This is a genomic window from Lentzea sp. (assembly GCF_035525475.1).
In the GTDB taxonomy this organism is placed as follows: domain Bacteria; phylum Actinomycetota; class Actinomycetes; order Mycobacteriales; family Pseudonocardiaceae; genus Lentzea.
On the sequence record NZ_DATLEC010000169.1, the window covers coordinates 1 to 115,343 of the forward strand.

98 protein-coding genes and 1 pseudogene (1 of these 99 running past the window's edge) are annotated in these 115,343 nt (G+C 70.8%); 55 read left to right on the top strand and 44 right to left on the bottom strand.

Annotation, left to right across the window (positions count from 1 at the left end; genetic code table 11):
- Positions 1-1,158: pseudogene (locus VM306_RS27405) on the bottom strand (hypothetical protein); the annotation flags it as partial.
- Here VM306_RS27405 and VM306_RS27410 point away from each other — a divergent pair.
- Complete coding sequence (locus VM306_RS27410) at positions 1,052-22,171, top strand: hypothetical protein (protein WP_325520168.1); 21,120 nt, start codon at positions 1,052-1,054, stop codon at positions 22,169-22,171. The pseudogene VM306_RS27405 and the gene VM306_RS27410 sit on opposite strands and share 107 nt — an antisense overlap.
- A gap of 10 nt (positions 22,172-22,181) precedes the next feature.
- Complete coding sequence (locus VM306_RS27415; RefSeq protein ID WP_325520170.1) at positions 22,182-23,027, top strand: XRE family transcriptional regulator; 846 nt, start codon at positions 22,182-22,184, stop codon at positions 23,025-23,027.
- A 1-nt stretch (position 23,028) separates the two neighbouring features.
- Here VM306_RS27415 and VM306_RS27420 read toward each other — a convergent pair whose 3' ends face one another.
- The 5 genes from VM306_RS27420 to VM306_RS27440 form a co-directional block, all read right to left on the bottom strand.
- Positions 23,029-24,243, bottom strand: a complete 1,215-nt coding sequence (locus VM306_RS27420; protein ID WP_414672460.1) for an MFS transporter — start codon at positions 24,241-24,243, stop codon at positions 23,029-23,031.
- Positions 24,244-24,354: 111 nt separating this feature from the next.
- Positions 24,355-25,140, bottom strand: a complete 786-nt coding sequence (locus VM306_RS27425; RefSeq protein ID WP_414672461.1) for a hypothetical protein — start codon at positions 25,138-25,140, stop codon at positions 24,355-24,357.
- Between the two features lie 404 nt (positions 25,141-25,544).
- Complete coding sequence (locus tag VM306_RS27430) at positions 25,545-25,910, bottom strand: FCD domain-containing protein (protein ID WP_325520175.1); 366 nt, start codon at positions 25,908-25,910, stop codon at positions 25,545-25,547.
- 43 nt (positions 25,911-25,953) lie between these two features.
- Positions 25,954-26,409 (bottom strand): SRPBCC family protein, encoded by a 456-nt coding sequence (locus tag VM306_RS27435; protein ID WP_325520176.1) that lies wholly within the window; start codon positions 26,407-26,409, stop codon positions 25,954-25,956.
- A 33-nt stretch (positions 26,410-26,442) separates the two neighbouring features.
- A complete protein-coding gene (locus VM306_RS27440; RefSeq protein WP_325520177.1) occupies positions 26,443-27,372 on the bottom strand; it encodes a D-2-hydroxyacid dehydrogenase family protein in 930 nt (309 codons plus the stop codon).
- A 25-nt stretch (positions 27,373-27,397) separates the two neighbouring features.
- Here VM306_RS27440 and VM306_RS27445 point away from each other — a divergent pair, with 25 nt between their 5' ends.
- The gene (locus VM306_RS27445) at positions 27,398-27,847 is read left to right on the top strand and encodes a DUF3291 domain-containing protein (RefSeq protein WP_325520179.1); all 450 of its coding nucleotides are present in this window, start codon (positions 27,398-27,400) and stop codon (positions 27,845-27,847) included.
- Here the strand turns inward: VM306_RS27445 and VM306_RS27450 are convergent.
- The 3 genes from VM306_RS27450 to VM306_RS27460 all read right to left on the bottom strand — a co-directional run bounded on the left by VM306_RS27450 (position 27,844) and on the right by VM306_RS27460 (position 30,675).
- Positions 27,844-28,974 carry a lipase family protein gene (locus VM306_RS27450; RefSeq protein WP_325520181.1) on the bottom strand — a complete coding sequence of 377 codons (1,131 nt, stop codon included), beginning with the start codon at positions 28,972-28,974 and terminating at the stop codon, positions 27,844-27,846. The genes VM306_RS27445 and VM306_RS27450 overlap by 4 nt on opposite strands.
- A 90-nt stretch (positions 28,975-29,064) precedes the next feature.
- Positions 29,065-30,162: an ionic transporter y4hA gene (locus VM306_RS27455; RefSeq protein ID WP_325520183.1), complete on the bottom strand. Its 1,098-nt coding sequence runs from the start codon at positions 30,160-30,162 to the stop codon at positions 29,065-29,067.
- A gap of 120 nt (positions 30,163-30,282) precedes the next feature.
- Positions 30,283-30,675: an SSI family serine proteinase inhibitor gene (locus tag VM306_RS27460; protein ID WP_325520185.1), complete on the bottom strand. Its 393-nt coding sequence runs from the start codon at positions 30,673-30,675 to the stop codon at positions 30,283-30,285.
- A gap of 231 nt (positions 30,676-30,906) precedes the next feature.
- Between VM306_RS27460 and VM306_RS27465 the strand changes: the two genes are divergently transcribed.
- The 3 genes from VM306_RS27465 to VM306_RS27475 all read left to right on the top strand — a co-directional run bounded on the left by VM306_RS27465 (position 30,907) and on the right by VM306_RS27475 (position 34,089).
- On the top strand, positions 30,907-31,494 hold the full coding sequence (locus tag VM306_RS27465) for a D-alanyl-D-alanine carboxypeptidase family protein (RefSeq protein WP_325520187.1): 588 nt from the start codon (positions 30,907-30,909) through the stop codon (positions 31,492-31,494).
- A gap of 89 nt (positions 31,495-31,583) precedes the next feature.
- Positions 31,584-32,201, top strand: coding sequence for a TetR/AcrR family transcriptional regulator (locus VM306_RS27470; protein ID WP_325520189.1), 618 nt, complete (start codon positions 31,584-31,586; stop codon positions 32,199-32,201).
- A 466-nt stretch (positions 32,202-32,667) separates the two neighbouring features.
- Positions 32,668-34,089 (top strand): hypothetical protein, encoded by a 1,422-nt coding sequence (locus VM306_RS27475; RefSeq protein ID WP_325520191.1) that lies wholly within the window; start codon positions 32,668-32,670, stop codon positions 34,087-34,089.
- A 6-nt stretch (positions 34,090-34,095) separates the two neighbouring features.
- Here the strand turns inward: VM306_RS27475 and VM306_RS27480 are convergent, their stop codons facing one another.
- From VM306_RS27480 to VM306_RS27495, 4 genes are all read right to left on the bottom strand, one after another.
- Positions 34,096-34,755: a response regulator transcription factor gene (locus tag VM306_RS27480; protein WP_325520193.1), complete on the bottom strand. Its 660-nt coding sequence runs from the start codon at positions 34,753-34,755 to the stop codon at positions 34,096-34,098.
- Positions 34,752-35,891: a sensor histidine kinase gene (locus tag VM306_RS27485; protein WP_325520195.1), complete on the bottom strand. Its 1,140-nt coding sequence runs from the start codon at positions 35,889-35,891 to the stop codon at positions 34,752-34,754. The genes VM306_RS27480 and VM306_RS27485 overlap by 4 nt, the downstream gene beginning before the upstream one ends.
- Complete coding sequence (locus VM306_RS27490; RefSeq protein ID WP_325520197.1) at positions 35,888-36,700, bottom strand: type II CAAX endopeptidase family protein; 813 nt, start codon at positions 36,698-36,700, stop codon at positions 35,888-35,890. The genes VM306_RS27485 and VM306_RS27490 overlap by 4 nt, the downstream gene beginning before the upstream one ends.
- A 123-nt stretch (positions 36,701-36,823) precedes the next feature.
- On the bottom strand, positions 36,824-37,807 hold the full coding sequence (locus VM306_RS27495) for a MerR family transcriptional regulator (RefSeq protein WP_325520199.1): 984 nt from the start codon (positions 37,805-37,807) through the stop codon (positions 36,824-36,826).
- A 204-nt stretch (positions 37,808-38,011) separates the two neighbouring features.
- Between VM306_RS27495 and VM306_RS27500 the strand changes: the two genes are divergently transcribed.
- From VM306_RS27500 to VM306_RS27545, 10 genes are all read left to right on the top strand, one after another.
- On the top strand, positions 38,012-38,980 hold the full coding sequence (locus VM306_RS27500; RefSeq protein ID WP_325520200.1) for a TerC/Alx family metal homeostasis membrane protein: 969 nt from the start codon (positions 38,012-38,014) through the stop codon (positions 38,978-38,980).
- 28 nt (positions 38,981-39,008) lie between these two features.
- Entirely contained in the window at positions 39,009-39,824 is an 816-nt protein-coding gene (locus VM306_RS27505; protein WP_325520202.1) for an IclR family transcriptional regulator domain-containing protein, read from the top strand.
- A gap of 66 nt (positions 39,825-39,890) precedes the next feature.
- Positions 39,891-41,324: an amidohydrolase family protein gene (locus VM306_RS27510; RefSeq protein ID WP_325520205.1), complete on the top strand. Its 1,434-nt coding sequence runs from the start codon at positions 39,891-39,893 to the stop codon at positions 41,322-41,324.
- Positions 41,324-42,460 carry a CoA transferase gene (locus VM306_RS27515; protein ID WP_325520207.1) on the top strand — a complete coding sequence of 379 codons (1,137 nt, stop codon included), beginning with the start codon at positions 41,324-41,326 and terminating at the stop codon, positions 42,458-42,460. The genes VM306_RS27510 and VM306_RS27515 overlap by 1 nt, the downstream gene beginning before the upstream one ends.
- Entirely contained in the window at positions 42,447-43,223 is a 777-nt protein-coding gene (locus VM306_RS27520) for a citryl-CoA lyase (RefSeq protein WP_325520209.1), read from the top strand. The genes VM306_RS27515 and VM306_RS27520 overlap by 14 nt, the downstream gene beginning before the upstream one ends.
- Before the next feature lie 3 nt (positions 43,224-43,226).
- A complete protein-coding gene (locus VM306_RS27525) occupies positions 43,227-44,093 on the top strand; it encodes a dioxygenase (protein ID WP_325520211.1) in 867 nt (288 codons plus the stop codon).
- Positions 44,078-45,001 (top strand): zinc-binding alcohol dehydrogenase family protein, encoded by a 924-nt coding sequence (locus VM306_RS27530; RefSeq protein WP_325520213.1) that lies wholly within the window; start codon positions 44,078-44,080, stop codon positions 44,999-45,001. Before VM306_RS27525 ends, VM306_RS27530 begins: the two co-directional genes overlap by 16 nt.
- 43 nt (positions 45,002-45,044) lie before the next feature.
- Positions 45,045-46,493: an FAD-binding oxidoreductase gene (locus VM306_RS27535; RefSeq protein ID WP_325520215.1), complete on the top strand. Its 1,449-nt coding sequence runs from the start codon at positions 45,045-45,047 to the stop codon at positions 46,491-46,493.
- Between the two features lie 456 nt (positions 46,494-46,949).
- Positions 46,950-47,549, top strand: a complete 600-nt coding sequence (locus VM306_RS27540) for a sigma-70 family RNA polymerase sigma factor (protein WP_325520217.1) — start codon at positions 46,950-46,952, stop codon at positions 47,547-47,549.
- A complete protein-coding gene (locus tag VM306_RS27545) occupies positions 47,546-48,265 on the top strand; it encodes an anti-sigma factor (RefSeq protein ID WP_325520219.1) in 720 nt (239 codons plus the stop codon). Before VM306_RS27540 ends, VM306_RS27545 begins: the two co-directional genes overlap by 4 nt.
- 1 nt (position 48,266) lies before the next feature.
- On the opposite strand, the gene VM306_RS27550 is transcribed toward VM306_RS27545, so the two are convergent.
- The 3 genes from VM306_RS27550 to VM306_RS27565 all read right to left on the bottom strand — a co-directional run bounded on the left by VM306_RS27550 (position 48,267) and on the right by VM306_RS27565 (position 52,182).
- Positions 48,267-48,701: a GNAT family N-acetyltransferase gene (locus VM306_RS27550; RefSeq protein ID WP_325520221.1), complete on the bottom strand. Its 435-nt coding sequence runs from the start codon at positions 48,699-48,701 to the stop codon at positions 48,267-48,269.
- Between the two features lie 79 nt (positions 48,702-48,780).
- Entirely contained in the window at positions 48,781-51,057 is a 2,277-nt protein-coding gene (locus VM306_RS27555) for a M28 family peptidase (protein WP_325520223.1), read from the bottom strand.
- A 462-nt stretch (positions 51,058-51,519) separates the two neighbouring features.
- Positions 51,520-52,182 (bottom strand): hypothetical protein, encoded by a 663-nt coding sequence (locus VM306_RS27565; protein ID WP_325520225.1) that lies wholly within the window; start codon positions 52,180-52,182, stop codon positions 51,520-51,522.
- Between the two features lie 618 nt (positions 52,183-52,800).
- On the opposite strand from VM306_RS27565, the gene VM306_RS27570 reads away from it, so the two are divergent.
- The 6 genes from VM306_RS27570 to VM306_RS27595 all read left to right on the top strand — a co-directional run bounded on the left by VM306_RS27570 (position 52,801) and on the right by VM306_RS27595 (position 57,337).
- Positions 52,801-52,965, top strand: a complete 165-nt coding sequence (locus tag VM306_RS27570; protein ID WP_325520227.1) for a hypothetical protein — start codon at positions 52,801-52,803, stop codon at positions 52,963-52,965.
- Positions 52,966-53,027: 62 nt separating this feature from the next.
- Positions 53,028-53,777, top strand: a complete 750-nt coding sequence (locus VM306_RS27575) for a hypothetical protein (protein ID WP_325520229.1) — start codon at positions 53,028-53,030, stop codon at positions 53,775-53,777.
- Positions 53,774-54,511: an amidohydrolase family protein gene (locus VM306_RS27580; protein ID WP_325520231.1), complete on the top strand. Its 738-nt coding sequence runs from the start codon at positions 53,774-53,776 to the stop codon at positions 54,509-54,511. The genes VM306_RS27575 and VM306_RS27580 overlap by 4 nt, the downstream gene beginning before the upstream one ends.
- Positions 54,508-55,734, top strand: coding sequence for an extracellular solute-binding protein (locus VM306_RS27585; protein ID WP_325520233.1), 1,227 nt, complete (start codon positions 54,508-54,510; stop codon positions 55,732-55,734). Before VM306_RS27580 ends, VM306_RS27585 begins: the two co-directional genes overlap by 4 nt.
- Positions 55,734-56,534, top strand: coding sequence for a sugar ABC transporter permease (locus tag VM306_RS27590; RefSeq protein WP_325520235.1), 801 nt, complete (start codon positions 55,734-55,736; stop codon positions 56,532-56,534). The genes VM306_RS27585 and VM306_RS27590 overlap by 1 nt, the downstream gene beginning before the upstream one ends.
- On the top strand, positions 56,531-57,337 hold the full coding sequence (locus VM306_RS27595; RefSeq protein ID WP_325520237.1) for a carbohydrate ABC transporter permease: 807 nt from the start codon (positions 56,531-56,533) through the stop codon (positions 57,335-57,337). The genes VM306_RS27590 and VM306_RS27595 overlap by 4 nt, the downstream gene beginning before the upstream one ends.
- A 10-nt stretch (positions 57,338-57,347) precedes the next feature.
- On the opposite strand, the gene VM306_RS27600 is transcribed toward VM306_RS27595, so the two are convergent.
- The gene (locus VM306_RS27600; RefSeq protein ID WP_325520239.1) at positions 57,348-60,239 is read right to left on the bottom strand and encodes an AfsR/SARP family transcriptional regulator; all 2,892 of its coding nucleotides are present in this window, start codon (positions 60,237-60,239) and stop codon (positions 57,348-57,350) included.
- Between the two features lie 183 nt (positions 60,240-60,422).
- Here VM306_RS27600 and VM306_RS27605 point away from each other — a divergent pair, with 183 nt between their 5' ends.
- From VM306_RS27605 to trpB, 8 genes are all read left to right on the top strand, one after another.
- Positions 60,423-60,848, top strand: a complete 426-nt coding sequence (locus VM306_RS27605; protein WP_325520241.1) for a hypothetical protein — start codon at positions 60,423-60,425, stop codon at positions 60,846-60,848.
- Positions 60,849-60,951: 103 nt separating this feature from the next.
- Positions 60,952-62,109 (top strand): SGNH/GDSL hydrolase family protein, encoded by a 1,158-nt coding sequence (locus VM306_RS27610; RefSeq protein WP_325520243.1) that lies wholly within the window; start codon positions 60,952-60,954, stop codon positions 62,107-62,109.
- Positions 62,109-63,632 carry an FAD-dependent monooxygenase gene (locus VM306_RS27615; protein WP_325520245.1) on the top strand — a complete coding sequence of 508 codons (1,524 nt, stop codon included), beginning with the start codon at positions 62,109-62,111 and terminating at the stop codon, positions 63,630-63,632. Before VM306_RS27610 ends, VM306_RS27615 begins: the two co-directional genes overlap by 1 nt.
- 9 nt (positions 63,633-63,641) lie before the next feature.
- Positions 63,642-64,064, top strand: coding sequence for a MarR family winged helix-turn-helix transcriptional regulator (locus tag VM306_RS27620; RefSeq protein WP_325520247.1), 423 nt, complete (start codon positions 63,642-63,644; stop codon positions 64,062-64,064).
- A gap of 48 nt (positions 64,065-64,112) precedes the next feature.
- On the top strand, positions 64,113-65,096 hold the full coding sequence (locus tag VM306_RS27625; RefSeq protein WP_325520249.1) for a zinc-binding dehydrogenase: 984 nt from the start codon (positions 64,113-64,115) through the stop codon (positions 65,094-65,096).
- Between the two features lie 193 nt (positions 65,097-65,289).
- Entirely contained in the window at positions 65,290-66,747 is a 1,458-nt protein-coding gene (locus VM306_RS27630; protein ID WP_325520251.1) for an amidohydrolase family protein, read from the top strand.
- A 108-nt stretch (positions 66,748-66,855) separates the two neighbouring features.
- On the top strand, positions 66,856-67,632 hold the full coding sequence (locus VM306_RS27635; protein ID WP_325520253.1) for an AraC family transcriptional regulator: 777 nt from the start codon (positions 66,856-66,858) through the stop codon (positions 67,630-67,632).
- A gap of 68 nt (positions 67,633-67,700) precedes the next feature.
- Positions 67,701-68,948 (top strand): tryptophan synthase subunit beta, encoded by a 1,248-nt coding sequence (gene trpB / locus VM306_RS27640; protein ID WP_325520255.1) that lies wholly within the window; start codon positions 67,701-67,703, stop codon positions 68,946-68,948.
- A gap of 2 nt (positions 68,949-68,950) precedes the next feature.
- On the opposite strand, the gene VM306_RS27645 is transcribed toward trpB, so the two are convergent.
- From VM306_RS27645 to VM306_RS27655, 3 genes are read right to left on the bottom strand one after another with little or no spacing between them, the layout of a single operon-like run.
- Positions 68,951-69,553, bottom strand: coding sequence for an O-methyltransferase (locus tag VM306_RS27645; protein WP_325520257.1), 603 nt, complete (start codon positions 69,551-69,553; stop codon positions 68,951-68,953).
- Positions 69,554-69,597: 44 nt separating this feature from the next.
- Complete coding sequence (locus tag VM306_RS27650; RefSeq protein ID WP_325520259.1) at positions 69,598-70,491, bottom strand: hypothetical protein; 894 nt, start codon at positions 70,489-70,491, stop codon at positions 69,598-69,600.
- Between the two features lie 57 nt (positions 70,492-70,548).
- Complete coding sequence (locus tag VM306_RS27655) at positions 70,549-71,391, bottom strand: helix-turn-helix transcriptional regulator (RefSeq protein WP_325520261.1); 843 nt, start codon at positions 71,389-71,391, stop codon at positions 70,549-70,551.
- A gap of 103 nt (positions 71,392-71,494) precedes the next feature.
- On the opposite strand from VM306_RS27655, the gene VM306_RS27660 reads away from it, so the two are divergent.
- Entirely contained in the window at positions 71,495-72,433 is a 939-nt protein-coding gene (locus VM306_RS27660) for an SDR family NAD(P)-dependent oxidoreductase (protein ID WP_325520263.1), read from the top strand.
- Positions 72,434-72,493: 60 nt separating this feature from the next.
- On the opposite strand, the gene VM306_RS27665 is transcribed toward VM306_RS27660, so the two are convergent.
- The 3 genes from VM306_RS27665 to VM306_RS27675 form a co-directional block, all read right to left on the bottom strand.
- On the bottom strand, positions 72,494-73,117 hold the full coding sequence (locus tag VM306_RS27665; RefSeq protein WP_325520265.1) for an NADPH-dependent F420 reductase: 624 nt from the start codon (positions 73,115-73,117) through the stop codon (positions 72,494-72,496).
- A 70-nt stretch (positions 73,118-73,187) separates the two neighbouring features.
- Positions 73,188-73,631 carry an SDR family oxidoreductase gene (locus VM306_RS27670; protein ID WP_325520359.1) on the bottom strand — a complete coding sequence of 148 codons (444 nt, stop codon included), beginning with the start codon at positions 73,629-73,631 and terminating at the stop codon, positions 73,188-73,190.
- Positions 73,540-74,475 carry an SDR family oxidoreductase gene (locus VM306_RS27675; protein ID WP_325520267.1) on the bottom strand — a complete coding sequence of 312 codons (936 nt, stop codon included), beginning with the start codon at positions 74,473-74,475 and terminating at the stop codon, positions 73,540-73,542. Before VM306_RS27675 ends, VM306_RS27670 begins: the two co-directional genes overlap by 92 nt.
- Before the next feature lie 206 nt (positions 74,476-74,681).
- Here VM306_RS27675 and VM306_RS27680 point away from each other — a divergent pair, with 206 nt between their 5' ends.
- Positions 74,682-75,581, top strand: coding sequence for a LysR family transcriptional regulator (locus tag VM306_RS27680; RefSeq protein WP_325520269.1), 900 nt, complete (start codon positions 74,682-74,684; stop codon positions 75,579-75,581).
- 78 nt (positions 75,582-75,659) lie between these two features.
- Positions 75,660-76,349 carry a TetR/AcrR family transcriptional regulator gene (locus tag VM306_RS27685; RefSeq protein WP_325520271.1) on the top strand — a complete coding sequence of 230 codons (690 nt, stop codon included), beginning with the start codon at positions 75,660-75,662 and terminating at the stop codon, positions 76,347-76,349.
- Positions 76,350-76,608: 259 nt separating this feature from the next.
- On the opposite strand, the gene VM306_RS27690 is transcribed toward VM306_RS27685, so the two are convergent.
- From VM306_RS27690 to VM306_RS27710, 5 genes are all read right to left on the bottom strand, one after another.
- Positions 76,609-77,682 (bottom strand): medium chain dehydrogenase/reductase family protein, encoded by a 1,074-nt coding sequence (locus VM306_RS27690; RefSeq protein ID WP_325520273.1) that lies wholly within the window; start codon positions 77,680-77,682, stop codon positions 76,609-76,611.
- Positions 77,683-77,924: 242 nt separating this feature from the next.
- Entirely contained in the window at positions 77,925-78,650 is a 726-nt protein-coding gene (locus VM306_RS27695) for a GAF domain-containing protein (protein WP_325520275.1), read from the bottom strand.
- A 36-nt stretch (positions 78,651-78,686) separates the two neighbouring features.
- Positions 78,687-79,346 carry a GAF and ANTAR domain-containing protein gene (locus VM306_RS27700; protein ID WP_325520277.1) on the bottom strand — a complete coding sequence of 220 codons (660 nt, stop codon included), beginning with the start codon at positions 79,344-79,346 and terminating at the stop codon, positions 78,687-78,689.
- Between the two features lie 220 nt (positions 79,347-79,566).
- A complete protein-coding gene (locus VM306_RS27705) occupies positions 79,567-81,036 on the bottom strand; it encodes a PP2C family protein-serine/threonine phosphatase (protein ID WP_325520279.1) in 1,470 nt (489 codons plus the stop codon).
- Positions 81,037-81,041: 5 nt separating this feature from the next.
- Positions 81,042-81,764 carry a GAF and ANTAR domain-containing protein gene (locus VM306_RS27710; RefSeq protein ID WP_325520281.1) on the bottom strand — a complete coding sequence of 241 codons (723 nt, stop codon included), beginning with the start codon at positions 81,762-81,764 and terminating at the stop codon, positions 81,042-81,044.
- 691 nt (positions 81,765-82,455) lie between these two features.
- Here VM306_RS27710 and VM306_RS27715 point away from each other — a divergent pair.
- From VM306_RS27715 to VM306_RS27725, 3 genes are all read left to right on the top strand, one after another.
- Complete coding sequence (locus tag VM306_RS27715) at positions 82,456-82,911, top strand: ANTAR domain-containing protein (protein WP_325520283.1); 456 nt, start codon at positions 82,456-82,458, stop codon at positions 82,909-82,911.
- Positions 82,902-83,138, top strand: coding sequence for a hypothetical protein (locus tag VM306_RS27720; RefSeq protein WP_325520285.1), 237 nt, complete (start codon positions 82,902-82,904; stop codon positions 83,136-83,138). The genes VM306_RS27715 and VM306_RS27720 overlap by 10 nt, the downstream gene beginning before the upstream one ends.
- Before the next feature lie 73 nt (positions 83,139-83,211).
- Positions 83,212-83,604, top strand: coding sequence for a hypothetical protein (locus VM306_RS27725; RefSeq protein ID WP_325520287.1), 393 nt, complete (start codon positions 83,212-83,214; stop codon positions 83,602-83,604).
- A gap of 172 nt (positions 83,605-83,776) precedes the next feature.
- On the opposite strand, the gene VM306_RS27730 is transcribed toward VM306_RS27725, so the two are convergent.
- Both VM306_RS27730 and VM306_RS27735 read right to left on the bottom strand, forming a co-directional pair.
- Entirely contained in the window at positions 83,777-84,592 is an 816-nt protein-coding gene (locus VM306_RS27730; protein WP_325520289.1) for an alpha/beta hydrolase, read from the bottom strand.
- A 127-nt stretch (positions 84,593-84,719) separates the two neighbouring features.
- On the bottom strand, positions 84,720-84,878 hold the full coding sequence (locus VM306_RS27735; RefSeq protein ID WP_325520291.1) for a hypothetical protein: 159 nt from the start codon (positions 84,876-84,878) through the stop codon (positions 84,720-84,722).
- 154 nt (positions 84,879-85,032) lie between these two features.
- On the opposite strand from VM306_RS27735, the gene VM306_RS27740 reads away from it, so the two are divergent.
- The 6 genes from VM306_RS27740 (at position 85,033) to VM306_RS27765 (ending at position 89,389) form a co-directional block, all read left to right on the top strand.
- Positions 85,033-85,338, top strand: a complete 306-nt coding sequence (locus tag VM306_RS27740) for an STAS domain-containing protein (RefSeq protein WP_325520293.1) — start codon at positions 85,033-85,035, stop codon at positions 85,336-85,338.
- 137 nt (positions 85,339-85,475) lie between these two features.
- Positions 85,476-87,230, top strand: coding sequence for a cytochrome c oxidase subunit I (gene ctaD / locus VM306_RS27745; RefSeq protein ID WP_325520295.1), 1,755 nt, complete (start codon positions 85,476-85,478; stop codon positions 87,228-87,230).
- Between the two features lie 3 nt (positions 87,231-87,233).
- Entirely contained in the window at positions 87,234-87,506 is a 273-nt protein-coding gene (locus VM306_RS27750; RefSeq protein ID WP_325520297.1) for a DUF3040 domain-containing protein, read from the top strand.
- Positions 87,507-87,534: 28 nt separating this feature from the next.
- A complete protein-coding gene (locus VM306_RS27755) occupies positions 87,535-88,071 on the top strand; it encodes a hypothetical protein (RefSeq protein WP_325520299.1) in 537 nt (178 codons plus the stop codon).
- A gap of 20 nt (positions 88,072-88,091) precedes the next feature.
- The gene (locus VM306_RS27760) at positions 88,092-88,568 is read left to right on the top strand and encodes a DUF2243 domain-containing protein (protein WP_325520301.1); all 477 of its coding nucleotides are present in this window, start codon (positions 88,092-88,094) and stop codon (positions 88,566-88,568) included.
- A gap of 47 nt (positions 88,569-88,615) precedes the next feature.
- Positions 88,616-89,389 carry a cytochrome c oxidase assembly protein gene (locus VM306_RS27765; RefSeq protein WP_325520303.1) on the top strand — a complete coding sequence of 258 codons (774 nt, stop codon included), beginning with the start codon at positions 88,616-88,618 and terminating at the stop codon, positions 89,387-89,389.
- A gap of 22 nt (positions 89,390-89,411) precedes the next feature.
- On the opposite strand, the gene VM306_RS27770 is transcribed toward VM306_RS27765, so the two are convergent.
- The 9 genes from VM306_RS27770 to VM306_RS27810 form a co-directional block, all read right to left on the bottom strand.
- Positions 89,412-89,732, bottom strand: coding sequence for an antibiotic biosynthesis monooxygenase family protein (locus VM306_RS27770; RefSeq protein ID WP_325520305.1), 321 nt, complete (start codon positions 89,730-89,732; stop codon positions 89,412-89,414).
- A 192-nt stretch (positions 89,733-89,924) separates the two neighbouring features.
- The gene (ligD, locus tag VM306_RS27775; RefSeq protein ID WP_325520307.1) at positions 89,925-90,872 is read right to left on the bottom strand and encodes a non-homologous end-joining DNA ligase; all 948 of its coding nucleotides are present in this window, start codon (positions 90,870-90,872) and stop codon (positions 89,925-89,927) included.
- 179 nt (positions 90,873-91,051) lie between these two features.
- Positions 91,052-91,417 carry an STAS domain-containing protein gene (locus tag VM306_RS27780; protein ID WP_325520309.1) on the bottom strand — a complete coding sequence of 122 codons (366 nt, stop codon included), beginning with the start codon at positions 91,415-91,417 and terminating at the stop codon, positions 91,052-91,054.
- Positions 91,414-92,664: a PP2C family protein-serine/threonine phosphatase gene (locus VM306_RS27785; RefSeq protein ID WP_325520311.1), complete on the bottom strand. Its 1,251-nt coding sequence runs from the start codon at positions 92,662-92,664 to the stop codon at positions 91,414-91,416. Before VM306_RS27785 ends, VM306_RS27780 begins: the two co-directional genes overlap by 4 nt.
- Positions 92,664-93,464: an alpha/beta hydrolase gene (locus tag VM306_RS27790; RefSeq protein ID WP_325520313.1), complete on the bottom strand. Its 801-nt coding sequence runs from the start codon at positions 93,462-93,464 to the stop codon at positions 92,664-92,666. Before VM306_RS27790 ends, VM306_RS27785 begins: the two co-directional genes overlap by 1 nt.
- A 91-nt stretch (positions 93,465-93,555) precedes the next feature.
- On the bottom strand, positions 93,556-94,530 hold the full coding sequence (locus VM306_RS27795) for a sensor histidine kinase (RefSeq protein ID WP_325520315.1): 975 nt from the start codon (positions 94,528-94,530) through the stop codon (positions 93,556-93,558).
- Complete coding sequence (locus VM306_RS27800) at positions 94,527-95,384, bottom strand: MEDS domain-containing protein (protein ID WP_325520318.1); 858 nt, start codon at positions 95,382-95,384, stop codon at positions 94,527-94,529. Before VM306_RS27800 ends, VM306_RS27795 begins: the two co-directional genes overlap by 4 nt.
- Before the next feature lie 132 nt (positions 95,385-95,516).
- Complete coding sequence (locus tag VM306_RS27805) at positions 95,517-97,937, bottom strand: ATP-binding SpoIIE family protein phosphatase (RefSeq protein WP_325520320.1); 2,421 nt, start codon at positions 97,935-97,937, stop codon at positions 95,517-95,519.
- Complete coding sequence (locus tag VM306_RS27810; protein ID WP_325520322.1) at positions 97,934-98,287, bottom strand: STAS domain-containing protein; 354 nt, start codon at positions 98,285-98,287, stop codon at positions 97,934-97,936. The genes VM306_RS27805 and VM306_RS27810 overlap by 4 nt, the downstream gene beginning before the upstream one ends.
- 249 nt (positions 98,288-98,536) lie before the next feature.
- Here VM306_RS27810 and VM306_RS27815 point away from each other — a divergent pair, with 249 nt between their 5' ends.
- Both VM306_RS27815 and VM306_RS27820 read left to right on the top strand, forming a co-directional pair.
- Positions 98,537-99,079: an SRPBCC family protein gene (locus tag VM306_RS27815; protein WP_325520324.1), complete on the top strand. Its 543-nt coding sequence runs from the start codon at positions 98,537-98,539 to the stop codon at positions 99,077-99,079.
- Positions 99,076-100,251 (top strand): zinc-dependent alcohol dehydrogenase, encoded by a 1,176-nt coding sequence (locus VM306_RS27820; RefSeq protein ID WP_325520326.1) that lies wholly within the window; start codon positions 99,076-99,078, stop codon positions 100,249-100,251. Before VM306_RS27815 ends, VM306_RS27820 begins: the two co-directional genes overlap by 4 nt.
- 278 nt (positions 100,252-100,529) lie before the next feature.
- Here the strand turns inward: VM306_RS27820 and VM306_RS27825 are convergent, their stop codons facing one another.
- The 4 genes from VM306_RS27825 to VM306_RS27840 all read right to left on the bottom strand — a co-directional run bounded on the left by VM306_RS27825 (position 100,530) and on the right by VM306_RS27840 (position 103,793).
- Complete coding sequence (locus VM306_RS27825; RefSeq protein ID WP_325520328.1) at positions 100,530-101,387, bottom strand: SAM-dependent methyltransferase; 858 nt, start codon at positions 101,385-101,387, stop codon at positions 100,530-100,532.
- A gap of 39 nt (positions 101,388-101,426) precedes the next feature.
- On the bottom strand, positions 101,427-101,861 hold the full coding sequence (locus VM306_RS27830) for an RICIN domain-containing protein (protein ID WP_325520330.1): 435 nt from the start codon (positions 101,859-101,861) through the stop codon (positions 101,427-101,429).
- A gap of 68 nt (positions 101,862-101,929) precedes the next feature.
- A complete protein-coding gene (locus tag VM306_RS27835) occupies positions 101,930-102,418 on the bottom strand; it encodes a ricin-type beta-trefoil lectin domain protein (RefSeq protein ID WP_325520332.1) in 489 nt (162 codons plus the stop codon).
- Between the two features lie 106 nt (positions 102,419-102,524).
- Positions 102,525-103,793 carry a glucuronoxylanase gene (locus VM306_RS27840; RefSeq protein ID WP_325520334.1) on the bottom strand — a complete coding sequence of 423 codons (1,269 nt, stop codon included), beginning with the start codon at positions 103,791-103,793 and terminating at the stop codon, positions 102,525-102,527.
- 297 nt (positions 103,794-104,090) lie between these two features.
- On the opposite strand from VM306_RS27840, the gene VM306_RS27845 reads away from it, so the two are divergent.
- Positions 104,091-104,945 (top strand): tetratricopeptide repeat protein, encoded by an 855-nt coding sequence (locus VM306_RS27845; RefSeq protein WP_325520336.1) that lies wholly within the window; start codon positions 104,091-104,093, stop codon positions 104,943-104,945.
- Between the two features lie 12 nt (positions 104,946-104,957).
- Here VM306_RS27845 and VM306_RS27850 read toward each other — a convergent pair whose 3' ends face one another.
- Positions 104,958-106,190: a PP2C family protein-serine/threonine phosphatase gene (locus tag VM306_RS27850; protein ID WP_325520337.1), complete on the bottom strand. Its 1,233-nt coding sequence runs from the start codon at positions 106,188-106,190 to the stop codon at positions 104,958-104,960.
- A gap of 284 nt (positions 106,191-106,474) precedes the next feature.
- Here VM306_RS27850 and VM306_RS27855 point away from each other — a divergent pair, with 284 nt between their 5' ends.
- The 10 genes from VM306_RS27855 to VM306_RS27900 all read left to right on the top strand — a co-directional run.
- On the top strand, positions 106,475-107,623 hold the full coding sequence (locus tag VM306_RS27855) for an AI-2E family transporter (RefSeq protein ID WP_325520339.1): 1,149 nt from the start codon (positions 106,475-106,477) through the stop codon (positions 107,621-107,623).
- A 170-nt stretch (positions 107,624-107,793) separates the two neighbouring features.
- Positions 107,794-107,982 carry a hypothetical protein gene (locus VM306_RS27860; protein ID WP_325520341.1) on the top strand — a complete coding sequence of 63 codons (189 nt, stop codon included), beginning with the start codon at positions 107,794-107,796 and terminating at the stop codon, positions 107,980-107,982.
- Entirely contained in the window at positions 107,982-108,293 is a 312-nt protein-coding gene (locus VM306_RS27865; protein ID WP_325520343.1) for a hypothetical protein, read from the top strand. The genes VM306_RS27860 and VM306_RS27865 overlap by 1 nt, the downstream gene beginning before the upstream one ends.
- Before the next feature lie 196 nt (positions 108,294-108,489).
- On the top strand, positions 108,490-109,740 hold the full coding sequence (locus VM306_RS27870; protein ID WP_325520345.1) for an ATP-grasp domain-containing protein: 1,251 nt from the start codon (positions 108,490-108,492) through the stop codon (positions 109,738-109,740).
- Positions 109,737-110,531, top strand: coding sequence for a Rossmann-like domain-containing protein (locus VM306_RS27875; RefSeq protein WP_325520347.1), 795 nt, complete (start codon positions 109,737-109,739; stop codon positions 110,529-110,531). The genes VM306_RS27870 and VM306_RS27875 overlap by 4 nt, the downstream gene beginning before the upstream one ends.
- Entirely contained in the window at positions 110,528-111,586 is a 1,059-nt protein-coding gene (locus VM306_RS27880) for a PLP-dependent cysteine synthase family protein (RefSeq protein ID WP_325520349.1), read from the top strand. Before VM306_RS27875 ends, VM306_RS27880 begins: the two co-directional genes overlap by 4 nt.
- On the top strand, positions 111,583-112,611 hold the full coding sequence (locus VM306_RS27885) for a dipeptide epimerase (protein ID WP_325520351.1): 1,029 nt from the start codon (positions 111,583-111,585) through the stop codon (positions 112,609-112,611). The genes VM306_RS27880 and VM306_RS27885 overlap by 4 nt, the downstream gene beginning before the upstream one ends.
- Positions 112,608-113,780, top strand: a complete 1,173-nt coding sequence (locus VM306_RS27890) for an MFS transporter (protein WP_325520353.1) — start codon at positions 112,608-112,610, stop codon at positions 113,778-113,780. The genes VM306_RS27885 and VM306_RS27890 overlap by 4 nt, the downstream gene beginning before the upstream one ends.
- A complete protein-coding gene (locus tag VM306_RS27895) occupies positions 113,777-114,583 on the top strand; it encodes a class I SAM-dependent methyltransferase (protein WP_325520355.1) in 807 nt (268 codons plus the stop codon). Before VM306_RS27890 ends, VM306_RS27895 begins: the two co-directional genes overlap by 4 nt.
- The coding region annotated (locus VM306_RS27900) for an ABC transporter substrate-binding protein (RefSeq protein WP_325520357.1) crosses the window boundary (this coding region is incomplete at its 3' end): on the top strand, positions 114,574-115,343 show 770 of its 1,140 nt. 370 nt of the annotated region lie beyond the right edge of the window. The genes VM306_RS27895 and VM306_RS27900, both read left to right, overlap by 10 nt.

The following is a 115,343-nucleotide window of genomic DNA, read 5'->3' on the forward strand; positions in this document are numbered from 1 at the left end:
GACCAACGCGCCCTCGACCAACACGCCTTCGACGAACGTCCCGTCGAGCAACACGCCTTCGACGAACACCCCGTCGACGAACGTTCCGTCGACGAACACCCCGTCGGCGAACACCCCGTCGACGAATGCCCCCTCCACGACCGCGCCGTCGAGCAACGCGCCATCGACGAACACCCCGTCGACCAACGCACCCTCGACCAACACGCCGCCGGCGAACACTCCGCCCAGGCAGGACACGGCACCGCAGTCCCAGACGCCCAAGGCCGACACGCCTCCGGCGCAGCCGCGCCCGGCTCCGGCCGCTCCGCCGGTCACCGCACCGAACCCCGCACCTGCGGCGACCGTGCCGCCGGCCAACGCGCCGTCGCCGTCGCCGAACGTCAACACGCCTCCGGCGAACACCCCGCCGCCCGCGAACACGCCTTCGCCCAGGCCCGAGACGACGCCGTCCCCGCAGCAGCCCAAGGCCGACACGCCGCCTCCGGCACAGTCGCGCCCGGCTCCGGCCGCTCCCCCGGTGAACACCCCGAGCACCAACACCCCCTCGGTGAACACGCCACCGGCCAACACGCCGAGCCCGAACACGCCGCCGGTCAGCACCCCCAGCACCAACACGCCGCCGGCCAACGCGCCATCCGTCAACACGCCTCCGGCGAACACCCCACCGGCCAACACCCCACCGGCCAACACCCCGCCGGTGAACACGCCGAGCACCAACGCACCGTCGGTGAACACGCCTCCGGCGAACACGCCGTCGGCCAACACGCCGCCGCCGAACACCGCGACGCCGCCCGCCACCGTGCCGTCACCGCGGCCCGAGACCAACACCCCACCGGCGAACACTCCACAGGCGAACACCCCTCCGGCCAACACGCCGAACGCGGCCCCGGCTCCCGCCCCGAACACCACCGTTCCGCCGGCGAACACGCCGCCGCCCGCCCCCGCGACGACCGCGCCGCCCGCCGGCACGCCGTCGCCGAAGCCGGACGTCACCACCCCGCCTGCCCAGACGCGCCCGGCTCCGCCGGTCAACGCGCCGGTCAACGCGCCGGTGAACGGGCCCAACGCCGACGTCCCGCCCGTCAGCACCCGGCCGGCGCCCCAGCCGCCCACCGGCGCGGCGCCGAACCCGAACACCGCGGCCAACCCCAGCGCCACGCCCGACCTCGTCGTGGCACCGGTCGTCGCGCCGGCGCCGAACCAGGCGTCGCCGAACAACCAGGGTCAGCGCGGCAACCCGAACAACAACCAGAACAGCGACTCCGACAGCGACACCGACTCGGTGTACGAGGACGCGCTCGAACCGACCGCCCAGCAGCGGGTCGACGGCTACAAGGCCGAGAACCCCGCGAAGGACGACTCGAGCTACCAGCCGGATGGCAAGGGCAACCTCGTCCACGCGCCGAACAAGCCGTCGGAGTTCGTCGGCATCCGGGTCGACGAGAACACCACGGTCGGCCTGACGCCGTACATGACCAAGCAGTGGCTCGCGGACAACGGGATCACCGTCCCGCCGAGGAGCACCGTCGAAGCGGCGGTCCACCCGCTGCTCTACGACGCCAACCTGGGCGGCGGCAACCGCAAGCCCGAGGTGTACGGCATCGACAACGCCGCGGATTTCCACAGCGAGATGATGGGGATCGCGGCCGAGCAGAACATCCAAGAGCAGCAGACCGTGCTGGACGCGGTGAACGACCTCGCCACCGACATCACGAACAAGTACCCGCCGGAGCAGTACAACTACGTCGGTCTGGGGCGCAGCCCCGCGGCTGTGGTCGCGGCGTTGCAGAACCAGGGTCACGGGGCGGTGTCCATCCCGCTGTCGAACTTCCGGCCGCTGCCCTCCGACCCCGGCTCGATCCTCGCCCCGGCGTACAACGGGCCCGACGGCAAGCCCAAGACCGAGCCGCTGACCGACCAGCAGCAGACCATGCTCGACCAGCACTTCGACGAGTTCCTGGGCGACCTGCCGCCCGGCAAGGACGTGCTGCTGATCGACTACACGCAGGGCGGTCTGTCACTGGTGTCCGCGCAGCACCAGCTGCAGCAGCACCTGAACAACAACGCCGCCCCTGACGGTCCGGCTCCTCACGTGCAGGCGTTCGCGATCCACGAGGCGACCAACCGCAACGACATCCACAACACGATCAACGCCGCCGCCCAGCCGGGGTCGCGCTTCCAGGGCCTGTACGAGAGCTACCTGGACTCCAGCGGCCGCGCGGACGCACGCCAGGACTTCAAGAACAGCATCGAGACGCACGAGGTCCCCTTCCGGCACCCACTGGGCGACGCGTTCCGCAAGGAAGCCTTCGACGACCTCGCCGAGCACGGGTCGTACAAGATCCTCGACCAGAACCCGGACACGTTCCAGCAGGACCGTCCTCACAAGACCCCCAACACCGAACCCGGCACCACGCCGGCCTACGAGGTGCTGAAGGACGCCGTCGGTGACGGCAGGCCCAAGCCGACGCCCGACACCGCCGACAACGGCGCCGGGAACGACAAGGGCAACGACGGCCCCGACTCGGGCAACGGCAAGGACAACACCCGTTCCGCACCCCCGGCGCCCGGCAGCCCCGACACCAAGCCGAACGCCGACACCAAGCCGAACACCGACACGAAGCCGGACACGGAAGGCAAGCCGAACACCGACACCAACAAGGCCGCGGACACCAGCGCGCCCGCGCAGAACCCTGCGCAGAACAACGTCGGCGACACCAGCCCGGCGCCGACCAGGGACGCCCCGGCGACTCCGCCCGCGTCGGCCCCGCCTGCACCGCCCGCGCCCCCGGCACCGCCTGCTCCGGCCTCGAACCTGAACCCCGACGGCACCCGGAAGGACGTGCCGAGGGTCGGTGCGCCGCCGGCCATGACGCCGCCGACCGCGGAGTCGCACCAGGGCAAGGACGTCCTCACCGACCAGTCGTGGCGCCACGACCCGGCCAAGACCGCGGACTGGTCGAACCCGAGCAACCCGGCCGACCGCAGCACCTGGGCCGACCGACGCAACGACACGGACGTCCGCACCGTCGACGTGACGGTCCACGACGTGCGCACGGACAGCTCGCCGTCGGACATCAAGTCCTACCAGGGCCTGATCAACTACGACCTGCGCCGGATCGAGACCAGCCCAGGCAACTTCGTGCAGGAGTACACCGTCAAGGTGCACGTCGACCCTGCCGCGGACGTCAAGCCGGAAACCGTCGCGCAGATCAAGCAGAACGCCACCGACGGCGTCAACAACCTGCTGAACCAGGGCTTCCGCCTGCCCAGCGGTGACCAGTTCCACCTCAACCTCGAGTTCACCGACACCAAGGCCGACGCCCACACCAGCATCAAGGTCGACCCGAACAACCCCAACGTCGACCAGACCCACTGGAACGGCGACGCCAGCCCCGAGGTCCTCGCGCACGAGACGCTGCACTACCTGGGCGTCCCGGACGAGTACAAGGACTCGAGCCGCGTCTTCCAGCAGCACGACACGAACTCGGGCGTGCACCAGAACGACGGCGGCATGATGGGCGCCGACGTCCACCTCCCCGACCCCGGCGTGCGGCCGCGCCACCTGTGGCTGATCGAGAACACCGCCAACAGCCAGGTCATGGTGCCCGACACCACGATCGAGCCCGCCGGTCCCGCCACCGTGCCGCCGCCCGCGGACTGGACTCCCAAGCCCGCCGCGGACAGCACCCCCGCACCGTCCACACAGGACACGGACAGCGGTCCCAAGGGCAGCGGTCCCAGGGACCTCGGTCCCGACGTGCAGACGAGGCCGACGGACACGCCGAACCTGCCCGGCAGCTTCCCGGGCGCCGACACCGACGTGGACGTCCGTCCCAACCAGACGCACCTGCCGAACCTGGACAAGGTCGGTCTGGTCGAGTCGGTGCTGCGCAGCGCGGCGTTCCAGAACGTCGCGGTCCCCAACTCGTCACCGCTGGTCGGCATCAACGACGTGCAGTCCACTGTGGACGCCGTCGCCAACGACGTCCGGCAGAACCCGCAGAACCACGACCACCCCGGGCTGACCCCCGACGGCCTGTCGAACTGGGCCGCGAGCAAGGTCGACCCCGACACGCTGGCGAAGTTCCATCCCGACCTGGAGCCGAACCAGCCCGGCCTCACCGCCGACGCCAAGGTCGACCAGTGGCGGGCGAACCTCGCGAACGACCTCGCGAACGGGTCGTCGAAGCGCTGGGACGTCGTCAACGCCGGCCTGAACACCGACGGCATGAAGCCCGGCGACGTCGACGTGGTCAACCACGTCACGCAGGAGGTGAAGACGAACGGCGCGCTGCCGACGTCGGCCGACCTCGTCACCCACGCCCTGCAGACGCCGTCCTGGGCCGACTCCCACGTCGGCTCGCACCTGCCGGACACGATCGCGCAGTCGTTGGGCGTGCAGCTCGTCGTCGACACCGACGGCGTGCAGACCGCCCACGGCCCGGCAGGCGCTCCGCAGCTGCAGATCAACTCGCAGAACGGCGTGTTCGGTGCGATCGGTGCCCCGACGCCGCAGGAGGTCCGCGCCGGCATGGAGGCCTGGCTCGGGGGCAAGTCCTCCGCGGAGGTCAACCAGACCATCGGTGACCTGTACAAGGGCCGCCAGGACCTGGACCTCTACCTCGCGGCGCAGAAGACGCAGCTGATCAAGCGCGCGGCCGCGCACCCCGGCGGTCCGCAGGTGTTCATGAAGGACCTGCTGGACCAGCAGGCGAAGATCCAGAACCGGATCGACGACGCGAAGTCCAGGTCGTCCTGGAAGCCCGAGGCGCTCCAGACGAAGCAGGAGCGCCAGAACCAGGCCCAGATCCAGCAGGACATCGCGCGGGACACCGATCTCCTGAACAACGTCAACAGCCAGATCGAGACCATGCGGGACGCGGGTCCCAGGGTGGGCCTCACCCACGCCGTCGACACCTACGTCGCCGGCCCGAACGCGGACAAGCTCGCGAACGTCGGCCCGCGCGCGCTCGACCAGCTCGACGCCCACCTGACCCAGGAGATCGCGGCGGCGGAGAACGCCGGGTTCGACACCACGGAGCTGAAGGCTCTTCAGGACCGGGTGCGCAACGAGCCGGACGCGCGCGCGGCGATGGCGCAGATCACGCGGCACGGTGTGGAAGGCCTGACCGGGCAGGTGGACAGGGCCAACGGGCTGTTGCAGGACTTCCGCGAGACCAAGGAGGACTACACCGGCTTCAACGGCTTCATGAACCGCTGGTTCGGCGACGGCACGAGCTACGACGCCGCCGAGGTCGACGGGAAGATCGCCGAAGCCGAGGCGGTGCTGAAGCAGTCGGAACACCAGCTGTCGTTCACGACCAACCCCGAGTACAGCAACCGCGCCCAGAAGGCGCAGGAGATGCACGGGGTCATGGAGCGGCTGGACCGGCTCCAGCAGACCAACAGGGAGAACGCCGAGAGGACCGCCCAGCGCGAGGCGGAGAGGCAGGCCCAGGCGCAGGAGGTCCGGGAGGCCCAGGAACGCGCCGAGGCGCAGGCGAGGCAGGCCCAGGAACGCGCCCAGGCGCAGGCGAGGCAGGAGCACGCGGCGTTCAAGGCCTCGCTGTTCGGCAAGTCCTCCGCCGAGCTGGGCGACCTGGCCGCGCAGTACCGCGACAACCCGGACCGCTCGATCGAGATCGACCAGATGTCCCGCAACCTGGAGGCCGCCCAGAAGCCGGGCGGTGTCGAGCAGCACCTGCGGGACGTCCAGAACGACATCAAGAACACGCGCAACCAGATCAACGACCTGAAGAACATCACCGACTCGCTGCCGGACGCGTGGAAGACCGAGTTGATGCGCACCGACCAGGCCCAGCGCCAGGCGGAGCAGCAGAACCTCCAGCTGCGCGAGACCGAGCTCAACAGCGAGCTCGACAGGCTGCAGTACGACCGCAACGACGCACTCACCACGTACGCGTTGAACCTGCCGGCCGACCCGAACGCGCCCGGATGGCAGTCGGTGACGCCCCAGGACGTCGTGGACCTCGAAAGCCACGTCGAGGGCCTCATCAACGACGCGCGGGCCACCGGCCAGCCGACCCCGGAACTGGACCGGCTGGCCGACACGCTCAGGGACATCCGGATCGGCGACCAGGGCCCCGTCCAGGCGAACGACCCGGCGGTCGGCCAGAACGACGCGCCGTCGGTCCACACGGACGACGCGGCGTCGGTGCAGTCGGACGACGACGTCCAGGACCGCGCCCCGGCGAACGAGAACCAGCAGGGTCAGCTCGAACCTGCGCCCGCACCCGCTCCCCGGGACCGGCCGTTCATGCAGGATCCTGCGGCGCGGCCGCCGGTCGCGGACGTGGACCTCGTCGTCCCCGGCGGCTTCGACCCCGTGCAGACGGGCTCGCCGGCACGCTCGTTCGAGGCGTCGCTGTACGGCCTCGACACCCCGGCGTTGCAGGAGATGCAGCGGAACCAGCAGTACGCGAACAACCCCGAACGCGCGGCCGCGATCCAGAACGCGATCGACATCTCGCGCAGTGCGGGCTCGCCGGGGAACTACGACCTGCGGACGCAGTTCGCGCAGGCGAGGCTCGACGAGGCCAGGGCGAACCACAACCGGTGGAACGCCGCGGACCTGATCCCGGACGCGCTCAAGCCCCAGACGGTGCTGGACGAACAGGCGGATCGCCGGGCGCAGGCCGAGCGCGACATCCAGTGGCACCAGAACCGGGTCGACCAGCTCACGAACAACCGCGACGCGGCGATCACCACCTACGCGCTGCAGCAGCCGGCCGACCCGGACTCCTACGGCTGGCGCCAGTTCAGCGACGCCGACATCGCGGCCGTGCAGAACCACGTCGACCAGCAGATCCAGGACGCACGGGACGGTGGGCACAACACCGCCCACCTGGAGGCCTTCCGGGACTTCACCCAGGAGGTCCTCGACGCGCGGCAGAACGGGGACGCGCGCGTGGACACGCGTCCCGCCCCGGCTGCGGCCGACGCGGACGTGCAGACGCGCTCGGCACCCGACGCGGACACGCGCCCGGCTCCCCAGCCGGCCAACCAGTCCGACAGCGACTCGGACAGCGACACCGACTCCGTGTACGAGGACGCCTCCGACAAGACGGCCACGGAGCGCGTCGACGACCTGCGGCCGGCCAACGCGTCGCAGGACTCCAGCTGGCAGATGATCGACGGGAAGTACGAGCACCGGCCGAACAAGCCGTCGGACTTCGTCCGCATCCGGATCGACGACGGCAGCACGGTCGGCCTGACGCCGTACATGGCCCGGCAGTGGCTGGCGAACAACGGTCTCGCCCTGCCGCCGAAGAGCGGTGTCGAAGAGTCGATCACGAAGATCCTCTACGACGGCGAGCTGGGCGGCGGCAACCGCAAGCCCGAGGTGTACGACATCAACGGCGCCGCGGAGTTCCGCAGCGAACTGGAGGGCGTGGCACGCGACGCGCACATCCAGGGCCAGGCGGACGTGGTCACCGCGGTGAACGAGCTGGCCACCCACATCACGGCCAAGTACCCGCCGGAGGAGTTCTCCTACGTCGGCCTGGGCCGCAGCCCCGCGGCCGTGGTCGCCGCGCTGCAGAACCAGGGTCACGGCGCGGTGTCCATCCCGCTGTCGAACTTCCGGCCACTGCCCTCCGACCCCGGCTCGATCCTCGCCCCGGCCTACAACGGACCCGACGGCAAGCCCAAGACCGAACCGCTGACCGACCAGCAGCAGGACACGCTCGACCAGCACTTCGACGAGTTCCTGGGCGACCTGCCCCCGGACAAGAAGGTGTTGCTGATCGACTACACGCAGGGCGGTCTGTCGCTGGTGTCGGCGCAGACCCAGCTGCAGCAGTACCTGGCCGACAAGCGGGGGCCGCAGGCCGAGGTGCACGCGTTCGCGATGCACCAGGAGATCGACGGTCCCACCCTCGGCAAGACGATCAACGCCGCCACGGAGCCGGGAGCCCTCCAGCGCTACTACGAGCAGCTCCTGGACACCGATCGCGCGGACGCCCGCCAGCAGTGGAAGGACCGCTTCCAGACGTTCCAGATGGGCGGCAAGGGTCCGCTGGGCGACAAGGGCGCGGTGCTCGGCGACGCGTTCCGCCTGGAGGCCTTCGACGGCCTCGCCGAGTACGGCTCGTACAAGATCCTCGACGAGAACGTGCCGCGCCCCAGCAAGAACCTCGACACCCCGCCCGGCACCACGACGGGCTACCAGGTGCTGGGCGAGGCCATCGGGGAGCTCGACCCCACCACGCGCCCGGCGCCGCCCAGGCCTGACGTGGACACGCGTCCCGCACCGCCCCAGCCCGAGGCGGACACGCGGCCGGCGCCGCCGAAGGCCGACACGGACACGCAGGTCCGGTCGGAGTCCGGAGTGGACACGCAGGTCCGGTCGGAGCCCAGCACCGACACGCAGACCCGGTCCGAGCCGAACGCGGACGCCCAGACCCGGTCCGAGCCCGGTGCGGAGTCGCAGACGCGGTCCGAGCCCGACGCCGACACGCGTCCGGCACCGGAACCGCAGACCCGTCCCGCACCGCCGAGGCCGACGCCGAACCCGGTCGTCCCGATGACCACGATGGCGCCGCAGCCGGTCGGCCAGGTGCCGGACACGAACCTGCCGAGCTTCTTCCAGGAGAACAAGGCGCTGGGTTCGATCGTGCCGACGGACGTGCGTGGCGCGGACGCGGTCGTGGCCGAGATCCAGGGCCTCAAGCCCGATGACGCCACCCGTATCAAGAGCGCGATCGAGAGCGACTTCGAGACGTTCCTCGACGGTGGCCGCAACTTCCAGGTGAAGATCGGCAACGCCTGGTTCGAGGCGAACATCCGCGCGGAGATGCACGCGGACGCCACCACGAACGTCACCGACGCGGCCGACATGAAGGTCGACAAGAACTACCAGGCCGCCGTCGCGTCCACGACGACGAACAGCATCGCGACGTCCAACGACGTCGGTGCCTCGGCGACGGCCGGTGTCGCGATGGGTCCGTACGGCTCGCTGGGCGGCAAGGCCGCGCTGGCGACGCCCGCGGTGTCGCAGTCGACCACGAACAGCACCACCGAGCAGCGTGCGATCAAGTCGTCGGACGACGGCTCGAAGAAGGTCACGGTGCCGGTCTCGTACGAGATCACGCTGACCGACGCGTCCGGCAACCCGAAGCAGTTCTCGACCCTGAGCACCGGTCCTGACGTCACGCTGCAGATCCCGAAGGATCTCAGCGCGATCGTCGGCTCGGGCAAGTCGTCGGCGGCGGTCACACCCACCGACGCGGTGTGGGGCACGAAGGTCGAGAACGCGGTTCCGGAAGCCGTGGTGGTCAAGGACTCGGGGAAGCTGTTCTCGGACGTCGCGGAGAACCTGCACCCGTCGATCACGAAGGTCGGTTCGCCGGGCCGTGAGGCGTTGCAGAACTTCTTGAGCCCGACGTCGATCCGCAACAACCTGCCCTCGATGCTCGGCGGGTTCGTCACGTCGCCGGACCTGATCAGCCCGCACGCGAGCAAGGGCGCGGCGGTGCAGATGACCGCGACGCTCAAGGGCGCGAAGCTGGTCGGCACGCTCGACGCGAAGGGCGCGGCGCTGGACCTGAAGGACACCTCTGCCTGGGGCAGCAGTGTGTCCGCGTCCACCAAGACCGGGTTCGACGTCACCGCCGGAGTCGGCGGCAACATCGGCGTGCCCGGCACGGTCGGCGGCACGGTCGGCGCCACCGCGAACTACTCCGCGCGCACCGCGGAAGGCGTGAGCGCGGGGTCGAGCAGCAACCACAAGGCCGGTATCGGCGTCAAGGGCGAGACCGGTCTCTACGAGGTCACCGCCGAGGTCGAGGTCCGGGGTCCCGCGGGCAAGCCCGTGAAGATGGAGATCACGACCCACATGCGCATGGGCCTGGGCGAGGCCGGTGCCGTGGGGCTGCCGACTCCGGACGGCACCCGCAACACCACGACCGACCCGGCGACGGCGGGCACCAGGTACCTTCCGCCCTACGTCGCCGACACCCTGGCCTCCACCAACGCCAAGGTGGGCGAGTTCGTGCCCGCGACCAAGGTGCAGGGTCAGGTCGAGTCGAAGCTGAAGGAACTGCCGGGCTTCGACAAGTTCCTGCCCAAGTGGAACAACCCGGACGCGAACCCGCGCTCCAGCAAGGGCCAGGGCTTCGGTGACGTGGCCGAGCAGCTCGCGAACCAGCGCAAGCTGACCGCGAGCCTGTCCCCCGCCTCGTTGAAGGCGAACATGGACAGCCTGCTCGGTCCGGGTGTCTCGGTGCAGCTGAAGAACTCCGGCAAGACGACGAACACCTACGTCAACGTCACGGTCAAGGCGAAGGTCACCAACCCGAAGCACCTCGGCCAGGCCGACGGGCGCCCGGTGAGCGACTCGACGACGACCGGCCCGAAGCTCGACAGCAACACCAGCACCACCAAGGGCTGGACCGGTGGCCTGTCGGGCCGCGCGAACATCCCGGTCAAGACCGGTGTCGCCTCGCTGACCCCGATGCCGCAGGCCGGCGTGTCCTACAGCCACTCGTGGACGGACAAGACCGCGGCCGGACCGGCCGTGAGCAGCACGTCGTCGAACCCCGGTAGCCCGGACGCCCAGGTGTTCCAGGGCGACGTGGAGTTCGAGGTCGAGATCACCACGTTCACGCGGCCCCGCACGTGGGTCCGCACCATCGTGCCCGGCGCACCCGGCCGGCAGGCGCCGGAGGTGAGGACCGTCGCCAAGACCGGCGCCGGCCTCGACAAGATCGACGGCAAGGTCAACCTGTGGGTGCCGGACTCCTCGACGCTCAAGAACGACCCCGGCGACGGCCTGAAGCCGGGTGACCCGAAGTCCACGCCGATCGCCGACTCGCCGACCGTCAAGGACCTGCTGAACCCGAGCCAGGCCCGGCCCAAGTCGCCGGAGTTCCTCAGCGTGGAGGCCGTCGCGAACACGGCGGAGCTGCGGGACCAGGCGATCGACGCGCTCAACCGCGCGGCCGGCGGCGACTCGGCGCTCACCACGCCGGGCACCGCGTCGCGCGCCCAGATCGACAAGATGTTCGCCCCGGAGAACATCAAGGCGAACCTGCAGCGGCTCATCGAGACCGGTGTGCAGGAGCAGGGCCTCAAGTACGACCGCCGCGTCACCGACCGCTCCGGTGCGATCGGCATGTCGGTGAAGCTGGGCGAGGCGAAGCTGGTGTCCATCTCGGACACCACCGGCGCCGACAACTCGGTCAGTGGTGGCTACAAGGCCGGTGAGTCGTCCACGACCGCCCGGTCGGTCGACCTCACCGCCGGCATCAACGTCCCGGTGCGCCCGAACGTCACCCCGCCGCCCGCCGGCACGCCGTCGAACCCGAGCGGGTCCGGCGGTGCCGCGGTCACCGGCAAGGTGACGCCGTGGTCGGACAACAAGACCAAGTCGACCGAGATCGGCGGCAACGTCGACCGCGGCCGCACCACCCCCGGTGACGCGCGGACCGTGCTGGTCCAGGTCGACGCCGAGTTCACGATCGTCGGCGAGAGCCGCGCGGGGAACTTCGTGCACGGCGGCACGCCGAACGCCGAGGGCGTCACGGTCAGCATGCCGAAGTCGGTGTTCGTGCGCGTGTCCGAGGACGTCGCGCGCGAGATGGGCGTGCTGCCCAAGGTCGAGTCGAGCGTGCAGAAGCCGGACTTCCCGAAGATGGCTCCGCCGTCGACGTTGGCACCCGACGAGCCCGGCGCGCTCGGTCTGTCCAACGTGGAGAAGGTCCCGGACCTCTCGGCGGCGGTCAACGACCTCACGAGCCAGTTGTCCGCGAACACCAAGAAGTTCGGCAGCGACTCGCTGATCCCGGACTCGGTGCTCAAGGACTCGATGAGCAACCTGCAGCGCATCGTCGACCTCAACTCGCCGTCGAGCGTGAAGGCGATGATCGACAGCGCGCTGGACGGCGGCGTGCCGCTGCTGGTGCACCAGCCCGGCACGTTCGGCAAGGACTCGTACCAGGTCACGTTGCGGGCCAAGGCGGGCGAGCCGAAGTTCGACCAGGTCGTCAACGACGGCGTCGACATGAGCCACAACAACGGCGGCTCCCGCAAGGACAGCGACGGCCAGGGCCGCGGCACCGGCTGGGGCGCAGGCCTGCGGGCACCGGGCCTGGCCTCGCCGGGCAGCGCGAACCCGAAGGTCTCGGGCACCGCGGGTGTGAGTGCGGGCGTCAACATCGGTTCCAGCACGAGCAGTTCGGTGACGACCTCGACCACCGAGGCGTTCAGCAACAGCCGCACGGCTAGTGGCCCGGCGGCGCAGTACACGGTGCCGATCGAGTTCGAGCTCGTCGTCGAGAAGGGCGACAAGGAAGTCGCCAAGGCCCAGAGCGGCGAGCAGGAGATGGTCGTCCGCACGCACGCGGACAACCAGAAGGTCTCCCAGCCGACTTCCGGCCGTGGCAACCCGCAGCCGTACATGTCGGCGGCGAGCAAGCGCGGCAGCGAGCACGGCACGCCGGAGGCGACGGCCGAGTTCCAGCAGGACACCCGTGCCACGCAGCTGCCGCCGACCGCGTCGGTCGAGAACCTGCGCGGTGCCAGGGACCTGCGCGACGCCGCCGTGAAGGCGATGTCGGAGGCGGGTGCGGGCAAGGGCCTGACCGGCAAGGGCACGGGCTCGCTCAACAGCCTGTTCTCCACGTTGAGCCCGGAGAACCTCCAGCCGCACCTGCCGTCGATGCTGTCCGGTCCGCTCGACGTGCCCGGCCTCAAGGAAGCGGCGCTGACGTTCGGCCAGGACGCCGACGTCAAGGTCTACGCGAAGCTGGTGAACCCGCAGCTCGGGTCGCTCAGCGACAGCGTCAAGATCGAGACCCCGCTGACCACGAAGACCACCGACACCTCCAGCGAGGCCAAGGTCTCCGACACCGCCGACGTGTCGGTGGGGCTCGCCCAGGGCAGCGCGGCGGTCAAGCAGGGGGCCCCGACCGACACCGTCAACTTCGGCACCGGTGGTGTCGAGCTGCGGCACGCGGGCGAGGACTCCTCCGCGGTCTCCGGCGGCCCCGCACAGGCCCAGGGCGGCGCCGTCAAGCCCAAGGACGCACCCCGCACCGGTCTCGTGCAGTTCGACGTCGAGTACCGGGTGGTCGCCACCATCGGAGGCAAGACCGGCGTCGTCGACCTGACGGTGCCCGGCTCGGCCGGCGTGCGCATGCCCGCCTCCGAGGTCGAGACGATGCTGAACCAGCAGTTCGACGACTCGTTGAAGGACGCCCAGACCGAGGTCAAGAAGACGGCGGACGACTGGCGCGAGGCCGAGAAGAAGGTCGAGGAGGCCCGGCACGAGGCCCAGGACGCCATCAACGAGGCCGCCGCCGTGCTGGCCAGGACCGACGGTCCGATCGGCGACGCCGCGACGAAGCTGAACACGGCCATCGACGCCCACTTGGACGCCGAGGCCAAGCTCCCGCCGCTGCAGACGGCGTTCGACACCGCCGTGGCGGACGTGGCGCGGACCCGTGCCACGATCCAGGACCTGACGCCGCAGATCGCGTCGCTCAGCCAGGACGCGCTCGCGACCAAGGACGCTCTCGACGACGCCCAGATGAACGGCGCCCCGAAGGCGGAGCTGGACCGGCTCGGCCAGGAGGCCGACGCGGCGCACACCGCGCTGACCGACGCCCAGCAGCAGCTCACCGACGCCCACACGGACCTCGACGCGCAGCGCAAGGCCGCCGTCGACGCCCGTGCGGAGCTCCAGGCCCAGCAGCAGGTCGTCGCCCAGGCCGACGCCGCCCGCACCGCCGCCGAGGACGCGCACCAGAAGCTCGCGGAAGAGCGGGCCACGGCCGAGAAGTCGATCAAGGACGCGGAAACCAAGCTCGACGACGCCCGGCGCGACGCGGACAAGAAGCAGCAGGAGTGGTGGGACGCCAAGGCGAAGGTGGACCGCGAGGTCGACGCCTACAACTCGTCCCCGCCGCCCGTGCCGCCCACGCCGGCGCCGCCGACCTCGCCGCCGCCTCCGCCCCCTGGCGACACGACGACGAACAGCGCCGCGAACGTCGGCCAGGCGCCGCTGCCGCCTGCCTCCGGCACCACTCCGGACACCGACGGGAAGCCGCTGCCTCCTCTGCCGTCCACGGCGGAGAGCAGCCGCGGCGGTGCCGAGACGAGCTCGTCCCGTCCCGCGCCCTCGACCACCGACGCGCCGAAGCAGGTCCGCGGCGGTGGCGCGCCGCCGAGGATGACGCCTCCGACGCCGGAGTCGCACCAGGGCAAGGACGTCATCACCGACGAGTCGTGGCGTCACGATCCCGCGAAGACCGCGGACTGGTTCGCTCCGGACAAGCCGGCCGACCGCAACACGTGGGTCGACCGCCGCAACGACACCGACGTGCGCACCGTCGACGTGACGGTCCACGACGTGCGCACGGACAGCTCGCCGTCGGACATCAGGTCCTACCAGGGCCTGATCAACTACGACCTGCGCCGCATCGAGACCAGCCCGGGCAACTTCGTGCAGGAGTACACCGTCAAGGTGCACGTCGACCCTGCCGCGGACGTCGACCCCGAGGTCGTCGACAAGGTCAGGAAGAACGCCACCGACGGCGTGAACTCGTTGCTGAACCAGGGTTTCCGGCTCCCGAGCGGTGACCAGTTCCACCTCAACCTCGAGTTCACCGACACCAAGGCCGACGCCCACACCAGCATCAAGGTCGACCCGAACAACCCCAACGTCGACCAGACCCACTGGAACGGCGACGCCAGCCCCGAGGTACTCGCGCACGAGACGCTGCACTACCTCGGCGTCCCCGACGAGTACAGCGACAGCTCGCGCGTGTTCCAGCAGCACGACACCAACTCCGGTGTGCACAAGGGCGACGGCGGCATGATGGGCGCCGACGTCCACCTCCCCGACCCCGGCGTGCGGCCGCGCCACCTGTGGCTCGTCGAGCGCACCGCGAACAGCCAGGTGATGGTGCCCGACACCAGGCTGGAACCCGCCGGCCCGGCGACGGTTCCGCCGCCGGCCGGGTGGACCCCGCCGGCCGACACCACGCCGAACGCGACGCCGGACACCACCCCGGACACGACGGTCGACACCGCGCCGGACACCACCCCGGCCGCCGAACCGGCGGTCCAGCCGCACGAGCCGGCGAGCCCGGCGTGGTCCGAGCCCGAGGTCCAGACCCGCCCGGTCGGGCCGACGCCGAACCCGGTCATCCCGATGACCACCCTGGCGAACCCCCAGGTCGGCCAGGTCATGCCGGGCACGCAGGCGCTGCCGGACTTCTTCCGGGACAACAAGGCGCTCGGCAGCATCGCCCCCACCGACGTGCGGGGCGCCGAGAACGTCACGGCGGGCATCCCGAACCTCAAGCCCGGTGACGCCGCCCGCATCGAGCAGGCCATCAAGGGCGACTTCGAGTCGTTCCTGGACAAGGGCCGCAACTTCCAGGTCAAGATCGGCAACACCTGGTACGAGGCGAACGTCCGCGCCACCATGCACGCGCAGACGGACACGGCCCCCGTGGCCGCGCCGACCACCAAGACCGACATGACGGCGCAGTCGGGGAACTCGTCCTCGACGACGCACACCGTCGCCACGGCCAACGACGTCGGCCTCGCGGCCACGGCCAGCGCCGGGTACGGCCCGTACGGCTCGCTCGCCGGCAAGGGGCAGCTCGCCACGCCCGCGCAGTCGCAGAACATGGCGTCGTCGGTGACCGACCAGCGCGCGATCCGGGCGGGCGAGGGCTCGACCGTGGCCACCGTCGGGGTGACCTACGACATCACGCTCGCCGACCCCAGCGGCGGGATCCGGAACCTGCCCGAGGTCAGCACGGGCACGTCCGTCACGCTGCACATCCCCAACGACCTGGCGACGATCACCAGCTCCGGCAACGCCATCACCGTCGACTCGGCGCCGATCCAGAACTGGGGCGCGAAGGTCGAGCACCCCGCCCCCGAGGCGGTGACGGTCGACAACCAGCAGAAGGCGTTCGACGACGTCGCGCGGAACCTGCACCCGTCGATCGTCAAGATCGGCTCACCGGGCCGCGAGGCGCTGCAGAACTTCCTGAGCCCGACCGAGATCCGCAACAACCTCGGCTCGATGCTCGCCGGCGGGTACATCACGTCTCCGGACCTCATCAGCCCGCACGCCAGCAAGGGCGCAGCGGTGCAGATGAAGGCGACGCTGCAGACCGCGGAGCTGGTCGGCACGCACGACAGCTCGGTGCTGCGCCTGCACGACACCGCGGCGCACAGCAGTGGTGTGTCGTCGACGACCAAGTCCGGTGGGGACTTCACCGGCGGGCTCGGCTTCAACGCCGGGCTGCCGGACGTCGTCGGCGGCCAGGTCGGTGCCACGCTCGGCTACTCGGCGCGCGTCGCCGAGAACGTCAACGCGGGCATCAACACGAGCCACAAGAGCGGCATCCAGTTGAAGGGCGACACCGGTCTGTACAAGGTGCGGACCGAGGTCGAGGTCCGCACGCCGAGCGGTGCCCCCGTCACGATCCCCGTCACCACGTACATGCGCCTCGGTCTGCCCGAGGCGGCGGCGCTGGGCCTGCCGACCCCGGACGGCACCAGGGACTCCACGGTCGACGAGACCAACAAGGGCACGAAGTTCCCGCCGCCCTACCTGGGCGACACGCTCGCCGCGGGCAACGCCAAGGTCGGCGAGTTCGAGGTGGCGGCGCAGGTGCAGGGCCAGGTCGAGGACGCGTTGCGCGGCCTGCCCGGCTTCGAGAAGTTCCTGCCGAACTGGGCCGACCCGGCCTCTGACCCGCGTTCGAGCAAGGGCAAGGGCTTCGCGGACGTCGCCGAGCAGCTCGCGAACCAGCGCAAGCTGACCTCGCAGCTCTCGCCGACGGCGTTGCGCGCCAACATGGACAGCCTGATGGGACCGGGCGTCCAGGTGCAGCTCAAGAACAGCGGCACGACCAGCAACACCTACGTCAACGTCACCGTCAAGGCGAAGGTGACGAACACCGAGCACCTCGGTCAGGCCGACGCGCGCAACATCCGCGACGCGTCGTCGACCGGCCCGAAGCTCGACAGCTCCACGACCACCATCAAGGGCTGGAGCGGTGGCGTCGAGGGCAAGGTGGCGATCCCCTCCAAGACCGACATCGCCAAGCTGACCCCGACGCCGCAGGCCGGCGTGAAGTACAACCACTCGTGGTCGGACAAGACCGCGGCCGGCCCGACGGTCAACAGCACCTCGCTCAACGTCGGCAGCCCGAACGCCCAGGTGTTCCGCGGCGACGTCGAGTTCGAGGTCGAGATCACCACGTTCACCCGGCCCCGCGCCTGGGTGCGCCGGGTCACGCCGGGCGCGCCCGGCCACCAGGTGCCCGAGCAGCACACGGTCGCGAAGACCGGTGAAGGCGGTCTCAAGCCCATCAAGGGCGGCGTCAACCTGTGGGTGTCCGACGGCTCCACTCTGGACAACGACCCCGGCAAGGGCTTCGAGCCCGGCACGCCGGAGCCGAAGGCGTTGAAGGACGCCCCGACCGTCCACCAGCTGCTGAGCACTCCCGCCAAGGAGAAGTCGCCGGAGTTCCTGCACGTGGAGGCCGTCGCGAACACGACGGCGCTGCGCGACCAGGCCATCGACGCGCTCAACCGCGCGGCGGGCGGCGACTCCGCGCTGACCGTGCCGGGCACCGCGTCACGGGCGCAGATCGACAAGATGTTCTCCCCGGAGAACATCAAGGCGAACCTGCGGACGCTGACCGAGACCGGCATCGGGGAGCAGGGCCTCAAGTACGACCGGCGGGTCACCGACCGCACCGGCGCGATCGGCGTGAAGTTCGGGCTGAGCAACCCGAAGCTCGTGTCGATCTCGGACGACACCGGCACCGAGAACGCGAGCACCGGCGGGTACAAGGCGGGCGAGTCGTCGTCGACCAGCCGGTCGGTCGACCTCACCGCCGGCATGAACCTGCCGATCAAGCCGAACGCCGCTCCCCCGCCCGCCGGTGAGCCCACGCCCACCAGCGGCGCCGGTGGTGTCGCGGTGGCCGGCAAGTACACGCCGTGGTCGGACTCGAAGTCGTCGGCGAACGAGATCAGCGGCAGCCACGACCGCAACCGCGTGACGCCCGCGGGTGCCCGCACCGTGCTGGTGCAGCTCGACGCGGACGTCACCGTGGTCGGCGAGAGCCGGTCCGGCAACTTCGTCTACGGCGGCACCCCGCACGCCGAGGGCGCGACCGTGTCGATGCCGAAGTCGGTGTTCGTGCGCGTGACCGAGGACGTCGCGCGGGACATGGGTCTGCTGCCCGACGTCAAGCCGAACGTGCCGAAGCCGGAGATGCCGACGATGGCACCACCCGCGTCGGTGGCCGACGGCGAGCCCGGCGCGCTCGGTCTGTCCACTGTGGAGAGTGTGCCGGACCTGTCCGGCGTGGTCTCCCAGCTGACCCAGGACGTCAACGCCAAGACCGGGAAGCGCTTCGGCGGCTCGCTGCTGCCCGACTCGGTCCTCCGGGACTCGATGAGCAACATGCAGCGCCTGGTCGACTTCAGCTCGCCCGCGAGCGTCAAGGCGATGATCGACAGCGCCCTGGACGGCGGCGTGCCGCTGCTGGTGCACCAGCCCGGCACGTTCGGCAAGGACTCGTACCAGGTGACGCTGCGCGCCAAGGCGCAGACGCCGCAGTTCCAGGACGTCGTGAACGACGGCGTCGAGATGGAGTCGACGATCGCCGGGTCGACCAAGGTCTCCGACGGCCAGGGCCGCGGCACCGCCTGGGGTCTCGGCCTCAAGGCGCCGGGTCTGGCCTCACCGGGCAGCGCGAACCCGAACGTGTCCGGCACCGCGGGTGTGATCGCGGCGGCGAACATCGGCGGGGCGACGAGCAGTTCGGTCACCACCTCGACTACCGACCAGTTCGGCCACCTCCGCGGCGCGGGCGGACCGGCGGCGCGCTACGCCGTGCCGATCGAGTTCGAGCTCGTCGTCGAGAAGGGGAACACGGAGGTCGCGAAGGCCTCCAGCGGTCAGCAGGAGATGGTCGTCCGGCTGCACGCGGACAACCAGAAGGTCTCCGGCGGCGCGACCCCGCAGCCGTACATGTCGGCGGCGAGCAAGCTCCCCGGCCGGTTCGGCACGCCGGAGGCGACGGCCGCGTTCCAGCAGGACGCCCGTGCCTCGCAGCTCCCGCCGGCCGCGTCGGTCGAGAGCTTCCGCGGCGCCCAGGACCTGCGCGACGCGGCCGTGAAGGCGCTGACCGACGCCGGGGCGGGCAAGGGCCTCACCGGCAAGGGCACCGGGGCGCTCAACAGCCTGCTGGCCACGCTCAGCCCGGAGAACCTCCAGCCGCACCTGCCGTCCATGCTGTCCGGCCCGCTCGAGGTGCCGGGCCTGAAGGAGGCGGCGCTGACGTTCGGGCAGGACGCCGACGTCAAGGTCTACGCGAAGCTCGTCGACCCGTCGCTCGGCTCGCTCAGCGACGGCGTGGCGCTGGAGAACCCGAAGTCGCAGGTCACGGCGACCAGCGGCGAGGCGAAGGTCTCCGAGACCGGTGACGTGTCGGTGGGGCTCGCGACCGGTAGCGCGGCGATCAAGCAGGGCACCGACCCGAAGGACACCGTCAACGTCCTGCCGAGCGGTGTCGAGCTCCGGCACGCGGGCGAGGACTCGTCCGCGGTGTCCGGTGGACCGACCGACAACAAGACGAACAACGTCAAGCCGAAGGCGCGGACCGGCCTGGTCCAGTTCGGCGTCGAGTACCGCGTGGTCGCGACGATCGGCGGCAAGACCTCCGTCGTCGACCTGTCCGTGCCGAACTCGGCCGCGGTCCGCATGCCGGCCGCGGACGCGCAGAAGGTGCTGGGCAAGGACTTCGACCCGGGCCTGGACACCGCCCAGACCGACGTGAAGAAGGCGGCGGACGACTGGCGCACCGCCGAGGTCGCCGTCGACACCCGGCGGCACGAGGCCCAGCAGGTGATCAACGAGGCCGCCGCGAAGCTCGCCAAGAACGACTCGGACCTCACGCCGGCCCAGCTCGGTTACAACGCGGCCATCGAGAAGCACCTCGCCGAGGAGGCGAAGCTCCCGGACCTGGAGACCCGCGCCGAGACCGCCGCGCGCGAGGCCGCCAGGACGCAGAGCACCGTGGACGTGCTGGCCTCCCGGATCGACGGCCTCACCGCCGTGGCGGTGGACGCCCAGCTCGGGCTGGAGGAGACCAGGGCCAACGGCGGCACCGACGTCGCCGTGCGGGAGGCCGAGGCGGAAGCCGACGCCGCGAAGAACGCGCTGCGGCGGACGCAGGAGCAGCTGCGCGACGCCGAGGCGCAGCTCGTCGTCCAGCGCGAGGTGGCGGACGCACGGCAGTCCGAACTGACCGCTCAGCAGCGGGTCGTCGAGGAGGCCGCCGCGGCCAGGACCGCGGCGGAGGCCGAGCACGACCAGGCCGTCGCCAAGGCCGACTCCGACCGGGCGACCCAGGAAGCGCGGATCAAGGACGCGGAGACCAAGCTCGACGACGCCCGCCGCGCCGCCGACGTCAAGCAGAAGGAGTGGTGGGACAAGAAGTCCGTCGTCGACGCGAAGATCGCCGACTACAACAACGCGGCCGCGACGACCACCACGTCGTCGTCGAGCGGTGGCACGGACGGCGGACCCGACACGTCGAGCAGGGACGCCGACCGCGGCGAAGGCCCGTCGCACCGACCCGCACCGGCGGCACCGGAGGTGCGGACCCGTCCGGCGCCGTCGCCCCCTTCTGCCACCGACGGTGAGGCGTCCGGCAGCAGGGCGACCGGTACCGACGCGCCGAACTGGGTGCCGGACGCGGTGATCCAGAGCCACCTCCAGGAGCTGGCGGCGGACGCGATGCGGAACGCCTCGCCGCTGGCCAGGCAGGTGGAGACCCAGCTGCGGGACAACCCCGGCTACTTCCTCGACCACCAGGCGGGCCTCGAGCTGCTGCAGGTGTCGGTCCTGCTCGACACCAGGACCGACGACGTCGCGGCGCTGATCCAGCAGCACGGTGTCGAGGCGGTCGCGACGGCGCTCAACGCCGAGTTCTCCCGGCCTGTCATCGAGGGCGAGCAGATCAGGGCGTTCGGGAACCTCGGCACCCCGGAGAGCCGGGCCGCGTTCGACGCCTGGGCGCACGGCATGTGGCAGACGATCGACAACACGCCCGCCTACACGAACGACCCGGCCAAGCTCGCGAGCGAGGTCTTCAACCACGAGAAGGGCTACAACCGGGGCACGAACTTCGCCCAGGAAGAGGCGCTCGTGGACGCGGTGGGCGCCCCGCCGCTGACCGACACGATCACCGCGAACCTCCCGGTGTACGGCGACGACCCGTACAGCCGGGCGCTGTGGACCCACAAGGTCCTCTCCGACGCGCGGATCGTCCCGCACGACGGCCAGGTCACCCCGGCGAAGTTCGCGGAAGCCGTGAACGACAACAGGGCGGCGCTGGAGGGCGCGCTGGGCATCGGCCTCGACGACGCGATGATCGCCGAGTTCACGACCCAGTTGCAGGACGACGGCATGGTCAGCGAGGACACGGCCCCGGCCTCCGCACCGCCGGCCGCCCCCGCGCCGCTGTGGGTGTCCGGGCCGACCACCGGAGACCCGCGGCAGACCAACGGCCAGACGACGGCCGCCTGGAACCCGCCGCAGGCGGAGACCCAGACCGGCGCTCCGCAGAACAGCCCGACGGCGCCGGTGCCCGACCACCTCGACACCACGCAGAGGCAGCTGCGGTTCCTGCACGAGGAGGTGCTGGGCCGCCAGCCCGCCCCGCCGGTCACCCCGAACGGCATCTACTCCGCCATCGGCCAGGCCAGGGGCCTCGACCCAGCGGCACTGCGCCAGCAGGTGGTGACCCTCGCGGCGACCCACCGGGCGGTGACGAAGGCCGTCGCCGACTGGACCACCAGCAGGCCGATGCACGAGAGCCACCTGAACGGCGCGCTGGTGGAGAACCTCAACTGGCACATGCAGTCCAACACGAGCGAGAACGCGGGCGCCGGCAGCGCGCGGGACCTGGTGGCGCACCTGATCGCGACGCAGCTGAGCGTCAACGTCCGGATCCACCAGCCCTCCGGCCAGCCGGTGCTCCTGCGGCCGATGGGCCCGCCGTTCGAGGAGACCGTCGACGTCGACATGGTGATCGACGGCCGCCAGGTGACCTACCGGCCTCACCAGCCACTTCAGCAGGACGTGCGGATGGATTAGCGTGACCTGCGTGGACGAGTTCGCGGAGGCGCTCCGGACAGCGATCACGAACCGTGGTCTCGGTCTGGAGCGCCTGCGCGAGCACCTGTCGCAGAACGGCGTGTCCGTGTCGCTCGCGACGCTGAGCTACTGGCAGACGGGTCGCAGCCGCCCGGAGCGCAAGAAGTCGCTGCAGGCGGTCGTCCACCTGGAGCACATCCTGCGGGTGCCGCCGGGCCACCTGTCGGAGCTGCTCGGCCCGCCTCGCTCCCGCGGCCGCCGGCTGCGCAGGGCTCCGGCGCCGATGTCGGCGTTCTGGCCGTCGCCCAAGCCCGTCGAGCACGCGTTGCACGACCTCGACACCCAGTGGGACGACCAGCTGATCCGGGTCAGTCAGCAAGACTTCGTGACGGTCGGCGCCGACCGCACCGAGCGGAGCTTCCGGTCGCGGCAGGTGCTGTCGGCGTCGATGAACGGCCCCGACCGCTGGATCCTGATCATGCACGCCGACGAGCACGACGCCCCGTTGCCGCTGGTCCGCGCGCTGAAGAACTGCACGGTCGGCCGGGTGGTCAAGAACCAGTCCGAGGGGTTGCTGGTCGCGGAGCTGGTGTTCGAACGGCCGCTGCTGCGCGGCGAGAGCGTCGTGATCGAGCACGAGCTGGTGAACCAGGAGCCGTGTCCGCTCGCGACGAACTACGAGCGCAAGTTCCGCCTGCCGGCACGGGAGTACGTGCTGGAGGTGACGTTCGAGGGCGCTCCTCCCGCCGCCGTCGCGCAGCTCGCTGACGGTTCCGCCGTCGCTCCCGGCCGCACGTTGCTGGACGTGGCGTTGGACGTGCAGCCGGGTGTGCGCGGGTTCCGGTGGTCCTGGTAGGTCACCTGGTGCTGAACCTGCGCGACGACGGCACCAGCGCCGCGGCCGCGGGAGCGGCGAGGCAGACCACCGCGCAGACGACGAGCACCGCGCTCGCCCCGAACTGGGTGAGCGCCGGCGCGATCAGGGCCAGGCCGATCGGCGCCAGGCCGTAGGACAGCAGGAAGTCCAAAGAGGACACCCGCGCCAGCTTGGACGGGTCGACCTCGCGCTGGATCGCCGTGAACCAGGGAACGTTGAACAGCTCGATACCGATCCCCGCCACGGCGTACGCGGCGACCAGCACGACCGGGTGCACCGGCAGCAGCAGCCCGATCGGGATGAGCGCGTAGCAGGCGAGCCCTGCGAGCGCCGCCCAGCCGGCGGCACGCGGCCGCCACCGTGCGATCAGCACCGCGCCCGCGAGCGCGCCGAGGGTGTGGGCGGTCGTGGCGGCCGCGAGCACCGCCTCGGTGTCGTAGCGGTCCCTGCTGATCAGCGGCAGCAGGACGGCCGTGGCGGAGTAGCCGGTGGCGATCACCGCCGTCAGCGCGGCCAGCCCGGCGAGCATCCACGGGTGGCGGCGCGCTTCCCTGATGCCGTCGACGAACTCGCTGACCAGACCCGCACGGGCCGCCTGAACCACCCGCTCAACCGTCACCCTGGGTGGCACGAGTGCCGCGCACAACCACGCCACGGCGGTGACCGCCAGCAGCGTCCGCGCGTCCGCGACCAGCGACGCGAGCGCGGTCAGGCTCGGCGCCACCAGCGTGGTGACCCTGACCGCCAGCGTGGTGGCCGCGTTGGCCTGCTGCCGCCCGGACTCCGGCACGACCTCGGCCACGAGCGCCTGGAACGCGGGCCGGCAGGCACCCTGGCCCGCTCCGACGACCGTGGCGGCCACCGCCATGAGCAGCAGGGACCGGCCCATGCCGAGCGCGATGACCGGTGTCGCGATCCCGGCCGTGACGCACGACCAGAAGACCACCCGCCGGCGGGAGTGCCGGTCCGCCAGCACACCGGCGACCGGGACAGCGGCGAGGAACCCGATGGTCCTGGTGGCGAGGACGACGCCCAGTTCGACGGGGGTGATCGAGCGTTCGAGCACGGCCAGGCCCAGGACGAACGGCAGGGCCCACATCGCGAGACCCGACGCCGTCGTGCCTGTCCACAACCGCAGGAAGGCCGTGTTCCGGAAGACGGACGGCGGTGCTGCGTTCTCGGTCACTTGGCTCACTCCGGGGTCGGGGGCCTGAAGACCAAGATCTCACCTGGCACCCGCACAGCACAACGGACGGCCACTCCCCCCGCGCCTCCACGGGGAGTGGCCGTCCGTTGTGGACGGTCGTCAGCCGATCTTCTCGATCCGCGCCCGGCGGATGAGGAACTTGCCGGGCTCGCGCACCTGCTCGAACGCCGCGTTGTTCAGCAGCGCGCAGCTGCCGGACACCGACGCCACCTTCACGGTGGTGGACTTGTTGTTGTCCAGGTTCGTGACCTTCAGCGTGGTGCCGATCGGGAACTCACCGCTCGACGCGGCGGGCGCGCCACCCTCACCGGACAGCGTGACGGTCGAGCCTGCGCAGACCTGCTGGCCGGTCGCGCCGCCGTCGCCCTGCGCGGGTTGCTGGGCCGCGGGCGGGATCGTGGCCTGGCCCTGGTCGGCGTTGCCCTGGTTCTGACCGGCGTTGCCCTGGTTGGCGTTGCCCTGGCCCGCGTTGGCCGCGCCGCCGTCACCCGCGCAGCCCGCCGCCTTGCGTCGCTGCTGGATGAGGTCGACCACGGCCTGGCGGTTCGCGATTCGGGCCTCGGACTGGGCGTCCGGGGTGGCCTTCTGGCCCGCGATGAACGTCAGGTTGTTCTGCAACGCCTTGTCCAGGCCGCCGCAGTCCTCGCCGGACGTCGCCGCCTGGCCCCTTTCCGGTTGCGCCTGGACGTTGTTGCCGCAGCCGGCCGCCGCTCGCCTTTGGTTGATCAGGCTGACCACCGCCTGGCGGTTGGCGATGCGGGCGTCCGACTGGGCGTCCGGGGTGGCCTGCTGACCGGCGATGAAGTTCAGGTTGTTCTGCAGGGCGGTGTCCAGGCCGCCGCAGTCCTCCGCCGCGTTCGAGTTCGTGCTGCTGAAGGCGAAGATGCCGCCGGCGACAGCAGCGACCGCGAGCATGGCGCCCGCGCCGATCATGACGGGCTTGCGGTGTCGAGCGCCCATTCTGCTTCTCCTCGGGGTTTGTTCGGTGGTGTACCGATGACTACGGGGAGGTCGCGGAGTGGGTTCAAGGTCGGGTTTGATTTAAATGCGTTTAAGGTTCGTCGCCGGTTCCGCGGAGGGTCATCTTGGGCCGTGATTTGTGATGGCGATCGGGGCTTCACCGCTTCCCGGCGGTTCATGAGGAAGACGGCTCGCTTCGCATCGCCACTTGGTGTGCCTCGGCTTCGCCGTTGGCCTGCGTTGCCGAGTGGTGGTCGCCTTGCTCGGTGATGTGGCGGCGGGTCACACGCGGTCCAGCAGCCGGGACCGGGCTGTCTCCAGGTGTGCGGTCATCGCGCGCTTGCCGCTGCCTCGTCTCCGGCGATGAGCGCGTCGACGATTGCCCTGTGTTCGATGATGGTCTGCACGCCGAAGGGCTGTTGGAAATCCAGCCGGAAGAGGCGCAGGTGGCAGTGCGCTTTCGTGAAGGATTGCAGAACTGCCTCATTGCCCGCGATTCGCAGGATGAGTTCGTGGAGGCGTTGGTCGTGTGCGGTGAGGTTCTTGCAGTCGTCGTCGGCGTTGTCCGCGGGGGCCGCCGGGCAGGTCGCTAGCTCTTCCTCCACCAGGAGGACGTTCTCCTGGGTCATGCGGGTCGCCGCCAGCGTCGCGGACGGGGGTTCCAGGAGCAGGCGCAGTGCGTCGAGGTCGTCCACTTATTTGACCGTGAGGAAATGTGTGAGCGTTTCTGTCTGGTTGTCAGACCGACTCAGCGGCGCGCTTCAGCCGCTGCAGCGTCGCCTCGATGTTGCGCTGGTTCGTCACGGCGCGGTCCGTCACCCCGGTCGCCAGCACCGTGAACGGCTTGTACCAAGCCGGGCGGCGGTCCCAGGTCGACTCCGTGACCCGGCAGCCCTCGCCGGTCGGCTCGATGTCGTACTGCCAGCGCGACACCGCCAGGCCGAGCGACTTCACCTCGAACGCGAACCGGGTCGCGTCGCAGTCGGTGACGGTGGCCGTCGTGGGCCACCTGCGCCAACCGCGCTTGTTGAAGCCGCGGAACCGGGCACCGATCCGCGGACCGGCGGCGTTGAGCCACTTCCCGCCCGAGTACTCCTCGGCGACCCCGCTCAACCCGCGCAGGTCGCTGACCAGCTCCAGCACCCGCTGCGGGGTGGCGGCGACCTCGATGTGCGCGGAAGCGTCGGGCGTCATGCGTCGAACTTACTACCGGTAGGTAACGAGCCGCTAGAGCTGCCGGATCGGTTCACCCGCGATGAACGCGTGGATGTCCTCCACGGCCTCGCGGAAGTACGTGCGGTAGTTCGCCTCGGTGACGTACCCGAGGTGCGGGGTGGCCAGGACGTTGGGCAACGTCCGCAGCTCGTCGTTCAGCGGCAGCGGCTCCACCTCGAACACGTCGAGCCCCGCGCCCGCGATCCGCCCCTCCCGCAGCACCTCCAGCAACGCCGGTCCGTCGACGACGGCGGCACGCGAGGTGTTGACCAGGAACGCCGACGGCTTCAGGCATGCCAGCGCGGCCGCGTCGACCAGACCGCGACTCCGGTCGCCCAGCACGAGGTGGATCGACGCGAAGTCGCTCTGCCCCAACAGGTCGTGCAACCCGGACGCCAGCCGCACACCCTCGGCGTCGGTCGCGGAAGCGGTCAGGTTCGGGCTCCACGCCACCACGTCCATGCCGAACGCCTTGCCGATCCGCCCGACCGCGGTCCCGAGCTTGCCGAACCCGAGCAGGCCCAGCGTGCGGCCGGCCAGGTCGACGCCGACGGTGCTCTGCCACGGGCCGCCGGCGTGGAAGGCCGCGTTCTCGACGGCCAGATGACGGGCGAGGCCGAGGATCAACGCCCAGGTCAGCTCGGTCGGTGGCGTCTTCGCGCTGCCGGTGCCGCACACCGTGACGCCGTGGTCGCGGGCGGCGGCGAGGTCGATCGAGGCGTTGCGCATGCCGCTGGTGACGAGCAGCTTCAAGCGTGGCAGCCGGGCGAAGAGCGAGGCGGCGAACGGGGTCCGTTCGCGCATGACCACGACGCACTCGGCGTCGGCCAGCGCCGGGACCGGGTCGTCCAGGTGCTCGCGCAGCACGGTGACGTCGAGGCCCGACCAGTCGGCGTTCGCGAGCGCGACGCCCTGGTAGTCGTCCAGCACCACACACCTCATGAGCCGATCATGTCAGAGTGGTCGCATGGGGGCTTTCCACCTGGCACAGGCCAACATCACGATCGGAAGGTGGTCGTTCGACCACCCGGGGATGCGCGGGTTCGTCAGCAGGATCGACCGGATCAACGAGCTCGCGCGACGGGCTCCCGGCTTCGTGTGGCGGCCGGCGCCGGAGCAGGCCCTGGCGGACTTGCAGGCGCTGGGACGCGACCCGATGCGCGACGCGTTCAACATGAGCGTCTGGGAGTCGGTCGAAGCCCTGCGGGAGTTCACGTTCAGCGGCATCCACCTTGACGCGCTCAGGCAGAGCGCCCGGTGGTTCGACCCGGAGGCCGCGCTCGACGTCATGTGGTGGGTGCCCGCCGGGTGCGAACCCACCGTGGCGGAAGGACTCGCGAGGCTCGACCTCGTCGAGCGGCACGGACCGACACCGGAGGGGTTTACCTTCCGGCGCCGGTTTCCCGCCCCCGACTAGCAGTTGGGCCGGGTCGCCGCGCCGGCGAAGCGGCCGCCGAGCCAGTTCATCGCGTTCGAGCCCCACGCGCTGACGGCGGTGACGTGGCCGAGCAGCGGCAGCGGCGTCCACTGCACGTCGGCGCCGAGCGCGCACCACTGCGAGCGCAGCTTCTGCCCGACGCTGAACGGGATCAGCTCGTCCAGCGTGCCGTGGTAGAGGTAGACGGGCGTGGCGGGCCTCACCGTGCCGAGCGTGTTCTCCGTCAGCCGCTTCTGCCACACCGGGTCCTGGATGACGCCGGGACGCGTGGTCAGCGAGTCCAGCCGCGTGAACGGGGCCACCAGAGAGAGCTCGGCGACGCACGACTGGCGGATCTGGTCGATCACCTGCCGACCACGAGCGTTGAGGACCGACGACAACGGCAGTTCTGGATAGGCCGTGGCGTAGCCCGCCGCCGCCGCGAACACCAGGCCCGAGCCGGCGTTGCCGTCGTTGGACTTCGCCACCGCGTTCAGGTCGGCCGGCACACCGCCCGCCGCCACGCCGACGAGGTTCACCGAAGGCGCGTAGGACTTCCACTGCTCGGCGGCGGCCGACGCGGCCTGACCTCCCTGGGAGTAGCCGAAAACGCCGACAGGGGCGTTCGCGGACAGGCCGGGGACCGAGGCGGCCGCGCGGGCCACGTCGAGCAGGGCGCGTCCCTCCGAACGGGCCACCGCGTAGGTGTGGTCGCCTGGTGTGCCGAGGCCTTCGTAGTCCGTCACGGCCACGGCCCAGCCCTTGAACATCGCCTGCGCGAGGAAGGCGCTCTCGACCTCGGTGCCGTTCTGCAGCTGCTGCGACGGCGCGCAGCGGTCGGCCATGCCCTGCGTGCCCATCGCGTACGCGACGATCGGGCGCGGGCCGTTGTTCCACGGCAGCGGTGACACCAGGACCATGCCGGACACGACGTTGTCCTCGCCGGTCGCGGACGTCGAGCGGTAGCGGATCTCGTAGGCCTTCGCCGGGGCGGGCAGCAGCCGCAACGGCTCCGGGTGCCAGGCGACCTCCCTGCTGCTGACGAGCTCTCCCGGCGCGGCCGCCTGTGCGGATGTGACCGGGGAGAACAGCAGGAGAACGGCGGCGAGCACGGCGCGGAGCGGCATCGTTGGACCCCTTTGTGGTAACCGGCGTTACCGCAACTTAGGGCCGAACGTCGTAAGGGGGCAATACGACGTTCGGGTTGACGACGTGCTCTACGGGTTGACGGCGAGGAAGAGGAACGCCGCCAGCAGGATCAGGTGCACGCCGCCCTGGAGCCTCGTGGCGCGGCCCGGCACGACCGTCAGGACGCTGACCAGAACCGTCAGCAGCAACAGGATCATCTGCGTCGGCCCGAGGCCGAGCATCAGCGGGCCGTCCAGCCAGATCGTGGCGAGCGCGATCGTCGGGATGGTGAGGCCGATGCTCGCGATGGCCGAGCCGTAGCCGAGGTTGAGGCTCGTCTGGATGCGGTCGCGCAACGCCGCCCGCGCCGCGGCGATGGTCTCGGGCAGCAGCACCAGCAGGGCGATGACGACGCCGACGGACGACTGCGGGAAGCCGGCGGCGCGCACGCCCGCCTCGATCGCGGGCGACTCGATCTTCGCGAGGCCGACCACCGCGACCAGCGCGACGACCAGGAAGGCGAGCGAGGTGAGCGCCGCCTTGCCGGACGGCGCCTCGGCGTGCTCGTCGGCCTCGATCACGCCGTCCTCGTCGACGGGGAGGAAGAAGTCGCGGTGCCGGACGGCCTGGGTGAAGACGAACATCGCGTACAGGGCCAGGGAGGCGAGCGCGGCGAACACGAGCTGCGGGCCGGAGAACTCGGGTCCGGGCGTGGTCGTGGTGAACGTCGGCAGCACCAGCGTGAGGGCGGCGAGCGTCATCACGGTGGCGAGCGCGCCGCCGCTGCCCTCGGCGTTGAAGAGGGTCGTGCCGTGCTTGAGCGCGCCGAGCAGCAGGGCGATGCCGACGATGCCGTTCGTGGTGATCATGACCGCCGCGAACACGGTGTCCCGCGCCAGCGAGGACGCCTCGGGGCCGCCGGACACCATCAGCGTGACGATCAGGGCCACCTCGATGACCGTCACCGCGACCGCGAGGACCAGCGACCCGAACGGCTCCCCCACCCGCAGCGCCACCACCTCGGCGTGGTGCACGGCGGAGAGCACGGTCGCGGCGAGCACCAGTGCGACGAGGGCGACCAGCACGCCACCGAGGTCACGCCCCCAGGTCACGACGAGCAGGAGAACGCCGACTACGGGGGTGATGGTCGTCCAGGAGAGCAGGGGGAAGCGCGAGGTGGCGGCCATGATCACACCCTCGCACACGGGAAGAGCCGTCCGCCATTCGGCGCAACAGCCATTCGGACTGCGAAAGAATGTGGGGCGGGGCGCCCCTGCCGCGCCCCGCCCCACATTGATGGCCGGTGCCTAGAAATCGAACAAGGCACCGGTGTGCGCCAGCATGACGCACGAGTTCGAGTACGTGTGCACCTCGTTCACGGGTTCACCACGCCAGAAACCGAACATCGAAACCTCGACGGGCGCGTAGATGAACGTGCACACCCTGTCGTCGGACCTCATCGCCTCCAAGTCGGTCCCGGTGGCGGCCAGCGTCGCGCAGGCGAGGGCCCTGCGCGGGTGCTGGTCACCTCGTTCGCAGGTCAGGACGGTCGCCTTGAAGGCGTTGTCCTCGACGTCGGAGTACTGGACCGACAACACGAGCGCGGTCGCCCGGTAGGGCGCCGGTGCGGCCTGCGCGACTCCGGAGAAGGCGAAAAGGGACACGAGCACAGCAACGATCACGGAAATGCGGCCGGACATGAAAGCGGTCCTCCTGAGACCTCACAACAACAGGCCGGTTCTCGGCCGCCACAGATGTTGCCATCATGTTTCGCGGCGACGAAAGGGGCCAGAATTCGTTCACCGATCACATTTCCCGGTCCGCTGGTCCGAACGGATGTGGTGCGTGCCACGCTCACCGGCACAGAGCTGCAGACGGACTGTTACGGGTTGCTGACAGACGACTCCGCGCAGGCCCGTATTATTCGATTCATGTCCAAGACCTCCAGACGCGTCGTGTCAGGCGTGCTCGTGATCGTCGCGCTCGTGGTTTCCGCCGGAGGTGCGCTGGGATACCTGGGCAGATTGACGCTCGTGTTCGACCGCCATCCGGGAAAGGCGCTCGCGATCGTCGCGGAGGTACCGGGACCGCCGGACGGACCGGCGTGCCCGATCGACGCCCGCTACTTCGACGAAAAGCCCGACGGCCTGCCACCCGAGGTGCTCAAGGCATGGCAGGCGTTGCGCTCGAAGGCCTCTGAGCAGGGTGTTCAGCTCTGCCTGAACGACGGCAAGCGCAGCCGCCAGCAACAGCGGAAGGAGTTCGACGAGGCCGTCAAGAAGTTCGGCACCGAAGAACTCGCGTCGCGTTACGTGCTGAACCCGCCGGACCGCTCGATGCACGTTCTGGGACAGGCCATCGACATCCAGCCGATCGAATCGGCGAAATGGGTCGAGAAAAACGGCGGCGCCCTCGGCTGGTGCCGCCGTTACGAAAACGAGCAGTGGCATTTCGAGTACGACGCCGGCTACCCCACCGGAGGCTGTCCCGCCCTCGTTCCGAGTGCGACCGGCAGCTGAAGGTCCGGCCAAAGGTCCAGACGCCTGGGGTGCGCGGGAGGTTGCACCGCCGTAATCTGACAATCCCAGTTACCAGATCGGAGAACGCGGTGGCACGTGCCTACGCCGGCATCTCACCCGAGCAGCGCAGGGCCGGACGCCGCGCCCGCCTGCTGGAGGCCGGCCTGGCGCTGTTCACCTCGACGGGCTTCGCCGCCACGAGGATCTCCGAGCTGTGCACGTCGGCCGGCGTCTCGACGCGCAACTTCTACGAGGAGTTCGCCTCGAAGGAGGATCTGCTGCGCGAGCTGCACGACCTGGTCAACGCGACGGCGTTCGCCGAGGTCCGCTCGGCACTGGCCCGGCTGGAGTCCGCGGACCTGCGCGAGCGGATCACGACGTTGCTCGACGTGTTCGTGCGCAGCGTCGTCGCCGACCCGCGTGCGCCCCGGCTCAACTACGTCGAGGCCGTCGGGGTGAACGCGGAGATCGAGCGGCAGCACGTGCGGTGGGTGACCACGTGGGCCGAGTTCATCGAGTCGGAGGCGCTGCGGGCCGCGGATGCGGGGGTGGCGCCTTCGCGGTCGTACCGGCTGACGGCGATCGCGCTGGTGGGGGCGGTCACCGGGTTGCTGCGGGAGTGGCAGTCGCACGAGCCGCCGCTGGCGGTGGAGGAGATCGCGGCGGAGATCCGGGAGCTGGTGCTGGCCGCGATCACGCGCCGGTAGGCCTGGGGTTGGCGCTGGGTCGCCGCTGGGGAGCGGCTGGGTCAGGAGGCGCGGCGGCTCGGGGACGGTGGCTCGCGGGCAGCGGCTCGCGGGCGGCGGCTCAGGCACGGTGGCTCGCGGCCAGCCACGTCAGGCGCGGCAGCCACGGCAGGCGCGGCAGCTTGCGGCTGGGCAGGCTCGCGCAGGGGTCCCCTCGCGATGAGCCTCCCCCGCGTTCCAGTCTGGCAGGCGACACCGACAGCCCCGGATTCTCGGTTCAGAGGCGTTCTCCTCCCCCAGAACCCGCTCGCTTCACCTCGACCACCCGCCTCACGTCGAAGCACCCGCCCACCACACCTCAGCCACAGGCACCGCAGCTACCGCAAGCGCGGCCACGGGCAGCGCGCCAACAGCCGCGCTGCTCGATTCGGACGATCCCGCCCCGAACCGCCTCCCCCACAGCCACAACCGTGATCAGCTACCGGGCGTGCGAACACTGACCAGGATCGTCACGGCGATCGCGGCCGTCGTCGCCTACGTGGCGGTGATGCTGGCCATCTCAGCGGGACTGGATCTGCGCGGGAGCATCACCTATCACGACGCCCCGGCCCAGCACGCCGCGCTCCTCGACGCACTCGACCGGGGCGACGAGCGGAAACCGCAGGAGGTCCTGGCTTGGTTCCGCGAGCACGTGCCGTCCGAAAGCACGACGCGGGCGTCGGTCTCGCTGGCCGCCAGTTCGGCTGAGGACGGGGACTTCGTCGTCGCCCGCAAGTTCGTCAGCGACGTGCCCGGCAAGATCGTGGACGACCAGGCCGTGCTCGACGCCGAGGCGGCCCGGTCGTGGGAACGGGCGTGGCCTTGGCTGGTCGTCGGTTCGGTGCTCGTCGCCGCCGCGTTGGCTCTCCGGCACCGTCGGAAGGCGGCCAACGCCGAGGTCGTCGCGCTCGTCAACCGGTTCGTGCCGCGGCGGCCGGTGTGGCAGCGGCCGGTGTTCGTGGTGGTCAGCTGGGTCGGCTACGTGCTGGTGGTGGCGGGTTTCCTCGCTGTGGTCGCGGTGACGCGGGCGCGGGACATCCCTTGGGGCGTCAGGGGAATCATGCTCGTGGGCGGGCTGCTCGCACTGGTGGTCGCGTTCTTCGTGCTCAGGTACTCGCGGCCGCGGTCGGCGCGGAGCGCTGCTCAGACCTTGCAGGCCGACTGGCGCGAACCCGTGCTGTACCTCAGGGGTTTCGACGACGACGGGGCCGCGGCGGTGGTCGACGGCGTTCCCGGCGCGCTGTCGTCGGGGTTGCTCTCGTTCCACTCGCGGGAGGAGCAGCTCGTCGGTGCGCTCGGCGCGTTCGGGCCGGTGGTGGCGGTGGGGCAGCCGGGCGAGCGGCTTCCGCACCTCGGGGCCGCGCGTTTCTACCTGCCGGGCGACGACTGGCGGGAGGGCGTCCTGAAGCTCATGGGGATGGCGCAGCTGATCGTGCTGCGGCTCGGTGAGGGCGAGGGGTTGTGGTGGGAGGTCGAGCAGGCCCGCGCCACGCAGCCGCCCGGCAAGCTCGTGTTGCTGGTTCCCGGACGCCACAACGGGCTCAGGGACCGGCTTGACGCGCTGGTGCCGGCTCCGACCGGGTTGAAGGACGTCGTGAGCGACCAGTGGACGTCCGCTGTCGTCGTGTTCGACCGGGACTGGAACCCGCGCGTGCAGGCCGTGGGGCCGTTCCCCGGCGAGAAGAACCGTTACGGCGCACCGATGTCCCACGTGGCGCGCGCGATCCAGGCGGCCTTGGAGGAGGCCGGGACGCGGCGGCGGGCGCTGGGGATCCGGAGCAACCGCGGGATGCTCGCGGTGTTCGGCAAGGTCGCGCTGATGATCCCGGCGCTGTTCCTGGTGGTGCAGCTGCTGCGGTTGGTCTGGTGACCGGCGTCAGGTGACGAGACCCCTGCGGTAGGCGTAGACGACGGCCTGCACGCGGTCGCGCAGGTCCAGCTTGGTCAGGATGCGGGACACGTACGTCTTCACGGTCTCCTGGCTGATCACCAGCGCGGCGGCGATCTCGCTGTTGGACAGGCCTTCCGCGATGAGCCGGAGCACCTCGAGCTCCCGCGGCGCCAGCGGGAGCTCGGACTGGGCGCCGTTCGCCGGCCGGATGCGCGCGGCGTACCGGCCGACGAGCTGGCGGGTCACCTCGGGGGCGAGCAGGGCGGCGCCGCTGGCCACGGTCCTGATGCCCTGCAGCAGCTGGGGCGGTGGGGCGTCCTTCAGCAGGAAGCCGCTCGCGCCCGCGCGCAACGCCTCGTAGACGTACTCGTCGAGGTTGAACGTCGTCACGACGAGGACCTTGACGGGGTCGGCGACGCCGGCGCCGGCGAGCAGCCGGGTCGCCTCGATGCCGTCGAGCACGGGCATCCGCACGTCCATCACCACGACGTCCGGCTTCAGCCGTCGCGCCAGGTCGACCCCTGCCCGGCCGTCACCGCACTCCCCCACCACCTCGAGGTCGGGCTGGGCGTCGATGATCGTCGCGAACCCGGTGCGGATGAGGGCCTGGTCGTCGCAGACCAGCACGCGGACCGGTGCCGTCACGACGGGTTCCCCGCCGGGATGCGGGCGCGGACCACGAAGCCGTCTTCCCGTTGCCCCGCAGTGAACTCACCGCCCAGCACGTCGACGCGGTCGCGCAGCCCCGCCAGACCACGTCCGCCGCCGCCGGACGCCGCGGACCTCCTGGCGCCCTCCGTGCCCACCTCCACGGTGATTTCCCTTTCGCCGTAACGCACGTAGACGTTGGTCGGACTGCCGTGCGCGTACTTCAGCGCGTTGGTCAACGCTTCCTGCACCACCCGGTACACGACCACTTCGGCGCTGCCCGTGTCGCGCACCGACTCGCCCTCTTCCGCGAACTCCACCGGCTGGCCCGCCTGCCGCGTCTGCTCGACCAGGCTGCGCAGGTCGCCGACGGCCTCCGGGTTGTGGTCGGGGTTCAGCAGGTCCAGCAGGTGCCGCAGATCCGTGAGGGACCGGCGGCCGGTGTCGGTGATCGTCTGCAACGTCTGGTCCAGACGCTCGGGGGCCGCGGTCAGGTACCTCGCCGCCTCCGCCTGCACGACCATCGCCGTCACGTGGTGCGTCACCACGTCGTGCAGCTCGCGGGCGATCGACGTGCGCTCCGCGATGCGGGTGGTCTCCGCGACGTGCTTGCGGTGTTCCGCCTCGGCCTTGCGGGACAGCCGCAGCCACGCGCCGATGGCACACGCGGCAGCGAGCACCAGGTAGAACGTCACGAACCCCGCCACGCCCTCCTGCGACCCGCTGCGGTCCAGCCCCACCGCCAATGGCACGTATCCGACCGTCGCCACGACCGCCGCCGTGCGCCGGTAGTGCGCCACGTGCAGTCCGGCGCTGACCAACGCGATGGGCAACGCGATACCGGCAGCGGTGTGGTAGCCGGTGAGCTGGTCCACCGCGAACGCGATCGACACCAGCGCGACGGAGACCAGCGGCCACTTCCTGCGCACTATCAGCGGCAGGCATTCGGCCGCGATCACCAGCAGTGCCAGCGAGTCCATGGGCCGGGCGGGAATGTCGCCGAGCTGGGTGCCCTTGTTGTGCAGCGCGGGAACGAGCGAGAGCAGCGCCAGGATCAGGGCGAGCGGGGCGTCCTGCGCCGTGACGTCCAGGCGGCGCCACAGCTCGGGGACACGCCGCAGGAGGCTGATCACGCGACGAGGGTAGCGGTACGGCGCGGCACGATGTTTCCGCGACGCTTCGCCAGCCACAGGAAGACCACCGTGACGACCACACCCGCCAGCAGGGAGTAGACGCTCGCCTCGGGACCGAAGTCCCCGCCGGTGAAGATGGCGGGCCCGGACGTCGCGCTGTCCAGCAGGCCCTGCGGAGCGTCCTTGCCGGAGACGCTGGTGCTGAAGATGCCGCCCTGGGCGTAGTTCCACGCGAAGTGCACACCGATCGGCACCCACAGGTTGCGGGTGGCCGCGTAGACGGCGGCGAGCATGAACCCGGCCTCGATCGCGATGGCGAACGAGCTCCACAGCGTGGCGTTGGGGTTGAAGAAGTGCACGCCGCCGAACAGCAGTCCCGTGGCGGCCAGGGAGATCCACGTGCCGAACCGCTCCTCGGCGATGCGGAACAGGACGCCGCGGAACATCACCTCCTCCGTCACCGCGGCGGCCGCCATGAACCCGAAGATCGCGACGGCGCCGCCGACCGATCCCCAGCCCTTGATCTCGTACCCGCCGAGCAGGGCGATGTTGACGATGACGGCCACGAACATGCCCAGTCCGATGAGGACGCCGCGGCCGAGCGCCATCGGCGCGCCGGCGAGGGCGACCTCCACCGGGTCGCGCTTCTCGGTCCTGCGCACCACCCAGCGGTAGGCGATCAGCGAGAGCACGGCGGTGGCCAGGCCGAAGAGGAGCGTCAACGGCGCGTTCCAGCCGATCGCCTGGGTGACGACGCTGCCGGCCAGGGCGACCAGAGCCACCAGGACGAGTTGCTTCACCAATCGCATGAGCGTTCCTTCGCAAGACGTGGGCGGCCGTGCGCCGCCGTTGCCGGGAACGCTATGGATTTCGCGGCTCCGCGACGTCACCACGCGGTGGACATCCGCGTGTAGCTCGCTCGGGGGACAAGATCACGCGGAGGCGTCCAGAGCAGCGGAAAGCCAGGCGAACGGCATGAACGCGGCGGCATCCTGCGCCGTCCCGTTGATGATCGACACCAGCGCCTGGTAGCGGGTGTGGGGGTCGGGCGGTGCGGCGGCCTCCTCGATCGACCGGAGGTGGAGCTCCTCGACGTGCAGGACGTCGGCGGCGAGCTTGCGCCGGAGCTCCGGGCTGTCCGGCTGATCGGCGATCTCCCGGATGAACTCGACGTACCGGCCGGCGATCTCACGCCCCCGCGGCGAGTCCGAGGGCAGACCGGCCTGGTGGGCGGCCTGCGCGTCCTGGAAGATCGCCCCGCCCCTGTCGAACGCGCCCAGCATCTCCGGCGACATCATCACCGCGGCGCCGTCGGCGGAGCAGGTCTCGTGCAGCTGGTCGCGGACCGCGCGGCGGAAGTCCTGGTCCCGCAGCAGGTTCGCCAGCTCGATCCACGCCTCGAGCTGCTCGGTGGACGGGTCGTCCGGCAGGACCGGCCGGTGGCCGCGCAGCAGGTCGACGAAGGCGGGAGTGGCGTCGATGCCGGTGCTGATCTCGTTCCAGAAGTCGTCGACGAGCCGGTCGCGGTCGTCGTCGGACAGATCGACGAGCTTGTGCATGAGGGTCACCTGGTCCGCCTCGGTGTGCTGTTTCACGATCGTCCGCAGAACCGCCTGCCTGGCACGGGTTCTGCGCGCCTGTTCGTCCAGACGCGACAGGTGCGCCGTCGCGAGACCGGTCAGCGTGACGCGGCCCTGGAGCAACCGCCGCACGTCGTCCAGACCGGCGTCGAGCTCGCGCAGGGTGCTGACGAACTCCAGTTTCGCGATGGTGTGCACGTCGTAGAGCCGGTGACCCGCCGCGGTGTGGCCGGCGGGTTCCACCACCCCCGCGTCGGAGTAGAACCTGATGGCGCTCACGCTCAGCCCGGTGCGGCGCGCGACCTCCCCGATGGCGTACAGCCTGACGTCGTCCATGTCCCCCACTATGTGATCTCGACCAACTTGAGGTGCAACCACTTACTTTAACTTTACTTTTCCTTTAACGATGGTGATACTGGCCGCCGAGGGGAGTACTTCCCAAGCGCCTGCCCGGTCAGTACGGACATCCGACGGTGTCCCCGGGAGGCCGCCCGCCCGCGGGTGAAGGAGACCTCGGACGATCGCGTTCGAGGAGATCCCGTGCCCGGTTCCGTGGCATCACCCGCACTGTGGTTCACCAGCATCGCCGTGCTGCTCGCGTTGCTGGTCGTCGACTTCCTGGTCACCCGCCGCCCGCACGAGGTGTCGCTGCGCGAGGCCGTGGGCTGGTCCGCGTTCTACCTCGCGCTGCCGTTCGTGTTCGGCCTGTGGCTGTGGTGGGAGTTCGGCGGCACGCCGTCGCTGGACTTCATCACCGGTTTCGTGGTCGAGAAGTCCCTCTCGGTCGACAACCTGTTCGTCTTCATGCTGCTGCTGGCGGCGTTCAGCGTCCCGCCCGCCGTGCAGCAGCGCGTGCTGCTCTACGGCATCGTCGGCGCGTTGGTGCTCCGTGGCGTCTTCATCGCCGCCGGCGCCGCGATGCTGTCCGCCGGCACGTGGGCGTTCCTCGTGTTCGGCCTGGTCCTGCTCGCCTCGGCCGTGAAGATCCTGCACGCGGCGACGAGCGGCGAACCCGCCGAGAAGGACACGTCGAAGATGCGGTCGGTCCGGCTGATGCGCAGGCTCATGCCCGTCACCGACGACTACCGCGGCACCAAGATGATCGTCCGCGAGAACGGCAGGCGCGCCCTCACCCCGCTCGCCATCGTGGTGGTCGCGATCTTCGCCACCGACGTGGTCTTCGCGATCGACTCGGTGCCCGCCGTCTACGGCATCACCGAGGACCCGTACCTGGTGTTCACCACCAACGCGTTCGCCCTGCTCGGCCTGCGCGCGCTGTACTTCGTGCTGCACTCCGCCCTGGCCAAGCTCGTGCACCTCAACCACGGTCTCGCCGTGATCCTGGCGTTCATCGGCGTGAAGCTGGTGCTGCACTGGGCGCACGGCATCTGGCCCGCGGTGCCGGAGATCCCGACCCCGCTCTCGCTGGCGGTCATCGTGGTCACGCTGGGCGTCGTCACGCTGACGAGCCTGCGCGCCAACCGAACGGCGGACGTTCGCGCAGGCTGAGCGGACAAGTGTCCGTTATCTTGGGGCCATGCCTGCTCGTCCTGACACCGGCCCCGACTTCATCGAGGCACTCGCCCGCGGACTCGACGTGATCCGCTCGTTCCAGCCGTTGCGCCCGGTGATGCCGCTCAGCGAGGTGGCGGCGGCGACGGGGCTCGCGCGGCCGACCACGCGCCGCATCCTGCTCACCCTGGTCGAGCTCGGGTACGCGCGGCAGAGCGAGAACGGGTTCGCGCTCACGCCGAAGGTGCTCGAGCTGGGTGTGGCGTACGTGCGGTCGATGGGGTTGTGGGACGTGGCCCGGCCCCACATGGAACGACTGGGTGCCCGCACCAACGAGTCGTGCTCCATCGCCCAGCTCGACGGGCCGGACATCGTCTACGTGGCGCGGGTGGCGGTGCCGAAGATCGTCACCCTGTCGGTGCAGATCGGCACGCGGTTCCCCGCACTGCCCACGTCCCTGGGAAAGGTGCAGCTCGCGGCGCTGCCGCCGGCCGAGCTGGAGGCCGTGCTCGCGCAGCCGACGCGGTCGGGGCTCACCGCGCGGTGGCAGCCGGACGCGGCCGAGCGGGACGCCGTGCTGCGGGAGGTGCGGGCGCGCGGGTGGGCGTTGACCGACGAGCAGCTGGCGCCGGGGATCCGGTCGATCGCGGCTCCGTTGCGGGACGGGAACGGCACGGTCGTGGCGGCGCTCAACGTCAACTGCCACGCGGCCGAGACTTCCGTCGAGCGGATGGTCGAGCACCACCTGCCGCTGTTGCTGCACGCCGCGGGCGACATCAGTGCCGACTTCGCGCGCCTCGACGCGGTGCCGCACGTCGAGTTCCGGCCAGGGGTGGCTTGACGGGTGACCGGCGAAGGTTGAGGATTCAACGGACACTTGTCCGCATGCCGGTCGAGGAGGCCCGCCATGGTCGGCGAAAGATGTCCCGTTGTCCTGAGGAACGGCACCGTCCTGACGATGGACGGTCAGCACCAGGTGCTGGCCGGCCACGACGTCCTGGTCGTCGGTGACCGGATCGTCGCGATCGGGCCGCGGCTGGAGGTGCCCGAGGGGACCGAGGAGATCGACGCCGCCGGCGGCATCGTCATGCCCGGCATGATCGACACCCACCGGCACATGTGGCAGACCGCGATGCGCGGCTACGGCGCCGACTGGACGCTCACGCAGTACTTCGTCTGGTACTACCTGGAGTGGGGCAAGGTCTTCCGGCCGCAGGACATCCACGCGGGCAACCTGCTCGGCGCGGCCGAGGCGCTCGACGCCGGCGTCACCACGACCGTCGACTGGTCGCACGGGTTGCAGACGACCGACCACGCCGATGCCGCCGTCGACGCGCTGCAGGCCGTTCCCGGCCGGTTCGTCCTCGCCTACGGCAACATCCAGGACAGCCCCGCGTCCTGGACCGCGAAGCCGGAGTTCCGCGACTTCGTGTCGCGGCGCGTCACCGGCGACGACATGCTCGGCTTCCAGCTCGCGTTCGACGTCACCGGCGACCCGGAGTTCCCCGAGAAGGCCGCGTTCGAGGTCGCCCGCGAGCTCGGCGTCCCCGTCACCACCCACGCGGGCGTGTGGGGCGCGACCAACGACGACGGCATCCGGTTGATGCACGACAACGGGTTCATGACCCCCGAGTCGATCTACGTGCACGCGGCGACGCTGTCCGCCGACTCCTACCACCGCATCGCGGCCACCGGCGGGTCGATCTCCGTGTCGACCGAGAGCGAGCAGAGCGCGGGCCAGGGCTACCCGCCCACCTGGGCGATCCGCGAGCACGGCATCCCGGTGTCGCTGTCGATGGACACGTCGGTGTGGTGGAGCGGCGACCTGTTCTCCGCGATGCGCACGACATTGGGTGCGGATCGGGCGCGCGAACACATGGCGGCGCACCGCAAGAACGACACCGTCACGCACTCGTCGCTGAGGGCCGAGCACGTCGTCGACTGGGCGACCATGGGCGGAGCGCGCGCGTTGGGCCGTGACGCGGACCTCGGCAGCATCGAGGTCGGCAAGAAGGCCGACATCGTGCTGCTGCGCAACGAGAACTCCCCCGTGATGTTCCCGATCCTCAACCCGTACGGGCACGTGGCTTTCCAAGCGCAGCGGTCCGACGTGGAGACGGTGCTCGTCGACGGCCGGATCGTGAAGCGCGACCACAGGCTCGTGGACGTCGACCTGAGGTCCATCCGCTCGCAGGTCGAGCAGACCGTCGACCACCTCCTCGCCCAGCTGGGCGAGGAGGCGTGGCAGAAGGGGATGAACCCCGACATCCCGGAGTCGAAGGTGCTGGACAACCCGTACACGTACACGGAGTACCGCGGCGACACGAGGACGTCCGTCTGATGGGCCCGCTGGAGGGCCTGCTCGTCGCCGACTTCTCCCGCGTGCTCGCGGGCCCGTACGCCACGATGCTCCTCGCCGACATGGGCGCCTCGGTCGTCAAGGTCGAGGGTCCTGCCGGCGACGAGACCCGCACGTGGATGCCTCCCGTGCGGGACGACGTCTCGACCTACTACCTCGGGATCAACCGGGGCAAGCGGTCGATCGCGCTGGACCTGCGCAATCCCGAGGACGCCGCGCTCGGCCGCGAGCTGGCACGGCGGGCCGACGTCCTGATCGAGAACTTCAAGCCGGGTGGCCTGGCGAAGTACGGGCTCGACCACGCGAGCGTCAGCGCGGACAACCCGAAGGTGGTCTACGCGTCGATCACCGGGTTCGGGTCCGGCGAGGGCAGTCACGTACCCGGCTACGACCTGATGGTGCAGGCGATCTCCGGCCTGATGAGCCTCACCGGCGACCCGGAGGGGCCGCCGTACCGCGCGGGCATCTCGGTGTTCGACGTCATGGCGGGCAACCACGCCGTGATCGGCATCCTCGCGGCGCTGCGCCACCGCGACGCGACGGGGCAGGGCCAGCTCGTCGAGGTCAACCTGCTGTCGTCGGCGCTGACGGGCCTGGTGAACCACAGCTCGGCGTTCGTCGCCGGGGGAACCGTGCCGTTCCGGATGGGCAACGCGCACCCCAGCGTGTTCCCGTACGAGCCGCTGCCCACCGCCGACAACGACCTCATCGTCGCGGCGGCCAACGACAGACAGTTCCGCAAGCTGTGCGAGGTGCTGGGGCTGCCGGAGGTGCCGGACGACCCGCGGTTCGCGCGCAACGCCGACCGCACCCGCAACCGCGAGGAGCTCCGGCCGGTGCTGGAGGAGCGGCTGCGCACCCGTGGCGCCGTCGAGTGGTTCGACCTGCTCGTCGCGGCGGGGGTGCCGTGCGGGCCGATCAACACCATCGACGGCGGCTTCGCGATGGCCGAACGGTTCGGGCTCGACCCGGTCGTCGTGGTCGGTGACGTGCCGACGACGCGGCACCCGATCCGGTTCTCGGAGACCCCCGCCGTCTACGAACTGCCGCCCCCCGGGCTGGACGAGCACGGCGCCGAGCTGCGCGCCTGGTTGGAGGAGGACCGTGACGGTCTATGAGACAGCGCTGGGCGCCTCGACGCCCGACACGATCACGTTGCTGGGCAAGGACCTCGCGCGGGACGTGATGGGCACCGTCGGGTTCGGCGAGCTGGCGTTCTGGCTCGCCACCCAGCGCAGGCCCTCGCGCGGCGAGACGCGGGTGTTCGAGGCGGTGCTCGCCGCGCTGGCCGACCACGGGTTCACACCGACCGCGATCGTCAGCCGCCTCACCTACCTGTCGGCGCCCGACTCCGTGCAGGGCGCGCTCGCGGCCGGTCTGCTCGGCGGCGGGTCGCGGTTCCTCGGCGTGACCGAGGACGTCAGCCGGTTCCTCAACGCCGTCGTGATTTCCTCCGAGCTGCCCACCGACGAGCAGGGCTGGGACGCGCTCGCGCTGGAAACCGTTGCGAAGCAAGGAAAAGCACGCATCCCCGGCCTCGGCCACCACGTGCACAAGAACGGTGACCCGCGCACACCGCGGCTGTTCCAGATCGCCGAGGAGGAAGGCCTGGCCGGGCCTCACCTCTCGCTCTTCGCCGCGATCGGACGGGTGCACCCCCAGGTGCTCGGCAAGACCTTGCCGCTCAACGGCGCCGGAACGTGCGGGGCGGCGCTCGCCGACCTCGGCCTGCCGCTGGAACTGTTGCGGGGCTTCGCGTTGCTGGCCCGCACCGCCGGCCTGATCGGGCAGCTCGCCGAGGAGCTGCGCAACCCGGTCGCCAACGACATCTTCCTGTCCGTGGACTCGAACACGCGGTCGGTCGCGCCCGCAGAGGAGTAAGCAATGCAGCTCGTCACCGAGGACAACATCACCGAGCTGGCGCAGCAGCGCTGGGCCACGGCCGAGGACCCGCGCACCGCGCAGCTCATGACCGCTCTCGTGCGCCACCTGCACGACTTCGCCCGCGAGGTGCGGCTCACCGAGGCCGAGTGGATGGCCGCGGTCCAGTGGCTCACCGCGACCGGTCAGATCAGCGACTCCAAGCGCGAGGAGTTCATCCTCGCCTCGGACGTGCTCGGGCTGAGCATGCTCGTCGTGCAGATGAACCACCGGTTCGACCCCGGCGCGACGCCCGCCACCGTGCTCGGGCCGTTCCACATCGACGGCTCCCCCGAGCTCGGCTTCGGCGGTGACATGTCCGACGACGTGGAGGGAACCCCGCTCTACATCACCGGAGACGTCCGGTCGCTCGACGGCTCACCGGTGGGCGGGGCGGTGCTGGACGTCTGGCAGGCCGATGCCGAGGGCGCCTACGAAGCACAGCTCGACGTCGACGAGGCGCGGTTGCGGGCGAAGTACCACGCGCGTGAGGACGGCGCCTACTGCGTGCGGACGATCACGCCGAAGGGGTACTCGATCCCGATGGACGGACCGGTCGGCGCGTTGATCGAGCAGACCGGGATCAGCCACTTCCGGCCCGCGCACGTGCACTTCCTGGTCACCGCCGAGGGCCACGAGCCGTTGATCACGCACCTGTTCGAGGAGGGCGCGGAGTACCTCGACAGCGACGTCGTGTTCGGCACCAAGCAGGAGCTGGTGGTCCGGTTCGAGCAGCGCGACCCCGGTCCCGCCCCCGACGGCACGACGTGCGAGGTGCCGTGGGTCGAGGCCCGCTACGACTTCGTGCTGCAGCCGTGCGCGCAGCCCTGATCGTTCGTCCCGGTCAGCCGCCGTCGCTCGCTGACCGGGACGAGCCCTCCCCCGCTCCCGGCGAGGTCGCCGTCGACGTGCTGGCCGCGCCCATCACGCCGCTGGACCTGTTGTGCGCCACCGGGACCTCGTACTTCGGTGTTCCCGCGACGCCCTACGTGCCCGGTGTGCAGGGCATCGGCACGGTCGACGGGCACGCGGTCTGGTTCCCCACCGCGGCGGGAATGGCTCCCGGCGACGGGAGCATGGCGGCGAAGGCGCCGGCGCGGCGGGAGGACCTCGTCTTCCTGCCGGACGGCGTCGACCCCGTCGTGCTGGCGGCGCTCGGGCTCTCCGCCGTCGCCGCGCACATGGCGCTGACGTGGCGCGGTGAGCTCGCGCCCGGCGAGACGGTGATCGTCCTCGGCTGCGGCGCGGTCGGGCAGGCCGCGATCCAGCTCGCGCGGCTGGCCGGTGCCGGACGCGTGGTGGCCGCGGCGCGGTCCTCGGAAGGCCGTGACCGGGCACGGCGGGCGGGTGCGGACGCCGTGGTCGCGCTGGACGCCGACTTCTCCGAGGTCGCGGCGGGCGCGGACCTGCTGCTCGACCCGTTGTTCGGTGCTCCCGCCGCCGCGGCCGCCCAGGCCCTGCGTCCCGGCGGGCGGTGGGTGAACCTCGGCGGTTCGGCCGGCGAGACGTGCCCGGTCAGCTCGTCGTTGCTGCGCAGCCGTTCGTTGCGGCTGTCCGGCTACACCAACAACGAGCTGACGGCGCAGCAACGAGCCGACGCGATCGCGACCGTGGCCCGGCACGCGGTGCGGGGCGAGCTCACGGTCGACCACGAGGTGGTGCGGCTCGCCGACGTCTCCGACGCGTGGCGCCGCCAAGCCGAGGGCACTGCCGGCGGCAGGATCGTGCTGGTCCCGTAGCTCCCCCGCGCGGAGGTGATCAAGTCGTGTCAGTATCGGCCGGGTGGATCGACGCAGGTTTCTGAAAGCCGCCGGACTGGCCGGTGCCGGAGCCGCACTCGCGGCCTGCACCACCACGCCCCCACCGGGTCCGGCCTCGAGCCCGAGCCCGACTCCGCCACCGTCCACTTCGGTCGTTCCGAGTGGACCGCCGGACTGGACGGCGTTGCGGTCCCGCCTGTCCGGTCAGCTCGTGCTGCCCGGCGGGGACGACTTCGCCTACGAGGGCTTCAACCCGGTCTGGAACAGCCGCAAGCCCGCCGCCATCGCCCGCGTCGCCTCCGCCGCCGACGTGCAGGCCTGCGTCGAGGCCGCACGGCTGCGCGCGCCCGTCGCGGCCCGCAGCGGCGGCCACAGCTACGCCGGGTACTCCACGCCGGAGAACGGCCTGCAGATCGACCTGCGCGAGCTCGCCGACATCGAGGTCCTGCCCGGTGACCAGGTCCGCGTCGGAGCGGGCGCCACGCTCGGCGAGGTGTCCCGCGTGCTCGCGGCGTCCGGCCGCTGCCTGCCCACCGGCACGTGCCCGTCCGTCGGAGTCGCGGGCCTCACGCTCGGTGGCGGCATCGGCGTTCTGGCGCGCAAGTACGGGCTGACGTGCGACCACCTCGTGTCGGCCGAGGTCGTCACCGCGGACGGTCGCCTGGTCACCGCGTCCGCGGAGCAGGAGCCCGACCTGTTCTGGGCGCTGCGCGGCGGGGGCGGCGGCAACTTCGGCATCGTCACCGAGTTCGTGTTCTCCACCGTGCCCGCGCCCGACGTCACGGTGTTCTCGCTCGAGTACCCCGCCGGCGCCACCGCGGACGTGCTCGGCGCGTGGCAGACGTGGATCGCGCAGGCGCCGGACGAGCTGTGGTCCAACGTCAACATCCGCGGCGGCACCCCGCCGACGTGCCGCGTCGGCGGCTGCTTCGTCGGATCGGCCGGCGGCCTGACCTCGCTGCTGTCGGCCCTGCCCGCGCCCGCGAACAGGTTCGTCCAGCCGCAGAGCTACTCCGGAGCCGTGAAGTACTTCGCGGGCACCGGGATCCAGCACGAGTCGTTCGTCGCGTCGTCCCGGGTCGTGCGCGAGCCGATCAGCGACCCGGCGCGGGCGGTGGCGCTGATGAACGGCCAGGCCGACGAGTCGTACCTGATCTTCGACGGCCTGCGGGGCGCGGTGGCGGGCATCGCGCCGGACGCCACCGCGTTCCCGCACCGCACGGCTCTCGCGTCCGCGCAGATCTACTTCAAGACACCGCCCGCGGGCGCCACCGAGACCGCCCAGGCGGTGGCGCGGGTGCGGGACGGCCTCGGCGCACTGGTCGGCGACACGGGGTACGTCAACTACATCGACCCGCAGATGCCGAAGTGGGCCGAGGCTTACTACGGCGGCAACCTCGGGCGGTTGCGCGAAGTTGCCGGGAAGTATGACCCGGACAAGGTGTTCGCGTTCGCCCAGTCGATCCGTTAGGGGATTCGCGCGCCGACTGCCGCCAACGCCGTGGTGACAGGCTGGAAGAACGTCGGGCGATCACGTCCGGGCTGGTCGGCCCGTCGTCGGGTGAAGCGACCTCAGCAGCGGCCACGGTCGGTGGCGCAGCCCAGCAGCAGCGCCGTCGTCGCGGCCGCGAGCACGAGGTCTCCGCTGAGCGCGCACATGCACGCCAGCGTGAACCACAGCAGCAGCCTCATGTACCGAGGTTAGGGACCGTACGACCTTGATCGCACCCGAATTGAGCAAGGCTTGAGCGTGCGCTGACACGAAAGGCTCGGCTGGGGCGAAGTACACGCTTGGCGTGCGAGGCGCGTTCCTTCGCCGTTCGCCGGAGTGTGCGCCGCCACTTTCAGACGAATGCGCATCCACGACCGATCCGGAACGGCTCCCGCGACGAACGTCTTGTCGTCCAAGCTGAGGAGAGGGAGCCAGATGCCGAAGCGCGAGCGGGCGTTGCAGAGCATTCCGCCCGACGTCGGCCTCGACGAGCCGACAGCCGACGATCTGCTGGGCCTCGTGGCGCGGGGGGACGAGGCCGCGTTCGAGCGGCTCTACGACGTCGTGTCCGGTTCGGTGTTCGGGCTGATCAGGCGGGTCGTGCGCGACCAGGCGCAGTCGGAGGAGGTGTTCCAGGAGGTGATGCTCGAGGTGTGGCGGACCGCTACCAGGTTCGACCCTGGCAGGGGCAAGGCCATGACCTGGATCCTGACGCTGACGCACCGGCGTGCCGTCGACCGGGTGCGGTCCGCGCAGGCCGCCAGCCACCGCGAGGAGCACGTGGCCCGCCTCGACCCCCACCGGCCGTTCGACGAGGTGAGCGAGCAGGTGTCCGGGCTTCTCGAGCAGCGGCAGGTGCGCCGGTGCCTCGGTTTCCTGACCGGGCTGCAGCGCGAGTCCGTGCTGCTCGCCTACTACCAGGGCTACTCGTACCCCGAGGTCGCGAGCTTGCTGGGCCTTCCGCTCGGCACGGTCAAGACGCGGATGCGCGACGGCCTGATCCGCCTTCGGGACTGCATGGGGGTGACCGGATGAGGAGCACGTCCGCCGATCTGCACACGCTCACCGGCGCCTACGCCGTGAACGCGTTGTCCGACGCCGAACGGGCGGCGTTCGAGACCCATCTCGCCCGTTGCGACAGCTGTGCCTCGGAGGTCGCCGAGCTCGCGGCCACGGCGGCACGCCTGGGGACGGCCGTGGAGTTCCCGCCGCCCGCCCACCTGAAGGCACGGGTGCTGGCCGCCGCCGCCGAGACCCGGCAGCTCTCCCCCCGCACCGCGCGCGCCCACCGGCCCCGCGGGTTCGGGCGTGCCGGCGCGCTGCTCGCCGCGGCCTGCCTGGTCGCCGTCGCGTTCGTGGCGGTGCAGAGCGTGCAGTCCGGTCAGGAGGACCAGCTCGCGCAACTTTCCAGCCAGTACGGCCGCTTCTCCGACCTGCTGTCCACGCCGGACGCGAAGATCTTCAGCGCGACCGGGCCGAACGGGGCGACCGGCACCGCCGTCATGTCGCCCAGCCGCAACGAGATGCTGTTCCTCGGCAAGGACCTGCCGGTTCCCTCCGGTGACAGGGTCTACCAGCTGTGGATGATCAACGGCGAGGGTCCGCACTCCGCCGGTGTGCTCGCCTCCCCCACGGCGCCGCTCGTGGCGAACGGGGTGCCGGGGGCGCGGAAGGTCGCGCTCACCGTGGAGCCGCAGGGCGGGTCGCGCACTCCCACCGGTGAGCTCGTCGTCGAGATCGGGCTCGCGTGAGTCAGAGGCGTTTCGAGAAGTGGAAGGCGGGGATGACGTACCCGGAGCCGAGGTAGAGCCGGTGGGCGTCGTGCCGCTGCGTTCCGGAGTCGAGGTGGACGCCCGCGCAGCCGAGGCGGCGGGCCTCCTCGTCGACCCAGCGCAGCAGCGCGCTCGCGTGGCCCTGCCCGCGGGCCGGCGGGAGGGTGCTCAGGTCGTCGATGTAGAGGTGCGGCCCGGCGTAGAGGTTCGTGATGTGCCGGAACCCCGCCACCGCGACGACACGGCCTGCCGGGTCGAAGGAGGCGGCGAGCCGGTAGCCCTCCCGCCGCTGGGCCCGCACGAGTTCGACGAGCTCCTCGGCCGACGTGAGGTGGGGGCGGAGCTCGCGGAGCGCGTCGAAGGCCAGTGCGGTGTCTTCGGCGGCCAGCTCCGCCACTGTGTTCTGAGTCGTCACGACGATCATCGTCGCTGAGCAAGTGGCCTCTCAGAAGGCCCATTGAGGCCGTAAACCAAGAGGCCACTTGCTCAGGGGGTCACGGCGTCAGGTTCACGCCCCACGTGTCGATCGTGCCGGCGTCGGATGCCGCCAGGTCGCGGACGCGGAGCTTCCACGTGCCGTTGGCGATCTCGCTGGACACGTCGGCCGTGTAGGTGCGGTCGATGTTGTCCGCGCTGCCGCCGCTGCGGTTGTGCAGTGTGTACGCCGAGCCGTCCGGTGCGATCAGGGACACCGTGAGGTCACCGATGTACGGGTGGACGATCCGCACCGTCACCACCGCGGCCGCGGACGGCGTCGCGGAACACCCGGAGATCACGACGTCGCTGTCGACCGCGGCGCCCGCGTCCGGGATGGCGACGTCGTTCGGGTTGGTGCCGGAACAGCTGCCGCCACCGCCGCCCGCGACGGTCAGCGAGTAGGTGGCGGTGCGGGCCGACGACCCGGCCGCGGTGATCGCGACGGGATAGGTGCCCGCCGCCACGGACGCCGTGGTGCTGATCGTCAGCGTCGAACCCGACCCGGTGGTGACGGAGTCCGGGCTGAACGAAGCCGTTGCGCCGGAAGGCAGTCCGGACGCCGACAGCTGCACGGTCTGCGCGTCACCGCTCACCGTCCGGGTGCTGACCGAAGCCGTGACCGAAGAACCCGCCGCCACCGAACCGGACGCCGGTGACACCGACACGGAGAAGTCGGCGCCGGGCGTGCCGCTGCTCACCGCCGACTTCCACAGGGTGTAGGCGATGCCGTCGACCGCGCGGTTGAGATGGGTGTCGCTGATGTTGGCCGTGGTGTCGCACGACGAGTGGTAGCAGGGGTCGAACGCGCCGCCCGAGGTGCCGCCCCACTTCGTCGCCTGCGCCGCGGTCTTGCGGGCGCTGGCGCCCATCGCGTAGCCGGACGCCGGGATGCCCGCGTTGGTGAAGGACGCGTCGTCGGACCGGTTGCGGCCCTCGGTGTTCTCCTCCGGCTGAAGGCCGAGCGAGTCCCAGTACGCCTTCATGTGGACGGACTGGGCGCTGGTGATGTTGTTGATGAAGTAGCCGCCGTTGACCGACCCGATCATGTCGAAGTTGTGGTAGGTCTTGATCTTCGTGCGCTCGGTCGACGGGAGCTGCGAGACGTAGAAGCGCGAGCCGTTGAGGCCCTGCTCCTCGTCGGTCCACCAGCCGAAGCGGACCTTGTTCAGCATCGACGGGTTGGTGCGCGACAGCACGAGCGCGGTCTCCAGCAACGCCGCCGAGCCCGAGCCGTTGTCGTTGATGCCGGGCCCCGCGGACACGCCGTCCAGGTGGGCGCCGAACATGTAGACGTTGTTCGCGTTGCCGCCGGGCCACTCCGCGATCACGTTCGGACCGGCGCCGCTCGTGCAGCCCGACGTGCAGGGCTGCTCGGTCACGGTGAACCCGGCCGCGGTGAGCTTGTCCTTCACGTACGCCACCGACGCGCGGTAGCCGGCCGTGGTGGAACGCCGGTTGCCGCCGTTCTGCGAGGCGATCGTGCCGAACTGGGCGAGGTGCGCCTTGACCGCCGCGATGTCGATGTCCGGGATCTGCGGACCGGTGCCGCCGGTGACGGTCAGCGTGTAGGTCGCGGTCTTCGTCGTGGTGCCCGCGGCGCGGACGGTGATCGGGTACGTGCCGGACGAGATCGACGCCGTGGTGCTGACCGTCAGCGTCGAGCTCGACCCGGTCGTGACCGAGGCCGGGCTGAACGAAGCCGTTGCGCCGGAGGGCAGTCCGGTGGCGGTCAGCTGCACGGTCTGCGCCTGGCCGGCCGTGGTCTGGGTCTGCACGGTGGCCGAGGCGGACGCCCCCGCCGCGACGGAACCGGACGCCGGTGACACCGCGACGGAGAAGTCGTTGGCCGGCGTGGAGCCGCCGAGGTTGAGCGACCACGAGTCGATCCGGCCGGTGTCGTTGGCCGCGTTGTCGTTGACGCGCAGCTTCCAGGTGCCGTTCGAGGTCTCGCCCGAGAGGTCGACGGTGTAGGTCTGGTCGATGTTGTCCGCGGAGCCGCCGGAGCGGTTGTGCAGGACGTACGCGGAGCCGTCCGGTGCGATCAGGCTGACCTGGAGGTCACCGACGTAGGTGTGGACGATCTTCACCGGCACCGTGCTGGTGGCCGACGGGACCGAGGGGCAGTCGGAGATCGTGAGCGGCGACTCGACGGTGGTGTTGTCGCCGATCGTCACGTCGCCGTCGTTCGTGCCGGAGCACCCGGCGAGGGGTGCGGCGGCGGATGCCGGGATGGCCATCGCCGCCACGACCACGGTCACCAGTGCCGTGGACAGCAGGGATCTTCTTCTTCGCACGATCGGGCTCCTTCGCAGGGATCGCAGAGATCGCAGGGTGAGGCGACGGTAACCCCGGCGGGCACGATCGACATCCGGTCGTTCGGATGGTTGCCGTTCACTTTTAAGTCACGAGGCCCTCGCGCCGGTCGGCGGACAGCGTCGGAGGACTCGGCCGGAAGGAGGCTTCGTGTCGTTCTCGCCTGAGGTTCCGGCTGCTTCCCGACCCGGTGACGACACCCCTCCACGGCGTCAGCGTGCTCGCCACGTGCACCGGCAACAGCGCGCGGTCGCCGCGGGCCGAAGGGATGACCGATGACCGAGCAACTCGCCGGTGTGCGCTACCTCGTCGACGACGTCCACGCCGCCGCCGACTCCTACACCGTCCACTTCGGATTCGAGGTCCGCACCCACACCGGATCCGTGTTCGCCGACGTCGTTCGCGGACCGCTCCGGCTGCTGCTGTCCGGCCGTACCCGCGCCCTAGACGTCACCACACCCGGACTCGCCCGGCAGCAGCGGCCGGAACACCACGACGAACGACGCCTCGCCGATGCGGAACGGCGTCCCCTTCGGCACGTCGCGCGCGAACCCCTCCACCTGCGCGGCGTCCAGCACCACGCAGAGGCCGGCGTCGACCTTCGTCTCCGGCGGCGCGAACGGCCACGGGCGCGCGTCCCGTGACGAGCCGGGCGCCCACGCCACGGCGACGATCTTCGCCGGCCGGTAGGGCGTCGCCGTGCCGTCCACGTGCAGCGTCGAGTGGAAGTCGGCCAGCTCGCCTTCCGGGTTCACGGCCCTGGTGACGAACCGGTGGCCGCCGGAGTTCAGCACGAACACCTGCATGTACCCGTCGATCACCGAGTCGTCGGGGATGTCCTGGTCTCGGTCGAGTCCCGCGTCGTGGGCGTCCTCGTAGAAGTCAGTCGCCCTCTCACGTCCTATGTGGACCTTCTCCGCCCTTTGCAACGCGCCTGCAGGAGGGCCCGGCCGGATGACCGTGCCGTCGCCGTAGAGGCTGAACTCCGGCAGCGCGGCCGGCCTGGGGCTGGGCATGCCGACCAGTTGCCTGGCCTGCAGTGCGAGTCCGTCCGGCAACGCCGGAGCGTCCGCGCCACAGCCGGCCAGCACGATCAAGCACATCATCGAGAACCACCGCACGACGTCCCCCTGTCCGGGGGGTTGCCCCGAGACGGGCCTGGAGCAACCCCCTCATGGTCAGGAGACGGAAAGCGTGCAGGTTCCGTTGCCCGCCTCGTTCACCAGCACCACGCCGTAGCTGCCGGTCGCGCACACCGGCGTGGCCCGCGCCGATGTCACCCACGGCCGAAATCTGTTGCGTCGCACCGGTTCCGCACGTGAGCCCGGCTAGGACGGCTTCCCGCCGGCACCGATCGTGGCGGCGACGGCCTGCGTCGCGGTCACTCCGGCACCCACCAGGACCATTGCTGCGCAGTGAGAAGCAGAACGGGCACCTGCCGGAACCGAGCGGTCGGCGCCACCCGAACGGGCGATCGGCGGCAGGAAGAACCTTCTCGACCCGTTCGCGCGAAACCATCGCCCTGATGAGTTACCGCCAACAGCGGTGCCGACGTGACGGCCGTTCACGGCACACGACTGGGCGAGGTGGTGGCGTCGGTGCCGGTCGGGCACTCACCCGTTCGGCGTCGCGCTCACCGCGACCCACGCGTACGTGACCAACTTCGGCTCCGACACGGTCACCGTCCTCGACCGGGGCCGGCCCCGGTCGTTCCCGGCATCCCGGTGGCGCAGCAGCCGGAGGGCCCGGCCGCCAGCCCCGACGACAGCTTCGTCTACGTGACCAACTCCGCCGCGGGGCCCATGTCGATCATCGACTCCGGCACCGGGAACCTGGTCGCCACGGTGCCGATCGGCCGTGAGCCCGAAGGCCTCGCCGTGACCTCCTGACCCCGTGCCCGGCCGGACGAGCGTGTAGGACGCGTGTAGACGCGGTCACCAGACTCCGGGGCATGGTGACCCTCCCCCACGTGCCCGCCGAGCGGCGCGAGATCGGCGTCGACGTCGACGTGCTGTTCGGCGCGGTGCCGAACCGGGAGGTGGACGCCTCGCTGGACGCGGTCGCCGGGCAGCAGGAGAGCCACGGCGTCCGCCGCGGTCTGCTGTGCTCGCTGCGCGCCGCGCTGTTCGACGTCCGCTCCGGCAACGACGAGACGCGCAAGGCCTCCGAGCAGCACCCCCGGTTCGTGCCCGTCGGCACGGTCGACGTCCGGGACGCGCTGGGCGCGGAGGACGAGATCGCCCGGCTCGCCGGCTCTGGCACGAGACTGCTGAGGCTCTTCCCGCCGGAACAGTGGGCGGAGCCCGTCTCACCCGGCCTCGCCCACATCGTCGACGTCGCCGTCACCTACGACCTGGTGCTGCTCACCAGCGGGGACTTCAGCCAGTTCTGGCGGCCGTTCGCGGGCAGGGGTGCGCGGGTGTGCTTCCTGGACGTGCACGCCTACCGGGTGTCGGACTTCGTGGTGATGGCCCGCCGCGAGCCCGGTTTCGTGGCCTCGACCCGGATGCTGGTCGGCCCGGACTCGATCGAGCGGATCGCCGGCGAGGTCGGTGCGCACCACCTCGCCTACGGGTCGCGGACCCCCGTCCACGACGTCATGCCGTCCGCGCTCCGGCTGCGGACGGCCGGGCTGACAGAGCAGGACTGGCGGCAGGTGTCCCGCGGGACCGCCGAGGAGTGGCTGGGGGAAGAACGGTGATCATCGACGTCCACGCGCACGCCGGACCGTGGTTCTTCGCCACGGACGTGGGTGCCGCCGAGCTCAACCTCGCGCTGATGGACCGCTACGGCATCGACCGGCAGATCGTGTCCGCGTCGGAGGCCGTCACCTACGACATGGTCGCGGGCAACAGGTGGATGGCGGAAGTCCTCGACGTGCAACCCCGTCTTCTCGGGTACGTGGTCATCAACCCGAACTACCTCTCCCAGGCCGCTGCCGAGCTGGACAGGTACGCGCCGACCGGCCGGTTCGTGGGCGTCAAGATCCACACCACCTATCCGGCCCAGCCGCTGACCTCGGCGGCCGTCCGGCGCTCCCTCGGGCTGGCCGCCGAGGCCGGTATGCCGGTGCTCGTCCACACCTGGGACGACACCGTGATGGGTCTCGTGGACGTGCTGGAGGAGCACGACCGCCTGAGGATCATCGCGGGGCACATGGGCGGCCCCGCGTGGCGCACGGCGGTGGAGGCGGCGTGCCGGACGGACCGGCTCTACCTCGAACCGTGCTGCTCGATCACCGACCGGGGCAAGATCCGCTACGCACTCGACCGGGTGCCCGTGGGGCAGGTGCTGTTCGGCACGGACAGCACGCTGGTGGACCCGGCGATAGCGCTGGGGATGGTCGCGGACGCGGAACTGACGGAGCTCGAGCACGAGCACGTCATGTGGCGCAACGCGACCGGTCTCTTCGGACTCGGCGAGGCGGCGGCATGAGAAGGGTGCTCGTGGCGGCGCTGGTGCTGGCAGCACTGCCGTCGTGCGGCACGGGCGACTCCGGCCGGGACGCGGTGACGCTGTGGATGTACCCGGTGATCGAGAACCAGGCGCTCAGCGAGGAGTTCTGGCGCGGGGTCGAGACGGGCTTCGAGGACAGGTACGGCGTCGACCTGCGGGTCGAGCTGCAACCCTGGAAGGGCAGGGAGGAGAAGCTGGGCGCCGCGCTGATGTCCGGCAGCGGTCCGGACGTCGTGCTCCTGCAACCGGACATGATCCCGCAGTACGTCGATCAAGGCGCCATCCAGCCCGTCGGCGACGTGGTGACCGGCGGCGAGCGCACGGTGCGGCCGGCCGCGGTCGACGCGGTGAGCGTGCGGGGACAGGTCTACGGCGTGCCGCTCTACCAGACCGTCACGACCACCGTGTACAACCGGAAGCTGTTCGCGGAGGCCGGGATCACCGACCTGCCGCGGACGTGGGACGAGGTGCGCGCGGCCGCGCCGAAGCTGGCCGCCAGAGGCGTGCCCGTGCTCGACTACTCCGGTTCCACCGAGGTCACTCTCAACCTCACCTTCTACCCGCTGCTGTGGCAGGCGGGCGGCACGGTGTTCAGCGAGGACGGCAGGAGGAGCGCGTTCCACTCCCCGGAGGGCCTCGCGGCACTGAGTTTCCTCGTCGACCTGAAGAACGCGGGCGGACTGCCGGAGGACGCCGCGACCAAGCGTTCCGGGCTCGCGAACGAGCCGGTGGTGACCGGTGGGGCGGCGATGGCCCACGCCGCGACCGCCGCCCAGGCCCGTTCCGTCATCGCGGGGATCGGTGAGGCGGACGCCGTGGTCGGGGCACCCCTGCGCGGCACGGTGCAGGCCACCTTCGGCATGCCGGGAGCGGCTTCGTTGCTGCGTGCGGCGAAGAACCAGGAGGCGGCCCGGCACCTCCTCACCTACCTGGCCTCACCCGCGGTGGTCGAGGAGCTGTGTGCCCGGTCCGGGTACTTCGAGCCGTGGTCGGACGCGGCCCCGGCACCCGCCGACCCGGTGGACAGGACTTTCGCCGAGGCGTTGCCGTTCGCCCGTTCCGGCGACGCGCATCCTCAGGCGCGCAGGGTGATGAAGCTGCTGGCGCCGCACCTGCAGGCCGCGTTGCTCGGCCGCGCCACACCGGAGCAGGCGCTCGCCTCGGCGGCCGCCGAGGTCGACGCGCTGCTCGGCAGGGGGTGATGCGCGGGGCGTTCACCACGCTGGTGTTCCTGCTGCCGGTCCTGGTGCTGTTCGGGGTGTTCCGGTTCGTGCCGATGATCGGCGTGCTGGGACTGAGCCTGACCGACTACCGGCTGGGTGGCGACTGGCGGTTCACCGGCACGGCGAACTACGCGGAACTCCTGCGGGACGAGGTGTTCCTGGACAGCCTCACCACGACGCTGGCCTACGTGGCGCTGTGCGTGCCGCTCACGGTCGTGGTCGCGCTGGGCACGGCGCTGCTGCTCGACGCGGTGCGGTGGGGCCGCGGCCTGTTCCGTACGGCGCTGCTGACGCCGTACGTCACGAGCCTGGTGCTCGCCGGGGTCGTGTGGCAGTGGCTCTTCGGACCGTTGCTGAACTCCCCGGCGTTCGTGCTGCCCGCACTGGCCGTCGTCGGGGTGTGGAAGGGCTTCGGGTACGCGACGGTGATCCTGCTCGCGGGTGTCCGGAGGGTGCCGGCCGGGTGCCTGGACGCGGCGCGGGTGGACGGCGCGAGCGCCTGGCAGCGCTTTCGCCACGTCAGGTTGCCGCTGTTGCGCCCGGTCCTGCTCTTCGTGGTGGTCGTCGAGACCATCGGTGCCTTCCAGGTGTTCGACACGATCTACGTGATGACCGCCGGTGGCCCGGTGCGGGCGAGCTACACGCTGGCATACGCGATCTACGACTACGGCTTCAAGGACCTCACCTTCGGCCGCGCCTCGGCCGCCGGCGTGGTGCTGTGGGCCGTCGTGCTGCTGGTGTCGCTCGTGCAGCGCCGTGTGCTGGAGCGGAAACCGTGACGCGGCAACGGTTGCTGACCGGGCTCCTGGTGGTGATCACGCTCGTGGCGGTCGGCCCGTTCGTGTTGATGCTGGTGATCGCCCTCTCCCCCTCCGGTGAACCCACCCTCCCGCACGGACTGCCGGGATCGCTGACGTTGCGCAACCTCGCCGGGGTGGTCGAGACCTCCGGCCTGCCGCGGTGGATGCTCAACACCCTGGTCTACGCGGCGGTCTCGGTGGTGGCCGTGCTGGTGTCGGCGTCGATGGCCGCGTACGTGTTCGCCCGCAAGCGGTTCCCCGGACGCGACGCGTTGCTGTGGTCGTTGCTGGCCACCTTGATGGTGCCGGCGCACACGGTGATGATGCCGTCGCTGCTGCTGATCGCCCAGCTCGGCTGGATCGACAGCTACCCCGGTCTGATCGTGCCGACGCTGGCCAACGCGCAGGCCGTCCTGCTGCTGCGGCAGTTCATCCGGGCATTGCCGGACGACGTGTTCGACGCCGTGTGGATCGACGGCGCCGGCGACTGGCGCACCTATTGGCACGTGGTGCTGCCGTTGTGCCGCCCCGTGCTCGCGACGCTCGCGGTGTTCGTGTTCCTGTGGCACTGGAACGACTTCCTGTGGCCGCTGGTGGCCAGCCGGTCCGGCAGGATGTTCACGCTCACGGTCGGGTTGTCCACAGTGGACGCCGAACACCTCGGCCTGCCGGAGCTGATGTCCGTCGCCACCGTCACCGCGCTGCCCTGCCTCCTGGTGTTCGCGCTGCTGCGGCGGCACCTGATCAGCGGCCTGGTGCCCCGTGAGTCCCGCCCGCGATAGTCGAACGGACTCACGGGACACGCCCTGGCGCGGTGAGACCGAGCCGGGTCAGCGCCTTCACCGTCCTCTCCTGGTGCATCGGCATGTCGAGCAGCTCGAACAGCCGCCACGCCTCGCCGAAGCAGGCGGCGGCGTCGTCCACCCGGCCGGTGCGGTGCGCCACCCAGCCGAGGCTGTAGAGCGTCTCCGCCTTGCCCGCGCTCTCGTCGGCCGGGCGGAACGTCGCCTGGGAGCGGGCCATCAGCTCCGCCGCCCTGTCCGCGTCGCCCTGCTGCGCGCAGACGGCGGCCAGCACGTGCAGCGCCAGTGCCTCGTCACGGGGGCAGGACGCCGCGCCGAACAGCTCGACGGACTCCATCAGGGCGCGTTCCGTCGCCTCCAGGTCGCCACGGGCGTTGTGGTGCAGGCCCATGCTGAACAACGTGCAGGCCCGCCCGTACCCGCACCCGAGCGCGGCGAAGATCGCCAGCGACCCGTTCAGGAAGGCCTCCGCGTCGCCGAGCCGGCCCTGGTTGCGGTGGACGACGCCCAGTCCCTGCAACGAGAACGCCTCCCCGCAGGCGTCCTCGCACTCGCGGAACACCGCCAGTGCGCGCGTCAGCTCCGTGGCCGCCTCGTCGTGCCGCCCGTGGAACATGTGCACGCTGCCCACCCCGAGATCGGCGTAGGCCCGCCCGTGGGCGTCACCGGCATCAGCGAACAACCGTTGCGCCGCGACGAAGCGCACGCTCGCCTCGTGGAAGTGGTCGCGGTAGAACGCCAGCGCGCCGAGGCCCTGGCTCAGGACCGCCCGGTGACGCCGCTCCCCCGCCCGTTCGGCGGCCGCCAGCGCGAACGAGTGGGTCCGCCGCCACAGGTCGTAGTGACCGCGCAGGTCGAACAACGTGGTCAGCACCCCGGCGACGTCGCAGCCCAGCGTCGTCATGCCCAGTGAGACCGCCTGCGAGGCCACGGCGACCAGCGCGTCGCGCTCGGCCTCGAGGAACGAGAGCGGGTCGCCGACCGGCAGGCCCGGCACCGCACCCCGGTCGGGCAGGCGCGTCTTGAGGAACCGGCACGGCAGGTCGGCCTCCGCCCGCACGGCCACGTCCAGCCACGCGCCGAACGCCCTGCGCAGCGCGGCGGTCCGTTCCACGGTCGTGTCCTGGTCCTGCGCCCGCTCGCGGCCGAACACCCGCAGCAGTTCGTGGAACCGGTAGCGGCCCGGCGCGGCGAGCTCCAGCAGGTGCGCGTCGGCCAGGCTGTCCACGACCTCCTCCGCGTCCGGCACGGCGAGCTCCAGCAGCGGGCCCGCCACCCAGCCAGGGAAGTCGGGCACGTCGAGCAGGCTCAGCAGCCGGAACGCCCGCTGCTGGTCGCCGGTGAGCGCCTGGTAGCTCAGCGCCAGGCTGGCGCGCGCCTCCAGGTCGTCGATGCGCAGCTCGTTGAGGCGGGTGCCCTCGCAGGCCAGGCGGTCGGCCAGGCGCCCGACCTTCCAGTGGGTGCGCCGCGCGAGCCGGGACCCGGCGATCCGCAGCGCCAGCGGCAGGTTGCCGCAGTAGCGCGCGACCTCCGCGGCGGCACGGGGCTCCGCGGCCATCCGGTCGTGCCCGGCGATCGACGCCAGCAACCGCACCGCGTCCCGCCCGCAGAGGACGTCGAGGTGCACGGTGTGCGCCCCGGCCGTCTCCACGAGCTGCCCCCGGCTGGTGATCAGCACCGCGGATCCCGCCGAACCGGGCAGCAACGGCCGGACCTGCGCCATGCCCGCCGCGTCGTCCAGCACGACGAGCACCTTCCGCGAGGCCAGCTGCGAGCGGTACAGCGCGGCCTGGGCGTCCAGGTCGTCCGGCACCGCGTGCGGGTGCACGCCGAGCGCGATCAGCAGTTCCGCGAGCACGGCCGCCGGATCGCGCGGTGACGGCGACGTGCCGCCCAGCCGCACGTAGAGCTGCCCGCCGCCGAACTCGGCACCGACCTCGTGCGCCACCCGCACCGCGAGCGCGGTCTTGCCGACACCGGCCTTGCCGGTGATCGCCGCGACCACGTTGGTTCTTCGCTGTCCCGCCCCGGTCAGCATCCTGACCAGCTCCGCCGTCTCCGCGGCGCGCCCGACCAGGTCCTCCGCGTCGGGCGGCAGCTGCATCGGGCGCACCACGCGCGGAGCCGCGGTGGTGCCCTGGAGCACCTCCTGGTGCAGCCGCTGGATCTCGTCGCACGGCTCGACGCCGAGCGCCTCGACCAGCACGGCTCTCAGCGCGTGGTAGGTCTGCAGTGCCTCGGCCCGCCGACCGGCCCGTTGCTGCGCGAGCATCAACCTGCGCCACAGGCCCTCGCGCAACGGCGACCGGCGCACCAGCGCGCTCAGCTCGGTGATGGCGGTGCCGAACTGCCCGGCCGCCAGGCGTGCGTCGGCGAAGTCCTCCCGGGCGGTGGCGGCCATCTCCTCCAGCCGCACCACCTCGCCCTCCAGCCACCCGCACCGCGGTACGTCCTCGAGCGGCTCACCCCGCCACCGAGACCACGCCTCCTCCCAGACCGCCACCGCCTTCACGGCGTCACCCGACGCCAGCGCCGTGCGCGCCTCCTCCGCGGAAGTCTGGAAGAGCGTGCTGTCGAGCTCGTCGCAGTCGACCCGCAGCCGGTAACCGCCGCTGTCGGTGACCAACCGGTCCGGGAGACCGATCCCCGCCAGGTCGCGCCGCAGCCGGCTCACGTGCGTGTGCACGTTCGCGACCGCCGACGCGGGTGGGCGCTCACCCCACAGCGCCTCGACGATGCCGGGCAGCCCGACCGGCTGCCGTGCTCTGACCAGCAACGCCGCCAGCAGTGCCCGCTGCCGTCGCCCCGCCTGCGGCAGCCGCTGTCCGTTGTTCATGACGTAGAGCGGTCCGAGGACCGCGAACGTCGCTGTTGTAACCAAGGCTCCCCCACCCGGTCCAGTCGACGACTTCCGAGCGTAGCAGCGTCACCACGCTGCGACACGGGGCCGAAAGACGGGTAAGTCGGCCCGTTCGGTGTGGCGACCGTGTAGGTGCCATGTAGAACGCCTTCCTAAGTTCCTTTCAGGGCGCGGAAGTCCGCGTTTCTGACAAAGGGGACACACATGACGTTCAAGGGAATGGCACGCCGCATCGCCGGTGTGGGGGCGGCGCTCGCGGCGGTGGGAGCGATGCTGATCGCACCGGGATCGGCCGGTGCCGCTCCGGTCTCCGTCACGGCTGACCCCTCCACGCCGTTCGAGGTCGTCTACGGCGCCACCATCGGGTCCGGGACCATTCGCTGGCACCAGCGGTCCGTCGACGTCGACTACACGCTGAAGGCCAGCTACTGCCGCCGGCTCTACGCGTTCGCCTACGACCGCACCGGCTTCGAACGCTCCAAGAGGAGCACCAGCCTGCACTGCAACGACATCTCGTCGGACTCCTGGAACCTGCCGGTCGACGTCGCCGGTGGTCCCGGCTGGGTCCACATCTGCCTCGCCGACCAGGACGACCACTTCGTCGTGTGCAACGAGTACAAGGTCCCCTGACGAAGTAGCGGTCCGAGGGTCGCCTCGGCCTGCTTCTCCGCCTGTGCGTGCGGTGTCAGCGCCGTGTGCGCCTCCTGCAAGCGGCGCACCGCACGCTTCCGGCATGACCAAGACAGAAGACGCCGGCTGGGTCCGGACCTGGGGCACCTCGCCCCAGGCGATCGACGCCGTGTTCGCCGACGTGACGCTGCGCCAGGAAGTCCGCGTCAGCGGCGGCGGGCAGCGGGTGCGCGTCCGCTTCACCAACGAGTGCGGGACCGGCCCTCTCACCATCGGTGCGGCGCGGCTGGGCCTCGCGGTGCCCGGCGGCGGCGTGAAGCCGGACAGCGACCGGGCGCTGACCTTCGGCGGCCGGGCCGCCACCACCGTTCCCGCGGGCGCCCCGATCCTCAGCGATCCGGTCGACCTGCCGCTCGACGCCCTCACCCGGTTGTCCATCAGCCTGCACCTGCCGGGACGCGTCGAGTCCTGCACCGGCCACGACATGCCGCTGGACGTGGGCTGGGCGATTCCTGGCAACGCCGTCGCGGCTCACACCCTGCCGCCGAACGCCGAACCCCTGCCCGCCCAGGGCTTCGTCTCGGCGGTCGAGGTGGTGCCCGACGGCCCGGCCGGGGCAGTCGTGGCGCTGGGTGACTCCCGAGTGGACGGTGCGGGCTCGACCGCGGGACTGAACCGCAGCTGGCCCGACCGGCTGGCCGAGCGCGGTCTCCACGTCTCCAACCAGGGCATCAGCGGCAACCGCATGCTGAACGACGGGCTGGGGCCCTCGGGTCTGGCCCGCTTCGACCGCGACGTGCTGGCGACACCGGGGCTCGGCCACGTGCTGGTGTCCATCGGCGGCAACGACCTCGCCATCTCCTTCGCCCCGCGCGACGACGGACCGCTCGCCGAGTTCCTGGCGATGTTCCCCGGCGACCCGGTGACCGCGGACGACGTCATCGCGGGCCACCAGCAGATGATCGCCCGCGCGCACGACCGCGGCGTGAGGATCTACGGCGCCACGATGGCGCCCTACGAGGGTGACGAGATCTTCAGCGAGGAGGGCGACGCCGCACGCCGCGCCGTCAACCACTGGATCCGGACCAGCGGCGCCTTCGACGCGGTGCTCGACTTCGACGCCGTCTGGCGCGATCCCGCCCGGCCGAGCCGGATCAGGGACGACCTGCACTCGGGAGATCACCTGCACGGCAACGACGCCGGTTACCAGGCTCTGGCCGACTCCATCGACCTGTCGCTGTTCAGCCGAGGAGCTTTCTGATGCACGACGTCGTGATCGTGGGCGGCGGCCCGGTCGGCCTGTTCCTGGCCTGCGAGCTCGGTCTGGCCGGCTGCACCGTGCTGGTGCTCGAACGGGAACCGGACCCGCGCACCCCCTGGAAGGCACTCCCGCTCGGGATGCGGGGCCTGAACGCCGGATCCGTGGAGGCGTTCTACCGCAGAGGCATGCTGTCGGTCCTGGGCGTCGACGACGACCCCCACACCTCTCCGCGCAACGTGAGTCATTTCGCCGGGATGACGCTCGATCCGGCGAAGGTCGACGTCACGACGTTGCCCAGCCCCGCGCTGGAAGGGGTGATGACGAGTCTCGAAGCAGTCGAGGCGGTCCTGTCCGGAAGGGCGGCCGAACTGGGCGTGGAGATCGAGCGCGGTGTGGTGGTCGATGCCATCGCACAGGACGACGAGGGCGTGGAGGCGAGAGCGGGTGAGCGGGTGTTCCCGGCTCGCTGGCTCGTCGGGTGCGACGGCGGACGCAGCGCGGTGCGCGGACTGGCCGGCTTCGAGTTCGTCGGCACCGAGCCCCTGCTGACCGGGTACACCGCGTTCACCACGATCGCCGATCCGGAGAAGCTGAGCCCGGGCTTCGCCTTGACGCCGCACGGGATGTACCTGCGGACACCTGTCGAGGGCCACATCGGCCTCATGGACTTCGACGGCGGCGTGTTCGACCGCTCGCAGCCGCCGGCCCGCGAGCACCTCCAGGAGGTGCTGCGCCGGATCTCCGGCACCGACGTGACGCTGAGCGAGGTCCACCTGGCCTCCAGCTTCACCGACCGGGCGATGCAGACGACGACCTACCGGCGGGAACGGGTGCTGCTCGCGGGCGACGCCGCGCACATCCACTCACCGCTCGGCGGGCAGGGGCTGAACCTGGGCATCGGCGACGCGGTGAACCTGGGCTGGAAGCTGGCCGCGACCGTGCACGGGTACGCCCCCGACGGCCTTCTCGACACCTACACCACCGAACGCCATCCGGTCGGCGCACGCGTGCTCGACTGGTCGCGCGCCCAGGTGGCGGTCATGCGACCTGGGCAGAACGCCGCGGCGCTGCAGGGCCTGGTTCGCGCCCTGCTCTCGACCCCGGACGGGACGACCCACGTGTTCGAGCAGACGTCAGGCCTGTCCACCCGGTACGACCTGGGCGGCGAGCACCCGCTGGTCGGCCGCGACGCCCCGGACTTCCGCCTCGGGGACGGCGTTCGCCTGGGAGAGCTGCTCCAGCGGGGGCGAGGCGTCCTGCTCGACTTCCGCGGGGACCTGGGCGACGCCGCGCGGGCCTGGGAGGGCCGGATCCACCACTCGGCCGGACCGGCCGAGGACGACCTCGGGCTCGACGCCGTCCTGGTCCGGCCGGACGGTGTCGTGGCCTGGGCCGGTGAGGGCCGCCGGTTCGAGGAGGCCGCCGGCCGCTGGTTCGGTGCGCCGGAGCCGCTGGGCGCGCCTCACCGACCCGGCGGTTCGGGGCGCGTCTCGTGGAGCAACTCCACGAGTACCTCAAGTTAAGCTCGGTGCATGGCGGTCGATGAGCTCGCGGCTTCGTTGCTGTACCAGGTGATGGCCGTGGCCGGGGAGGTCACCGGCCGCATGCACGACGGCCTGGAGCGGCTGGGGCTGACCGGGCCGACGGCGAACCTGCTGTGGATCCTGAACCCGGACGCCGAGCCCCAGCCGCTGCGCAAGCTGGCGTCCCTCCTGCGGTGCGACCCCTCCAACATCAGTCTGCTCAGCGCGCAGCTGGAGGAACGCGGGCTCGCCGAGCGGCGCCCACATCCCCGGGACGGGCGCGTCCGGACGCTGGTGCTGACCGCCGAGGGCCGGAAGGTGCGCGAGCGGCTTCTCGCCGTCGTCGCCAGGCACTCCCCCTTCGCTCACCTCGGTGACGAGGAACAGCGGCTTCTGCAGTCGTTGCTCGCCAAGGCGCTCGCGGACCTGTAACCGAACTCGTTGAGCATTTCCTTGAGATTCTCATGTATGTTTCCGGGCATGACCACTGCCGCAGGCGCGAGACGGGTACGGCTGACCTCCACCGGGGGTCCTGAGGTGCTCCGGGTGGAGGCCGTGCCGGTGCCGGAACCCGGTCCCGGACAGGTCCTGATCACCACGGAGGCCGCGGGGGTGGCGTTCCACGACATCTCGACCCGTCAAGGCCTCACCCCCGGCGCTCTCCCCGAGGTCCAGGGGTTCGACGTCGTCGGTCACGTCGAGCGGGTCGGCGCCGGCGTCACGGAGTTCACCGCCGGTCAGCGCGTCGGTGCCCTGATCGGCGATGGCGGCTACGCGACCCACGTGCTGGCACCGGTGACGCGGACCGCCCCGCTGCCAGAGGGACCTCCCGCCGCACAGCTCGACGCGCTGGTGCTCAACTACCTCACGGCCTGGCAGATGTTCCACCGCGTGGTCAGGCCGGCGGCCGGTGAGGCCGTGCTGGTGCTCGGGGCGGCCGGCGGGGTGGGGTCGGCGTTGTCCCAGATCGCCAGGGCGGCGGGGGTCGCGGTCTACGGGACCTCCAGCCCGAGCAGGCGCGGCCGGGTCGAGGCGGGTGGCGCCACCTGGGTCGCGGACCAGGCCGCGGTGCCCGTGCCGGTCGCGGCGACGTTCGACCCGGTGGGCGGCCCTTCGCTGGCGCGCTCCCGGCGCGCCACGAAACCGTCGGGTGTGGTCGTGTCGTACGGGTTCAGCTTCGCCACCGGTGCCGGCTACTCCAGGGCCGGTGCGATGGCGCGCACCGTCGGCGCTCTCCTGCGCGCGAAGCTCACGCCGGGTCCTCGCGTGGTCGTGCACACCGTGGGACGGGCGGTCGACAAGGATCCAGCGGGTTTCCGGGCCGACATGGCCGCACTGGTCGAGCAACTGGCAGCCGGGGCGATCGCACCCGAGGTGGTCACCCTGCCGCTGGAGCAGGCCGCCGAAGCGCACCGCCGCCTGGAGAACCGCGAGGTCGAAGGCAAACTGGTCCTGGTTCCGTGACCCCCGCGCGTTCCGGGAGCCAGTCCTGATCGGAGTGACACGCCGGTCGTGCGGAAGGCCCCGCCGATCGGCTGCGAACAGTGGGGCCAGCCCCACTGCCCCGGTCCCCGTGGATCACTACCGTGGTCGTCGGTGACATCAGGGGGAAGGTGGAGCAGTGGGGGATCTGGCGCGTCGGGACGTGTTGTCCTGGATGGGAAGAGGTGCGCTCGGGGCGGTCGCGCTGGGAGCCGTGGGGCATCCCGCCGCTGCCGCGGGGAACGGCGTGACGGTGTTGCGGGGCGCGACCCTCGTCGACGGCACCGGTCGCCCACCCGTGCGCGACGCGACCATCGTGCTGGCCGGCGACCGCGTCCTGGCCGCTGGCAGGCATCGAGACGTGCCACACGGCGCGCGGGTGGTCGACCTCGCCGGGAAGTACGTCATCCCGGGCCTGTGGGACCTGCACACCCACTCGACGTTCTTCGAGAACACGGTCGCGCCGCTGCACGTCGTCCAGGGCGTCACGGGCATCCGCGAGATGTGGGGCATGCCCGAGACGCACGACACGCGTCGGCGCATCGAGTCCGGCGAGGTGCTCGGCCCGCGCATGGTCGTCGCGAGCGCGATCGTCGACGGCCCCGGCTCGCCCTGGCCCGGCACGGTCGTCGTGCGCACCCCGGAGGAGGCCCGTGCCGCGGTGCGCCGGGCCAAGGAGGGTGGAGCGGACTTCGTCAAGGTCTACTCGTTCCTGTCCCCGGAGTGCCACGCCGCCATCGCCGACGAGTCGCGCAGGCTGCGGATCCCGTTCGCGGGCCACGTGCCCGCCCGCGTGCCGATCCAGGACGCGCTCGCCCAGCACACGCACGAACACCTCTACAACCTGTTCACGTCCACTTCGGACGACGCCGACGCCCTCTACGCCCAGCTGCGCGCCCTGCCCGACGACCCCGCCGACCCGAACTGGTGGGCCCGGCAGTCCGGCCGGATCGAACGAGCCGCCGTCGCCACCCACTCACCGGCTCGCGCCCAGGCGCTGTTCGCGGAGATGAAGCGGCACGGCACGTGGGAGTCCCCCACGCTCTTCGTCGAACGCAACATGTCCCGGTCGCCCGAGAACATCGTGAACGACCCGAAGGCGCTGGAACGGATGCGCTACATCCCGGTCGGCCTGCGCGCGCAGTGGCAGACGATCATGTCCGGCCGCCCGCCCCGCACGCCTGAGGAAGAGGCCGCGCTGCGCGAGTTCGGCGACGCCCGCATGCGGCTGCTCCGCACGATGCACGAGGCCGGCGTCGGTGTCGTCGCCGGCACGGACGCGGGCTTCGCCTACGTCTTCCCCGGCTTCTCCCTGCACGACGAACTGGCGCTGCTCGTGCAGGCCGGTCTCACACCGATGGCGGCGCTGCGGGCGGCGACCAGCGAGGCCGCGCGCTGCCTCGGGCTCGAGCACGAGACGGGCACGGTCACCCCCGGCAAGCAGGCGGACCTGGTGGTGCTGGACGCGAACCCGTTGGCGGACATCACGAACGTCGGCCGCATCCACGCCGTCGTGAGCCGCGGCCGCTACCTCGGCCCGGCGGACCGGACTCGGGTGCTGGCGGAGATCGAGGCCGCCGCGCAGGAGCCGGTCGAGGCGCCGGTGACACCGCTGGGGTGCTGCGTGCACTGAGGGTCCGGCCACCGTGCCGTGTGCTTTCATGACGGCGACGCCGCGGAGGACGCACATGGAACAAGCGATGACCGAGCAGGTCCCTGAGTTCGGCGCGAGGTTCTCGCCGTGACAAGAGTCGACTCGCTGACGTTCGCGCTCCCGCACGCGGATCTCCTCCGCGCGCGGGCGACGGCGGTCGACTTCGATCCGCACCTGCACGGCACGTATTCGGTCGTGGTCGTCACGCACGGCTCCGCTGACATCTGGTCCAGCCGCTGGAGCAGGACCGTCCGCGCCGGCGACGTGTTCTTCTTCAACCCGTTCGAGGTGCACGCGGGCAGGAGCACGGGCAGTCGCGCGCAGTACGACGTCCTGTACCCGTCGGAGGCGTTCCTCGACGGGTGTACTGCCGCGACCGGGCCGGACGAGGTCCGGACCATCCGCACCGAGGTGGTGACACGGAGCCGGACGACCGGTGAGCTGGTCGATGCCCTGTCGGCACCGGTCGTCGACAACGCCCGGGTCGAGGCCTCCCTCCGGCAAGTGTTGCGGGAGTGCAGTTTCTCGGTCGAGTCCCCTGCGCCGACGTCGATCGCGCGAACGGTGTCCCAGCTCATCAGGCAGGACCGCCTGCGCTCGACACGCACGGCCGACCTCGCGCGCGAGATCGGGGTCAACCCGAGTCACCTCGTCCGCTCCTTCAGGACCGCGATCGGTGTCCCCCCGCAGACCTACGTCCGCCAGGTCCGCGTCGCCAGGGCCGGGGAACTCATCTGCGCCGGACTCGAGCTGAACGACGTCGCGCAGCGGGTGAACTTCGCCGACCAGCCGCACCTCACCCGCGAGTTCAAGAAGGTGTTCGGCGTGCCGCCGGGAGTGCTGTCCCGCGGCGTGAGCCGCTGAGCGCACATCCTGTTCAAGATTTCGGGGCCGGCCGTGCCTACCGTCGACCTGCCTGAAAGGTGGTCACGATGCCGCACAGCACAACCGAGCACGCCAGCCGTTTCCCCGATGCCGACGGCTACTACGGGGATTTCGGCGGCAACCACTGGCCCGCGCACATGGGCCCCGCACTGGAGGAGCTCGTCGGCGCGTACGAGGAACTGCGGTCATCGCCGGACTTCCGGTACGAGCTCGACACCGTCCGCACCGGCCTGCAGGGAAGGCCCACGCCGGTGCACCACCTGGAGAACATCTCGAACCAGCTGGGTGGCGCCCAGATCCACGTCAAGCGCGAGGACCTCAACCACACCGGCGCGCACAAGATCAACCACTGCGTGGGGTTCGCGCTCCTCGCCAGGAAGATGGGCAAGCGCAAGCTGATCGCCGAAACAGGCGCCGGCCAGCACGGCGTCGCACTGGCCAGTGCAGCCGCCCGCTTCGGGCTCGAATGCGAAGTCCACATAGGAGCGATCGACGCCGGCAAGGTGAACGCGAACGTCAGCCTCATGCGCCTCCTGGGCGCGCAGGTCGTTCCGGTGGCCTCCGGCCAGTCGACGTTGAAGGAGGCCAGCGACTCGGCGTTGCACGCCTACACCGAACAGCACGCCCACGCGCTCTACGCGATAGGTTCGGCCATCGGACCACATCCGTTCCCGATGATCGTCCGGGACTTCCAGTCGGTCGTGGGGCAGGAAGCCCGCGCGCAGTTCCTCTCGATCACCGGCGGAACGCTGCCCGATTACGTCGTCGCCTGCGTCGCCGGCGGTTCGAACGCACTCGGGCTGTACTCCGGCTTCCTGGACGACCCCGAGGTCGCCCTGCACGCGGTCGAACCGCTCGGCAGGAGTGCCCACCCCGGACAGCACGCGGCCACACTGACCTTCGGACGTCCGGGCACCTTGCACGGCGCCGCGTCCGTCGTCCTGCAGGAGGACGACGGCGGACCCGCCGCCGTGCTGTCGATCGCCTCGGGGCTCGCCTACCCCGGTGTCGGCCCCGAGATAGCGATGCTGCGCGGGTCCGGCCGGTTGTCCGTCGACACCGTTTCCGACGAGGAAGCAGTCGCCACGTTCCTCCGCGTCTCGCGGTCGGAAGGGATCATCCCCGCATTGGAGAGCTCGCACGCTCTCGCGTTCGCGATGCGCCTGGCGGCGACCAGGCCGCCCACCGAGCGCATCCTGGTCAACCTGTCAGGGCGCGGCGACAAGGACGTCGACTTCGTGCTGGCCAGGCACGACGGCAGCGAGTCACTCCGGGAACGGCCCGGCAAGTGCTGATGTCAGCCCACGAACGTCGCGACGACGGACGCGGCGTCCGGGGCGACCTTGACCTCGGCGGCACGCAGCTGCGGATGGTTCAGCCAGTACATCCGGGCTTCGTCGGGCCGCCCTTCGTGCACGGGCGGCCAGCTCGTCATCGGGGCGAAGTCGTCCAGGACGACCACACCACCCAGCCGCAGCCAGGCCGCCGGCTCGAGTGGTGGCTCCGTGCCCTTGCCCTGACCGCCACCGTCGAGCACCAGCAGATCGAACGGAGCGCTGCCGGCCAGGTCCCGCCAGTCCCCGGTGCGCACCTGCACCCTCGGGTCACCGGCGAACACCGCGGCGGCGATCTCCGCTCGCGCCGGGTCCCGTTCCACGCTGACGATCCGGGCGTCCGGACCCGCGCCGGAAGCCAGCCACGCCAAGCCGACGCCGCAGCCGGTCCCGGTCTCGCCGATCACACCGGCACCGACGCCACCCGCGAGCGTCCGCAGCAACCGGCCCTGCCCGGGAAGGCAGGACCGCGCGAAGCCGGCCCGGCGAGCCGCTCGCACCGCGGTCGCGACCAACGGCGGAAGATCCACGCAGTGGTCGTAGGCGGCCGTCCCCGAATCTGTCACGAGCCAATGGTGCCCGGCCGGGCCCGGTCGAGGTGTTCGGCGAGCTACGAGTAGTCGATGTCCAGGTTGGCGAAGCCGTGGGACTCGAACAGCGCCTTGCGGTCGTTCTTGAACGGGTTGCCGCAGTTGAGGAACATGATGTTCGCCAGCTTCCGGCAGTCCAGCAGCGCCTCGACGTTCACGATCCTCTTCGAGTTCAGGACGGTCAGCTGGACCAGGTCGGGCAGCGCCTGGAACACCGTGCAGTCGATCTCGGCACGGAGACCGTTGAGGCGCAGCGCTTGCAGCGTCGGGATCGCGGCGAGCCCGGCCACCGGGAAGTCGCGCCCGGTGCCCGCGATCTCCAGCACGCGCAGCGGCGCTACCAGGTGATCGACGATGTCGACGTTCTTCAGGTCTTCCAGCTCCAGGTGTCGCAGCGTCGGCAGGTTCTCGAGCTGACGCAGCAGCGCGTCGTCCCCGGTCAGGTTGGTGTGGAGGAACTCGAGCGGCGGTAGCGGGTCGACCACCTGAGGCAGTCGCGGCGCGGTGTGGGAGGTGACCCACATCAGCGCCCGCAGCCCCGGCACGGCGGTGGCGGCGAGCGGGGCCGAGGGGGCCCGGCCGTCGTCGTTGCCGATCACGAGCGTTGTCAGCGCCGGGGACGTCAGGTGTGCCACGAGCGGCGCCGGCAGCGTCAACGACCGCAAGTTCACCAGGTCCGGCAGGTAGGCGGGCAGCACCGCCTTGCGCAGCTGGGCTGTCGTCGGGCACAGGGCCAGGTCACGGATCCGCGCCATGTCCTCGAGCTGCGGCGAGCGTCCCCACGGAATTCGGACGGCGCCGTCCTCGGTGTAGTGGTCGCACTCGGCGGCGTTGCCGACGCAGAAGAACTCGTCACGGCCGATCGAGCGGAGGTACCGCGCGCGGCTCGTACCGAAGAGGTCGACATCCGTCATGCCGGGCATCATCCAGCCGCGGCCCGCGCGTCCTGCGCAGGCCCCCGCGCCGCGTGCTCACAGCAACGACTGCGTGCCCAGGACGACGGCGAGATCCAGGCGGTCGGCGTCCTCGGTGCCGGGTTCGGCGGTGTAAACGGTGATGCGCAGGTCGTCCAGGGCGACGAGCAGCGTGTCGCAGTCCAGGGTGATCGGGCCGACCGCCGGGTGGTCGATGGTCTTGCGCCGGGACGGGTCCGCCGGGAGTGGCGGCGCCTCGGCGTCCCAGAGTTCGACGAAGCGCGGGCTGCCGGACGTCAGGTCGGTGATCAGGCGCCGCAACGCGTGGTCGGCCGGGTATCGCGAGGCGGTCAGGCGCAAGTCGGCCACGAGCAGGGCTTCGTGCTCGGCTTGCTCCTGTGGGGTGTGCACGACCCGTGAGGGCAGGTGGGTGACATTGCGCCAGACGGCGTTGCGGTCCAGGCCGCGCCACGTGGTCGTGTCGCCCATGAGCGCGTCGTAGGGCGCGTTGGCCAGCACGAGTGTCCATGTGGCGTCGTAGACGACCACCGGGATGCGCGAGAACCGGTCGAGCAACCGTTGCACGCTCGGGGTGATCCTGGACGGCACGATGTCCGGGCCGGGTGCGGCGTGCCCGGCCAGCCGGTGGAGCAGGTCGCGTTCGGGGTCGGCCAGGCGCAGTGCCCTGGCCAGTGACTCCACGACCTGTGCCGACGGCGCCGTCGCACGTCCCTGTTCCAGGCGGGTCAGGTAGTCGGCCGAGATGCCGGCGAGCGCCGCCAGTTCCTCGCGGCGCAACCCGCTGGCCCGGCGCCGGCGGCCCACCGGCACGCCGACGGCCTCGGGTGCCACCCGGTCGCGCCAGCGGCGAACCGTCCGGCCGAACTCCCACGCTTCCACGAGCCCCAGTGTGCGCGAGCCCGCACCGGGTTGTCCTGGCCCTGGCAGTCCTACGAAAACCGGACGACTGGGTGCGGCCCGGCGGTTCTCGCAGGCTGGGGTCATGACCGAACCCGGAACTGTTCTCCTCACCGGCCCGACCCGCAACCTGGGCCGCCACGCCGTGCTGGCCATGGCCGGTCGCCCGGACGGGCAGCGGCCCGACCTGCTGCTGGTCGGCCGCGCAGGGCGTGACCTGACGGCGGTCGCCGACGAGGCCCGTGCCCTCGGGGCCCGCGTCCACGAGATCGGCTGCGACCTGGCGAGCCTGGCCGACGTCCGTACCGCCGCGGTCACCGTGCAAGGCCTGCTCGCCGCCGGCGCAGTCCGGCCGCTGCGCGCGTTGGTCGCCAACGCCGGCATCATGTCGGCCGACACCAGGCGGGCCTCGTCCGACGGCTACGAGATGACCTTCGCCGTCAACCACCTCGCCCACGCCCAGCTCGTCGGCGACCTGCTCGGCTCGTTCACCGCCCCGGCACGGGTCGTGCTGCTCGGCTCGAACACCTATCACGCCAACTTCTGGCGCAAGCTGCTCGGCGTGCCCGAGGCCGAGTGGGCCGACCCCGTAGAACTGGCCCGCCCGGCCACCGGTGACCAGTCCCCCGGCACGGCCACCTCCGGCGTCGCCTACTCCAACGCCAAGCTGGCGATCCTGTACTACGCCCACGAACTGCAGCGCCGGGCCGGCGCCGGGATCAGCGTGTCGGTGTTCGAACCGGGCTGGATGCCCGGCACCGCACTCGGCCGCGACGCCCCGAAGGCGTTCCAGTCCATCGGCCGCGCCCTCGGCCGGATTCCGGGCGTGTCGACGCCGGAGCGCTCAGGGCCGTTGCTGGCCGCCATGGCCCTCGACGACAAGTGGGCACACCTGCGCGACGGCGCGTTCGTGCTGAAGACCAAGCTGACCGAGGTGCAGCCGATCGCCCACGACCCGGAGCGGGAGCGACGCCTGTGGGAGGCGACCGCCGAACTGCTGGAACGCGCAGCCGCGTCGCACTGACACGCACCTTCGCGGGCCCACACGGTCCTTCCCCGCTGACCTGCTCCGCGGAGGACGGGCTCAGCCGGTGAACTCGTCGACGCCGAGGGCGAAGTCCCAGTGGCCGACCCCGTTGCCGGCGAGGCCCATGGTCACCAGGCCCATCCCTTCCAGCCAGTGCGCCATCTTCAGCCCGCCGACGTCCAGCGGACGCAGTCCGAGGCTCTTGACGAACGTCGCCACGTCCGCCTTGGCCTGTGCGCTGTCGCCGGCGATGAAGACGCCGGGCCGGCCCTTCTCCAGGACGTTGCGGAAGATGGTGTTGAACGCCTTCACCACGCTGGCACTGGCCGGGGCCACCTTGGCGGCTTCCTGCGCGACGGAGGTCTCCTCGCTGTGGGCCAGTCCGTCGAACGTGGCGTTGAAGGGGTTGCTGATGTCGACGACGACCTTGCCCGCGAGGGCGTCTCCGTACTCGGCGACGACCGGCACGACGCCGGTGTGCGACAGGGCCGTGATGACGATGTCCCCGGCCGGGACGGCGCCCCACTCGCCCGTCGTCGTGCCGCCGCCCAGAGCCCCGGCCAGGTCGTCGGCCTTGGACCGGTCGCGTCCCACGACCTCGACGGTGTTGCCGCCCGCCACCGCGAGCGTGCCGATGGCGCGGGCCATGTTCCCCGTGCCGATGAGGGTGATGCTGCTCATGAGGTGTTCTCTTCCTGTTTTCGAGGTGTCGTTCATGCCGGATCAGGCGCGGTGCCTTGGCTGCGGCGGTTCAGATGGCGGTGGTGCCGCCGTCGGTGACCGGTTCCAGGCCGTTGACGTAGCCGGAGTCGTCGGAGGCCAGGAACAGGGCGGCGGTGGCGATCTCTTCGGGGCGGCCCATCTCCCCGCGGGGGACGAGGGGCTCGAACGCGGCCTTGGTCTCCTCGTCGAACAGCTCTTCCTGTTCGGCGGTGGCGACCTGGACGGCGGTGACGTTGCGGCCGATCAGCTCGACGGCGTCGTCCGGTGCTTCCCGCTGCCGATGATCGCCGCTGCTCGACCATCGAGTTTTCCCACGATCGTTCCGTTGAATCGATGAACACCCGGGCCAGTTCGGTTTCGCTGAACACCGGCCCGGGCCGTCAGCTGACGGGGAAGTAATGGCCGTTGTCCAGATCGTCGAGAAGGCCGGGCTGGGCGGGTTCCCAGCCGAGGGTCCTGCGGGTGATGAGATTGGACGCCGGGTAGTTCTGCGTGACCAGGCTCGCGAGGAACCCGAAATACCCCGGCACCATCAGCACGTCCGCGGGAATGCTCACGACGGGCAGACCCAGACGGCTGCCGATGGCCTCGGCGATCTCGCGGAACGGGACGGCCCCGTCCGCGACGGCGTGCCAGTACCTGCCGGCCGGCCCCTTCTCCAGTGCCAGGCGGAACAACGAGGCGAGGTCGCGGACGTGCACGGCGTTCCACAGGTTCGCGCCGTCCCCGGGGTAGCCGACGAAGCCCTTCTGCTTCGCGATCGCGATCAGCTGCGCGAGGAAGCCGGCACGATCGGTGGTGCTGTGCGCGATGGTGGCGATCCGCACGACCGAAGCCCGCACTCCCCGCTCGGCGAGGCCGACCGCGGTGGTCTCCACGACGTTGCGAACGCGCAGGGTGCCCCTGTGCTCGTCACCGCCGGGAAGCGCCGGGTCCTCCTCGGTGACCGGCCGGCCCTGGTTCCCCGGCGAGCCGATGCTCCCGGCCACGACCAGCGGCTTCCCGGTTCCCGCGAGTGCCTCGCCGTAGGCGAGGACTATCGGCGCTTCCGCGGCGGCCACGGCGTCGATCCCGCCGGACGAGAGCAGGTCCCGCCTGTGCGCGACGTGGATGACGCCGTCGGAGTCCGCGGCCGCCTCCTGGAGCCCGTCGAGGTCCTCGAGGTCGCCGCGACGCACCTTCGCCCCGAGCGCGGACACCGCCGCCGCGGCCGTGTCCGACCGGGCGAGGCCTGTGACCTCGTGCCCGGCGGCGACGAGCTCGGGAATGATGTGCGAACCGGAATGGCCGGTCCCGCCGGTGACGAAAACGCGCACGCTGCTGCTCCTCGTGAATGGACTGCACTCGATTCCTGATTTGCTCGTTCCGGGCTCTGCCCATCAGGATCTGATGTCGAATTCCTTTTCCGAATTCTTTCTGGCCATCAGCTACTCGTTGAGGTTGTCATCGGTCCGAGCAGGTGTCCAAGACTTCTTTCAGCCGTGGTGATACCTTGAAGGCATCACCGGAACCAGGAGGCACCGTGGACCTGGACCTGCGCAAACTGCGCTACTTCGTCGCGGTGGCCGAGCGGTTGCACTTCGGTCGCGCCGCCGATGAGCTGCACATCGCGCAGCCGGCGCTCAGCCGCCAGATCCGCGCGCTGGAGCAGGACCTCGGCGCCTCGCTGTTCACCAGGGACCGCCACGGCGTGGCGCTGACCGACGCGGGCCGGCAGCTGCTGGCCGACGCCGGTCCGCTGCTGGCCTCCGCGGACGCGGTTCGCCGCCGGGTGTCCGTGGCGGCCGGTGGCAACCGGCGGCTGGTGGTCGGCTTCCGGAGCGGCATCCCGGTCATCCCGGCGGCGCGGGCGTTCGAGGCCCGTCATCCGGACGTGGTCGTGGACGTGCAGCGGATGGAATGGGACGACCAGGCCTCGATGCTGCTCGACGGCCGCGTCGACGTCGGCTACGTGCGGCTGCCGATCGACGAGACCGGCCTGCGCGTGACCCCGCTGTACGCAGAGCCGCTCATGGTGGTGCTGCCCGCCGGTCACCGGCTGGCGGGCAAGGAGGAGGTCACCGAAGCCGACCTGGCCGGTGAGCCGCTGGTCTGGCACGCCGGCCAGGACACGCAGCCCACCAGGCGCCCGCATCCCGACTCCGGGCTCCGGGTGCGCGGGGTCGAGGAGAAGCTCGAGCACGTCGCGGCCGGCCGCGGCATCTCGTTCGTGGGGCGTTCGGAGACCACGTTCTACTCACGTCCGGACATCAGCTACGTGCCCGTCGCGGATCTGGCGCCGGACCAGGTGTGCCTCGCGGTCGCGGCATCGCGCACCTCGCCGCTGGCCGACGACTTCCTCGCCGCGGCGCAGGCGACGGCCGAGATCACGGCGGAATGCGGCAACCACGACCTGGGATCGTCCCTTGTGGACGAACGCTGAGATGACCAACGCCCGAGTTACGGTCCATCACAGAACGACACAGGCGTAGAAGTTGGTACGGTTCGTTACACTGCGACGATGACCGCCGAACGGCCGACCGTGAGCCGACGTGAGCGACTGCGGGCGCAGACGCTCCAGGAGATCGAGGACGTGTCGTTCGCGATCATCGACGCCGACGGCGTCCACGCGCTGTCGATCGCCGCCCTCGCCAGGACCATGGCGATGTCGGCCCCGGCGGTCTACCGGTACTTCCCGTCCAGGGAAGCGCTGATCACCCACCTGGTCACCACCTCCTACCGGCAACTCGCCGACGCCGTGCGCGAGGCCGCGGAAACCAGCAGACGAACACCTCGTACGCGAGTGCGGCTGCTGGTCGCCGCCTATCGCGACTGGGCGCTGCGGCACCCGCGGCGCTACGGGATGCTGTTCGGCGAACGCGCGGGCGACGCGCCGATCGAGCTGGCCGGCGTCACCCCGCTGGACCAGGCGATGGCGGCCTTGATCGACCTGCTGACGGCCATCCCCGGCAGCGCGCCGGCCACCAGCGCCGACCGCGCACTGGACGGTCAACTCCGGCTCTGGGCCCGCTCCCAGGACAGACCTGCCACGTCGCCGCGCGCCGCTCTCGCGGCCGTTCTCATCTGGACGCGAGTGCACGGCATCGTCAGCCTCGAACTCACCGGCATCTTCGGCAACGGCACCGTCGAGGCCCAGCGCCTCATCGACGCGGAGGTCGACAACGCGATCCGCACCATGACAGGGGTCTGAACCGCGGGCACGCGGCCGGGGAACCTCTGAGGCAGCCAGCCGCCACAGGAGGAAGGGACAACCCTGGACACGACAGCGGTGACCACGGGTGTGGCCCAGGTCAACGGGATCCGCATGCACTACACGCGGGCGGGTTCGCGACCGGATTCCCGGCTGCGGCCACTTCATCCCCGAGGAACGCCCCGGCGCCCTCCTGACCCACCTGCGGAAGTTCCTCGGCTGAGCACACCGTCGAGCGGGAACGCAGGAGTCCGCCCGTCTATGGCACGAGCAGGATCTTCCCGAGAGCGGTCCGAGCGGAGGACTCGGAGAGTTCCACGGCCGCCGCCACCTCGGTCAGCGGATAGCGGGCGGCGATCTTCGCGGTGAGCACGCCGTCGCGCAGGAGCCCGAACACGTGGGTGAGGTCGGTGCGGACCCTGGCGCGGAACGCCTCTCGCTTGGCGGAGTCCGGCTTGCCCGCGCCCGCCCACACGTCGTAGAAGCTCGTGTGCTTCTTGGTGGGCAGGTAGTTCCAGAACGTCAGTTTCGCCACCACGTTCAGGAAGCTCAGCAACACGGGAGTGCTGTCGTCGAGCTTGCTCGCGATGCTGTAGCAGACGAGGGTTCCGGTGTCGTTGAGCAACCGGTAGGACTGGGAGAGGCTCGCACCGCCGAGGTGGTCGAACACGGCGTCCACACCGCCGGGAACCAGCTCCCGGACTCGCGCGGTGACGTCCGGGTCCCGGTAGTCGATCGGCTCGACGCCCAGTTCGCGCAGCGCCTCGTGGTGGCGCGGGTTCGCCGTGCCGATCACCTCGGCGCCCGCGTGGCGGGCGAGCTGGGCCAGCAGGGTGCCGACGCCACCGGCGACGCCCAGCACGAGCACGGTCTGCCCGGCTCGCACCTTCGCGACGTGGTGGAGCATCTGGTAGGCGGTCAGCCCGTTGACCGCCAGCGTCTCCGCCTCGTCCGCGCTCACCCCGTCGGGCACCTCCACCAGATCCGCGGCGGGCAGCAGGACGGCCGTGGCCCAGGCACCTGTCTTGGTCAGCGCGGCGAAGCGCCTGCCGATCAGCGCGCGGTCCACGTCCGGTCCGACCGACTCGACGACCCCGACGAGGTCGTAGCCGGGCACGAACGGAAACGCGGGCTGGCCGTAGTAGCGGCCCCGGCGCATCGCGCTCTCGGCGAAGGACACGGCGGTCGACTCGACGCGCACCAGTGCCTGACCGGCTGCCGGTGCCGGCAACGGACGCCGCACCACCTGGAGTCCGGACGGTTCGACCTTGCCCGGCAGCACCACTTCGGTAGCGGTCACGGTGGCCTCGGTGGGAATGCTCGTCTCGGTCATGACCGGCTCCTGAAGACACTAGTGCGACTGCCCATCGCTCAGTTAATGGTCGTAACTATGTATCGACACGTCATAGTGCGTCAACTCATGGCATGAGCGAGGTGCTTCACGATGCCGGGGCGGGAGCCGGCCCGGTGGAAGTGATACAGGCGCCCGTGGCGGAGTATCCGCGTCGTCACGAGTCGGAGCGGCCGCCAACGCCTGCCGCGACCAGGACAGCACCTGGCCGTCCGGCGCAGCGATCAGCGGGTTGCCACCAGCGCGGCGGGATCGAGTTCACCGTTGGTGAGTGCCTTGGCGACCTCCGGCACCGAAGTGCCGTGCTCGCGGGCGTAGTCGACGACCAGGGTCCGCGCGTCGTCGACGCCGATGTCGAGGGTGCCCGCGACCAGGCCGACGGCGTGCGCCACGTGCACGCCGTCGTTCAGCGTCGTCAACGTGCGCTCGGTCAGCCGGTGCACCCGCGTCGAGCCGGTCTCCTGGGACAGCCCCAGCACGGCCAGGGCGGAGAGCATCTCGGCCAGCCGCTGCTGCCAGGAGTCCAGAGCGGTGGCTTCCAGGTAGAGCAGGTTCAGTCCCCCGACCACCTGCCCGTCCAGGCACATGGGGATGGCGTGGATCGCGCGGTAACCGGCGTCCAGAGCGGCCGGCCGGAACTCCGGCCACCGATCCTCCGCGGTGAGGTCGGCGGTGAAGACCGCCGTGCTGTCCTTGATGCAGTCGACGCAGGGGCCTTCGTCGACCTGCGCCTGCAGGAGCTCGACGAACCGCGACCGTTCGTCGGAGGCGGACACGACCCTGATACCGCCCCGCGGGTCGATCAGCATCACGCCGGTGGCGGCGGCGCCGAGCAACCTGGTGCACGCGGCGGTCATCAGGCGCAGCACCGTGTCCGGGTCATGGCGGTCGACAAGGCTCGCGGTGAGTTCGCTCAGCGCGGGAACAACCTCGTCTCGGACACCGGGCACGTTCGCAGCATACGGCCCACCTGGACGTGACGCCGGTCAGTCCGCCAAATGTTCGAGGGAGATCCGCTGATCGAGCACGTCTCGCGAGATCTCCAGCACCGACCGGCGCTCCGCGAACGCGTGCGCCCGCAGCCTCACGAAAGCGTCCTCGAGGCTCATCCGCAGCTTCGCCGCCAGCACACCGGTCGCCAGGTGAACGTCCTGATAGGACACTTCCATCCGCAGCTTGTCGTCGGCGGCGGCGAGCTCGTTCTCCAGCAGCGCCAGCGTCGCCAGATCGGCCAGCACCGCCGCGTCCGCGACCGCCTCCGCGGACAGCACGCCGGGACGGCGCTGGTACAGGTCCAGGGTGCCGAGCTTGATACCGCCGACCTGCAACGGGAACGCGGACATCGCGGCGAGTCCCTCCTCCAGGGCCGCACCGGCGAATCCGGGCCACCGGGACTGCTCCGCCCTCACGTCGCCGACCAGCACCAGGTCACCGGTGCGATACGCCTCCACAGCAGGGCCCTCACCCAGCGTGTACTGCAGTTCCTCCAGCGACACGGCCCACCCGTCGCTCGCACTGACCATCTCCTGCGCCCGCGCGTCGCCGTACAGCACCAACGCCGCGGCATCCACGCCGGGCAGGACCTGCACGCACACCTCGCACAGCGCCAGCGGCCAGTCGGAACCCGCCGCGCGTTCCGAGATCATCCGCTCGAACCGGTCTCGACGTTGCCCGTCCACTCTCGGCCTCTCGCGACGGTGCTGTGAACCACCAGGATACGAACCCCGGCACCCTCTCCGCACTTCGCGGGGTGATCGCACCGGCCACGCCGTGCCCGCCCGGTGCGAGCGGCCCCACCCGCGCGGCTTCGCCATGACGCCCGAACGTCCTACCTGGACAGCACGGCGAGCGCGAAGGCGGTCTCCTTCACCACTTCAGCTCGTCGTCCTTGAGCCAGCGGGCCAGCATGACGGAGGCGTCGTCCTGCAGAACACCGTTCTGGTGCGACAGAACGGCTTTGACCAACCGTCGGGCCATCTCGGGCGGTGGGTGCCCGGCCATGGCCTCGCGTTCGAGGAAGTCCGTCAGGCGCGTCTCGCCGAAGAGGACGCCGTTCTCGTCGCGTGCTTCGGTGATGCCGTCGGTGCGCAGGACCAGCCAGTCGCCGGGCTGCAGCGTCTCCTCGGCGATCGTGAGCTCGCCGGTACCCCGGCCGAAGGGCAGTCGTCGTCCGCCGGTGAGGCGTCTGACGACCTTGCCGGACCGCAGCACGAGTGGTGGTGGGTGACCGGCGTTGAGGTAGCGCAGCCGGCCGCTGACCAGGTCCAGCTCTGCCAGGACACCGGTGGCGAACGCACCGCCGGGGAATTGGCCGCTGATCGTCTCGTCGATGGTGCGGGCCTGCTCGAACAGGCCGTGGCCCACGCGGCGGTTGCTGCGGCAGGCGGCGAGTGCCGCGGCGGCCACGAACCCGCTGCGCGGGGTGTGCCCGACGGCGTCGAAGATCGCCAGTGATGCCGTCGTGGGCGACAACGAGTAGTCGAAGGCGTCTCCGCCGACCTCGTAGCAGGGTTCCAGCACGCCGGCGACAGCGAAGCTGCCGGTGGCCGCGGTGAGCGGGGGCAGCAGCTGCCAGATCAGGTCCGCCGCCGGGCTGCGCTGCCGCTGGAGGCGGACCGCGTCCAGGCCGTCGCCGTAGTGGGTGCTGATGGTCACCAGGTGGCCGATGAGGGCGGACAGCCATCGGCACCGCTGGCGCAGCTCGGGGTCCCGCAGGTCCGCTCCCTCAGGTGGTGTCACGTCCAGGACGCCGAGGCGTTCCACCCCGTCGAGCAGTGGCACCCACAGCCGCTGCTTCCCGTCCGTGTTGCCGGCCAGCGTCTGCACCGTGCGGAAGGCCCGTCCCGGCAGGCTCGTGTCCACTCCGACGGGAACGCGGTGGGGGTCGTCCGGATCGGGCAGCGGGTGCAGCACGTGCTGGTCGTAGTCGACGAGGTAGATCCCGATCCGCAGCCCCAGTGCCCTGCCCGCGCGCGCCGCGGCGGCGGGCAGGTGCTCCGGTGGCGCCTGGTGCATGCCGTCGAGCAGGTCCACCAGGCTCGCCAGCGGTCCGGTCCGCGGGCGGCTGTCGGCCGACGGGAACGTGTAGGGCACGCGGTGCGGCCAGGTCAGCTCGTCGAGGCGCTCGTTGATCGCATGCGCCAGAATGTCCCGTTGCAGCGCGGGCGACGGCATCAGGCCGTGCAGGTACGCCTCGACCTCGACCAGGCCAGCCACTCCGCCGAGGGCGAAGTACCGGGTCCACAACTGCTCCAGCGTCAGGTTCGCCCGGCTGAAGGCGAGCGACAACGCGCGGCGCTGCTCGTCCTGTCGTGAGGTTTGCTGATCAGACGACATGGCGGTCAGCGGTCCGGGTGGACGGTGGAGCGCACGAGAGCACCGGCGAAGTCGCGCAGGCTCTTGTTCTCCTCGTGGGAGTCGCGCGCCAGCACGGCGAAGGCGGTTCCCTCGCCGACGCGCTCACGCGCCATGACGATCCCCTTGGCCATGTTGATCACATCGCGGCCGCGCATCGTGTCGGCGAGCGACTCGCTGAGCCTTCTGGCGTTGTCGTACGACCGCACGTTGGCCAGCAGGATCGCGGACTGGGCGGCGAACATGGTGAGCAGGTACTCCTCGCGTTCTCCGAAAGCACTCGGCTCGCGGCCGTACACCTTGATCGCCCCCAGTGCGTCGCCCCCGGCGACCATCGGCGCGCTCAACGCCGACCGCATCTCCGACCCACCGGCGGCCTCGGCCCAGCGCGGCCACCGGACGTCACGGGCGATGTCGTCGACCTTCACCACGTGACGCTCTTCCCACGCGGTCAGGCACGGCCCTTCCGCCAGCTCGTACTGCAGCGCGTCCAGGTGTTCCACGACCGGGCCCGTGGCCGCCGCGGTCGTCCTGCGGCCGTGCTCGTCGAGCAGCGACACGCCGGCACCCGCGGTGGCGGGAAGCGCTTCCCCGGCCAGCGACGTGACCAGGCTCAGCACCGTGCCGACCGTCTCGCGGGACAGCAGCAGACCCGACATCCGCGCGGACACGGCCGCCAGCTCGTCGGCCAGCGGCAGATCATGGTTCATCTCGCGTCACACCTTCGGCACCGGCTCATCGCCTCCCCGGTGACGGACGTCCACCGATGCACACGGCTTCCCCGCAGGCACAGCGGCAAACCGGGATCGCGGCGGCACTGTCCGCAAGGGAGCACCGATCTGCGCCAGGCTCATGTGGTCTGCGGTCTTCCCGTGCCGGCCAGCGGCACCTCCTGGGCGACGTTTGTGATGGACGGGTACACCGGACGTCGCACGACGATCCGGTTCAGCCAGGAGCCGGTGGGACCGTTCCCGCCGTGCACCTCGTCCTGGAGTCCTCGTCAATCGCCGAGGAGATGACCGTGACGACTTCGAACAAGGTCGGCCCGCCGCTGCCCGTCGTGCTGGACGAGGTGACCACAGCGCTGACGCGCCTGTCGGAAGCACTCCGCCGCGAGTACGAGCGATCTCGTCGTCCGGCTGGACGGTGTCCAGTACCGCACGGGCACCGGCCCCTGCCTGAACGCCGCCGAGACAGGGCGGGTGGAGCGGGCGACGGTCGAGGAGGCGCTGGGACGCTGGCCCGCGTTCGGCACCGCGGCTCACACGGCCGGGATGGTGAGCTTCCTGTCCGCGCCGCTGACGGTGGACAGCGAGCACTCCGGCGCGATCAACGGTTACTCCCGGCAGGGACACGGCTTCCTGGACCTCGACGCTCCCCTGCTGGCTGTACACCGCCGCTGTGGAAACGGCCCTGCGCAGCCACAGCATGTACCTGCGGGCGTTCAAGCTCGCCGAGCAGCTGCGCACCGCGCTGACGACGCGCGCGGTCATCGACCAGGCCAAAGGCGTTCTCATGGCCGTGCACTCGATCACCGCCGACAGGGCCTTCCGGCTGCTGGTCGAGCAGTCGCAACACGAGAACGTCAAACTCCACGCCCTGGCGGAGCGGTTCATCGCCGGCCGTGCCAGCTGGCCGGAGGCGCCTTCACGACGAAGGTGCGTGATCACTCCACAGCAGGGCTTGGCTGGAGTGGTTGCGCTGCAAGCGATGGCGCGCGGTCTGTTCCCGCGGGCATTGAACGGCCCGATAAGGGTATCCGGGCGCAACGTCGAGCAACCGGCGATTCGACACCGCTGTGTCCGCACGCCTCGTACGGGTGCGGACCCGACCCCACGGACCTCGCCATGTCATTGACACCTTGCCCTGACCGCGGTGCGGTCGTCGTCTACCTCAACCCGGACGTTCTGCACCCCGTCGCCGTCCTGAGCGGCGTCGTCCTCGGCCCTCACGTGGTAGACCCGCAGACCTCTCACCTGTGGGTGCCGGTGTTGCTGCCCGATAGCACCGTGTCCGTGCTCGACACCGTGAACATCATGCAGGTCGAGCCACCGGAACACCCGGCCGACGCACGAAAACCGTGACGTCGGCGCCAACCGACCTCGGCCTTTCGAGGGCTGCGGCGTTTATCCGCTCGATGTGAGGCAATCCAGCGCCATGGCCGATGAACTGCCGTTCGAGACACAGCGAGGCCGTCTGTCGCCCGAAGATCTCACCGCCATCGCCGAAGCCGTCGCAACCAGGCCCGAGCTGCGGGTGGGGGAAGTGAACCAGACCGCGGCAGAACGCGCCTACTCGGACGTGTTCACCAACGAGCACCTCGAGTCGTTCTGCTTCGACGACACGTTCATCCACCGCATGCGCCGCGATCCGGGCGCAGACTCGACGATCACCATCCACGCGTACTCGCCACCGCTGAGGCAGACTGGGCAGTACGGCGAGTGCGAAGACGGCCTGCTGCACCGCACGCCAACGGACGCCGTGGAACAGCTCAAGCCACACGGTGTCCAAGGCACTTCCACCGGCCACCAGCAGTTCGCCCGCTCCTAGCAGGGACAACAGCACACACCGGCCCGCAGGGCCGAAATCAGGACCACCCTGGTAATCACCGCCAGCGCGGATGCCGATCCCGCGCTGGCGGCCTGCTGGAAGGCCTTTCCAGCCTGGGAGACGAGTCTTCGTGCGGCACCGGCAGCGAGCCGCCAAACCAACAGGCGCGCCATCAGCCTGCAGACGGCGCTGGACCCGGCTCCTTTGGGAGTGCCGGGGGCTTGGGGCCCTCAAAACCAAGCACGCAGGAAGCCACCAGCCGAGCGGTCAGAGCTCCCCGGCGAAACGGAAAGGTGTGAGCACCGCCAACAACCTCCACCCGCCCGTCCCGAGCGGCACCGGCAAGGCGTTCAACCCAGGGCAAAGGAGCGAAAGCATCATGCTCCCCACGAGCCACCAACACCGGACAGCGAACCTGGGTGATGACCTGTTCCGGTTCGTCCAACTGCGCAGAACGAATGAAGCGGGCGATCTCCCGAGGCCCACCGCGCAGATAGTCGGGCGCCGTAGCCGGCACCAACGCAGGCGGCTCGTGCACGAAGTTACGCACGAACGCAAGCAACAACTCCATCAAAGCACGCTGTTCAGGCGGAAAGGTAGGCCCCAGCAGCAACAACGACCGAACGAGATCCGGCCGAGCCGCGGCGACGTGCAACGCGGCCTGCGCACCAGTCGAGTGCCCGACGAGGACCACAGGACGGCCGAGCACCTCGTCGATCCAGCCGGACACCGCCTCGGCGACGGCACCGACCCCGGCCGGGCACACCCGAGCCGCGCGATGCCCGAACCCAGGCACGTCGAGCAGGTGCGCCCTGGCCCGGTCACCGCAGACGGCGAGGGTGTCCACGAAATAGCTCAGCGCCCCCAGACCGGGTACGAGGACAACGTCCGGGACATCGTCGTGCCACCACCCCGCCTGCAGGCTGCGGAAGTCGCGGCCGCGGACGTGATCCCACCGCTCGCGCACGTGCCGCAGGCGATCCTGCATGACAGGCTCCCTTCTCAACGACTGACGCTGGAGCTACCGCCCCCACCCGCTGAGCGAGTCGACCGTGCCCCGGACAACCGGCCGCTCGCACGTTCCGGCCGACCCGGTCACCGGGCCGGCCGCCCACTCACTCGACGTCGGCGTCACCCAAGCCGATGCCATCGGTCTCCGGCGGGTCGCTGGGCGCCCGCTTCGACACCTCGACCTCCGTCTCGGTGAGCGGTGCCCCGCTCGCCTCCTCGGCGGCACCCCGTTCCGTCTGCTCGTTCTCGGTCGGTTCCGTCACGGCACACTCCTCCCTGACTCGTCCTCACGTTCGTGCGGCATACCCGGCGCGGGCACTTTGAACCAGACTCGCGAAAGATCACGACAGAGCCATGATCGGACGAACACGGGGTATTCGCTGCGCTCACATCCTGCTTCGTGAAGGTGGTGGCGTCATGGTGCGAATCCGCGTCACCGGCACGTCCGCGGCCGAGACCCTGGTGGAGGTGACCGGCCTGTTGGACGTGACCGGGTCGGGGACGCTGCTCGCGAAGCTGGACCGGCTGATCGACGAGGGGCGGCACCACCTCGTCGTCGACGTCTCCGGTGTCACCTTCTGCGACTCCAGCGGTCTCAGCGCTCTGGTCCGCAGCCGGGCCAGGGCCGTCCAGATGACGGGCTCGCTGCGGCTGGCCTCACCGAGTCCGCAGGTTCGCCGCGTGCTGAGCATCGCCGGGCTCACACGCATGTTCGAGCGCTGAACCGCGGCGGCGCGGTCACGGGAAACCACTCGCAGGGCAATTCGCCTGAACGGGCGAGTTGTGGCGGGTGTCGTGCGGGTTTCGCAGGGTAGCCCGCACACCGTGCGGCACCTGTCGCGCGGTGCCGAAGGGGAATCATGACCACGCTGAAACCCACACCGGTGATTCCGCACCCGACGCGGACCGCTCGGGGCCTGAAGGGCTCCGCGTTCCTGAAGGTCCTCAACACCACCGACCACAAGCTGATCGGGATCATGTACATGATCACGTCGTTCGGCTTCTTCATGGTCGGCGGTGCGATGGCGCTGCTGATGCGCGGTGAGCTGGCGCGGCCGGGTCTGCAGTTCCTGTCCAACGAGCAGTACAACCAGCTGTTCACCATGCACGGCACGGTGATGCTGCTGCTCTACGCCACCCCGATCGTGTTCGGGTTCGCCAACTTCGTCGTGCCGCTGCAGATCGGCTCGCCGGACGTCGCGTTCCCCCGCCTCAACGCCTTCTCCTACTGGCTGTTCCTGTTCGGCGGGCTGATCGTCGTGAGCTCGTTCCTCACCCCCGCCGGCGCGGCCGACTTCGGCTGGACCGCCTACACGCCGTTGTCCAGCGCGCGGCACTCCCCCGGCATCGGCGCCGACCTGTGGATCTCCGGGCTCGTCGTCGGCGGTCTCGGCACGATCCTGGGCGCGGTCAACATGATCACCACCATCGTCTGCCTGCGCGCGCCCGGCATGACGGCGTTCCGCATGCCGATCTTCACCTGGAACATCCTGATCACCAGCATCCTGGTGCTGCTGGCGTTCCCGATCCTCACCGCCGCGCTGCTGGCCCTGCTGGCGGACCGGCACTTCGGCGCGCACGTGTTCGACCCGGCCAACGGCGGCGTCATCCTCTGGCAGCACCTGTTCTGGTTCTTCGGGCACCCCGAGGTCTACATCGTCGCCCTGCCGTTCTTCGGCATCGTCAGCGAGATCTTCCCCGTCTTCAGCCGCAAACCGCTCTTCGGCTACAAAGGACTCGTCTACGCCACCATCGCCATCGCCCTGTACTCCGTGGTCGTGTGGGCGCACCACATGTACGCCACCGGCGCCGTGCTGCTGCTGTTCTTCTCCGCCACCACATTCATCATCGCCATCCCGACCGGCATCAAGTTCTTCAACTGGATCGGCACGATGTGGAAGGGACAGCTCACCTTCGAGACACCGATGCTGTTCAGCCTCGGCTTCATCGTCACGTTCCTGTTCGGCGGCCTGTCCGGCATCCTGCTCGCCTCACCGCCGATCGACTTCCACGTCACCGACACCTACTTCGTCGTCGCCCACTTCCACTACGTGCTCTTCGGCACCATCGTCTTCGCCACCTACGCCGGCATCTACTTCTGGTTCCCCAAGATCACCGGCCGCATGATGAGCGAACCGATCGGCAAGCTGCACTTCTGGACCACGTTCCTCGGCTTCCACGGCACCTTCCTGGTCCACCACTGGCTCGGCAACCAGGGCATGCCCCGCCGCTACGCCGACTACCTGGCCTCGGACAACTTCACGACCCTCAACACCATCTCCACCATCGGCTCGTTCGTCCTCGGCGCGTCCGTACTGCCGTTCCTCTACAACATCGCCCGCAGCTACCGCTACGGCGAACCCGCCCGCGCCGACGACCCCTGGGGGTTCGGCAACTCTCTGGAATGGGCCACCACCTCACCCCCGCCACGGCACAACTTCCACGAGCTGCCGAAGATCCGCTCCGAACGCCCGGCGTTCGAGCTTCACTACCCGCACATGGTCGAACGGATGCGCGCCGAGTCCCACGTCTCCATCACCAAGCCGGGACCGGCCGGCATCGACAAGATCACGGAAAAGGTGCTCGCCCCGACCGACCGCGACACGGAGCACTGAGCAGTGGACGCCGCCCGCGAGCTCAGGGAACTCCGCCGGATCGAACGCTGGCTCACCGTCAACGACCCGGAGCTCGCCGCGATGCTGAGCGCGCACGGTGCCGAACCGCGAACAGCCAACCGCCGGGGGACGCGACTCGCCGTCGACGTCCTCGGAGCGGCGTGCGTGATCATCGGCGCACTCACCGGCTTGTTCGTGCTGGTCTTCACAGGTGTGCTGGTGCTGATGGCCGGCGCATGCCTTCACACCATGTGCCGGCGCAGAGGTCGTGGATAGGTCGCCCGGAGCCGGGTACACGAGCGACATGATGAAACGCGCGTTGTGGGAGGGCCTGGTCGCCGGCACCGCCGGCGTGCTGGTGATGACGCTGGGGGAGAAGGCGGAACAGCGCCTGACCGGTCGCCCGGACTCCCACGTGCCGGCGCGGGTGCTGCAGCGGCTCACCGGCATGCGGGAGCGGCCCGGTGGCAGGCAGCCGGTGCCGGTCAACCTGGCGATGCACTTCGGCCAGGGCATCCTGCTCGGCGTGCTGCGCTCGGTCATGGCGCACGCCGGGCTGCGGGGCCCGTGGTCGTCGGCGAAGTTCGCCGTGGTCCGGCTGACCAACGACCAGATCCTGGAGAACGCCACCGGCGTCGGCGCCCCGCCGCCCACCTGGCCCCGCGGGGAGCTGGTGGTGGACCTGCTGCACAAGTCCGTCTACGCCTTCGCCACCGGTGTCGTCGCCGACGTCCTGGCGGCCCGGTCCGGCCCTGGACCCGGACAGCGCCACGCCGCGCTGCGCCCCGGCCGCCACGCTGACGTCGGCCCACTCCCCCGCAGCCACGCCCACACCCGGTAGACAGGAGAGCCGCACGCCTGATGAACGACTCCGCCCGGCAGGCCCCACCGCCCTCCGCACTCCTGCCACGAAGGTCGATGGTCGTGTGCGCGGTGATCGGCGCGGCGGTGATGGCCGCGATCGATGAGATCGTGTTCCACCAGATCCTGGCCTGGCACCACTTCTTCGACCGGTCCACCCCGGCGGTGGGGCTGGTGTCGGACGGGCTGTTGCACACCGCGGAGTTGCTGGCCTTGGTGGCCGGGTTCGTCTTGTACGCCGACCTGCGCCGCCGTCACGCCCTCGCCCCGGCCCACGCCCTGGCAGGACTGTTCCTCGGCTTGGGCGGCTTCCAGCTGTTCGACGGGATCGTCGACCACAAGCTGCTGCACCTGCACCAGGTCCGCTACGGCGTGGACGTGCTGCTCTACGACCTGGTGTGGAACGCCGCGGCGCTGGTGCTGCTGGCTGTGGGTGCGGCCCTGGCCGTGCGCGCACGCCGACAGGTTCGCTCGTGAGTGATCACCACCTGCACCACACGCCCGCAATGGGTACGGTCATCGCAGTGACGGCACTGCTGGCGGCGCTGGCCTACCTGGCAGCCACGGCCCGCCTGCGACGGCGCGGGGACGCCTGGCCGGGATGGCGCGACATCTGCTTCACCGCCGGATGCGCTGTCCTGGCCTACGCGCTCCTGGGTCCGCTGCCCGGCGGTCCGTTCACGGCCCACATGGCCCAGCACCTCGTCCTGGCGATGATCGCCCCCGTGCTGGTGGTGCCGGCCCGCCCGCTGACCCTGCTGGTGCGGGTGGTGCCGACAGGACCGCGGCGCGCGCTGCTGGCCGTGGCGCACTCGACGCCTGCGACCGTGCTGGTCTTCCCTCCGCTGGCGGCTCTGCTGGACGTCGGCGGCCTGTGGCTGCTGTACCGGACGCCCCTGTTCGCCGCCACCCACCACCAGCCACTGGTGCACGCCGCCGTCCACCTCCACGTCGTGGTCTCCGGGCTGCTGTTCACCTTCGCCGTGTGCCGGCTGGACCCGATGCGGCACCGCTGGAGCCCGGCCTGGCGCGCAACCGCCCTGCTGGCCGCCGGCGCCGCGCACGCCGTACTGGCCAAGACCCTCTACGCCACGCCCCCGCCGGGCACCGCCTTCACCACCGCCGACCTGCACCAAGGCGCCCAGCTGATGTACTACGGCGGCGACCTGGCCGAACTCGCCCTGGCCACGATCATCGCCGTCCAGTGGTACACCGCCACCGGCCGCGCTCGCGCCCACCGGCAACGCCGCGCGGCCAGTGGGGCCCGACCTCGATCAGGCAGCCGGAGCACCGCCTGATCGAGACCGGCCGTGCCGACGGTCAGCTGTCCCGATCGAGGGTGAAGGAGACCTCGTAGAGACCGGGCTGGGCCTGGCCGAACGCCTTGTTGCCCTCCAGCAGCCCCCGCGACCTCAGGTGCTGGACCACCCGCTGCGCGGCATCGAGGTCCGCGCTCTGCGCGTAGTTGACGACACGGGTGCCGTCCAGGCTGCGGTGCAGGCTCGCCGAGATCCAGCCGGGCACCTCACTGGCCACCCTGGCGGCCTGCGCCAGGTAGTCGATCAACGGCTGCTGGCGGTCGGGTTCGACGGTGAACACGTTGATCTGGGTGACCGCTGAACCGGTACGAATGACGGGCATCGCTTCTCCTCGCGTGATGACGAGGCGAACAGCCGAGACTCGACAGGACGGGCAGCGTCAAGCCTCGGTTGCTCACCGAGAGCTTGTCGCGGGTCGCCACCGCGGTGGCGAACGGAGCCTCGTGTCGAGGGGCCGGGCTCACCAATGCCGGCCAAGGTCCTTTTCGACCCGATCAGGCTACACGGACCGGTGTCACCGCTTGAACGGAAGCACGACGCTGGACGGGTCCCGGTCCGGGCGCAGCCCTCGCCAGGCCGGATGCCGCAGGCGACCGTCCGTGGTCCACTGCCGGAACTCGACTTCACCCACCAGCCCCGGTTCGACCCAACGGGCGTCGCGCGCGTGTTCGCGCGGCACCTCGACGTCGAAGGGACTGGTGGGCCGCGATCGCCGCTCGAGCTGTCGCTGCAGATCCGCGAGCACCTTCTGGCTGAAGCCCGTACCGACGTGTCCGACGTAGACCAGCCGGCCCTCACCGTCGTGAGCGCCGAGAAGCAACGACCCGATCCGGCCCGCTCGGTTGCCCTGCCCCGCCCGCCATCCGCCGATGACGACCTCCTGGGTGTACCGGAAGGGCGTTTTCACCCAGGTGGGTGACCGTCGGCCCGGCTCGTACCGGGACTTCACCCGCTTCGAGACGATTCCCTCGAACCCGTACTGGCTCGCGACGCGGAGAACGGCCTCCGGCTCGGTGTCCATGAACGCCGGGGGCACCTGCACCGCGTGATCGCCCGGCAGGCCCAGGTCGGCGAGCATCGCGCGCCGCACGTCGTACGGCTTGGACACCAGCGACCGCCCGTCCAGGTGCAGCAGGTCGAAGACGAAGTACGCGATGCGCGGCCTGCTCGGCCGCAGCTCGCGCACGCCCGAACCCAACTTGTTGCGCTGCTGGAGCAGCCCGAAGTCCGGGCGCCCGTCCTCGTCCAGCGCCACGATCTCCCCGTCGAGCACGGCGGTCCGGTTGTGCAGGAGATCGGGCAGGATGGCGAGCTCCGGGAAGCGGCCCAGGAAGTCGAGGTCGTTGCGGCTGATCACCTGCACACCGCGTCCACGGCAGTGCGCGACGCCCCGGTAGCCGTCCCACTTGAACTCGACGGCCCAGCCGTCGTCCTGCGGGGCGTTGCCCGGCGTGGCGAGCATGGGCCTGATGAGGTCCGACGATCGACCCGCTGGTGCCGCGCTTCCCATCCGGCAGCCCTCCTCCGCTCCCCGCCGACCCAGTCATGGTCAGCGAGAATTTCCGGGGCCGCGACACGACAGCCGAACAGTTCACCCAGAGCGCCCGCTCATCACCGAGCGTCGCCGACGAACCGGGCAGGTCAGCGTTCTGCGCGCCGCTCGGCCCAGGCTTCCCGGGCCTGGTCCGCGGTCGGATGGGTCGCGAAGATCTCGGCGAGGCCGAGCAGCCGGAGCACCTTGCTCAGGTGGGGTGACAAGGCGACCAGTGCGATCGCCGCACCGGCCGCGCCGGCGAGGTTGCGCGCCGCGATGAGGGCGGCGATTCCGCTGGAGTCGCAGAACCTCAGCCCGGCCAGGTCGATGATCAGCTGGTCACCGGCGTGGAGCGAGAGCCCCTGGATGGCGTCGCGCGCGGCGGGGGCGGTGGACGAGTCCAGCTCGCCGGCGAAGACGAGAACCGGCCCGGTGGGAGTGGTTCGCGTCGTGGTGCTGAACTTGGTGCTCACGCATCCCCGATTTCGGCCAGGGGAATGCTCAGGGCGAGCAGTGCCGTGTCGTCCTCGACGCCGTTGCCGAATCCTTTGAGGAGCGCGGTCAACGCACTGATCACGTCGGGCGCGGTGGACGCCGCCGACGCCGCGAGGAAGTCGAGCAGGTCCTCCTCGCTGTACCGCTCCCTGCTGGCGCCGACCGGGCGGGCCTCGGTGAGGCCGTCGCTGTAGAGCAGCAGGGTGTCGCCCGCCGCGAGGTGCGCTGTCACCTCGGCGAACTTCGCGCCGGGGATCGCGCCGACGAGCATCCCGCCGGGAGTGTGCAGGAACTCCGCCACGCCATCGGCGCGCACGATGATCGCCGACGGGTGCCCGCCGCTGACCAGGGTGATGGCGCAGCCCGCGTCGTCGGGGACGAGTGAGCCGTAGATGACCGTGCAGAACCGGGTGTCCCCGCCGCGGTACTGCTGGTGCAGCACGGTGTTCAGGTTGTCCAGCACCTTGACCGGCTCCGGGTTGTACACGGCGGCGGAACGCAGGGTGTATCTCGCCAGCGAGGTCACCACGGCCGCCTCCGCGCCCTTTCCGGACACGTCACCGAGGAAGAAGCCCCAGCTGTCACCGGTGAGCGGGAAGAGGTCGTAGAAGTCGCCGCCGACCTCGTCGGCCGAGGCGGGGTGGTAGTAGGCGGCCACCTCCATTCCCGGCACCGTCATCAGCGCGGGTGGCAGCAGGGTCTTCTGCAGCGTCGACGCGAGTTGCCGCGCACGGTCGCGTTCGACGTCGGCCTGCTCGCGCGCACGCAACAACTCGCGTTCGTACGCGCGGCGGTCGCGGGCGTCGAAGAGCGTGATGCGGATCAGCTGCGCGGCACCGTCGTCACCCTTCTTCACCGTCGACGTCACCAGCACCGGCAACCGCGTCCCGTCCGCGGCCCTCAGGTCCAGCGCGAGACCGCCGGCCTCGCCGTGCATCGCGAGCGTCGGCGCGATGTGGGTCTCGTAGTACATCCGGCCGCCGACGGTCAGCAGATCGCTGAAGCGCCGCCGGCCGACCAGCTCGTCACGCCGCGATCCCAGCCAGGCGAGCAGAGTGCCGTTGATCTTGGCGATCGTGCCGTCCATCAACGTGGAGAGGTAGCCGCACGGAGCGTTCTCGTACAGGTCCTCCGCGCTGTCCTCCAGCAGGGCCGAGAACATCGCGCCGACGCCGCTGTCGTCGTGGGCTCCGCCGCCACCTTTCGCGTCGTCGGCCTCGCACATCACCGCGCACCAGCGAACCCGAGGATCGCCTCTGCGGTCGCCTCGGGAGCACTGAGCTGCGGGCAGTGCCCGGTCGCGTCCAGCGTCACCAGCTCGCTGCCGGCGATCTGCTCGTGGACGAACCGGCCGACCTCCTGCGACGCGATGGCGTCCCGCGCCGTCTGGATCACCAGCGTCGGTACCGAGACCTTCGACAGGTCGGCGCGGTTGTCGGAGAGGAACGTCGCCCTGGCGAACACCCGGGCGATCGTCGGGTCGGTGCGGCAGAAGCTGTCCGTCAGCTCGCCGCCCAGCTCGGGACGGTCCGGGTTGCCCATGATCACCGGCGCCATCGTCGCCGACCAGCCGAGGTAGTTGGAGTCGAGCGACTCCAGCAGCTCGTCGATGTCGGCGCGGCTGAACCCGCCCCGGTAGTCGCCGTCGTCGACGTAGCACGGCGACGGCGTCAGCAGCACCAGCTTCGCGAACCGGTCCGGCTCGCGGTTCGCCGCCAGCACCGCGATCATCGCCGACACCGAGTGCCCGACCAGCACCACGTCCCGCAGGTCCAGCGCCGCGCAGATCTCCAGCACGTCCCCGGCGTAGGTGTCCAGCGACGAGTACCGCTCCGCCGACCACTCCGACGCGTCCGACCTGCCGGAGCCGATGTGGTCGAACAGCACCACCCGGAACCGCTCGGCCAGCGCCGGCACGATCAGCCGCCACAGGTTCTGGTCACAGCCGAAACCGTGCGCGAGCAGCACCGCCGGACCGTCTTCGCGACCGGTCACGGTCACGTTGTTCCTGCTGCTCACGTCCATCGTGCACATACTGCCAGTGGTTCCACCGGACAGGCCGCCACCCGGGAACGTGGCGAGTCGCCGCCCTGTCGCGCGTTCCTGATCAGGGCCTTCACGAGGCGATGCGCAGGAAGACGTGCGTGGTCGTCCCGTCCGGCGTGGTGTGGACGCGCACCAGGTCGGCGAGCTGGTTGATCAGCAGCAGACCGCGACCGCCGTCCTGGTCGAGAGCGGCGGGCCGGCGGCCGGCGAGAGGATCGGCGAGGTGGCCGCTGTCCTGAGCGGTGCAGACGAGGTGGGTGCCGTCCCGCCAGATGCTCAGCAGACAGGAGCCGCCCGCGTGCCGGAAGCTGTTGGCGACGAGTTCCGTGGTGATCAGCGCGAGGTCGGCGGACCGGGTGCCGGACAGGCCGAGCCGGTCGGCGTGCCCGGTGGCGAAACGGCGGGCTTCGCGGATGCCGGCGGAAGTGGTGACCTGGAGCGCGACGGCGTCCGGGGCGATGTCGAAGGGCTGGTTGTAGCGGCTGACGACGGCGTCGGGGGCGTAGCGGTCGCTGCCGCGGCGGCCGCCGGTCTCCCACACCTCCGGGTGGGTGGCCAGCGCGTCGGTCACGACCTGCTCGTCGAGCGCGGCGGTGTCGTAGGGGCAGGCGATGGTCACGTCGCGCCCGGCGAAGGCGAGGTTGATCAGGGCTTCGTGCTGGGCGCAGGCCGGGTACTCGACGTCGGTGCGACCGGCCCAGATCGGCTCACCGATGATGCGGACGTGCGTCCCGGGGTGGCTGTCGGCGAACCGGCGCAGCACGGCGGGGATGATCCGGCCGGGGTTGCGGCCCTCCACCTCCATGTCGAGCAGCAGCACGTCGTCAGCGGCGGCGCCGAGGGCGTCGCGCAGCAGCCGCAGCTGCCGGGCGGGCACGGAGGCGGCGACCGGGTGGCCCTGCTCCAGCCCTTCCACGACGAAGGGCACCAGCAGGTGCAGGTACTCCTCGTCGGAGGCGTAGAACACCGCGGGGTGGACGAAGTCACCCAGAGGGAAGTCGCCCAGAGGGAAGTCACCCAGAGGTGGGAGGGCGGTGATCGTCATGCGGTGCACTCCACTCGGACGTTGGCGAGGTCGAGCAGGTTCACCAGCTTGGACACGCCCGGCCAGGAGGTCCGCAACACGACGGACGCGTCGCGGTCGGCGGCGTGGCGGGACAGGCGCAGCAAGGTGCGGTGGTCGAGGAAGGTGAGGCCGGTGGCGTCGAACGCCAGCTGCCCGTCGTGGGGGCGGAGGTCGGCGCGGTGCAGTGCGAGGGCGAACAGGTCCTCGCTGGTCTGGTCCACCTCGCCGGCGAAGGCGGTGGCCCGCTCGTCGGCCGCGTGCAACCGGAAGCCGGCGGAAGAGACGTTGGCGTTGGGGTGCAGGGAGGCCAGCTGCGCGAACGCGTGGTCGTCCACCTCGCCGGCGTCGTAGGCGCACATCGCCGAGAACGGCCGGTCGACCATGTACCGGTCGATCCGGTGCTCGTAGCGGGAGAAGGCGTCCAGCTGCTGCGGGGTGCGCACCAGCGAGGTGCAGTCGGCCGCGACGCGCAACCCGGCGAACCCGGCGGCCAGGGCCGCGTCCGTCGCCTCGGCGTAGGCCCTCACCTGCGCCGCTGGCTCGATCACCGTGCCGACCGGGTAGGTGGTGTCCAGCGAGGCGACCTGTGCGGCACCGGTCCTCAGCGCTTCGCGAATGCCGTCGATGCCGTCGAGGTCCTCGGCCAGGATCTCGGGGTCCCCGGTGCCGATGTAGCCGACCCGGTGACCGAGGGCCAGCCCTTCCGACAGGAACTCGCGGACCCGGTCGCGGAGGTCGCGCTCATCGCGGTACCGCCAGCACACGTGATCATGAGGCCCGAACCCCCGCCCGTGCTCGGCGAACCCCGATCTGCGCTTGTGCGTCACCACCATTACCTCTCCCCTGCGGCGCGACCGCCGTCCTCACCGCCGGTCCGACGCGACACGGCACCCGGCCGTCGACGCGCCTCCGGCGCACAAGATACCCGCTACCGGGGACGACCTGCGCAGGTGGAACCGGCGGGGTCACGACGTTCCTCGCTGCCCCGGGGCGCGCGTCGTCGTGATCTCGGCCCAGACGACCTTGCCGTCCTCGGTGGCGCGGGTGCCCCACCGGGTGGCGAACGCGTCGACCAGGACCAGACCGCGGTGCCGTTCGCTCCGCGGGTCCGCGGTGAACAGGCGGGGCCCCGAGATGCCGTGGTCGGCGACGTCGATGAACAGCAGGGAGTTCTCGCGCTGCAGGCGCAGCATGACGGGGCGGTCGGCGTGCTGGACCGCGTTGGCCACCAGCTCGCTGGCCACGGTGAGCGCCGCGTCGCGCATCTCGGCCAGGTTCCACCTGACCAGCTGCTCGGTGACGAAGGCGCGGGCCTGGGACGCGACGGCCGGACCGGCCTCCAGCGGCAGGGAGGCCACCTGACGGGTCGCCTCCAGCCGGTGCACGTGCAACAGCGCGACGTCGTCGTCGTGGCGCCCGGCGGTGAGGCGGTCGATGAGCTTGTCGCAGGCGACCTGGAGGTCCAGGTCGGGCGGCAGAGCGCGGATCTCGGCCAGCAGGGCGTCGATGCCCGTGCTGAGGTCGCGGACGCGGCTCTCGACCAGACCGTCGGTGTAGAGGGTCAGCCGCGCACCGACCGGGAACGACGTCTGCCGCTGCCGGAACGCCTCGCCGACGCCCAGCGGCATCCCCAGGCCCTCACCGATCAGCTCCGTCGTGCCGTCGGGGTGCGTCAGCACCGCCGGCAGGTGACCGGCGCTGGCGTAGGTCAGGGTGTCGTCCGCGGGGTCGTGCACGGCGTAGAAGCAGGTGATGAACGTGGCTCTGGGGGTGACGCCCGCCAGTGCCGACGCCTGGCGCAGCACGTCGGAAGGGGGCAGGTCCAGCAGCGCGTAGGAGCGCACGGCGGTGCGCATCTGCCCCATCACGGCCGCCGCGGTCACACCCCGGCCCACGACGTCGCCCACGACGAACGCGGTGCGTCCGGCGGGCAGTTCGAGCACGTCGAACCAGTCCCCGCCGACCTCGGAGCCGGTGGCCGCCGGCAGGTAGCGGGACGCGATGGCCAGACCGTTCACGTGCGGCACCGTGGGCAGCATGCTGTGGGTGAGCTCGGTCGCCGTCGAGCGCTGGCGGTCGAACAGGCGGGCGTTGTCCAGGGCGATCGCCGCGTAACCGGCGATGCCCTCGGCGAGCTGCTCGTGCCGCTCGGTGAACCGCCCGGTCTCGTGGTGGCCGAAGAAGAACCCGCCCAGCACCTCCCGCGACGACGGTGAGACCACCGGTACGGCCAGGTAGCTGCGCACCGGGAGGTGCCCCGGTGGCATGCCGCCATAGGGGTCGTTGCGGCCGTAGCGCGAATCCCGGGTGATGTCGTCGGAGCGGACCGTGCCCTCGCCGTTGAAGGTGACGGAGAAGACGTCGGTGTTGCGGGGCATGGGGAAGCGCTCGAACGCCGACCTGGGCACGCCCGACAGCGTGTACAGGGTGTAGGACTCGCCGTACTGGTCGACGAGGTTGTAGAAGAACGCGCCGAACTCCGCCCCGGTGGCCTTGGTCGCGGCGTCCGTGGCGTCCTGGACGAGGGTGTCGAGGTGCAGCTGCGAGGTCAGCCGGCGGCCGACGACCTGCAGCGTGTCGACCAGCTCTGCTTCGGCCCGCAGCCGGTGGACCGTGTTCTCGAGGTCGGCCGCCTGGTCGCGGGAGGTGTCCTCCAGCACGCGGAGGTGGTCGAGCAGGGCGTCGCGCTGAGCAGCCACGTCGACCTTGCCGCGTCCCGGCAGGGGGTGGGTCAGCAGCCCGGTGCGCACGCTGACGGCCACCGACCGGAACAGCTCCGCGGTCTGCGAGGAGATCGGCACGCTCGCCGGCAGCACCACGCAGAACAGGCCGCCGTCCGGCAGTGCGCCACCGAACGCCAGCACGGAGCGGACGCCGTGGGCCCGGACGAAGCCCTGGTCCGGGACGTGGTCGCTGCCGTCGGCGTCGGGGACGAGGAAGACACCGCACCGCTCCCCCGTCTCCGTCAGGCCGAGCGCGTCGGCCATCGGCGTCGCGGCAGCGGCTTCGGCCGACGTCGGCGCGACCGCACCGGGTACGCGGCGCGCAGCCGGTGCGCACTCCATCCCGGAGCCGGCTTCCAGCACCAGGCACCACGTGTCCGGATCGACGTCGTCCGGCTCGGTTTCGCGTACGAACCGCTGGAGCGCTTCGGGCAACTCGGCGAAACGGCGGGTGGAGAACAACCCCGCCGACAGCACGGCCGACTCTCCGCGCTCGTCCGTGAAACAACCGCGCAGTCGTTCCACGACCGCGGTGGCGGCGGAAGCGAAGTCGTCGGCGCTCTCGGCCGCGGCGCGGAGTTCCGCGGTCAGCCGCACCACGTCCGACAGGCCGAACGAGGCGAAGCCGCCGTCCCCGGCATGCCGGGGAGAGGGGGTGTTCACCGGCCAGGACCGCCGAGCGCGTCGGGCACCTGCGGGTGGATCGTCAGCAGCTGGTCCAGCGAGGTGAGCGTGATCGCGGACCTGACCTGAGGCCGTAAGGCGGCCAGGTGCAGCGCGCCGCCCGCCGCCTGGGCGACCTTGTGCAACCTCACCAGCGCGCTGAGCGCACTGGAGTCGCAGAAGTCGAGCCCGGACAGGTCCAGCACCAGCGTCCGGCCCTGCGCCGCGAGCGGTTCGACCGTCTTCAGCATGCGGGGGGTCGTGCCGAAGTCGAGCTCGCCGACGACGGCCGCCACCGTGTCGGCACCGCGGTCGTGAACACCGATCTCCAACGGCAGGTCCTCGCTCATCCTCGCCTCTTTTCGTTCGCGAACCCGCCCAACGTACCCGCACGGCCAGAACCGAACGGAGCATCCACCTCGATGCGCAGGTCCTGGCCCCGCAGCGGCCGATGGCGGGTTAGGCGGCATTTCGACGGGTAGTTCGGTTCGAGGAGACGCCCCTGCTCCGGGCGACGCGGCGGACCGGCCGGGCTCGGGACACCGTGGCGGGCGGTCGGCTCCGTGCCGGTGGTGCGGGGCACACGCGAAGGAGAACCCATGGAGTTGACGGCCAGCACCACCATTCGCAAACCCGTGTCGGAGGTGTTCGCGTTCTGGCGCGACCTGGAGAACCTCCCGACGTTCATGGCGCACGTCGAGGACATCCGCCCCACCGGCGACCGGACGAGCCACTGGGTCGCCAGCGCCCCGTTCGGCCAGAACGTCGAGTGGGACGCGGAGATCACCGACGAACTGCCCTCCGAGAAGATCGCGTGGCGGTCGACCGGTGACGCCGACGTGCCCAACGCCGGCACGGTCCGGTTCGTGCAGGCCCCGGACGGTGTGAGCACCGAGATCCACGTCGGCATGGTGTACGAGATCCCGGGCGGCGCGATCGGCAAGGCGGTCGCCCAGTACTTCGGCGAGGAACCGCACCAGCAGCTCGACGACGACCTGCGCCGGCTCAAGCAGGTGCTGGAGACCGGCGAGGTCGTCCGGTCCGACGGAGCCCCGTGGGGCAAGCGGGCGCGCGAGGAGTTCCCGCAGCGCCCGGCGCAGCCGCTGTCGGACGCCGAACTGGAGAAGGGAGCGGACGCGTGAGGGCGACCACCTGGGCGGGCCGCAACAAGGTCGAGGTCCGCGACGTGCCGGACCCGAGGATCCTGAACGCCCGCGACGCCATCGTCCGGATCACCTCCACCGCGATCTGCGGCTCGGACCTGCACCTGGTCGACGGCTACGTGCCGACCATGCAGGACGGGGACGTCCTGGGCCACGAGTTCATGGGCGAGGTGGTCGAGGTCGGTCCCGGCGTCGACCCCGGCCGGCTGCGGGTCGGCGACCGGGTCGTCGTCCCGTTCCCGATCGCCTGCGGCGCGTGCGCGGCCTGCGCCGCGGAGCTGTACTCCTGCTGCGAGAACTCCAACCCGAACGCCGGGATCGCGGAGAAGATGTTCGGGCACCCGGTCGCGGGCATCTTCGGCTACTCGCACCTGACCGGCGGCTACGCGGGCGGTCAGGCGCAGTACGCGCGGGTGCCGTTCGCCGACGTCGGCCCGTTGAAGATCGAGTCGGACCTGACCGACGAGCAGGTGCTGTTCCTGTCCGACATCCTGCCCACCGGCTACATGGGTGCCGAGATGTGCGACATCCAGCCCACCGACGTGGTGGCGGTGTGGGGCGCCGGCCCGGTCGGCCAGCTGGCCATGGACAGCGCCAGGGTCCTCGGCGCCGCGAAGGTCATCGCCATCGACAAGGAGCCCTACCGGCTGCGGATGGCCGAACAGGCCGGCTACACGACCGTGAACTTCGACGAGGTCGACGTGCGCTCCCGGCTGCTGGAGCTGACCGGCGGCCGCGGACCGGACAAGTGCATCGACGCGGTAGGCCTGGAGGCCACGCACGGCAGCGCGCTCATCTCCGCCTACGACAGGGTCAAGCAAGCCGTGCGGTCGGAGACCGAACGCCCCCATGCGCTGCGCCAGGCGATCCTGTCGTGCCGCAGCGGCGGCATCGTCTCGGTGGTCGGCGTCTACGGCGGACTGCTGGACAAGTTCCCCGCCGGCGCGTGGATGAACCGGTCGCTGACGCTGCGGACCGGGCAGTGCCACGTCCAGCGCTACATGAAGCCGCTGCTGCAGCGCATCGAGCGCGGGGAGATCGATCCGACCCGGATCATCACCCACACCCTGCGGTTGGACGAGGCCGAACGCGGCTTCGAGATGTTCAAGAACAAGCAGGACGACTGCGAGAAGGTCGTCCTCAAACCCTGACGGCCGCCCGCGTCCGGCCACCGCGGCGAGCGAGCGCGGTGGCCGTACGCGGCGTTGCGCACCGCGTCGTCGCTCTCCAGCCGCGCCCAGGGCCCGGCCACGGATCGGCAAGCAGACCGAGCACAACGGTCTCCTGCACGCACCGTCCGGTAGCCCCGCACACCCCTGGGTGTTCGACCGAAATCTGATGATCAAACGCAGCACATCGTTTGCGGACAACGCATCGCACCGCCCAGATCAGCGGGAACCGACCGCCACAGCCTGCACCCGCGGCGTTCTCAGCGGCTCGCGCGCAGCATGCGGATCGCCTGCAACGCTGGGGACGGTTCACCGTCGAACGCCGCGGGCCCGCCGAGGTAACCGGCGATCAGGTCGGGAGCGGAGTGGTCCTCGACACCGGTGAACCCGAGGTCTCGCAACTGTGCGGAGAGACCGTCGGGAGTGAAGTAGCTGAACAGGGGTTCGCCGACGCCGGCCAGCCGATCGGCCCGTGCGCGCTGGTAGGCGCTTTCCGCCTCGGTGGTCGCGGACCGGAGGTAGTCGAGGACGACCTCGACCGGCCGGGCCTGACCGGCGATGTAGGCGAGGGTGGCGTGGGCGGCGTCCGGGGTCAGGTAGTAGACGACGCCCAGCCACACGAACACGGCCGGGTCCGTCCGCCTGAATCCGGCGGACTCCAGTTCCGTTGCCAGCGCTTGGGTTTCGAAGTCGACCGGCACGAAGGTCAGCGTCCCGGGGCTGTCGATCCCGGCGGTGGCGAGGCGCTCCCGCTTCCACGCCTGGGTGGCGGGGTGGTCGACCTCGAAGACGCGCAGGTCCCGCCGCGGGTTGCGGTAGGCGAAGGTGTCCAGGCCCGCGCCCAGGATCACGACCTGCCGCGCACCGGCTGCGACGGCCGCGGCCACGGCGTCCTCGGCGAAACGGGCCCTGGAGGCGAAGAACAGGCGGCGGTTCCGGTCTGTCACGGCGCCGCTGAGGCGATCGGTCGCAGCCAGTCCCGGCAGTTCTTCCGCGGTGTGGCCGAGCAGCCGTGCCGCGAGAGGGTCCGTGAAGATCCGTGGCTGGTCGGCGATCTGGTGGTAGGCGCGGGCATACGCGGTGACGAGCGCTGTCTGACTGGGTCCGCCGTTCTCCATGTCCACGACGCTACTCACTGGTTCCGCCGCGTCGGACTGTCAGAACTGCCAGGCCGTGCCGCGGGCGCAGGGGCCCACGCGGAGCCGTTCACCGTCGCCGCCGCCGTTCTGCAGACAGCCGCCAGTCGGCACGTGCACGATCCGCTTCGGTGTGCCCATGACGATCCTCCAGGTGGTCTGGCTCGTACAGCTCATGGTGAAGACCACACTGCCGTCGCTGGCGAGGCAGCGGCCGTCGCCGACGTTCTGGAACCTGCCGGGCGTGGTGGAGATGTCCCACTTCTGGGTGTCTGCGCCCGTGCAGTCGAGTGTGAGAACGGTGCTCGCGGCGTCAGCGGTCACACAGCGGCCGGTGACCGGGTGCTTGATGGTGGTGAGCGCGTCTTCCTGCGCGGTAGCCGCTCCGGGTGCGGCCAGCGCCAGCAGTGCGACCGACACTCCCGCACCAGCGAGCAAGCGCAACGTGGCTCTCACGGTCGACCTCCCCTCAGATGACAGGAAATGGGAGACGGGCCGCGCTGACGGCCCGTCCCAGTTCACGATCAGGCGAGCGTGCTCCACCGCGTGGCTACCGGGCACGACACCACGACGACGCGTTCCTGATAGAGGGGATAGCCGTGCATGCACAGGCCGGTCGGCACGTGCGTGAACTTCTTCGGCGAACCGGACGTGGTCGTCCAGTTGGCGGACGGAGACGTGCACGACGTGGTGAAGACGACGTTGCCGTCGGAACCGAGGCAACGCCCGTTGCCCACGTTCCTGAACCTGCCCGGCGTGTAGTTGTCCCACTTCTGGGTGTCCGTGCCGTCGCAGTACATGGTGTTCACCACGTCACCAGGCCAGGCGTCCACGCAGAAGTTGTGGTCGCTCGCGTACAAGAACCGCGACACGGACGCGGCGCCGACCTCGCCCTGCGTTGCACTGTCAGTGCCGGCAGCTCCCGCGGCCTGCCCCCCGAGCAGCAGCGTCGCGGCGAAGGCCACCACCGCCCCGGCGCCGACGAGCCTGCGGGCAATTCCCCTGAGTTCCATTCTCGTTCCCCCCTATGAATCGTTGGTCTGGGAGAAGCTAAGAAGGACGCGCCACACGGCGCCTACACGGCTTCTACAGCGGGCCTTGTTCCAGGCCCGACGGCCTTCAGTTCAGGACGAACGTCCTGATGCTGCGGGCGGGCAGCTGAGCGTTGAAGGACCCGTTCGACACGGTGAAGTCGTTGTAGTGCGCGAGGGTCGCGCTCGCGCTCGTCAGCCAGGTCGAGACCGTCGCGGAACCGGTGTCCCGGATGGTGAACACGTGGTCCACCGGCGACGCGTTCTTGTTGACGGCGACGATCACGATCCTGGCACCGCTCTTGAACGCCGAGATGTAGACGTTCGACTGCGGGTTCGCGGTCGCGGTGATCCGCGAGTAACCGGGACGGACCCACTTCGAGAAGTGCGCCATGCTGGCGCCGCGCTTGCTGATCTGCCCGTCCTCGCGCATCGGACCGTAGGAGCGGCGGATGTACCACCACACGTAGGTCTGGAACCGGCCGTCCACCAACGCGCGGTGGACGTGCTCGCCCACGTCGAGCGCCTGCGGCCACAGGTCGGCGGAGTCGCTGCTGTTCGGGTGGTAGACCTCGGTCATCCACAGCTCTTTGCCGGCGCCCTTCTGCCGGAAGAGCGGGTAGGGGAAGTCCGCGGGCTGGGTGCCGTAGAGGTGCGCGCCGATGATGTCCACGTTCGCCAGCGCGGCGGCGTCGTTCAGGATGGGGTCGGAGAGGTTCTTGCGGTATTGGAACGATTCGGGGGCGATGACCCTGGTGTTGATCGCGCCCGCGTTCTCACGCAGGAACCTGACGATCTCGCCGGCGTTCCACGCCGTCCATTCCTGCGCGTAGTCCGGCTCGTTCTGGACCGAGATCCCGTACAGATTCGCTCCGTTGTTCGCCATGAACGCGACGAAGTCGTTCAGATGCTGCGCATAGGCGCCGTAGGAGTCGTAACGCAGCCGCTTGCCGCCGGAGAAGGTCTCGGTCATCGAGGCGGGCGGGTTCCACGGCGAGGCGATGACCTTGGCCCCGAGCTCGACCGCGCGCCTGGCCGTGGCGACCTCGCGGCTCCAGTTGGCCCGGTCCTCGTGGACGGGGATGCGCAGCACGGTGAACCCCAGCTGCCCCGCGCCGTTGCCGAACGCCGTGTCGCGTTGAGCGGCGGTGAGATCGCTGATCCAGACGGTGTGGTTCATACCGCCGAAGCCCAGGATCGTCTGCTGCACGTTCGACGGCTCGACGACCACCGAGGTGGCCGCCGCCGCAGGTGTCCCCGCCGCCAGCACCGGTAGCGCGGCGCCCGCCGCCAGCAACGTCCGCCGGCGCACGGGCTGCGGGTTCGCGATTTCGGAGTGGTCTCGACGTGCCGTCATGGCATCTCCACGAAGTCGTTTATGGGAGCGCTCCCAGCGTTTATTCCTAACAGCGCTCACGTGTCACCGTCAAGCCGGCCACTAATCGAATTCGTCGAACATGTCGAACAATGGGAATTCGACAAAGACCGAAAGGTGAGCGAGCAACCCGGCGCAGCGCCGAGCAAGGTCTACTCCCGCCACCACAGGTTTTCTCGATCCGGTGGCACATGCCTGCCGAGCCAGCCGTTTTGCGGCCCTGCGAGAGCCGGGACCATCCGCACATGGGCTAGCCTTCGCACAGATTGAGGTGACCTGATGAGTGAGCCTGACCTAGGCCCGTTGAGCCGTCACGGCTCTGAATTGCTCGACGACAGCACCGACCAGGCGCCGCACGAGCGGGCGATCGAAGTGCTCGAACAGGCCGTCGCGGCGGGCGAACCCGCTGCCGCCCGGCTGCTGGCCCGCGGATACCTCGACCAGGGCCGGCTGATCGAGGCGCAGGAACTGCTCGAGCCCCTGGTCGCGGCCGGACGTGACGACCTCGCGGACGTGCTGGCCGACGTGCTCGCCGACCTCGACCTGACCGGGGACGCGGAGCGCGCGTACCTGGTGGCCGTCGCCGCGGGTGACAGCAAGGCGATGAACAACTTCGCGTTGTTCCTGGCCGAGCAGGGCCGCTTCGACGAGGCGGTGGAGATGTTCGAGCGTGCGGTCGCACTGGGCGACACGCTGGCGCCGGCGAACCTGACCCGTACGCATCTGCACGACCGGCATGACGTCGCCGGCGCGCTCGCCGTGGCCGAGCAGCACCTCGACAAGGCCAGGCCGACGACATACTGCGCGCTCGCGGAGGTCTACGCCGAGCTCGGACGCCTGAACGAAGCCGAGCAGCTGTTGCGCACAGCCATCGACCTGGACGCGCAGCAAGCGCACATCGACTACGCCAAGTTCCTGCACCTCCGCCGGAACGACCTGGTGGCCTCCGAGCGCGAGTACCGGCTGGCGGAGGAGATCGGCGAGCCTGCCGCCGGGTACCACCTCGGCGCGTTCCTGCTCGAGCACGGCGACGACGACGAAGCCGCCGACGTGCTCGAACGCGCCGCCTCGTGGGGTGACCTCGACGCTCGACGGCTGCTGGACAGCGAGTTCGAACTCGTCACCGATTCGTGAACGGTCGCACGTTCAGCTGAACATGCGAGTCGGACGCGACGGCGAGGCGGAGTCCGTGTCGGCGCCGTTGTCCGCCTGGCGTTCGGTGCGGCCGATCCCGTGCCAGTCCAGGCAGAGCACGGTGGCGTCGTCCTGGAGATGGTCGCGGTAAGCGCGCCTCACGGCCCTGGTCGCCGCCCGCACCACCTCCCTGGGGTGCAGCGCTTCGGTGCTGCGGAGCAGCGCGGGGAGGTCGACGGCTTCGGCGTCGCGTTCGTACATGCCGTCGGTGAGCAGTATCAGCCGGTCTCCGGGGCGCAGGTCCAGCCGTTGCTCCCGGTAGGTGTGCGGTTTGACGCCGAAGAGCAGGTCGACCTCCAGTTCGAGCTCCTCCACCACGCCATCGCGCAGCAGCAGGGGTGCGGGGTGGCCCGCGTTGACCAGTTCGACCGCTCCGTCGCGCAGATCCACCCGCACCAGCAGTCCGGTCGCCATCCACCCCAGGCGGTGGTCCAGCAGGGCGTCGTTGGCCTGCTGAGCCTGCTCCGCCAGGCCGTCGCCTGCCCGGCGGGCCCTGCGCAGCGCGCCGACCAGCAGAGTCGCCGTCATCGCCGAGCCCACGTCGTGGCCGACGGCATCGGTCATCGACAGGTGCAGGATGTCGCGGTCCAGGGCGTAGTCGTACGTGTCGCCACCGATGTCGTGGGCCGGCACCAGAGCGCCGGCCACGGTGAACTGGGCAGCCTCGCAGCAGGACGCCGTCGGCAGCAGCTGGTGCTGGATCTCCGCGGCCAGGCTCATCGTCGTCGTGCGCCGGCCGGTGTGGTAGAGATCGGTGAAGCGGCGATCGGTGACTATGACGTAGGCCAAGGCGTGCGCCGCCTCCCCCAGCTGCGCCAGCACCTCGTCGTCGAGCGCGGGCACGGTCACCTCCAGCACCCCGACGCAGTCGCCGCGGTTGGTCACCGGCAGCACCACCCGCACCCCGCCGGCGTCCTGCCCCTGCCAGGGCCGTTGGGTGCGCAGCACCTCTTCGTAGACGCTGTCCCGCAGATCAACGCTGTTCGCGCCGCCCTCGCCGAGACCCCACGTGGTCGAAGCCAGCCGCACGAGCCGCTCGTCGGCGACGTCGATCAACAGGAACGACACGTCGACGGCCTCGAACCGCTTCGCCAGGTCCCGCGCCACGACCTCGACCGACTCCACCGGCGGCGCGCTCTCGGCTGCCGCCAGCACGTCACCCGGTCGCAACACATCGCCATTCACGGGCAACCTCCGAGCAGTTGGGGTCACCCTAGCCACATTCGCCGAACAGGTTGAACTCGGCCGAGAGGTGAGTTCCACAACTTCCTGCCCACCTGGGCACGTCAAGACCTCGGGCGGAACCCGGACCCGGCCGGGACCGGAGTACGGCATGATCAGTCTCACCTGCTCGATAGGGTTGACGACCGGCGTGGCGGGAAGTCCCGGCAGAGACAGGCGGACACCTGTCCACTCACCGATGATCCCAGATCCCGGCGTCGGCGACCGGCACCGGAGGTAGGAACGTTGTGAGCACCAACCCGCCTGAACGAAGCCCGATCCCGGCCGTGCTGCGGACCAGCGCGGCGTTGAGCTGGCGCTTTCTCGTCGTGGTCGCGGCGCTCTACGTCGTCGGCTACATCTTCGGCAAGCTGGCGGCGCTCGTCGTGCCGCTCGCGATCGCGCTGCTGCTGGCCGCCCTGCTCGCACCGGCCGTCGCCTTCCTGATGGCGCACCGGGTGCCCCGGGGTCTCGCCACCGTGCTGGTGCTGGTCAGCGGACTGCTCCTGCTCGGCGGGATGCTCACCTTCGTCGTGATGACCTTCGTCAACGGCCTGCCGGACCTGGCGGCACAGCTGACCCGCAGCATCGACACGATCTCCGATTGGCTCGTCAACGGCCCGCTGCACCTGAGCGAGACGCAGCTGCGCGACTACGCCGCCCAAATCGGGAAGACCTTGCAGGACAACCAGACCGGCATCACGACGGGTGCCATCACCACCGCCGCGACGGTCGGCGAGATCCTCACCGAGATGCTGCTGGTGCTGTTCGCGCTCGCGTTCCTCCTCTACGACGGGCCCGGGATCTGGCAGTTCCTCATCCGCGTCGTTCCCGGCGGACCGCGCAGGCGGGTCGACGTGGCGGGCAGGCGCAGTCTCGCCGCACTGGTCAGCTACGTCCGCGCCACCGGAGCGGTCGCGGTGGTGGACGCGGTCGGCATCGGCATCGGACTGGCCGTGCTGCGCGTTCCCCTGGCGATCCCGCTGGCGGCGCTGGTGTTCATCTGCGCGTTCGTCCCGATCTTCGGCGCGGTGGTGGCCGGTGCCGTGGCCGTCCTCATCGCGCTCGTCGCGAACGGTCCCCTGACCGCGGTGATCGTCCTGGTCATCGTCATCGCGGTGAACCAGCTGGAAAGCCACATCCTGCAACCGTTCCTGCTGGGACGGGCGGTGAAGCTGCACCCGCTGGCGGTGGTGCTGGCCATCGCGTCCGGGCTCCTGGTCGCGGGCATCGCGGGCGCACTGCTCGCCGTTCCCCTGCTGGCGGTGCTCAACTCCGCGATCCGCTCCCTGCGCAGCGAAGCCGACGAACACGTGTCACCCGCCGACGTGCACACCAGCCAGCCCGACGAGTCCGGACCGGACGAACCCGGCCTGGACACCGAAGCCGACAAGTGAGACTGGACTTCCCTGCGCCTGACAGGTCGGACACCACCAGGTCTCACGGCCGTGGGAGGTGAGGTCGGCCGGACGGAACGCGATCGGTGTGGCACAACGCAGACACGGACGTCGTGCCCTCCCGTACACCCGATGCCGGGGCGTGGGTCTGCCGGTCGTGTTCTGAGCCGGTGGCGAAGCGCGGATGCCGGACGTCACTGTGGACGATCGACGAACCGGCGGTGGCGGTGTCGAGGCGCGCCGCGATCCGCGCCACGCCGTCTCCCTCCGCCATCGCCCATCCTCACCCGGACCGGCCGGCGCGGCAGGCCGAGGCCACGTCCTGCGCCGGACGTCCCACCGGTGCGACCCTGATGTGATGGCCGAGCCGGAGCACACGCCAGACGGGCACTTCGTGGTGATCAACGGACGGCGGTGGCGGGCCACCGACCCCGAGATCCCGCCCGAGCCCGCGGCACGGCTGCGCAGCCTGCTGATGGCGGCTCGCCGGGACATCAGCGCCGCCCACCGCGCTCAAGACGCCGAGGCGGAACGGGGCGCTCGCGCACGGGTCCACCTCGCGAAGACGGCTCTCGGCGAGCGCGGCACCCCGTGGTGGGAACAGACGGCGAGCGAACGGCGGCAACGCTGGCAGCACGGCCTGGACGCACTGGACCATCACGACACCTGACCGTGCGGGCTCATCGTCTTCACGGACAGAGCCCTGCCTTGTGACGGGCGACGACCACGCTGCCGCTCCCCCTCGGCGTCGCGGGCCGCGAGCGCGCTGAACCACTTCCCGGGAGGGCGGTGCCGAACCGATATCGACAATGATTACCATGTTCTCCAGGTTCGGCCGCACGGCTCGCGACCGAGGAGGAGGACTGGTGGGTCACCTGTTGATGATCGAGAGCTGGGTCGGTGCCATGAGCTCGTTGCTGCCCAGGGCGGTCAACGAGTCAGGGCATCGCTTCACGTTCCTGACCCGCGATCTGCACCACTACCTGCGCGCGGCTCCCTCGCACCCGCACCCGCTGCTGGCGGCGGACAACGTGCTGACGGCGGAGACCAACGACGTGCCCGCCCTGCTCGGCCACGTGGAGCGGCTGCACGGGGTCCTGCGCTTCGACGGCGTGATCTCGTCCTGCGACTACTACCTGCCGACCGTCGCGCGGGTCGCCGCGCACCTGGGTCTGCCCGGCCCTGATCCACTCGCCGTCGAACGGGCCTGTCGCAAGGACCTCACCCGCACCGCCCTGCGCGAGGCGGGTGTTCCCGGCCCTCGCTTCGCGCTCGCCGACGACTGGCCCGCGCTGGCCGAGGTCGCCGCAGGGCTCGGTTATCCGCTGGTCGTCAAGCCGGTCGACCTGTGCGCCGGGATGCACGTGCGCAAGGTGGCCGACGAGTCGGAACTGCGCGAGGCGTTCGCCGCGATGGAGGCGTTCCCCGTCAACGCCCGCAACCAGCCCAGGGTGCGGACCGTGCTGGTGGAGGAGCTGCTGACCGGGCAGGAGGTCAGTGTCGAGACCGTCACGGTGGACGGGGCGACGCACGTCGTCGGCGTCACCGACAAGAGCATCGCGGGCGACCCGTGGTTCGTGGAGAGCGGGCACATGTTCCCCGCCGACCTGCCCACCGCCGAGGCCGAGGCGGTCGCCGTCGCCGCGATCGAGGCGCTGGGCCTGGACCGCGGCGTCGCGCACACCGAGGTCAAGCTGACCCCGGACGGCCCGAAGCTCGTCGAGGTCAACCCGCGCCCCGCCGGCAACCAGATCACCGAGCTGGTCCGCCGTGTCACCGGCATCGACCTGCCCGCCGCGTACGCGCAGCTGGCCGTCGGTGAACGACCGGACCTGAGCCCGGCGGACACCGGTGTGCGCAGCGCCGCGATCTCGTTCGTCCTGCCTGAACGCTCGGGGCTGGTCGCCGCCGTCCGCGGCGCCGAGGCGCTCGGCACCACACCGGGCGTCGTCGACTGGTCGATCAAGCGGCCCGGCCACCGGGCAGGCGACCCGACCAGCAACAACAGCTACCTGGGCCACGTCGTGGTGACCGACCCGGCCGGTCTCGGCGCCCGTGCGCGGGCCGAGCAGGTCGTGAGCGGCCTGTCCGTCGACTACGCCGAGGTGTCCGCGTGACGCTCACCGACCTGGTCGAGCTCGTCCGGGACGGCGGGCTGGGATCCGATCCGGCGACGTGCACCGTGTCCGTCGGGTTCACCACCAGACAGGGCGCACGGCACGCCACGCGCGGGCAGTCGTACCGCAACACCGTGGTCAGCCTGCGCGTGGAGGAGGCGGTGGGCTCCTGCGCGGTGGAGGACATCGCTGACGACGAGGTGCACAGCTGCGTCGGAGCGACGGTGCGAGAGCTGCTCGGCCACCCGAACCTCGCCATCCGCACCGCCGCACTCGACGCGTATCTGGCGCACGCCCGCCCGCATCACCTGTCCGCCACCAAGTCCGTCACCGTCGGCCCCGGCAGTTCCCTGGCCAAGTCCATGGCCAGGGCCGAAGCCGTCGTGGACCTGCTGGCCCCCGCGCCGGGCGACAGGGTGCTGGTGGTCGGCGTGGTCAACTCGCTGCTGCACCACCTGCGAGAACGAGGCGCGACCTACGTGCCGTGCGACCTCAAGGGCGGCCACACCGAGTGGGACGAGCCGATCGCCACGGACGCGGAGACCGCGCTCGACGGTTGTGACCTCGTGCTGGCCTCGGGGATGACGGTCGGCAACGGCACGTTCGAACCGCTGCTGCGTCGCGCCGCCGACGCGGGCAAGCCGGTGGTCCTGTTCGCGCAGACGGCCAGCGCGGTGCTGCCGTGGTTCATCGGCAGCGGAGTGCGTGCCGTGTCAGCCGAGCCGTATCCGTTCTTCTGGCTCGACGGCGGTCCTACGACGATCCACCACTACACGGAGCGCCCGTCGTGACAGTCCCCCGCCAGAACCGGCACCTGCTCGGTCTTCTCGGCCAGAGCCCGGTCGCCCGCATCGACGCGCCATTACCCCATCGGCACGGAGGGTTCTGGGCCAAGCTCGAGTGCCTGAGCGCCGGCGGCATGAAGGCGCGCGGTGCCGTGTCCATGCTGCGCGCCGCTCGCGAACGCGGCGAGCTCCGCCCCGGTGCGGTGGTCGTGGAGTCGACCAGCGGCACGCTCGGCCTCGGCCTCGCGTTCGCCTGCCAGGCCTTCGGCCACCCGGTGGTCCTGGTGGTGGACAGCGAGCTGGAGCCGTCGATGCGCGCCCTGTTGCGCGCGCACGGCGCCCGGCTGGAGGTGGTGGACCGGCCGCACCCGGTCGGTGGCTGGCAGCAGGCGCGCTTGGACCGGCTCCGAGCCGTGCTGCGCGAGTACCCCGACGTCTACTGGCCAGACCAGTACAACAACCCGGACAACCCCGGCGGGTACGCGGAGCTGGCCAGGGAACTGGTGGAGCAGCTCGATCCCGTCGACGTGCTGGTGTGCAGCGTGGGCACCGGCGGGCACAGCGCCGGCGTCGTCCGCGAGCTGCGCCGGTACTGGCCGGGAGTGCGGTTGATCGGCGTGGACGCGGTCGGCTCCACGATCTTCGGGCAGCCCGCGCGGCCCAGGGTGATGCGCGGGCTGGGCAGCAGCATCCACCCCCACAACGTCGCCTACGCCGAGTTCGACGAGGTCCACTGGCTGGGCCCGGTCGAGGTGGTGGACGCCTGCCGCAGGCTTGCCAGGGACGCCTTCGTCACGGGCGGCTGGAGCAGCGGCGCCGTCGCGCTGGTCGCCGCGTGGGTGGCCAGGGTCGAACCCGGCGCGGTGGTGGCGACCGTCTTCCCCGACGGCCCGCACCGCTACCTGGGCACGATCTTCGACGACGACTTCTGCCACGCCCGCGGTCTTCTCGGGCCTGCCGCAGACCGGCCGGTGGAGATCGGCGACCCGCAGGACGTCGAGGCGACGGGCTGGTCGCGGTCGCGGTCGATCGTCGCGCCGAGAGCGGCGGTGCTCGCGTGAGGATCGACTGGGAGGTCTACGGCCTCGAACTGGAGACGCCGCTGCGCATCTCGAGGTCGGTCATGTCCCGGCGGGACGCGGTGCGGGTCGTGGTGGAGCACGACGGGTCGCACGGCCACGGCGAAGTGGTGACCAGCACCTACTACCGGCTCGACGTGGAGACGATCACGTCGCTGCTGGACCGGCTGCGTCCTGTCCTGGGCGACGCGGACTCACCGAAGAGCGCGCTCGACGCCCTGCACGCGGACGCCACGATTCCGGAGGGGGTGCGCGGGGCGGTCGACGCGGCACTGCACGACCTGATCGGCCTGCGCGGCGGCGTTCCGGTGCACGCCCTGACCGGCGTCCCGCGGTGGCGCGACACCCCGACCGCCTACACGATCGGCATCACCGCGCCGGACGACGCGGCGGTCCGGGCGCGTGCGCTGGCCGGGCGAGGGTTCTCCGTGCTCAAGGTCAAGGCGGGGGCCGATCCGGAACGGGACGTCGCCGCGGTCGCCGCGGTCAGGGCGGCCGTGCCGGACGCCCGGCTGGTGCTCGACCCCAACGGCGGCTGGAGCCCGGACGAGACGGTGCGGGTGGTCGACCGGATCACCGCCGCCGGTGCCGTGCTCGACGCCGTGGAACAGCCGATCCCGCCAGGAGACCCGGACGCGCTGGCGTGGATCCGCGAGCGGTGCCCGGCACCGCTGGTCGCCGACGAGGACGCGGCCACGGTCGCCGACGTGCGCAAGCTGGCGGGCGCGGTGGACGGCGTCAACGTCAAGCTCGCCAAGTGCGGTGGACTGCGGCCGGCGCTGGAGATCATCTCAGCCGCCCGCGAGGCCGGACTGGACGTGATGCTCGGCTGTCTGGTCGCCAGTTCGCTCGGCATCGCGCCCGCCGTCCACCTCGCAGGGCACGCCCGGTGGGTCGATCTCGACGGGCACCTGCTGCTGGCCCACGACCCGTGGTCGGGCATCGGCGGTGAGGACGGCACCCTGCGGCTGTCCGGGGCGCCGGGCCTGGGTGTGGTGCGCCGATGAGCCGGCTCGCGGTGCCGGTGCGGCTGCTGCTGGTCAACCAGTTCGCCGTGAACACCGGCTTCTACCTGCTCATCCCCTACCTCGCCGTGCACCTGGGCGGCCTGGGCATGTCCGCCGCCGTGATCGGCGTGGTGCTCGGGGTGCGGACGCTGAGCCAGCAGGGTTTGTTCCTCCTGGGCGGCACGGCGTCGGACCGGCTGGGACCGCGGACCGTCATCCTCGCCGGCTGCGGACTGCGGGCGGTGGGGTTCGGGCTGTTCGCGATCGGCGACTCGCTCACCGTGGTGCTCGCCGCGTCGGCGCTCAGCGGGCTGGCCGGGGCGCTGTTCAACCCGGCGGTGCGGGCCTACATCGCGTTGGAGGCGGGTGAGGCGCGCACCGAGGCCTTCGCCCGGTTCAACGTCCACGCCCAGGCGGGCGCGTTGTTCGGGCCGGTGCTGGGCAGCGTGTTGCTGCTGTGGGACTTCCGGATCGCCGCGGTGGTGGCGGCCGGGATCTTCGCGGTGCTGACCGTCGCGCAGGCCGTCGCGCTGCCCGCGAGGCCGGCCACCCGCCGGGGCGGGACGGTGCTCGGCGACTGGCGCGAGTGCCTGGCGAACCGCCGGTTCGTGGCGTTCACCTGCGTGCTGAGCGGGATGTTCGTCCTGCAGAACCAGCTCTACCTGCTGCTGCCGATCCAGGCGCAGCAGGCCACCGGATCGGCGGGCGTGGTCGCCGCGCTGTTCATCGTGTCCACGGTCGCCACGCTGCTGTTCCAGGTCCGCATCACCCGCCTGCTGTCGGACCGGCCGCGAGGGCCGGTGATCGCGGCCGGCCTGGCCGTCATGGGCACGGGTTTCGTCGTTCCGGCGCTGTGGTCCGGGCTCGTGCCGGTGCTGGTGGCCACGCTCGCGCTGGCGGTCGGCGTGATGATCGCGAACCCCCTGGTCTACGACCTGATCCCGTCCTTCGGCCCGGAGAGCCTGGCGGGCACCCAGTTCGGCGTGTTCTACCTCGGCTCCGGGCTGGCGGCCGCGCTGGGCAACACCGCGATCGGCTGGGTGAGCGGGTTCGGTGACCGGCTCGCGTCCCTGCTGTGCGTCGCGATCGGACTCGTCAGCGCCGCGGGCGTCGCGTGGCTGCACCGCCGCGGCGCGCTCACACCACGACGGCAGGAGGCCGCCCGATGAACCTGCTCACCGACAACCCCGAGCTGTACGAGCACCAGTTCCCCGATCCCGGCCACGTCGCGGCCCGGTTCGTGCACGACGTCGTGACCCGGTTCGGCGGCGGACGGGACCTGCTCGACATCGGCTGCGGCACCGGCCGCGACGCGGGCTGGTTGTCCCGCAACGGTTACCGCGTCGCCGGGCTGGACAGCTCCCCCACCATGCTCGCGTACGTCCGCGAGCACCACCCGGCGGTCGCCGTGACGCTGGCCGACATGCGGTCCTTCGACCTCGATCGCCGCTTCGACGTCATCACGTGCCTGGACAGCGCGATGCTGTACTGCCACACCGGCGCCGACCTCGACGCGTTCCTGGAACGCTGCCGCGCGCACCTGGTGCCCGGCGGCCTGTTCGTCGCGGAGATGCGCAACGGCGCGTTCTTCCTTGGCAACACTGAACTTCTGGACGGCGTGCGCACGCGCTCGGTGACGTGGCGGGGCATCGAGTACACGTCGCACACGGAGCTGTGGATCGACCACGCGGCCCAGTTGCTGCGCCGTCGTCGTGCATGGGAGTGGGCGGAGCGCGCCGAACCGCTCGTGCAGCGGTCGGCCTGGCGGCTGCTGTTCCCCCAGGAACTGCGGCATCTGCTCGACCTGGCCGGGTTCGACGTCCTGGCCCTGTTCGACACGCCCGGCCCACGCACCGACCAGCCCTGGACCGCCGACGCCCCGCTGAGCGGTGCGCTGTCCGGCGACCGCCTCCACGTCGTGGCCCGCCTCCGCCGAGACGGGCACCATCGAAAGGAACCAGCATGTCCCTGAACCGCCGCGGTTTCCTCGGCCTCGCCACCGGCCTGACGGTCGTCACGCTCGCCGGATGCGGCAGCGGTGCCGCACCGGCCTCCTCCACGCCCCGCAGCGGCGGCAGGCTCCGCGCCGCCTTCGCGGGCGGCGGTGCCAAGGAGGTCCTCGACCCGCACCTGGCCAACCTGTTCGTCGAGGCCGCGCGGTCCAAGGCGATGTTCGACAAGCTCGCGGACCTCGGCGGCGACGTGTCGCCACAGCCGCGCCTGGCGGAGAAGTGGGAGCCCAGCGCGGATCTGACACGCTGGCGGATCACACTGCGCAAGGCGGTGTTCCACGACGGCAGACCGGTGCGCGCACAGGACGTGCTCGCCAGCTACGCGCGCATCCTCGACCCGAACCGCTCGTTCCGCGCCAAGTCGAGCCTCGCGCTGATCGACCTGCCGAACAGCCGCGCGGTCGACGACCGCACCGTGGAGTTCGCGCTGAAGCGGCCGTTCGTCGAGTTCCCCAACGCTCTCGCGGCGTTCGGCGCCTACATCGTGCCCGAGGGTGCCGAGGACTACACCTTGCCCGTCGGGTCGGGGGCGTTCAGCTTCGTGTCGTTCGAGCCGGGCAGGTCCGTGCTGCTCAAGCGCAACCCCGAGTACTGGGAGGGCGCGCCGCTGCTGGACGAGTTGGAGTTCGTGATCGCCAACGAGGAGTCGGCGCGCACCAACGCTCTGCTGGGCGGCCAGGTCGAGTACGCGCACGACCTGACCCCGACCACCGCGCGCAG

What these genes read in the sequence shown, in the direction of transcription:
- VM306_RS27455 (WP_325520183.1), bottom strand. Translation starts at nt 30,162, where the DNA reads ATGGCCGCCACCTCGCGCTTCCCCCTGCTCTCCTGGACGACCATCACC.
- VM306_RS27505 (WP_325520202.1), top strand. Translation starts at nt 39,009, where the DNA reads ATGCCTGCTCGTCCTGACACCGGCCCCGACTTCATCGAGGCACTCGCC.
- VM306_RS27650 (WP_325520259.1), bottom strand. Translation starts at nt 70,491, where the DNA reads ATGACGGATGTCGACCTCTTCGGTACGAGCCGCGCGCGGTACCTCCGC.
- VM306_RS27515 (WP_325520207.1), top strand. Translation starts at nt 41,324, where the DNA reads ATGGGCCCGCTGGAGGGCCTGCTCGTCGCCGACTTCTCCCGCGTGCTC.
- VM306_RS27770 (WP_325520305.1), bottom strand. Translation starts at nt 89,732, where the DNA reads ATGCCCGTCATTCGTACCGGTTCAGCGGTCACCCAGATCAACGTGTTC.
- VM306_RS27800 (WP_325520318.1), bottom strand. Translation starts at nt 95,384, where the DNA reads ATGGTGGTGACGCACAAGCGCAGATCGGGGTTCGCCGAGCACGGGCGG.
- VM306_RS27630 (WP_325520251.1), top strand. Translation starts at nt 65,290, where the DNA reads ATGGGAAGAGGTGCGCTCGGGGCGGTCGCGCTGGGAGCCGTGGGGCAT.
- VM306_RS27610 (WP_325520243.1), top strand. Translation starts at nt 60,952, where the DNA reads ATGACCAAGACAGAAGACGCCGGCTGGGTCCGGACCTGGGGCACCTCG.
- VM306_RS27740 (WP_325520293.1), top strand. Translation starts at nt 85,033, where the DNA reads ATGGTGCGAATCCGCGTCACCGGCACGTCCGCGGCCGAGACCCTGGTG.
- VM306_RS27490 (WP_325520197.1), bottom strand. Translation starts at nt 36,700, where the DNA reads ATGCGATTGGTGAAGCAACTCGTCCTGGTGGCTCTGGTCGCCCTGGCC.
- VM306_RS27730 (WP_325520289.1), bottom strand. Translation starts at nt 84,592, where the DNA reads ATGCAGGATCGCCTGCGGCACGTGCGCGAGCGGTGGGATCACGTCCGC.
- VM306_RS27790 (WP_325520313.1), bottom strand. Translation starts at nt 93,464, where the DNA reads ATGGACGTGAGCAGCAGGAACAACGTGACCGTGACCGGTCGCGAAGAC.
- VM306_RS27495 (WP_325520199.1), bottom strand. Translation starts at nt 37,807, where the DNA reads ATGGACGACGTCAGGCTGTACGCCATCGGGGAGGTCGCGCGCCGCACC.
- ligD (WP_325520307.1), bottom strand. Translation starts at nt 90,872, where the DNA reads ATGCTCGCCACGCCGGGCAACGCCCCGCAGGACGACGGCTGGGCCGTC.
- VM306_RS27575 (WP_325520229.1), top strand. Translation starts at nt 53,028, where the DNA reads ATGGTGACCCTCCCCCACGTGCCCGCCGAGCGGCGCGAGATCGGCGTC.
- ctaD (WP_325520295.1), top strand. Translation starts at nt 85,476, where the DNA reads ATGACCACGCTGAAACCCACACCGGTGATTCCGCACCCGACGCGGACC.
- VM306_RS27665 (WP_325520265.1), bottom strand. Translation starts at nt 73,117, where the DNA reads ATGAGCAGCATCACCCTCATCGGCACGGGGAACATGGCCCGCGCCATC.
- VM306_RS27585 (WP_325520233.1), top strand. Translation starts at nt 54,508, where the DNA reads ATGAGAAGGGTGCTCGTGGCGGCGCTGGTGCTGGCAGCACTGCCGTCG.
- VM306_RS27840 (WP_325520334.1), bottom strand. Translation starts at nt 103,793, where the DNA reads ATGACGGCACGTCGAGACCACTCCGAAATCGCGAACCCGCAGCCCGTG.
- trpB (WP_325520255.1), top strand. Translation starts at nt 67,701, where the DNA reads ATGCCGCACAGCACAACCGAGCACGCCAGCCGTTTCCCCGATGCCGAC.
- VM306_RS27625 (WP_325520249.1), top strand. Translation starts at nt 64,113, where the DNA reads ATGACCACTGCCGCAGGCGCGAGACGGGTACGGCTGACCTCCACCGGG.
- VM306_RS27700 (WP_325520277.1), bottom strand. Translation starts at nt 79,346, where the DNA reads ATGATCTCGGAACGCGCGGCGGGTTCCGACTGGCCGCTGGCGCTGTGC.
- VM306_RS27810 (WP_325520322.1), bottom strand. Translation starts at nt 98,287, where the DNA reads ATGAGCGAGGACCTGCCGTTGGAGATCGGTGTTCACGACCGCGGTGCC.
- VM306_RS27565 (WP_325520225.1), bottom strand. Translation starts at nt 52,182, where the DNA reads ATGATGTGCTTGATCGTGCTGGCCGGCTGTGGCGCGGACGCTCCGGCG.
- VM306_RS27710 (WP_325520281.1), bottom strand. Translation starts at nt 81,764, where the DNA reads ATGAACCATGATCTGCCGCTGGCCGACGAGCTGGCGGCCGTGTCCGCG.
- VM306_RS27795 (WP_325520315.1), bottom strand. Translation starts at nt 94,530, where the DNA reads ATGACGATCACCGCCCTCCCACCTCTGGGTGACTTCCCTCTGGGCGAC.
- VM306_RS27465 (WP_325520187.1), top strand. Translation starts at nt 30,907, where the DNA reads ATGTCCAAGACCTCCAGACGCGTCGTGTCAGGCGTGCTCGTGATCGTC.
- VM306_RS27705 (WP_325520279.1), bottom strand. Translation starts at nt 81,036, where the DNA reads ATGTCGTCTGATCAGCAAACCTCACGACAGGACGAGCAGCGCCGCGCG.
- VM306_RS27725 (WP_325520287.1), top strand. Translation starts at nt 83,212, where the DNA reads ATGGCCGATGAACTGCCGTTCGAGACACAGCGAGGCCGTCTGTCGCCC.
- VM306_RS27605 (WP_325520241.1), top strand. Translation starts at nt 60,423, where the DNA reads ATGACGTTCAAGGGAATGGCACGCCGCATCGCCGGTGTGGGGGCGGCG.
- VM306_RS27760 (WP_325520301.1), top strand. Translation starts at nt 88,092, where the DNA reads ATGAACGACTCCGCCCGGCAGGCCCCACCGCCCTCCGCACTCCTGCCA.
- VM306_RS27890 (WP_325520353.1), top strand. Translation starts at nt 112,608, where the DNA reads ATGAGCCGGCTCGCGGTGCCGGTGCGGCTGCTGCTGGTCAACCAGTTC.
- VM306_RS27525 (WP_325520211.1), top strand. Translation starts at nt 43,227, where the DNA reads ATGCAGCTCGTCACCGAGGACAACATCACCGAGCTGGCGCAGCAGCGC.
- VM306_RS27540 (WP_325520217.1), top strand. Translation starts at nt 46,950, where the DNA reads ATGCCGAAGCGCGAGCGGGCGTTGCAGAGCATTCCGCCCGACGTCGGC.
- VM306_RS27440 (WP_325520177.1), bottom strand. Translation starts at nt 27,372, where the DNA reads ATGAGGTGTGTGGTGCTGGACGACTACCAGGGCGTCGCGCTCGCGAAC.
- VM306_RS27615 (WP_325520245.1), top strand. Translation starts at nt 62,109, where the DNA reads ATGCACGACGTCGTGATCGTGGGCGGCGGCCCGGTCGGCCTGTTCCTG.
- VM306_RS27590 (WP_325520235.1), top strand. Translation starts at nt 55,734, where the DNA reads ATGCGCGGGGCGTTCACCACGCTGGTGTTCCTGCTGCCGGTCCTGGTG.
- VM306_RS27450 (WP_325520181.1), bottom strand. Translation starts at nt 28,974, where the DNA reads ATGCCGCTCCGCGCCGTGCTCGCCGCCGTTCTCCTGCTGTTCTCCCCG.
- VM306_RS27460 (WP_325520185.1), bottom strand. Translation starts at nt 30,675, where the DNA reads ATGTCCGGCCGCATTTCCGTGATCGTTGCTGTGCTCGTGTCCCTTTTC.
- VM306_RS27895 (WP_325520355.1), top strand. Translation starts at nt 113,777, where the DNA reads ATGAACCTGCTCACCGACAACCCCGAGCTGTACGAGCACCAGTTCCCC.
- VM306_RS27755 (WP_325520299.1), top strand. Translation starts at nt 87,535, where the DNA reads ATGATGAAACGCGCGTTGTGGGAGGGCCTGGTCGCCGGCACCGCCGGC.
- VM306_RS27785 (WP_325520311.1), bottom strand. Translation starts at nt 92,664, where the DNA reads ATGTGCGAGGCCGACGACGCGAAAGGTGGCGGCGGAGCCCACGACGAC.
- VM306_RS27660 (WP_325520263.1), top strand. Translation starts at nt 71,495, where the DNA reads ATGACCGAACCCGGAACTGTTCTCCTCACCGGCCCGACCCGCAACCTG.
- VM306_RS27845 (WP_325520336.1), top strand. Translation starts at nt 104,091, where the DNA reads ATGAGTGAGCCTGACCTAGGCCCGTTGAGCCGTCACGGCTCTGAATTG.
- VM306_RS27720 (WP_325520285.1), top strand. Translation starts at nt 82,902, where the DNA reads ATGTCATTGACACCTTGCCCTGACCGCGGTGCGGTCGTCGTCTACCTC.
- VM306_RS27620 (WP_325520247.1), top strand. Translation starts at nt 63,642, where the DNA reads ATGGCGGTCGATGAGCTCGCGGCTTCGTTGCTGTACCAGGTGATGGCC.
- VM306_RS27545 (WP_325520219.1), top strand. Translation starts at nt 47,546, where the DNA reads ATGAGGAGCACGTCCGCCGATCTGCACACGCTCACCGGCGCCTACGCC.
- VM306_RS27445 (WP_325520179.1), top strand. Translation starts at nt 27,398, where the DNA reads ATGGGGGCTTTCCACCTGGCACAGGCCAACATCACGATCGGAAGGTGG.
- VM306_RS27510 (WP_325520205.1), top strand. Translation starts at nt 39,891, where the DNA reads ATGGTCGGCGAAAGATGTCCCGTTGTCCTGAGGAACGGCACCGTCCTG.
- VM306_RS27690 (WP_325520273.1), bottom strand. Translation starts at nt 77,682, where the DNA reads ATGACCGAGACGAGCATTCCCACCGAGGCCACCGTGACCGCTACCGAA.
- VM306_RS27435 (WP_325520176.1), bottom strand. Translation starts at nt 26,409, where the DNA reads ATGACGCCCGACGCTTCCGCGCACATCGAGGTCGCCGCCACCCCGCAG.
- VM306_RS27815 (WP_325520324.1), top strand. Translation starts at nt 98,537, where the DNA reads ATGGAGTTGACGGCCAGCACCACCATTCGCAAACCCGTGTCGGAGGTG.
- VM306_RS27825 (WP_325520328.1), bottom strand. Translation starts at nt 101,387, where the DNA reads ATGGAGAACGGCGGACCCAGTCAGACAGCGCTCGTCACCGCGTATGCC.
- VM306_RS27865 (WP_325520343.1), top strand. Translation starts at nt 107,982, where the DNA reads ATGGCCGAGCCGGAGCACACGCCAGACGGGCACTTCGTGGTGATCAAC.
- VM306_RS27685 (WP_325520271.1), top strand. Translation starts at nt 75,660, where the DNA reads ATGACCGCCGAACGGCCGACCGTGAGCCGACGTGAGCGACTGCGGGCG.
- VM306_RS27835 (WP_325520332.1), bottom strand. Translation starts at nt 102,418, where the DNA reads ATGGAACTCAGGGGAATTGCCCGCAGGCTCGTCGGCGCCGGGGCGGTG.